The organism is Bradyrhizobium sp. URHD0069 (assembly GCF_000701345.1).
Classification (GTDB): domain Bacteria; phylum Pseudomonadota; class Alphaproteobacteria; order Rhizobiales; family Xanthobacteraceae; genus Bradyrhizobium.
In genome coordinates this window covers 1-94420 of record NZ_JNIJ01000027.1, presented here as the reverse complement: position 1 = coordinate 94420, position 94420 = coordinate 1, and the positions used below count along the sequence as shown (strand labels likewise).

The 94420-nt window shown below is 58.8% G+C and carries 84 protein-coding genes, 1 tRNA gene and 2 pseudogenes; 52 read left to right on the top strand and 35 right to left on the bottom strand.

The window, feature by feature from the left end:
- The 5 genes and pseudogenes from N554_RS0117805 to N554_RS0117775 form a co-directional block, all read right to left on the bottom strand.
- A pseudogene (locus tag N554_RS0117805) lies at window positions 1–333 on the bottom strand (transposase); the annotation flags it as partial.
- Between the two features lie 1377 nt (window positions 334–1710).
- Window positions 1711–3390, bottom strand: a complete 1680-nt coding sequence (locus N554_RS0117795) for a S1 family peptidase (protein WP_029584701.1) — start codon at window positions 3388–3390, stop codon at window positions 1711–1713.
- Window positions 3391–3438: 48 nt separating this feature from the next.
- Complete coding sequence (locus N554_RS37405) at window positions 3439–4398, bottom strand: zinc metalloprotease (protein ID WP_156041969.1); 960 nt, start codon at window positions 4396–4398, stop codon at window positions 3439–3441.
- Between the two features lie 155 nt (window positions 4399–4553).
- Window positions 4554–5744, bottom strand: a complete 1191-nt coding sequence (locus N554_RS40040; protein ID WP_156041968.1) for a M23 family metallopeptidase — start codon at window positions 5742–5744, stop codon at window positions 4554–4556.
- Between the two features lie 1394 nt (window positions 5745–7138).
- On the bottom strand, window positions 7139–8740 hold the full coding sequence (locus tag N554_RS0117775) for a GmrSD restriction endonuclease domain-containing protein (RefSeq protein ID WP_029584698.1): 1602 nt from the start codon (window positions 8738–8740) through the stop codon (window positions 7139–7141).
- Window positions 8741–8962: 222 nt separating this feature from the next.
- Between N554_RS0117775 and N554_RS40035 the strand changes: the two genes are divergently transcribed.
- Window positions 8963–9310 carry a hypothetical protein gene (locus N554_RS40035; protein WP_156041967.1) on the top strand — a complete coding sequence of 116 codons (348 nt, stop codon included), beginning with the start codon at window positions 8963–8965 and terminating at the stop codon, window positions 9308–9310.
- Window positions 9311–9722: 412 nt separating this feature from the next.
- On the opposite strand, the gene N554_RS0117770 is transcribed toward N554_RS40035, so the two are convergent.
- On the bottom strand, window positions 9723–12569 hold the full coding sequence (locus tag N554_RS0117770; RefSeq protein ID WP_029584697.1) for an NB-ARC domain-containing protein: 2847 nt from the start codon (window positions 12567–12569) through the stop codon (window positions 9723–9725).
- A gap of 174 nt (window positions 12570–12743) precedes the next feature.
- On the opposite strand from N554_RS0117770, the gene N554_RS42095 reads away from it, so the two are divergent.
- From N554_RS42095 to N554_RS0117735, 7 genes are all read left to right on the top strand, one after another.
- Entirely contained in the window at window positions 12744–12971 is a 228-nt protein-coding gene (locus tag N554_RS42095; protein ID WP_371259498.1) for a recombinase family protein, read from the top strand.
- Window positions 12972–13596: 625 nt separating this feature from the next.
- Window positions 13597–14475: a WYL domain-containing protein gene (locus N554_RS38450; protein ID WP_081851301.1), complete on the top strand. Its 879-nt coding sequence runs from the start codon at window positions 13597–13599 to the stop codon at window positions 14473–14475.
- Window positions 14472–17888, top strand: a complete 3417-nt coding sequence (locus tag N554_RS0117755) for a DEAD/DEAH box helicase family protein (RefSeq protein WP_029584695.1) — start codon at window positions 14472–14474, stop codon at window positions 17886–17888. Before N554_RS38450 ends, N554_RS0117755 begins: the two co-directional genes overlap by 4 nt.
- Complete coding sequence (locus N554_RS0117750; protein ID WP_029584694.1) at window positions 17885–19408, top strand: type I restriction-modification system subunit M; 1524 nt, start codon at window positions 17885–17887, stop codon at window positions 19406–19408. Before N554_RS0117755 ends, N554_RS0117750 begins: the two co-directional genes overlap by 4 nt.
- Window positions 19405–20607: a restriction endonuclease subunit S gene (locus N554_RS37400; RefSeq protein WP_051677545.1), complete on the top strand. Its 1203-nt coding sequence runs from the start codon at window positions 19405–19407 to the stop codon at window positions 20605–20607. Before N554_RS0117750 ends, N554_RS37400 begins: the two co-directional genes overlap by 4 nt.
- Window positions 20608–20614: 7 nt before the next feature.
- Window positions 20615–22408, top strand: coding sequence for an AAA family ATPase (locus tag N554_RS0117740; RefSeq protein WP_156041966.1), 1794 nt, complete (start codon window positions 20615–20617; stop codon window positions 22406–22408).
- Complete coding sequence (locus N554_RS0117735; protein ID WP_029584691.1) at window positions 22408–23340, top strand: hypothetical protein; 933 nt, start codon at window positions 22408–22410, stop codon at window positions 23338–23340. The genes N554_RS0117740 and N554_RS0117735 overlap by 1 nt, the downstream gene beginning before the upstream one ends.
- Window positions 23341–23488: 148 nt before the next feature.
- Here N554_RS0117735 and N554_RS0117730 read toward each other — a convergent pair.
- Window positions 23489–23563, bottom strand: a tRNA-Gly gene (locus N554_RS0117730).
- A 250-nt stretch (window positions 23564–23813) separates the two neighbouring features.
- Here N554_RS0117730 and trxA point away from each other — a divergent pair.
- From trxA to N554_RS0117710, 4 genes are all read left to right on the top strand, one after another.
- Window positions 23814–24725, top strand: a complete 912-nt coding sequence (gene trxA, locus N554_RS0117725; protein ID WP_029584690.1) for a thioredoxin — start codon at window positions 23814–23816, stop codon at window positions 24723–24725.
- A 121-nt stretch (window positions 24726–24846) separates the two neighbouring features.
- Window positions 24847–25521, top strand: a complete 675-nt coding sequence (locus N554_RS0117720) for an LON peptidase substrate-binding domain-containing protein (RefSeq protein ID WP_029584689.1) — start codon at window positions 24847–24849, stop codon at window positions 25519–25521.
- 116 nt (window positions 25522–25637) lie between these two features.
- Window positions 25638–27188, top strand: a complete 1551-nt coding sequence (locus N554_RS0117715) for a CYTH and CHAD domain-containing protein (protein WP_156041965.1) — start codon at window positions 25638–25640, stop codon at window positions 27186–27188.
- 99 nt (window positions 27189–27287) lie between these two features.
- Entirely contained in the window at window positions 27288–28460 is a 1173-nt protein-coding gene (locus tag N554_RS0117710; protein WP_029584687.1) for an acetyl-CoA C-acyltransferase, read from the top strand.
- Window positions 28461–28742: 282 nt separating this feature from the next.
- Here N554_RS0117710 and N554_RS0117705 read toward each other — a convergent pair whose 3' ends face one another.
- Window positions 28743–29093, bottom strand: coding sequence for a hypothetical protein (locus tag N554_RS0117705; protein WP_029584686.1), 351 nt, complete (start codon window positions 29091–29093; stop codon window positions 28743–28745).
- Between the two features lie 93 nt (window positions 29094–29186).
- On the opposite strand from N554_RS0117705, the gene N554_RS0117700 reads away from it, so the two are divergent.
- Both N554_RS0117700 and N554_RS0117695 read left to right on the top strand, forming a co-directional pair.
- Window positions 29187–29726, top strand: a complete 540-nt coding sequence (locus N554_RS0117700) for a TetR/AcrR family transcriptional regulator (RefSeq protein WP_029584685.1) — start codon at window positions 29187–29189, stop codon at window positions 29724–29726.
- A gap of 174 nt (window positions 29727–29900) precedes the next feature.
- Window positions 29901–30098: a Trm112 family protein gene (locus tag N554_RS0117695; RefSeq protein WP_029584684.1), complete on the top strand. Its 198-nt coding sequence runs from the start codon at window positions 29901–29903 to the stop codon at window positions 30096–30098.
- A 151-nt stretch (window positions 30099–30249) separates the two neighbouring features.
- Here N554_RS0117695 and N554_RS0117690 read toward each other — a convergent pair whose 3' ends face one another.
- On the bottom strand, window positions 30250–31470 hold the full coding sequence (locus N554_RS0117690) for a ubiquinone biosynthesis hydroxylase (protein ID WP_029584683.1): 1221 nt from the start codon (window positions 31468–31470) through the stop codon (window positions 30250–30252).
- Window positions 31471–31670: 200 nt separating this feature from the next.
- Between N554_RS0117690 and tesB the strand changes: the two genes are divergently transcribed.
- Entirely contained in the window at window positions 31671–32531 is an 861-nt protein-coding gene (gene tesB, locus N554_RS0117685) for an acyl-CoA thioesterase II (RefSeq protein ID WP_029584682.1), read from the top strand.
- 27 nt (window positions 32532–32558) lie between these two features.
- On the opposite strand, the gene N554_RS41035 is transcribed toward tesB, so the two are convergent.
- Window positions 32559–32744, bottom strand: a complete 186-nt coding sequence (locus N554_RS41035) for a DUF4339 domain-containing protein (RefSeq protein WP_245283639.1) — start codon at window positions 32742–32744, stop codon at window positions 32559–32561.
- 333 nt (window positions 32745–33077) lie between these two features.
- On the opposite strand from N554_RS41035, the gene N554_RS0117680 reads away from it, so the two are divergent.
- From N554_RS0117680 to N554_RS0117645, 8 genes are all read left to right on the top strand, one after another.
- Window positions 33078–33416: a P-II family nitrogen regulator gene (locus N554_RS0117680; RefSeq protein WP_029584681.1), complete on the top strand. Its 339-nt coding sequence runs from the start codon at window positions 33078–33080 to the stop codon at window positions 33414–33416.
- A 71-nt stretch (window positions 33417–33487) separates the two neighbouring features.
- Complete coding sequence (locus N554_RS0117675) at window positions 33488–34795, top strand: ammonium transporter (RefSeq protein WP_029584680.1); 1308 nt, start codon at window positions 33488–33490, stop codon at window positions 34793–34795.
- A gap of 305 nt (window positions 34796–35100) precedes the next feature.
- The gene (locus N554_RS0117670; protein WP_029584679.1) at window positions 35101–35439 is read left to right on the top strand and encodes a P-II family nitrogen regulator; all 339 of its coding nucleotides are present in this window, start codon (window positions 35101–35103) and stop codon (window positions 35437–35439) included.
- 36 nt (window positions 35440–35475) lie between these two features.
- Window positions 35476–36918, top strand: coding sequence for an ammonium transporter (locus N554_RS0117665; protein ID WP_029584678.1), 1443 nt, complete (start codon window positions 35476–35478; stop codon window positions 36916–36918).
- 291 nt (window positions 36919–37209) lie between these two features.
- Window positions 37210–38424 carry an aminotransferase class I/II-fold pyridoxal phosphate-dependent enzyme gene (locus tag N554_RS0117660; protein ID WP_029584677.1) on the top strand — a complete coding sequence of 405 codons (1215 nt, stop codon included), beginning with the start codon at window positions 37210–37212 and terminating at the stop codon, window positions 38422–38424.
- 12 nt (window positions 38425–38436) lie between these two features.
- Window positions 38437–40878 carry a DNA translocase FtsK gene (locus N554_RS0117655; protein ID WP_029584676.1) on the top strand — a complete coding sequence of 814 codons (2442 nt, stop codon included), beginning with the start codon at window positions 38437–38439 and terminating at the stop codon, window positions 40876–40878.
- A 139-nt stretch (window positions 40879–41017) separates the two neighbouring features.
- Window positions 41018–41830 carry an outer membrane lipoprotein carrier protein LolA gene (locus tag N554_RS0117650; protein ID WP_156041970.1) on the top strand — a complete coding sequence of 271 codons (813 nt, stop codon included), beginning with the start codon at window positions 41018–41020 and terminating at the stop codon, window positions 41828–41830.
- Between the two features lie 148 nt (window positions 41831–41978).
- Complete coding sequence (locus N554_RS0117645; protein ID WP_029584674.1) at window positions 41979–42794, top strand: exodeoxyribonuclease III; 816 nt, start codon at window positions 41979–41981, stop codon at window positions 42792–42794.
- 136 nt (window positions 42795–42930) lie between these two features.
- On the opposite strand, the gene N554_RS0117640 is transcribed toward N554_RS0117645, so the two are convergent.
- Window positions 42931–43374 carry a cyclic nucleotide-binding domain-containing protein gene (locus tag N554_RS0117640; RefSeq protein WP_029584673.1) on the bottom strand — a complete coding sequence of 148 codons (444 nt, stop codon included), beginning with the start codon at window positions 43372–43374 and terminating at the stop codon, window positions 42931–42933.
- Between the two features lie 63 nt (window positions 43375–43437).
- Complete coding sequence (locus N554_RS0117635; RefSeq protein WP_029584672.1) at window positions 43438–44124, bottom strand: response regulator transcription factor; 687 nt, start codon at window positions 44122–44124, stop codon at window positions 43438–43440.
- A gap of 274 nt (window positions 44125–44398) precedes the next feature.
- On the opposite strand from N554_RS0117635, the gene N554_RS0117630 reads away from it, so the two are divergent.
- Window positions 44399–44929 (top strand): L,D-transpeptidase family protein, encoded by a 531-nt coding sequence (locus N554_RS0117630; RefSeq protein WP_029584671.1) that lies wholly within the window; start codon window positions 44399–44401, stop codon window positions 44927–44929.
- 167 nt (window positions 44930–45096) lie between these two features.
- On the opposite strand, the gene N554_RS0117625 is transcribed toward N554_RS0117630, so the two are convergent.
- Entirely contained in the window at window positions 45097–45786 is a 690-nt protein-coding gene (locus N554_RS0117625) for a YggS family pyridoxal phosphate-dependent enzyme (protein WP_029584670.1), read from the bottom strand.
- Window positions 45787–45891: 105 nt separating this feature from the next.
- Between N554_RS0117625 and N554_RS0117620 the strand changes: the two genes are divergently transcribed.
- The 4 genes from N554_RS0117620 (at window position 45892) to holA (ending at window position 52010) form a co-directional block, all read left to right on the top strand.
- A complete protein-coding gene (locus N554_RS0117620) occupies window positions 45892–47583 on the top strand; it encodes a diguanylate cyclase domain-containing protein (RefSeq protein WP_029584669.1) in 1692 nt (563 codons plus the stop codon).
- Window positions 47584–47694: 111 nt separating this feature from the next.
- On the top strand, window positions 47695–50319 hold the full coding sequence (gene leuS, locus N554_RS0117615) for a leucine--tRNA ligase (RefSeq protein WP_029584668.1): 2625 nt from the start codon (window positions 47695–47697) through the stop codon (window positions 50317–50319).
- The gene (gene lptE, locus N554_RS0117610; RefSeq protein WP_029584667.1) at window positions 50306–50857 is read left to right on the top strand and encodes an LPS assembly lipoprotein LptE; all 552 of its coding nucleotides are present in this window, start codon (window positions 50306–50308) and stop codon (window positions 50855–50857) included. Before leuS ends, lptE begins: the two co-directional genes overlap by 14 nt.
- Before the next feature lie 124 nt (window positions 50858–50981).
- Window positions 50982–52010 (top strand): DNA polymerase III subunit delta, encoded by a 1029-nt coding sequence (gene holA / locus N554_RS0117605; RefSeq protein WP_029584666.1) that lies wholly within the window; start codon window positions 50982–50984, stop codon window positions 52008–52010.
- 45 nt (window positions 52011–52055) lie between these two features.
- On the opposite strand, the gene N554_RS0117600 is transcribed toward holA, so the two are convergent.
- From N554_RS0117600 to hemJ, 7 genes are all read right to left on the bottom strand, one after another.
- Window positions 52056–52934: a ParB/RepB/Spo0J family partition protein gene (locus N554_RS0117600; protein ID WP_029584665.1), complete on the bottom strand. Its 879-nt coding sequence runs from the start codon at window positions 52932–52934 to the stop codon at window positions 52056–52058.
- Between the two features lie 107 nt (window positions 52935–53041).
- The gene (locus tag N554_RS0117595; RefSeq protein WP_029584664.1) at window positions 53042–53893 is read right to left on the bottom strand and encodes a ParA family protein; all 852 of its coding nucleotides are present in this window, start codon (window positions 53891–53893) and stop codon (window positions 53042–53044) included.
- Window positions 53890–54588 carry a 16S rRNA (guanine(527)-N(7))-methyltransferase RsmG gene (rsmG, locus tag N554_RS0117590; RefSeq protein ID WP_029584663.1) on the bottom strand — a complete coding sequence of 233 codons (699 nt, stop codon included), beginning with the start codon at window positions 54586–54588 and terminating at the stop codon, window positions 53890–53892. Before rsmG ends, N554_RS0117595 begins: the two co-directional genes overlap by 4 nt.
- A 385-nt stretch (window positions 54589–54973) precedes the next feature.
- Complete coding sequence (gene mnmG, locus N554_RS0117585) at window positions 54974–56857, bottom strand: tRNA uridine-5-carboxymethylaminomethyl(34) synthesis enzyme MnmG (protein ID WP_029584662.1); 1884 nt, start codon at window positions 56855–56857, stop codon at window positions 54974–54976.
- A gap of 101 nt (window positions 56858–56958) precedes the next feature.
- Window positions 56959–58338, bottom strand: a complete 1380-nt coding sequence (gene mnmE, locus N554_RS0117580) for a tRNA uridine-5-carboxymethylaminomethyl(34) synthesis GTPase MnmE (RefSeq protein ID WP_029584661.1) — start codon at window positions 58336–58338, stop codon at window positions 56959–56961.
- 307 nt (window positions 58339–58645) lie between these two features.
- Entirely contained in the window at window positions 58646–59911 is a 1266-nt protein-coding gene (gene rho / locus N554_RS0117575) for a transcription termination factor Rho (protein WP_029584660.1), read from the bottom strand.
- 261 nt (window positions 59912–60172) lie between these two features.
- Window positions 60173–60595 (bottom strand): protoporphyrinogen oxidase HemJ, encoded by a 423-nt coding sequence (gene hemJ, locus N554_RS0117570; protein ID WP_029584659.1) that lies wholly within the window; start codon window positions 60593–60595, stop codon window positions 60173–60175.
- Between the two features lie 472 nt (window positions 60596–61067).
- On the opposite strand from hemJ, the gene N554_RS0117560 reads away from it, so the two are divergent.
- From N554_RS0117560 to dnaQ, 4 genes are all read left to right on the top strand, one after another.
- A complete protein-coding gene (locus tag N554_RS0117560; RefSeq protein WP_029584658.1) occupies window positions 61068–61907 on the top strand; it encodes a pyruvate, water dikinase regulatory protein in 840 nt (279 codons plus the stop codon).
- Complete coding sequence (locus N554_RS0117555; protein ID WP_029584657.1) at window positions 61904–62512, top strand: Maf family protein; 609 nt, start codon at window positions 61904–61906, stop codon at window positions 62510–62512. The genes N554_RS0117560 and N554_RS0117555 overlap by 4 nt, the downstream gene beginning before the upstream one ends.
- Before the next feature lie 158 nt (window positions 62513–62670).
- Window positions 62671–63270 (top strand): dephospho-CoA kinase, encoded by a 600-nt coding sequence (gene coaE / locus N554_RS0117550; protein WP_029584656.1) that lies wholly within the window; start codon window positions 62671–62673, stop codon window positions 63268–63270.
- 49 nt (window positions 63271–63319) lie between these two features.
- Window positions 63320–64030: a DNA polymerase III subunit epsilon gene (dnaQ, locus tag N554_RS0117545; RefSeq protein WP_029584655.1), complete on the top strand. Its 711-nt coding sequence runs from the start codon at window positions 63320–63322 to the stop codon at window positions 64028–64030.
- Here the strand turns inward: dnaQ and secB are convergent.
- The gene (secB, locus tag N554_RS0117540) at window positions 64027–64515 is read right to left on the bottom strand and encodes a protein-export chaperone SecB (protein WP_029584654.1); all 489 of its coding nucleotides are present in this window, start codon (window positions 64513–64515) and stop codon (window positions 64027–64029) included. The genes dnaQ and secB overlap by 4 nt on opposite strands.
- Before the next feature lie 465 nt (window positions 64516–64980).
- Here secB and N554_RS0117535 point away from each other — a divergent pair, with 465 nt between their 5' ends.
- Genes N554_RS0117535 through N554_RS0117525 form a run of 3 tightly spaced genes read left to right on the top strand, consistent with a single transcriptional unit; the run spans window position 64981 to window position 67884 of the window.
- Window positions 64981–65685, top strand: coding sequence for a Tim44/TimA family putative adaptor protein (locus tag N554_RS0117535; RefSeq protein WP_029584653.1), 705 nt, complete (start codon window positions 64981–64983; stop codon window positions 65683–65685).
- Entirely contained in the window at window positions 65609–67288 is a 1680-nt protein-coding gene (locus N554_RS0117530; RefSeq protein WP_029584652.1) for a murein transglycosylase A, read from the top strand. The genes N554_RS0117535 and N554_RS0117530 overlap by 77 nt, the downstream gene beginning before the upstream one ends.
- On the top strand, window positions 67285–67884 hold the full coding sequence (locus tag N554_RS0117525; RefSeq protein WP_029584651.1) for a Smr/MutS family protein: 600 nt from the start codon (window positions 67285–67287) through the stop codon (window positions 67882–67884). The genes N554_RS0117530 and N554_RS0117525 overlap by 4 nt, the downstream gene beginning before the upstream one ends.
- A gap of 18 nt (window positions 67885–67902) precedes the next feature.
- Here the strand turns inward: N554_RS0117525 and hslU are convergent, their stop codons facing one another.
- From hslU to hslV, 4 genes are all read right to left on the bottom strand, one after another.
- Entirely contained in the window at window positions 67903–69204 is a 1302-nt protein-coding gene (gene hslU, locus N554_RS0117520) for an ATP-dependent protease ATPase subunit HslU (protein WP_029584650.1), read from the bottom strand.
- Between the two features lie 108 nt (window positions 69205–69312).
- Window positions 69313–69804, bottom strand: coding sequence for a GNAT family N-acetyltransferase (locus N554_RS0117515; RefSeq protein WP_029584649.1), 492 nt, complete (start codon window positions 69802–69804; stop codon window positions 69313–69315).
- On the bottom strand, window positions 69794–70303 hold the full coding sequence (locus tag N554_RS0117510; protein ID WP_051677543.1) for a GNAT family N-acetyltransferase: 510 nt from the start codon (window positions 70301–70303) through the stop codon (window positions 69794–69796). Before N554_RS0117510 ends, N554_RS0117515 begins: the two co-directional genes overlap by 11 nt.
- 3 nt (window positions 70304–70306) lie before the next feature.
- Window positions 70307–70867 (bottom strand): ATP-dependent protease subunit HslV, encoded by a 561-nt coding sequence (gene hslV, locus N554_RS0117505; protein ID WP_029584647.1) that lies wholly within the window; start codon window positions 70865–70867, stop codon window positions 70307–70309.
- 288 nt (window positions 70868–71155) lie between these two features.
- Between hslV and hisB the strand changes: the two genes are divergently transcribed.
- From hisB to coaA, 7 genes are all read left to right on the top strand, one after another.
- The gene (gene hisB / locus N554_RS0117500; protein WP_029584646.1) at window positions 71156–71749 is read left to right on the top strand and encodes an imidazoleglycerol-phosphate dehydratase HisB; all 594 of its coding nucleotides are present in this window, start codon (window positions 71156–71158) and stop codon (window positions 71747–71749) included.
- A 26-nt stretch (window positions 71750–71775) separates the two neighbouring features.
- On the top strand, window positions 71776–72306 hold the full coding sequence (locus N554_RS0117495; protein WP_029584645.1) for a DUF2628 domain-containing protein: 531 nt from the start codon (window positions 71776–71778) through the stop codon (window positions 72304–72306).
- A complete protein-coding gene (gene hisH / locus N554_RS0117490; RefSeq protein WP_029584644.1) occupies window positions 72303–72953 on the top strand; it encodes an imidazole glycerol phosphate synthase subunit HisH in 651 nt (216 codons plus the stop codon). The genes N554_RS0117495 and hisH overlap by 4 nt, the downstream gene beginning before the upstream one ends.
- Complete coding sequence (hisA, locus tag N554_RS0117485; protein WP_197033614.1) at window positions 72941–73690, top strand: 1-(5-phosphoribosyl)-5-[(5-phosphoribosylamino)methylideneamino]imidazole-4-carboxamide isomerase; 750 nt, start codon at window positions 72941–72943, stop codon at window positions 73688–73690. The genes hisH and hisA overlap by 13 nt, the downstream gene beginning before the upstream one ends.
- A 10-nt stretch (window positions 73691–73700) precedes the next feature.
- The gene (gene hisF, locus N554_RS0117480) at window positions 73701–74477 is read left to right on the top strand and encodes an imidazole glycerol phosphate synthase subunit HisF (protein ID WP_029584642.1); all 777 of its coding nucleotides are present in this window, start codon (window positions 73701–73703) and stop codon (window positions 74475–74477) included.
- A 72-nt stretch (window positions 74478–74549) separates the two neighbouring features.
- On the top strand, window positions 74550–74873 hold the full coding sequence (locus tag N554_RS0117475; protein ID WP_029584641.1) for a phosphoribosyl-ATP diphosphatase: 324 nt from the start codon (window positions 74550–74552) through the stop codon (window positions 74871–74873).
- A 72-nt stretch (window positions 74874–74945) separates the two neighbouring features.
- The gene (gene coaA, locus N554_RS0117470) at window positions 74946–75902 is read left to right on the top strand and encodes a type I pantothenate kinase (RefSeq protein WP_029584640.1); all 957 of its coding nucleotides are present in this window, start codon (window positions 74946–74948) and stop codon (window positions 75900–75902) included.
- Window positions 75903–76066: 164 nt separating this feature from the next.
- Here the strand turns inward: coaA and N554_RS0117465 are convergent, their stop codons facing one another.
- The 4 genes and pseudogenes from N554_RS0117465 to N554_RS0117450 all read right to left on the bottom strand — a co-directional run.
- Window positions 76067–77023, bottom strand: a complete 957-nt coding sequence (locus N554_RS0117465; protein ID WP_029584639.1) for a l-ornithine N(alpha)-acyltransferase — start codon at window positions 77021–77023, stop codon at window positions 76067–76069.
- Window positions 77024–77193: 170 nt separating this feature from the next.
- Complete coding sequence (locus N554_RS0117460; protein ID WP_029584638.1) at window positions 77194–79467, bottom strand: PAS domain-containing hybrid sensor histidine kinase/response regulator; 2274 nt, start codon at window positions 79465–79467, stop codon at window positions 77194–77196.
- A 179-nt stretch (window positions 79468–79646) separates the two neighbouring features.
- The gene (locus tag N554_RS0117455) at window positions 79647–80114 is read right to left on the bottom strand and encodes a hypothetical protein (RefSeq protein WP_029584637.1); all 468 of its coding nucleotides are present in this window, start codon (window positions 80112–80114) and stop codon (window positions 79647–79649) included.
- 210 nt (window positions 80115–80324) lie between these two features.
- Window positions 80325–81380 (bottom strand): annotated as a pseudogene (locus N554_RS0117450) (YifB family Mg chelatase-like AAA ATPase); the annotation flags it as partial.
- Between N554_RS0117450 and N554_RS36000 the strand changes: the two are divergent.
- Complete coding sequence (locus tag N554_RS36000) at window positions 81318–82991, top strand: recombinase family protein (RefSeq protein ID WP_197033612.1); 1674 nt, start codon at window positions 81318–81320, stop codon at window positions 82989–82991. The pseudogene N554_RS0117450 and the gene N554_RS36000 overlap by 63 nt on opposite strands.
- Window positions 82992–83037: 46 nt before the next feature.
- On the opposite strand, the gene N554_RS0117440 is transcribed toward N554_RS36000, so the two are convergent.
- Entirely contained in the window at window positions 83038–83544 is a 507-nt protein-coding gene (locus N554_RS0117440; protein WP_245283638.1) for an SAM-dependent methyltransferase, read from the bottom strand.
- 189 nt (window positions 83545–83733) lie between these two features.
- Window positions 83734–84390, bottom strand: coding sequence for a hypothetical protein (locus N554_RS0117435; RefSeq protein ID WP_029584634.1), 657 nt, complete (start codon window positions 84388–84390; stop codon window positions 83734–83736).
- A 414-nt stretch (window positions 84391–84804) separates the two neighbouring features.
- Between N554_RS0117435 and N554_RS0117430 the strand changes: the two genes are divergently transcribed.
- The 3 genes from N554_RS0117430 (at window position 84805) to N554_RS37395 (ending at window position 87192) form a co-directional block, all read left to right on the top strand.
- Complete coding sequence (locus N554_RS0117430) at window positions 84805–85644, top strand: HNH endonuclease (protein ID WP_029584633.1); 840 nt, start codon at window positions 84805–84807, stop codon at window positions 85642–85644.
- Window positions 85645–85857: 213 nt separating this feature from the next.
- Window positions 85858–86433, top strand: a complete 576-nt coding sequence (locus tag N554_RS0117425; protein ID WP_029584632.1) for a hypothetical protein — start codon at window positions 85858–85860, stop codon at window positions 86431–86433.
- A gap of 63 nt (window positions 86434–86496) precedes the next feature.
- Window positions 86497–87192, top strand: coding sequence for a DUF3800 domain-containing protein (locus N554_RS37395; RefSeq protein WP_051677541.1), 696 nt, complete (start codon window positions 86497–86499; stop codon window positions 87190–87192).
- 25 nt (window positions 87193–87217) lie between these two features.
- On the opposite strand, the gene N554_RS0117415 is transcribed toward N554_RS37395, so the two are convergent.
- From N554_RS0117415 to N554_RS0117405, 3 genes are all read right to left on the bottom strand, one after another.
- Window positions 87218–87955, bottom strand: a complete 738-nt coding sequence (locus N554_RS0117415) for a recombinase family protein (protein ID WP_245283637.1) — start codon at window positions 87953–87955, stop codon at window positions 87218–87220.
- Window positions 87956–88104: 149 nt separating this feature from the next.
- On the bottom strand, window positions 88105–89022 hold the full coding sequence (locus N554_RS0117410) for an ImmA/IrrE family metallo-endopeptidase (RefSeq protein WP_081851299.1): 918 nt from the start codon (window positions 89020–89022) through the stop codon (window positions 88105–88107).
- On the bottom strand, window positions 89004–89324 hold the full coding sequence (locus tag N554_RS0117405) for a helix-turn-helix domain-containing protein (RefSeq protein WP_029584628.1): 321 nt from the start codon (window positions 89322–89324) through the stop codon (window positions 89004–89006). Before N554_RS0117405 ends, N554_RS0117410 begins: the two co-directional genes overlap by 19 nt.
- A gap of 140 nt (window positions 89325–89464) precedes the next feature.
- Between N554_RS0117405 and N554_RS0117400 the strand changes: the two genes are divergently transcribed.
- The 6 genes from N554_RS0117400 (at window position 89465) to N554_RS35990 (ending at window position 93676) form a co-directional block, all read left to right on the top strand.
- Window positions 89465–89776 carry a hypothetical protein gene (locus tag N554_RS0117400; RefSeq protein WP_156041963.1) on the top strand — a complete coding sequence of 104 codons (312 nt, stop codon included), beginning with the start codon at window positions 89465–89467 and terminating at the stop codon, window positions 89774–89776.
- A gap of 2 nt (window positions 89777–89778) precedes the next feature.
- Window positions 89779–90294 carry a hypothetical protein gene (locus N554_RS0117395; protein ID WP_029584626.1) on the top strand — a complete coding sequence of 172 codons (516 nt, stop codon included), beginning with the start codon at window positions 89779–89781 and terminating at the stop codon, window positions 90292–90294.
- Window positions 90291–90803: a Mov34/MPN/PAD-1 family protein gene (locus tag N554_RS43045; RefSeq protein WP_036053468.1), complete on the top strand. Its 513-nt coding sequence runs from the start codon at window positions 90291–90293 to the stop codon at window positions 90801–90803. Before N554_RS0117395 ends, N554_RS43045 begins: the two co-directional genes overlap by 4 nt.
- Complete coding sequence (locus tag N554_RS0117385) at window positions 90800–92221, top strand: ThiF family adenylyltransferase (RefSeq protein WP_029584624.1); 1422 nt, start codon at window positions 90800–90802, stop codon at window positions 92219–92221. Before N554_RS43045 ends, N554_RS0117385 begins: the two co-directional genes overlap by 4 nt.
- A complete protein-coding gene (locus N554_RS43040; RefSeq protein WP_371259496.1) occupies window positions 92218–92559 on the top strand; it encodes a ubiquitination-like system serine protease family protein in 342 nt (113 codons plus the stop codon). The genes N554_RS0117385 and N554_RS43040 overlap by 4 nt, the downstream gene beginning before the upstream one ends.
- A gap of 514 nt (window positions 92560–93073) precedes the next feature.
- Entirely contained in the window at window positions 93074–93676 is a 603-nt protein-coding gene (locus N554_RS35990; protein ID WP_371259495.1) for an FkbM family methyltransferase, read from the top strand.
- A gap of 370 nt (window positions 93677–94046) precedes the next feature.
- Here N554_RS35990 and N554_RS0117375 read toward each other — a convergent pair.
- Window positions 94047–94420, bottom strand: a 374-nt coding sequence (locus N554_RS0117375; protein WP_029584623.1) for a RidA family protein, incomplete at its 5' end; no start/stop codon positions are given.

Here is a 94420-nt window from a genome sequence, read left to right as displayed (position 1 = left end):
CCACCGGCCAGATGCTCCGGTGCTTCGCAATGAAGCCGAACTTCATGTCGCTTCCTTCGCGAAGTAGGCTGCGGCCTTTTTTAAGATATCCCGCTCGGCCTTCAGCTTTGCGACCTCGCGGCGCAACCGCTCGATCTCTTGCTGCTCAGGCTTCATTTGCCCATGGCCAGGAAAGGCCTGCGCCGGATCGGCGCCGAACTCCTTGACCCACTTGCGCAGCACGTTCTCATGAACGTCCAAGTCCTGCGCCGCCTGCGCCACAGAGACCCCGCGGCCCTTCACCATCCTGACCGCCTCGACTTTGAACTCTCGACTGAATTTGCGTCTCTGCATGACCCACCTCCGGTTTCATGAAACACCCAAACTTGGTGTCCATCAAACCGGCAGCAGCTCAGAAGCCAGACGGTGATCGAAAGCGCACCATTTGGCTGGTCGCAGGCGCACTGGCTGCAGGCTTTGGTTTGGGATGGGCTGGCGGCTTTAGTTGGTATGGTTCTGCAAATAGGGCGGCCCTCAATCCAATCACTCAGACAGAAACGCCTTCGCGTCGAATTGCCGAAATAAAGTCAGGCGGTAAGACCGAAGGCGCTCGAAAGATGGCATCCACGCCAGGTTCGCAAACACCACCAGGCGTAAATACGGTCTCCGCCGCTGGAGCGAGGCCTTCCGCCAAGCCTCAAGCCGCAGCGCCGGGAGCGGATCACCTATCTACGGACTCTTCCAGCACAGCCTCTCCGGCTATCCAAGCAAACATGACTCTAACCGAGCGAGGGCCTATCGTGCCGGCGCCAGAGACAAGACCGACAACTATTGAGGGTTGGACAGTTCTTGATGTTCGAGGCGGAACGGCTGTTCTCGAAGGGCCCGATGGGGTTCGGATGGCAACACGCGGCGACACAGTGCCCGGGATCGGGCGAATCGACTCTATCGTGCGTTGGGGCAACCGCTGGATAGTTGCAACGGCTAGCGGATTGATCGCGACGCCGTAATAATCAAAAAGTCACGGTCACGAGCGCCAGTTGCGATGCAAAGGCATTTGCTGCCAGTCTGACAGTAATTCAGACGATCATTAGCAGTAGCGTTGTCGCGATCTTATTCATTTGGCTAGGAAGCCGTCGCCGCGATGGCGACTAGCCTAATCCTGCGCTTCAGTGCTTGGCGCCGAGGGCCGCTTCTTGGTCGAGCCTATTGAGTAAATCGGTGAGATCGTCAGCGTCATCAAGAACGAGGTCAATCTGAGGTACGTCATTCACTAACGCAGGCCTGTGCGTGACAGAATCGATAACTGCCCACAAGTCGCGACCCGGCAACTTTTCCATCGTATATCGCATCACAGAATTAAACCTTCCAAATCGAATGTTGGCAAGCTTCGGATTAGGTTCCGCTTAACTCCCAATAGGGTTGCAAATGTCTTTTTGCGTCACTGAACAGAAATTCTCCGAGCTTTGGGCGCGGCGATCGAACAATCATGTGAGGGACTACACCATCTAGTGATGAACTCACAGGCGACTTCGGTAGCGGGCCTGAGCCCACATCGTCCATCATGAAGTTCACATAGCCGCCGTCAGGCCCAGTAAGGATGCACGGCCTCCCGGTATCCCTTGGTCCAGCGAGTGATCTCGCCCTCCTTTTGCGGATTGGGGTCGATGCCGGCGATAGCCCAACGCTCTGGTCGAGATGCCTTTGAGCTAGTCGCAGTTTTTTCGGCCGCTAGTCATCGAATAAGACTTCGACTTGGGTCGGTTCTATGCTCCGTTCGGGAGCGAAAGTTCTGACAACGAAACGGTCCCAGTCCGCGTTCACGCAAAAAGCAAAATCGACGAGGTTCGCTGAACTCGCGTTCGTGGTGGTCCCAAATCTTAGAATCCAATTTTTCAAATGCAAGTTTTGGGCGAGCAGCGGATCAGGGATGGCCCAGAGTTCGCGCGCCCTCAATCCGAACAAGGTGCTCTTCGGATTTAAACTGGGCCGAGGATAGCCATGCCATTGCATGTCTGTCTCAGTTTCTTTATCGAAATATTTGAGAGCGGCGATGTCTTTGCATTCATCGGTGCTAAGGTTCAGGCATTTTTGCTGGGCGGCGCGCCCACTTTCCCGCGTGATCTTGTTAAAACCAGTGGGCCCGATGGGGGACCATTCCCAATGTGCGGATGACCCCGCGGTCGTACGATCAAATTTCCCGCTCATACTCCTGCGCAACAGGCTAGCGTTTCTGAAAAACCACGTCTGTGGCGTAACGTGCGCGAGGGCATGATCCAAAAAGATTGGGATAACCTGCGCTCCGTAATAGGTTCGCTGCCCTACAAAATGTGACGAAATGGCTTCCGCCCGACACGACGGTTCATTCTGATTTGGTGATCTGTGATTGATGACGAGTCGAACCGTCTTGTCAGGCTTTGGACCCGAACATGAACATAACAAGGGGTCGCAGGACAAGAGTTGTCGACCGAGCCGGTACGTGGCATTTTTTGGAAAACTATAAAATTCTCTTGTGGTGCCATCGGGAATCCAAGCCAGCGATCCCTCGCAGGTTTCGGTGGAAAAGTTCTCGTAGGTTGCCTTACGGACGAAATCAATTTCACCGGAGATGGCACGTCCGCAATCGAAGGCGCGTCCATCCCATTGCACGTCTTTCGCATATCTCAACGGGTATGCGTAGTTCCCATCGGCTATCGGCCTGCCGTTGTCCATCAGCGCATTCGATATGACGGCGACCACTTTTCCGTTTTGTATAACGGCCCCGCCACTCATCGAATTATGAAATTCCTGCGAAAATCCCAAATATTCGAAGAGATTTCCCGGCCCGTTCCGCTGCTCAACATCCTTGCTCGGGTAATACTGCAGATACCAGTTTTCCCGATCCCGCTCTGGCTTATAGTATCTCCAGGCGGCGATCGTCACCTTGCTGCCTGCAACAAGCCTGTTTTCGCTACGTTCGACACAGAAGTATTTTTCCAGGTCGGCGCCGGATGGATTCGCCACTCGAAACAAGGCCACATCGGCAGTTTTCGAAAAAATAATGCTCCCTTGAATGACACTCACATTCTCCACACTGCCGCCGTTGGCTTGCTGAGCAATGACCTCTTTTTTCTGTTCATAGGCGTCGGAAAAGGCCGGCTCAAAAACGTGGGCCGCCGTGAGCGCCCAGCCCTCCGGCGAAATGACGAAGCCGGTACCCCGAACGATTTTGCTCCTGCCAGTCGACTTTTCAGTGACCTCATACGAAATCTGCAGTAGACGATCTCGAAAGAAGTCTTGAAGTTTAGCTGCCCTATCTTTGTGATAGAGGATTTCGGGGATGTGCTGCGCATATGCGGCGCTCGTCCATGCAGACGTCGCGCTGACCAGCAAAGCCAGGATGGCTACGATTTTAGTTACGAACCAGTTCATTACAATTTACCTTCACCCGGTATTTTGATCCGAGGATCGGCTCCAAATTCAAATCGGCTTGAGTAGAATCGGGCATTTGGGCGAATACCCACTCGCCGGAGACTTCGAATAAAAAGCGTGCAAGGCGGCAATGTCGCAATCAGACAATTGCACGCGGTGAGAATAAATATCGAAGCAATAGTCCATGACCGAGAATTCGTCCCAATCGGTCGCCATTTTCGCCTTAAGTTCAGCAACTGGCTTGCTGATGCCGCCAGCGCCCAGTCGTTTCTTGCACCACTGTGGGGTTTCAGGAGAATCCTGCTCGTGAAGCAATCCGAGCGCATGACCAAACTCGTGAACTGCGATCGAATGTATGCAAAGATCGGGTGTTGTCTGGCAGCCCGCCATTTCCGGATCGCGGAAACTGAAATTTAAGACCATCGACTGCGATCGGCCATCGCTGAGGTTGCCAAGACTGCTTTTAGGGCGGCTGTCCGCGATCAGTATTTTGATGCCCTTGGCGTTGGGTGTGCATTTCTGCCAACCCACAAAGGTGATGTCGCCATGGTACTCCCAGGTTGCGCTGATAGATTGTCGTGTCAACGTCCGCCCACGTTCGTTGCTATCTTCCGGGTTGATCCAGCACACCGCGATAGCGAGCTGCCCCTTCAAATTGATGAAGGCGCTCGTGCTTCCAGGCGTCCATTTGGTGGCAGTAGCAATGTAAGCCTTGGGATCTTTTTTTAGCAAACCGCCTCCGGCATCTGGCGCTGTTTTCAGATTAGTCTCCAGCGGCTTCAGCGCCTTTAGCTGAGCGACGAGGCTGTTGCTGTCGAACGCGCGCGTAACGTCGAGCTGTGGCAAGAGTTTCAATTGCTCTGTCAGCGCGGCACGGCTAGCTGGATCGCTTTCCAAGGCCTGCCCCAATCTGATCTGATCGGCGTTATCCTCGATATCGGGCTCCTCCGCGAGGGCCGGAGAGAAAAACAAGGCTAGGGCGAAAATCGCAAATAATTGTCGGACCATGCTACCCCCGCTCATTGATGAAGCTATCCCTGCTTTAGAATGTATTGCAACCTTACGGAAGAATCAGCCATCGCGCACACCCGATGCATGGTCCACCAGGCTATCAAATCGCACGACGAAAACCGTCAAGCAAACCAACACTCCGGTCAAATGCGCTACTTGGCCCCCTGGTAGGCTCGCACGAGCGACGTGTAAGGCGGTACATGGTGGAAGCCGCGCCCCCCTACATTTTGAAGAAGCTCAAAGTGCAGATGCACGGGGGTTGGAGTTCCGCCAAAATCATTAGAAATCAGTCCGATCCGCTGTCCGCGGGTGACACTCGCCCCTTGCTGGACCGCGAGCCGGTTCATTTTCATGTGAAGATATCTGTATTCAGAACCCGAACGCCCAACGAGAGTAACAGTATAAATTCCGACGTCTGTAATCCTCCCGTTTTCGACGGCCACGGCCCAATGCGTGGCATCGCGATGATCGGCTGGCCTTATGTCGACACCCTGATGACCAGTACCGCTCGGGCAAGCGAGTGTCCTACGCGCGCGGCTCTCGCAAAAATTATCGTGCCAAGGATAACGGTAGTTGGCTTTATCGCGCCAACTGCCTTTCGGTCCATAGTTTCCGCCGATGTTCCAAACCTGTGAATTGAGATAGGCGGGTCCAGCCTCGACCGGGAAACGAATATCCGGTGTGTAAACGGTCGTCGACACGACGCCTCTTCCACTGCCGGGGGTAAGTTCGCCAGGAGGACTGAATGTAAAGTCTTTGTCAAAGGGCTGATCGGGAGGCAAAGGGGCCGCTTCACCTTCGCTCGCATTACTCGGGGCATCCTTGCCGCCGCCCATGAGATGTGCACCCGAAAGGAGCCGTCTCGCGTAACGAGCGTCGACACAGCGCCTATCCCATTCCGCTTCGCACTCCACGATCACCTTGTAGGCCGCACGATACTGTACCTTCGTGGCTTGCGATGTGCCGTCACCGGCTTCCGACGTTATCTGCTGTCCGCGCTCAGGCGGCAATCGAGAGCCCTTGGGCGGGTCGATCGCGATTCGAGTGCCGCTAATGGACAACTTGGCACCGTTTGCCAACACAGACGCACTATAATGTAATTCCTCTCCGACAAAGGCGAAGGTCTTGAACTTCAAAAAATGCCTTGGGATCAGAACGGGCAACAGAGTCTGATTGACTTTACTGAGGCGACTTTCGAGAAAGGGAGGAGCGGCTCCCGCATCGCCTCCCGGCCATTGAACGTCTATCACGCGACTGGTCGCGGCGGGCACATCCTGCGCCTTGGATGGCAAGTGCCCAACGGTCAAGACAGCGACCGTTACCCCGATTGTTGCGAACCTCATTTGACGCACTCTCTTTTGTTTTCTTGGGATCCACGCAGTCCGCTAAGGTCTGGCGATCGATCATCTAGCTATCGGCAGCCCAACCGCTTTAATGAAATTTTATTCTGCTACGGAAGGTTGAGTCTTTGCCAACGCCGCCCGGCGACATCGGAATGATCTGCGAGAGAGTTGCCAAAGTCGACCAGCTTCGGAATCAGAAACGTACCAAGCGCGAGGAGCAAAGGCGGATAGCATCTGCCGTTTCCGGTGGTGGCTCGGTCGGTCATCTTTCGTTGAAAACCCGCGTCTCCCAAAGGCGGGAGCTTTCCCCTGGCGGAGTACGGAAGTACGCACAATCGACGTGATCGGTGTGCCGTGCAAAACGTTCCTGCGTATGATCATGAAACACCCCCTCAAACAGGGATATAATACATGATTATGCAACCTTGACTAGCGGACTATGAGGCGGAGCCTTGGCCACCTTGCATCCATCAGCGGTCAGCAAGGCTCCAATGTTGGCCGACGCAAACGCCTCGGATGGCGGCTATGATTGATTCCGGGCGGCGCTGGCTGATGGAAGGCCTGGGTTCGGGCTCGTCGTCCGAAGCGTTGGTAAGTTGGCGAATAGTTCGCGGCTACGGCAGGCAGTGGTGCGGGCCGAGCAGATAGCCGAGGGCTGAACAGCGCATCCTGAAGATGAGTTCTTCGATCGAAGCGGACGATTCGTCGATCTAAGCGCGTGGCCTCGAATGGCGATAGACGGGGCAAATCAAGGTGTTTGCCTTATGAGGCTGTATGGGGTGGGGATGCGAATGTGGGTTTCGTGCCTTCAAACGTAAACGCTGGTTTGTCGTTTAAGCTCGGCCCCAAGCGGATAATCGGACGACTGACGATCTATGATCTCTTATAATCAGTTCGCACAAGTCCTGGCTCCCGACAGCTTTTCAGCCAAATCGGACGTCCACATAGGTCTTCCTTGAGCCAAAGCTTACGGCGTCTGGCGCCTCTCTTTTCAATGGTCGGTTCAACGCAGAGCGTTGCTTTAGTCGCTTACGAGCAGGTAGGTATATTCTTGCGACCTCAACCCTGTGATGGTTAGGGCCAACGGGTAGTTAGCTTTTGAATTCAGTACCTGAGCCGCTGTTTGGGCTTGCCAGGGGAGCCAAGGGGGAGCGGGAGATCAGCTCGGCGGACAAGGTTAGCCTACCCTTCCCCCAGATGAAATCCAATTGGGGCGACTCTCTCCTTCTCGAACTAACAGGACCAGCATTAGCCTGAACGTGAACTGCAGTTTGCTGATTGTTGGCCTGCACCCGCTTCCGCAGACACTGAGTTTGGTGTTTTGATGGAGCAAGGAGGTGCGTCATGGAGAGGCGAGCAAATAGCGCTCACGCCTCCCAGCGATCTCCGACTGATCAGACGTCCAGGAAGCCGTTCATTTGCTCAGCGAGCAGTTTACGGCGTTGCGTCAAAAACTCCTTGTAACGCGTCACGCGCCATAGCTGCGGGTTCAGCGGAATAACCTGCTTGCTCAACTCCGATTTTGTCACGTTTAGGCGATCCAGGTACGTCCCGGGTTCTTCGGTGGAAACGTTGAGGTTCGCACTCGCGCTGATCACGGTGTAATTGGCGAACGTATTGATTTCGGAGCGGGTCATATTCGATTGCTTATTGAGCAAGGCTTTCGGGAAGAAATGATGGATTTGAAGGGCAGCGCCGTGACCGACAACGGTGCCGTCCAAGGGACTATCAGTATTTTGCCAGTCCCGAGCATCGCGGTCGCGAAGCATCGACAAGAAACATGACATAATCGGTCCGCTCACCCGTCCTGTCATAAAATCATCGGCGCGCAACCGCCGTAGGGGGCGGCTTGTGACGGTCCACAATTGTTTGATCGTAGGTTTCGCTTCGAGCTTACGAAGAAGCTTGTCCAGTTGTGTCTGGGCCGATCCGCTAAAATATCCATGTATGGAAGCAAGTAGGAGCCACTTGCGAGCCAAGCGTTTGTCCTCGATCGACCAAGTGCTGCTACGGGCGAGAACGACAACAAGGGGAATGAGTGCATTAAACGATGGAATAAGTGAAGCGGAAGTCCATCGCACCGTTCCAGTCAGAAACTCAATTAACTTGGATATGGCCCGCTCGGTCTGTTCCCACGACTTTATGAGATCACCCGGCTTTGTTGTCGCCCAAAAATTTTCAGGATCAGTTAGCCGGAATCTACCTGTGTGAACCGCTAATAGGCATTGGACCAAAAAGGGCATCGTAAATCGGAAGTCTCTCCAGCGGTTTTGGGCCCGACGTATCTCCTTTGACGCAAGACCTGGAACATGGTTTGCAAGCTCGGCAATGCTGAGGTCGCTACGCCGCAACTTTCTGCCGGTTGAATTAAAGCGAATAAACAGCTCGGTAGCTAATTTGTAATCGTCTGTATCAAATTCGGTTACGCCCACTTCGTAATTGCGTATTCCCTGCAGAGCAGAAAGGTCTCGGTAGATTGCCTCTTCCATTTCGGGTTTGAACCACTCATTTGCTCGAATAGTATTCAGCCTGTCAGTAATGTTGAAATGTTCCGACAGAACTTCGCCGACTGGAATGCTCCACGCGTCATCTTTTTCATTCTTTCCCCGCCAATAGAGCGTTTCGTCCCCATCGGAGTGTCTCTCCGGCCATATATAGAACATCAGCGGATAATCTTCGTCGCCCTCACGGAGGTGAGAGAGAGCAGTTAGTCGCTGTTGGCCATCGAGTAGGTAACCATAAAAGCCGTCTAACCGCGCTCCTCGCTTTAATGGTCGCTTGTCGAACGATTTGGTTTCAATCGCATTCACAGCCTTCCAAACGAGCATGTGACCGATTGGCAGGCCACGATACAAAGAGTCGATCAATAATTTGATCGACTTTCTGGTCCAGACAAAATCGCGCTGCATTTCGGGCAGGACAAGCCGCGCGTGATCAGTCAATTCAAGAAGCTTACCAATCTTCTTCGAAACATTGCTCACACTAGATGCTGACATGTCGACCTCAGATATGATTCTTGCTTTGCGAAAACCGAAGGCTGTATTGATAATGTCGCATGATTCGAAGGGACGCAACGCTGCTACCTGTCATAACCACTCGATGGTTCGGGATTAGCTATCCTTGCACAGCAAACTTGGACAAACCCCAGGTATGCACGGCAAGGCCACATTGCCGCTTAAGTTACACTCGCAGAGAGCTGAACGCGACTGGAGGAGAAGATGGCTGAGGGCGGATGGGTAGCTCTGGGTGCTTTTGTCGGCGGGGTAGGATCACTTCTGACGACATGGTTCAACGCTTGGCTCAATCGAAAAAATCAACTTGACCAATACGACAAGGCCGCGATGAAACTTCTTACTGCCATGTTGGAACAGGGACAAAACTGGCGGACGCTCAAAATACTATCGAACGTAATTGGAGCGAACGCAGATGACACGAAAACTTTATTGCTCATGCTTGGTGCTAGGGCGTCTGAGACAAATCCAGATTTGTGGGGCCTGATATCGCGAAATCCTTTGCCATTTCCGACCAAGCCATCCGATCCATCTGATCCAACCCTGGCTTATTGACCTAGCTACTCAACCGCAAATCCCCATTGCGCCTTGAAAAAGTACTCCGGTCGCCACGGCCGACAATTCTCCTAGGGCTTCGACCTAGATGGGGGATTGGTGATCTCAACGTGCAATTCTAACGAAACCCGTCCGTAACTTCGCGCGAGTTGGAGTTGCTGCCCTTAAGGTAGATCGCGACTGTAAGAGGGCCAGCTTGAACGAGTGTTATTCGGCGTGCCCGGCTTAATTCGGAACCCGTCTCGGCCGCGGCGGCAGTCGAGGACCACGCAAATCATTTCCCGTGGCAAACAACCTTGAGCCATCTCGTGACCGGCGTCTGTTCTGGCCTCGACGCAATTGTTGTGCGTAGCATCATGGTAATGGTTCGGTCTACCTTTTACGATGGCATCATCAATAAGCACGATCTGCTCTACAGGCCGGAGTAGCGTTCGACGTTCAGTCCAAAGATGCGACCGTCGGGATGCCTGCCTACAACACACCGCACACGATCTCCGACGGCAAGTGCGCGAAATCTTGTGGTTGCCGTACAGTTTGTGCGATGAAAGAAAAGGTCAGAGCCAGTATCCAATTTTATAAAACCGTAAGAGTTAGCTAAGGACTTGATTGCTCCCTTCACGGTCTTCTGCTGATCCAACTGAGCGGGCAGATCATCTATAGGTCGGACATTGTGTGCTGTAGGACCCTTTCCTGCCTCTACTAGTCCGATGTCAAATTCGACAATCGAGCCATCCTTAAGCGAAGTGAAGTCCAGTCGTCCGGTCCATTTTCCTCGGTGAAAGAAAAATCTAGCTCCACCGGTATCAATAAACGCATAGTTCTGATGGATCTGACTGAGCCGACCTCTATTGGGTGGAGCTTCATTTAGACCTTCCTTCGACCCCGAATTTGCTAAGCTCAACTCATCACTCAGCTCTTGCGCATCCTTCTCTTTCGATGGAAGCGGCGAAGATATCCACCCTTCGATAGCGGCGACCCGGCTTTCTTCGGGTGCGCCTCTGAAGGCTCTTTTGAGCGTTAATAGTTGACGTTTTGCGTGATGGATGTGGCGTAGAGTGACTTGGTCAATGAGAGCTGGATTTGATCGATCCAGCACTTCCTTTGCAGACTCAAAACACTCCAGCGCGGGAACATACCGCTCCAAAGAAGCATCGAACTCCGCCTGCCGCAGAAAATTCTGTAAGGTTAAGTCTAGATGAACTCGTCTTGTTCGCGCAGGTAGCTTTTCAACGTCGCGGATCATTTTGAGGCGCTTATCAGCCTCTTCGAACTTTCTGTGATACTGGAGAACTCTCGCGCACTCTAATTGAACAAACGCCGAGTTCGGCGCTAGTTCTTCAGCGCGAAGCAGTTGCTGCAGCGCCCTATCCTGGTCGCCCAACTGTCGAGAAAGAAATTGAGCGAACCACAATCGGAGAGCGGCTCGCGAAGTCGCCAACGATATAGCTCTTTCGTATGCTGTTTCCGCTCCAAAGACATCTCCTCCTGCATCGAGTGACATTGCCCGCACCCGGTGTACTTCAAAATAGTTCGGAGACAAATCGGCAGCTTTGTCTATTTGGGCTTCGGCTGTTTCAAGATCTCGCCGAAAAATTTGCTCAATTGCTCGCGTAAGTATTTTTGCGACGATGTAATCGTCTTTGTCACGAACATAAACGTTCTTCATGTCGAACACATCGGCACCAGCGCGGGCCGAGAATTCTTCTTGTGCAGAACGAAGCTCGTTCTGCTTGGTAATAAGCAGCCTCTGCTCTTCAATTCTTGGGCGGATAAACTGTTGAATATACAATCGCGCCAGTGGGCTAAGAACATATCGGTCTTCGTCTTCAGAGCTCCGCCCTCGCTCCGTGGAAATGAGATTAGAGGTAATGAGAATGGTAAGTGCGCCCTGGATACTCAAACTATCTAGGTCGGTGAAGAATGCTAAGCTAGCAACGGTCTGAGCCCCTCTTATGCTTGCAAGCGTGCTTGCGACTTTACGAGCATCTTCAGAAAGAGAGGTGAACACATTTTGGAGACAAAACTGGAGCAAAACTTTAGGTTCGTTTGTCAACACCGCCGGCCTGTGCCCAGCCCTGACACTTTGGATGAACCACTTTATAAACAATGGATTATTTTGGAGTTTTTCGCAGTAGTCTTCTACCGTCTGGTTGGACGATGATGCTAGATCAAGGACGCTCCACACTCTCGCCGTGCGCCGAAAATAAAACGCAGCATCTCGTTTGTTTAGCGGAGATAGCGGGATAGGAAAATCAAAAGCTCCTAACCCGATACGTGTAGTAAAAAGTATCTTGCTTCCCGACGGGACTTGCCGAACCAAGCTTCGTATGTTCTGATCAACTACCGTTTCGAGATTATCGATAACAAGCAAGATCCTATTGTTTTTGAGGTGAGTGATCAGATCATCAATGGCGAGCGTTTCGCTTTGTCGTCCCAGGAGCGATGTCGCACTTTCGATTATTCCTAATGAGGAAGAGATCGCTCCCTCAATTACTTCAATCTCATTCAACGTGAGTTTGGTCGCCTTCGCTGTTGTCCATACTATGGCGTCAAGTCCTGATTCAGAATCGTCGAGGAGATCATAACAGGCCTTCAATGCCAGGGCCGTTTTTCCTAAGCCGCCCTCGCCAACGACTGTGACGATCGGATAAGAGCCAGACAAAGCTCTTTTGAGCTCGTTTAATTCGCGCTCTCTCCCAACGAAACCGGTATCGTCGAACTCTGATTGCGGAAGATTATGCAGAATCCGGGTGGTATCATCCAAAGTGTCCGGAATTGTCAGCGTTGCTGCGAAATCGGGATCTCGATCAAGCTCCTTCCGCGTTGTTCTTAAGTTGGCCCATAAGGCTCTGTGAGATTTTACTAACTCTGCTGCGAGATCCGAAACCCGTGGAAGGTCATCAAATTCCAAAGGCCGAGAGTGCATAACCCTGTTTCGAACCGGGATGATGCCTTCCAAGCCGAGGTAGTATTTTTTGATGTAAGAGCTCGTAACGCTGTCGAGTTTTTGATCATGAGCTCGAATGGCCTGAATCTCATCGGCCAGGTCTAGGTATTCGATAAGCTCCTCAACGTCCGGCGCCGCAGCTCCTTGATTGTCTTTCTTGTGTCTGTCTTCCGACTTCTGCTTCAGCGTTGGTGACAGCAGATGCTCCGGATCGACGAGAGGGGCTACGTGAAGACCTAGGAAATCCCGTAGATCACGTTCTAACGCCGATATCAGAGCGTACATCGTCAAGCGTTGTATGGTGGTGGCCATCTGTAGCCTGTCTGTGAGCTTGGAAAAGTCGCGATTCTGATTTTGAAATAGAAGTATTCGTTGTCAAAGGACATAAATCAAGCGACAGCTCCTTCGAGGAGCTTTCCATGGTGCTTTACGTAGGCTACTAACGCGTTTCGACCGTGCGACAGGGAAAGTCCGGACTTGGTCTAGCTGCACAAAAGAAGGATCGAAGGGTTTCTGTCTGAGACCGACGAATTAATCGCCCAATTTTGCGACATACAATCCGGTCGAAATGATTCCAGAGTCGAACTTCAAAAAGCTCTCATACTAGCCAAGCGTGAGGGCGCTAAAATCATCATTGCTCGACTTGATCGCTTCTCGAGCGGCGTAAGTTTCATCGCAAATATTCTCGAGCAAGGGATCGGCCTTTTGCGCTGAGATGCCCCATGCCTCGGACTTTCAGCTGCACATCTTCGCTGCTCTTGCCCAGGAAGAGCGTCGGTTGATTCAGAAAGAACCCGAGCTGTCCTGACCGAAGCGAAACGTCGAGGCAAAAGTCTTGGTGCAAATGGAAGGAATTTGGCCGCTAGGAACCGCAAGGCGGCTGACGAGTTTGCGGCAACACTCAGGGCGAATTGGGATGCGGATTTAACAGGACTATCTCATAGCGAGATCGCCAGACGCTTAAACGATGCGGGTGTAGTGACTGCGACAGGCAGAAAATTTTTTCCGCAGACGGTCAAAAATTATTTGACCCGCCTTTCTACAACATAATCAGCTTGCCTCAATATTCGACGAAAGAAATGATCAGGAGAAGCCTTACGTGGACTCAGCCATGACCTCGGCATGGGCGAACAGGTTGAGCCTGCGAAGGTCGTCTAGCTCCTGCAACTTAGGCGATTCTCTGCCTAGCGCGCTAAGCTTTCAATCCTGACTTCGGGAGGAGGCGCATGCCTGAAGCACAGGATCAGTGATTTTTAGTTCGTTAGCTATTGACGCATCTTCACAAATACGTATAGAAACACGATGGATATAACAAGACGACGTATTTACGGAAGTGACGATGACTGCGAGTGTTTTAACAGAACTTCGATGGGGTCCGGAGCGAAGGCTCGAATTCATTGAATTTCGGCTTTTCTGGGAAGGCGGCATTAATCGGTCTGATATTGTGGATGCGTTCGGCGTTTCCGTGCCGCAAGCATCTAAGGACTTGACCCTTTATCAGGAGCACGCACCTAGCAACATTCGGTATGACCGAAGTTTAAAGCGATACTTTGCGTCAAAGAGCTTTCGAGCGAAATTTATCACGATCGATTCGGCTGCTTATTTGGAGCAGCTGAATGCAACTGCGGTAGCTGGCGGCGGAAGTGATAGCTGGGTCGCATCTGCACCGAACGCTGACAAGTTGCCGTTCCCGCAACGTCGGGTATTGCCAAACGTTCTACGCTGTTTGTTGGAGTGTATCCGTGGTCAGAGATCGATTGAAATCCTCTATCAATCGATGAACGCCTCCCGACCCTTCCCCGTATGGCGGCGGGTTTCTCCGCATGCCTTCGGGAGCGATGGTCTGCGGTGGCACATGCGGGCTTATTGCCATATTGATCAAAAATTCAAAGACTTCATTCTCTCTCGTTGTCTCGATACAAGGTTATCAAACGCACCCGGAGCATCTGCATCAGACGATAAGTTCTGGACGAAGCATTTCCTCGTACGACTTTGCCCAAATCCCCGTTTGAGTACAAGCCAACGTGAAATCATCGCCCAGGATTTCGCGATGAAAAATGGGGAGGCGCTCGTACGTGTTCGTTGCGCACTGCTTTATCACTTCAGCAAGCGTCTTCGTCTTGATGTAGCTGACCACTTCGATAATCCCAGTGAAGCGCCTGTAGTTGTGAAGAACCGGGACGAATTCGACAGAGCCCTCTCGGAGGCAATGCGATGAAGTCCCGCAACTTCGAAATCCTTCGCGGAACATGGCCTGAGCTTGCAGCACTTGGCGGCTTTGCTGAGGCGTATACGCATGATGACCCGGCCAGTGCGCTCGTAAAGCTGCGATTGTTCGCCGAAAATCTGACGAAGGATATCTATCGAGACCTAGGCTTGCCGAAGCCTGAGCACGCGACGTTTGTGGATTTGCTTGGCAATCAGTCCTTCGCCGCGATAACCCCGAGGGTGGTCCTGGACAAGCTTCATGCCCTCCGGATTCATGGCAATAGAGCGGCCCACGGTGAACCTGCTACGACGCGCAACGCGCTCTGGCTTTTGCAGGAGGCTTTCGATCTAGGACGGTGGCTGTTTATTCAACATGGCAAAGGGGATGCCAAAAGCATTCCTACATTTGTGCAGCCCTCGCCCGAAGGAGCCGACGAGAGCAAAGGCCAGCTCAAGCGCGAAAAGCGCCAAGTTCTGGAAAAGCTCGCCGCCCAAGAAGCGCAGATGGAAGCGCTTCTGCGCGAGCTAGAAACGGTCAGGCAGGCAACGGTAACCGCCGAAAAGAAGGTAGAAGAGATCGAGGCACTTGCCTCGTCGAGCGCCGCGACCGCGAACCTGCTTCATTTCAGTGAAGCAACAACGCGAGCGCGGATTATCGATAGCCTCCTCGCTACTGCCGGCTGGAATGTCGCTCTGGGTAATGCAAGCTCGACAGAGGTTGGCAAAGAGGTCGAGGTTAAGCATCAACCGACAACGTCCGGACTTGGCTATGCCGACTACGTGCTTTGGGATGACAACGGCAATCCCCTGGCCGTGATCGAAGCGAAAAAGACCTCGATTGATCCGGAACTCGGTCGCCAACAAGCCAAGCTCTATGCCGATGGTCTCGAAAAGATGCATGGGCATCGCCCCGTCATCTTCTACACGAACGGTTATGACATTTGGATGTGGGATGACGTCCTTGGCTATCCGCCCAGAAAGGTCTTTGGATATTATTCGAAGGACAGCCTCCAGTATTTGGTGAATTTCCAGCGAGGAACCCGGAAGCCGCTGAATTCGCTGGAACCCAATGTTGCGATAGTCAATCGCCTCTACCAGATCGAAGCCATCAAACGGGTCTCCGAGCGCTTCTCAGACGGTCACAGGAAGGCGCTGATCGTTCAAGCAACGGGAACCGGCAAAACACGTGTCGCGATCGCGTTGGCCGAGTTGCTCATTCGTGCGGGTTGGGTGAAGCGCGTCCTTTTCCTTTGCGATCGTCGTGAACTGCGAAAACAGGCCAAGAATGCATTCGGGGACTTTCTGTCGGAACCCATTCGCATCGTCAGCTCTCGCGTGAACCAATCGGCGAGCGAACGCATATTTCTCGCCACCTATCCGGCGATGCAGAAGGTTTATCAATCGTTCGACGTTGGCTTCTTCGACTTGATCATCGCTGACGAGTCACATCGAAGCATCTACAATGTCTATGGCGACATGTTCCATTATTTCGACTGTCTCCAAATTGGCCTGACAGCGACGCCGGTGGACTTCGTTTCGCGAAACACATTCAGCCTGTTCGGCTGCGAAGGCCAATTGCCGACCGCGAATTACGATCTTGAGCAGGCCGTGAGGGAGAGTTTCCTTACCCCGTTCGAGGTTTTTGAGCACACCACACAGTTTCTCCGCGAAGGGATCCGGCTCGACATCCTGACCAAAGAGCAAATTCAGGAGCTTGAAGAGCAAGGTGAAGACCCGGCGCAGTATGATTTTTCGTCCGAGCAGATCGACAAGATCATCTATAACAAGGACACCAACCGCGCGATCCTTCGTAACCTGATGGAAAATGGCTTGCGAGACGCCACCGGTCAGCTCCCTGGCAAGAGTATCATTTTCGCGAGGAACCATCAGCATGCTGTGCTCATGCGGCAGATGTTTGATGAGATGTATCCGCAATATGGCGGGCGCTTTTGCCAAGTCATCGACAATTACGACCCGAGAGCCGAGCAGCTCATCGACGACTTCAAGGGCGATGGCGCTAACAATGACCTTACCATCGCGATTTCGGTCGACATGCTCGACACCGGCATCGACATCCCCGAAATCTTGAACCTTATCTTTGCAAAGCCGGTGAAGTCGCCCGTTAAGTTCTGGCAGATGATCGGCCGCGGCACGCGTCTGAAGGAGGACCTTTTCGGCCCTGGCCTCCATAAGAAAATCTTCCGCATATTCGACCATTGGGGTAATTTCGAACGCTTCGAAATGGGCTATCGCCCCGCTGACCCGACCCAGTCGAAACCTCTGCTTCAACTGGTCTTCGAAGAGCGCATAAATCTTGCCGAGACCGCGCTGCGTCAAAGCGAAATCGCGGTCTTTGATACGGCGGTTGATCTGATCGGTAAGGATATAGAAGCCCTTCCCGAAGAGTCGGTTTCGGTGCGTGAAAAATGGCGCGAGAAACGGGCCTTGTCGGTGCCAACGACGCTAAAGGCGTTTGCGCCAGCTACCGTTGCATTGCTTCGGCAGGTGCTCGCGCCTCTCATGATGTGGCGCAATATCCGTGGCCTAAGTGACGCCTACGCACTGGATCTCCTTGTGGCACGCATGCAGATCGCCCTCCTTCGGAAATCCGGAACTGTGGCCGATCTGAAGATCGAATTGCTTGATCGCCTGGCGGCCCTCCAGATGCACCTCAACCCGGTCCGCGAGAAAGCCGAGGTTATTAAGCGCGTGAAGTCGGATGAGTTCTGGCGAGGCGTAACTTTCACCGACCTGGAGTCGGTTCGCCAGCCTCTGCGAGAAATCATGCATCATCGCGAACGGAAAGGTGTGACGCCGATTCCGTCAAAGATAGTCGATGTCACCGAGAACGCCGCCGAATTTGTGATGAACCGGCGCGCGTCGAATCTCGCGACAGTCGACATGAAGGCTTATAAGCAGATCGTAGAAGCGGAGCTTAAGCGGCACTTCGGCACAAATCCAACGCTTCAGAAGATCCGAGCGGGTGAAGCGGTGTCCGAGGCCGACATTCAGGCTCTTGTCTCGCTCGTCTTGATTCAAAGCTCGAACGCGAGCCGGGACGTCCTTGAAGAGTTTTTTTCGGAAACAGCCGTGCCGCTGGATTTTGCTATCCGGTCGATTGTGGGATTGGACCCAGAATCGGTCGCGACACGATTCGCGGAATTCGCGCGCCGGCATCCCAAGCTGACAGCCAAACAGACCCGCTTTCTCGGTCTGCTTCAGAACCACATCGCTCGCTTTGGATCGGTCACGCTTGATCGCCTCTACGAGCAGCCATTCACAGTTGTGGATGCCGACGGTCTCGATGGCGTCTTCGCGAAGCCAGAGGAGATCGACGATCTCCTCGACATACTCAGTACTTATGAACCTCCTATGGGCGCCAGGCCCAAAGACGACAAGCCTGAAGGGACGAGCTACCAATGATTACGGGTGAACTTAAGCGCCGCGTCGATGCGCTCTGGACTGAGTTTTGGCAGGGCGGCATCACCAACCCGTTGACCGTGATCGAACAGATCACGTTCCTGATGTTCGCGCGCTTATTAGATATCAACGAAACTCGTGATGAAAACCGCATGAAGCGGACGCACAAATCGTTCAATCGTCGCTTTTCAGATGACGAACAGAGTTTGCGCTGGTCTCAGTTCAGACACCTCGGTTCTGAGGCGATGCTGCCCTTGGTGCGCGACAAGGTGTTCCCGCACTTCAGGAAAGCCTCCACTAGCGGCTCCGCGTTCGCCGAATTCATGAAGGACGCGCAGTTGATGATCCAGAAGCCCAGCCTGTTGGTGAAGGCGATCAACATGATCGACCAGCTCCCGCTCACCGAAGGTGACGCCAAAGGTGATCTTTACGAGTATCTGCTGAGCAAGCTGACGACGGCCGGCATCAACGGCCAATTCCGCACGCCGCGCCACATTATTCGCTTGATGGTCGACATGTTGGAGCCGAAGCCAACCGATGTCATCGGCGATCCAGCATGTGGCACGGGCGGCTTTCTAGTTCAGACCATGCAGCACCTATTGGAGAAGTACACCTCCCCCGAAGGCGTGCTCGAAGAAGCTGACCCCGAAACAGGCAAAACAGAGAAGACATACACTGGCGACCTGCTAGAGGCGCATCGCGAGCACATCCGCAGCGGCATGTTCCACGGTTTCGACTTCGATGCCACGATGCTCCGCATCGCCGCGATGAATCTTATGTTGCATGGTGTCGATGATCCTGACATTCACTATCAGGATACGCTGAGCGCAGGCTTCACCGACAAATTCCCAAAGGCCGCTTCCGAAGGCTTTGATGTCGTCCTCGCTAATCCTCCCTTCAAGGGAAGCCTAGATTTCGAGGACGTTCATGCTTCGCTGTTACGACAGGTGAAGACCAGGAAGACTGAACTTCTTTTTCTGGTTCTGATCCTTCGCATGCTCAAGAACGGCGGTCGCTCAGCGACGATTGTGCCCGACGGCGTTCTTTTCGGCTCTTCCGGCGCGCATGTGGCGTTACGAAAATTGTTGGTCGATCACAATCAACTTGAAGCTGTTATTTCGCTACCAAGCGGCGTGTTCAAGCCTTACGCAAGTGTTTCTACGGCGATCCTCGTTTTTACGAAGGGTGGCCGAACCGATGATGTATTCTTCTACGACGTGCTGGCGGATGGCATGTCACTCGACGATAAGCGCGAACCGATTGACGCCAACGATTTGCCTGACTGTTTGGCTCGATGGCAAGCGAGAGAGACGCAACATGAGAATAGTCGTACCCAAAAAGCGTTTTTCGTTAACGCCGGTGAAATCCGAGCGACAAATTATGACCTTTCGCTAAGTCGGTACAAGGAGAGAGTCCACGCCGAGGAAGCCTATGATCAGCCGATCCAGATCTTGGAGCGCATAAAGGCACTCAACGAAGAAATAACGTCAGAGCTTGCCGAGCTTGAGGAGCTGCTCGGATGATCGAGTTGGCTAACGGCATTCCCGCGAGTTGGCGTAAAGCGACGATCGGAGAGATTGCACAAATACACGGGGGGAAGCCTGCTCCGCAGGATCCAAGAGCTTTTGCTGCGGACGGAATACCGTTCGTACGAATGAAGGATTTGGGCCGATATCACCTAACCGACAACCTAAATGAGGTTGATGACTATCTCGATAGGGACTTCGCGACTGCGCACAACCTAATTCCCATTAAGGCAGGCGCGATACTTATGCCGAGAAGCGGGTCGGTGGGTCTAAATCATAGGGCGATTCTGGGCATTGATGCCGTGATTGTTAGTCATATTTGCGCGCTGGAAATCAGAGACCCGGCAATATCAAATGAATTCCTCTACCGGTATTTATGCCGAGTACGCTTGGATAAGATTACCAAAAAAACAACTGGCTTGGACGCAATTAATTTTGCGGACCTCAGAAAGGTTGAAGTCCCTATCCCGCCAATTGCCGAGCAGACGAGGATCGCAGCGATCCTCGACAGAGCTGACGAAATCGGCCGTAAGAGACAGCAGATGCTTGGGTTGGCGGATGCTTTCCTTCGGTCAACGTTTTTGGAAATGTTTGGAGATCCAGTATCAAATCCAAAGAAGCTACCCATTTCGCCGATCAAGGAGATGGGTCGTGTAGTTACCGGAAACACGCCGCCTCGCATTGACCCTGAGAACTATGGCCCTGGGATCGAGTGGATCAAATCAGACAATATAGGAACTCCTCATCACTTTTTGACCGATGCTGAAGAAACGTTGACTCGAAAGGGTCAGGCTATCAGCCGATCAGTTCCCACAGGCTCGACGTTAGTAACGTGCATCGCTGGAAGCCCAAACAGCATTGGTAATGCCGCTTTGGCAGACCGCGAGGTCGCGTTCAACCAGCAAATAAATGCGGTTGTTCCCAACCCTGGTATCGATCCGTTTTTCTTGTATTGCCAATTCCTCGTTGGAAAACGGCTCGTGCAGAATGCATCCACCAACTCTATGAAAGGAATGGTTAGCAAAGGCAAATTTCAGGAGATTGCATTCCTGAACCCGAACTCTCAATCCCAAGAAAACTTTGGTCGCATGTTTAAGCAGGTGTTGCGAACGATAGGGAAATTGCGAACCAGTTGCGCGGAAGACAATGCGCTCATTGGAAGCCTGGCTCAACGCGCGTTCCGAGGCGAATTATGAGGTCACAATGCGCCTGAGCCAAATAGAGATTGAGAACTTTAAAGGGATAGGCAATAGCCAATCGGTAGATCTCAAGCCGATTACATTGCTGTTCGGTCCGAACAGCGCGGGAAAGAGCACGATCCTGCAATCGCTGCACTATCTGCGCGAAATCCTCGAGCGCCGAAACGCCGACCCTGATCAGACTATCGCCGGCGGGCTGATCGATTTGGGCGGGTTTGCAACGCTCGTCCATAGCCACGACTTGAATCGCGCCATCAACCTCAGGGTCCGTATCGACCTAAGAGATGATCAAGGCAGTGAACGACTACCACTGAATTCCGGAGGCAGCCTCCACGACCCTGATTTCAGCAACCTGGGCATCCGCTACCTCGTGGGCGAGAACACAGCGTTAAAGGAATATGCGGTCGTCCAGGATATCGGCCTTGGCCTTGAGGTTCGCTGGAGCGAGCTAATCCGAGCTCCTTATGTTGCCAAGGCTACGGTTGAAATCGATGGAGAGACGATCGCCGAACTCCATTCGCCGCCGCAACAGGGGCGCGCGCAGCTCACCGCGTTTAATTTCAAGCATCCACTCTTGCAGCCGATTATCGACCCAACCAATTTCATCGATCCGACGGATGAACCGCTCGTCAGCGATTACGCTGAGGATGAGGCCGCGTATATCGGCGATCCGTTTTCGACACCACTCGGCCAAGAAATCTGGGAATTGTCCCGAGAGATGTCCGCAGACATGGCAGAGAATAAGCAGGTTGACTTTCGTGTCGCCGTTGAGACGGTGCTGGGGGCCCTGCCGGATTTGGATCGGTCTTTGAATCTTGATCTGGTCGACGTGGACCACGATCAAATGCAGCTCGAACATCTCCGGCGACCTCAGGATCCCGATCTATTGCAAACGGGTCAACTTTCGCAAATGATAGACTTCGAGCGCGCGAGGCGCCGCAGCCTCACAGTGCTCCTCGATGAGCTAATACTTGGGCCGATTCGGATCGTTAGGGACTACCTCGGTGCGATGACTTATATTGGCCCGCTGCGGGAGATTCCTGGCCGCAATTATCGCCCGAGGCTTTCACCTGATGAAACACGCTGGGCGCAGGGGCTCGCAGCCTGGGACCTCCTCTACACTGACACGTCTGGGCGGTTGCTCGGTAAAGTTAATGCTTGGCTGAGCGAGGAAGAGCGCCTTCGGACGGGCTACCGCCTTGAGAAATTTCAATTCAAGGAAGTGCCTGTTCCGAGCCGGTTTCACCAGCTGTTCGAGCGCGGGCTCGCCGAGGACGATCTTGGGGAATTGCAAGAACTTTATGCAACGCTCGGCGGTCGATCGGAGATTGCTCTCCGCGATTTTGAGAAGGGCATCAGAGTGGCACCAAGCGATGTCGGTGTCGGAATTTCTCAGATGATCCCGGTGATCGTAAGCTGTATTCGCGAACATCAGGGCATTTTGGCCATAGAGCAGCCCGAACTTCACGTTCATCCAGCCCTTCAGGTTGGCCTCGGCGATCTTTTCATCGAGGCGGTTCAGACACCCGAAGGTTGGGTAGGAACGCATAAGACGCTGCTAATCGAGACACACAGCGAGCACATTATGCTTCGGCTATTAAGGCGCATTCGTGAGGCGACAGAGAACGAACTGCCGCCAGGAACGGTCGGACTCTCGGCTAATGATTTGTCTGTGATCTATGTGGAGAGCATCGATGGCGACGTGCGCTTCCGCCCCCTTCGCGTAGACGGTGAAGGAGAGTTCCTCGATCGCTGGCCCAGGGGGTTCTTCGAAGAGCGTGCAGAGGAGTTGTTCTAATGCTCTTCGAGTACGCGGTTGAGCCGAAAGCGATTGGCTCGAACTGGCAGAACTTTCGATATTTGATGGAGAAGTTCGGCTTTGATCGTGGGAGGCTGATATCCCGTTTCCCCAACAACTGGGAACGAGCAGTTATCGAGGCTGCACAGAGATCGGGAATGGGAGATGTCAGGCTCAAGAGCGTTGTCGAGCGGCTACAGAAAGCAAGGTCAGCGGCAATCATTCGAACCGGACGCCAATACAACCCCTCAGTGGGGGATTGGATAGAAAATGCCTTGCTTCAGCAGGCTACGAATCCCTTCCATGCTATTATCGCTACGCAGAACCGTGGAGATCGGAATTTCATCCTCGTTCCCGATGATCTCGAAGACGATCATCCATTGATGGTCGCGCCCCGCAATTGGGAGGTGGAGCGCGCGGGATCAAATCTTGCGACCGCGATGGCGCCTCTATTGAAATTCTCAAAAGAGGTCTTGTTTGTTGATCGCTTTTTCAACATTCAAGACGATCGCTACAAGGAAACTTTGCGAGCTTCACTCGCGGTTGTTGCAACGAACGGGACACAGGGCGCGCGTTGCGAGATCCACTACGGAGAACACGACCGACGGCCACCTCTAGAACTGGTCGAACGGAATGCTGGGCGTTGGCTCGCCGGCGTGATACCCGTTGGCATGTCGATCAAATTATTTGGCTGGAGGGAAAAGGCCCGCGGGGAGGATTTTCATGCGCGGTACTTGCTCACGGATCGAGGTGGAATGAACGTTGAGGCCGGCTTTTCTGCGGAAGGTGCGCATCAAAAGCTACTCATGGCGCTCCTTGAACTACCAGTTTGCCAAGACAAGTTGGCTGCATTTGCGCGCGGTTCAACGCGATACGATTTGATTGAGCCAGTCTTAGAAGTTTTCTCTGACGGTACGGTGCGGCGAACTTGAGTTCTCCCGCTCGGAAATCCGCGCGGCTTGCGCTGGTGTCCGGTCCGCGAGCAGGGGCTCGCCGCTCCCCCGGGCGCTCCCCCAAACAAAAAACAACAAAGCCGCCTTGCGGTGGCTTGTCGTAAGTTATTCATAAGCCAAGAAAATCTGGAGCGGGCGAAGGGGCTCGAACCCTCGACCCCGACCTTGGCAAGGTCGTGCTCTACCACTGAGCTACACCCGCATCCGAGAGATTGACGGAGATCGCTCGCCGGCAACGGGCAGAGCTATGCCAAATGCGGCCCGCGAATGCAACAGCCTCGCACGGCCGGGAACAGCTCGGGTCGACCGGCCATGGCGGTATTCCGCCGCCAAATCAGCCCAAAAAGCGGCCGGGACGGGTTCCGCCGATTGCAAATTGGGCTCTCAAGCGCCACTTAGGGCGCGGACATGCCAGAACGGCCTACCCCTTAAGACATCAGGCGAGGATTCCCGTGACGATAGTAGAGCAGGGCAGCGGACCGGCGGCCGATCTGATCAAGGAGACGACCACCCAGACCTTCGTGAAGGACGTTATCGAGGAATCGAAGCGCCAGCCGGTGCTGATCGACTTCTGGGCGCCATGGTGCGGCCCCTGCCGCCAGCTCACGCCGATCCTCGAAAAGGCGGTCCGCGCCGCCAAGGGCAAGGTCAAGCTGGTCAAGATGAACATCGACGAGCATCCGGCCATTCCGGGCCAGATGGGGATTCAGTCGATCCCGGCGGTGATCGCGTTCGCCAACGGCCAGCCCGCCGACGGTTTTATGGGCGCGGTGCCGGAAAGCCAGGTCACCGCCTTTATCGATAAGCTGACGGCGGGCATGCCAGGCGCCGGCGAGCCGAATATTGCGGAAATCCTCAAGGAGGCCGAAGCCGTGCTGGCGGAGGGCGATCCCGCCGCTGCAGCACAAATCTATGCCGAGGCGCTGGCGGCGGATGCCACCAATATCGCAGCTTTGGCAGGGCTCGCGAAATGCTACGTGGCGACCGGCGCCATCGAACAGGCCAAGCAGACGCTTGCCATGGTGCCGGAATCGAAACGCGGTGACGCGGCGGTCAAGGCCGTGCAAGCGTCGATCGATCTCGCCGAGCAAGCCAAGGCGCTCGGCCCGGTGACCGAGCTGGAACAGAAAGTCGCCGCAAACCCGCTCGATCATCAGGCGCGATTTGATCTTGCGACCGCGCTGAACGCCAGCGGCAAGCGCGCGGAAGCGACCGATCAGCTGCTCGAAATCGTCAGGCGGGACCGTAAATGGAACGAGGACGGAGCGCGAAAGCAGCTGGTGCAGTTCTTCGAAGCATGGGGACCGACCGATGAAGCCACTGTTGAGGGACGAAAGCGGCTATCGACGATTTTGTTCTCGTAGCGCGTATTCCGCCAAACTGGGCACCGGTCTTTCCTCGCCATCAAGCTTTCCGCAGATTGCGTGGACGTGTCTGCGGTAGAATACGCGCACCAATGTTCTAGTAGCGAGCACCGGACCGCTCATGCCGATCAATGCCGAATATCGCGGGCCCGGCGACCTTCCCGAGGTGATCCCCGTGTTCCCGCTGCCCGGCGCGCTGTTGCTGCCGCGCGGCCAAATGCCGCTCAACATCTTCGAGCCGCGTTATCTGGCGATGGTGGATGATACGTTGCGCGACGGCCATCGGCTGATCGGGATGATCCAGCCGGACGTTGCGCACTCTCCGGACGAGGCCAACCCGGCGCTGTTTAGGGTCGGCTGCGTCGGTCGCATCACCCAGCTCGCCGAAGCCGGCGACGGCCGGTACATCCTCGAACTCACCGGCATTGCGCGCTTCAAGGTAATTGAGGAAATTGACGTGCAGACCGCGTATCGGCAATGCAAGGTGGATTTCTTCCCCTACCTTGACGATTTCACCGCCCGCAAGGGCGAGGAAGCCGTCGACCGCGAGGCGCTGCTCGAGGTGCTGACGGATTTTCTCAAGGCCAACAACCTGCAGGTCGACTGGGAAGGCGTGGAGAGCGCCCCCAACGAGGCCCTGGTCAATGCGCTGGCGATGATGTCGCCCTACGGCCCGCCGGAAAAGCAGGCGATGCTTGAGGCGCCCGACCTGAAAACCCGTGCCGAAATTCTGATCGCGGTCACCGAGATGGATCTCGCCAAGAAGCGCACCAGCGGCGACCCGCCGCTGCAGTAAAATACCGCCAAATATATTTGGCGTATCCATCCGCGGAACTTTTGCGGTGGCTGCGGGATTGGGATTTTTCGATCGAAATCGAAGTTCGGCGTAACCTCGAAGTTCGGTGTAACCTCGTGTCAACTCCGAAGGAAATCGAAATCAAGCTGCAGCTGCCTTCCGCACCGTCCTTGCGGCTTAACGACGTACCTTTGCTTCGCCAGGCGAGCGGGTCGAAGCGAAGCGAAGATGAGGTCTCGATCTATTTCGACACTGGACGTTTGAAGCTTAAGCGCAACGGTCTGACGTTGCGCGTCCGGCGCACCGGCGGTCGATACATTCAAACCATCAAATCCGATAACGGAAGCCCGTTCGAACGCGGGGAATGGGAAACCGAGGTCGAGGACGGCCGGCCAGACCTGAAACAAGCGGACACGTCGACCCTCGAACCATTGGGAATCAAGAAACTGCGCAAGCAGTTGCGGCCCGTTTTCGAAACTCGCGTGCAGCGCATAACCTACCCTCTCACGCGCAAGGACTGCGACATTGCATTGACGATCGATCGCGGCGAGATCGATACCGGCGAGAATGCAATGCCGCTATATGAGGCGGAGCTTGAACTCAAGCGAGGCAATAAAGCACGTCTGTTCCAGATAGCGCGGGCTTTTGCACGCGCCACATCTGCCGAGCTCGCCGTCAAAAGCAAGCCTCAACGCGGCTACGAACTTCTCGCCGACGAGGATGCTGCAGCCGTAAGCAGCGAAGGAATCGAAATCGCAGCCGACATGCCGGCGCGTGCTGCGTTCCAGTCGATTGGATTGGCCTGTCTCAAGCAGATCGTCGCCAACAAACAGGCAATCCTTGCGGGCGACCCTGAGGGCATCCATCAAATGCGCATCGGTTTGCGTCGCCTGCGCGCAGCGATATCGTTGTTCTCGGGCATGCTTGCGGAGGCGGAGGCACGTGACGTCAAGACAGAGCTAAAATGGCTCACCAACGAACTTGGTCCTGCGCGCGAATTCGACGTTTTCCTGACCAGGGTGGTGGCTCCGCTTCAAAAGCAAAGCGCGCGATTGGTCGGGATGCGCAGCCTATCCCACGATCTGGCGGATCGGCGGGAAGCCGCGAAAGCTCGCGCATTGACGGCCGTCTGTTCGAAGCGATTTCGTGACCTGACACTGAACGTCGCGGCATGGCTTGAAGCCGGCGGCTGGCGCGAGCCACGGCAGAAGTTGCTGCGCGAACGTTGCGAAGAGCCGATCGAGAAGGCGGCTCGCGCGCAGCTCACGCGGCGCTGGAAAAAGATTCGGAAACGAGGCCGCCGGCTGGCAGAACTCGATCCTGGTGTGCGGCACAAGCTCCGAATCCAGGCCAAAAAACTGCGTTACGCGACCGAGTTTTATAAAACGGTGTTTCCTGGGAAAAGGAAAGAAAAGCGTCGTGCGGCCTTTCTGGCCTCCCTGAAACACATGCAAGATTGTTTTGGCGAGTTGAACGACGTCTTCATGCACGAGAAGCTTGCGACGGACTTGGGCAAGGTGCCGGTTGCACGATCGGCTAAGCGGTCGGAGCGCGTATTCGCAGCCGGCATGTTGACCGGGCTGGAGGAAGCGCGGTTCAAGCCGCTACTGAAAGCCGCGGAGGACGCGTTCTGCGCATTCGAGCGATTGGAACCATACTGGCGTTAGAACGGCGCCAGAGGAAACATCGCGTCCGAAGCAAAAATCTGTATACGCCACCCCTTTTTGCGAACCATACTGGGCCCCTGCAAAGGGAGATCAAAAAAAATGCGTGAAGCCGTCATTGTTTCTTATGCCCGTACCGGGCTGGCAAAATCCGGTCGCGGTGGGTTCAATATCACCCCGCCGATGTCGATGGCGGCCCACGCCATCAAGCACGCCGTGGAACGCGCCGGCGTCGACAAGGATTACGTCGAAGATTGCTATCTTGGGAATTGCGCGCATGGCGCATCCAACATCGGCCGCCAGGCCGCGCTGCTCGCCGGCATGCCGAAGTCGACGGCCGGAGTGTCGGTGAACCGTTTCTGCTCGTCGGGACTGCAGACCATCGCCATGGCGGCAAACAGCATCCGCTCGGACGGCGCCGATTGTATCGTTGCCGGCGGCGTGGAAAGCATCTCGGTCGCCGGCGGCGGCGTGCCGAAGGAAGCGGTCGATCCTGTTCTCCTCAAAGCGGCGCCCGACATCTTCATGGCGATGATCGACACCGCTGATATCGTCGCAGAGCGTTACAAGCTCAGCCGCGAATATCAGGACGAGTATTCGCTGGAATCGCAGCGCCGCATGGCCGCCGCGCAGCAAGCCAACAAGTTCAAGGACGAAATCGTCCCGATGAAGACCAAAATGAAGGTCGTCGACAAGGCGACCAAGGCGGAGAGCATCGTCGACTATGCCGTTGATCGTGACGAATGCAACCGGCCGGACACCACTATGGAGGGCCTCGCCAAGCTCGAGCCGGTGAAGGGTCCCGGCAAGTACATCACCGCCGGCAACGCCAGCCAGCTGTCGGATGGCGCGGCCGCCGTGGTTTTGATGGAAGCCAAGGACGCGGAAAAACGCGGCCTTGATCTGCTCGGCCGCTTTGTCGCCTGGGCGGCGGCGGGCTGCGAGCCGGACGAGATGGGCATCGGTCCGGTGTTCGCCGTGCCAAAGCTGTTGAAGCGCCATGGTCTGAAAGTCGACGATATCGATCTTTGGGAACTCAACGAAGCCTTTGCCAGCCAATGCCTCTATTCGCGTGACCGGCTCGGCATCGATCCCGACAAGTACAACGTCAACGGCGGATCGATCGCCATCGGGCACCCCTTCGGAATGACCGGCGCGCGGCTGACGGGCCACCTGCTGCAGGAGGGTCGTCGGCGCAAGGCCAAGTGGGGCGTTGTGACGATGTGCATCGGCGGCGGTCAGGGCGGCGCGGGCCTGTTCGAAATCTATAGCTGAGCGGGTTCGTTCGGCACCAGCCGGCACCCGAGCGTGCCGGCAAAACCATCGGATGCCAGCAGCGCGGCGGAGTCGCCGCGCTGCTTTTTTGGACTAGGGCATGATCCAGAAGAGTGGGAACCGATTTTCCCCCGGGACAAACACGAAGCGTTTGCCCGGAGATCATGCTTACAAAAGACAATGCTAGTGTCGTCAGCCGATGGCGACGGCGGGGCCATTTTGTTGCGATCCGTTCCGCCGCATCAGCTCAACCGTCACGAGCAGCGTTCAGGCAGTGCGGGCCTAATACCCCGCGATCGCCAGCGCTACCACTGCGCTGAGCGCCATCCAGCCAAAATGCCGGCCACGCGTCGCGAGAGCGTTGGCCAGCGCCCCAAAGGCAAACACGCATGCGAACGTCGCAATAATCCAGTGTCGCGCCGGCTCCGAGGCCATCGAGGGCGCGGCGATCAGCAGCACGCCGCCGCCGATCCACGCGACGGTTCCGGCCTGCCAGACCAGGCGGATCAGATTGCGCAGACGCGGCGGCTCGATGGTCGCGCGCGGGAACACTTTGGTTTCTCCGAGCACGCCGTGAATCAATGCCGCCGCGATCGCGGCCAAACCCGAACATTGCAGCAAGATGTCGCGCATCGGATTTCTCCATACAGGACTGTATGGAGATTAGGACCGGCGCTGGCGGCTGTCAATACAGTGGTGTATGGTGATTTCTCGCAAGGAAATGGAATGACGGATCAACTTTCCGCCAAGGACTGGCTCCACCAGGGTCTCAAGACATTGGCCGAGAGCGGTTTTACGGCGCTGAAGGCCGAGCCGCTGGCGAAAGCAATGGGGGTGTCGCGCGGCAGCTTTTACTGGCATTTCGCCGATATCGGCGCGTTCCATGCCGCGATCCTCGAGCATTGGCGCGAGGTCGCCGCCGAGCAGATCATTGCCAATCTCGAGGCGGCGTCCGATCACGGGAACCCCCTGCTGCCGCTGCTGCTGCGCCAGGCGTTCGGGAGCAATCTGGCGCTGGAGAAGGCGGTCCGCATCTGGGCGACGCTGGATCCCTTGGCCAGAGCCGCCGTGCAGGCGATCGACCGGCGCCGGCTGGATTATGTGGAGCATCTTCTAAGGGCGTCGGGGCTTTCACCCAATGTGGCCCGGGCCCGCGCGCAAATCCTCTACTGGGCATTTATCGGCTATGCCCTGTCGGACAAACCATTGCCGCGAGCGAGACAGCAGGCGGTGCTCGACGAATTGCTGCGGATCGCCTCGCGATAACAAGGCGTTTTCAAGCGAAGCATACCCTCGGACTTGATCCGGGGTGGATCCGGTTCGCTTGAAGAAAACGCGTCAAAGCAAAATCAGAGCCTCGGCTCGGATCGAGGCTCTGGCCTCGCTACACGCTTAATCGAATATGCTACAGGAACGAAATTCCAAGCCGGAGACTAAAACATGACCGCCCCGCCCGAACGCCTTGAAGCCACCGTCGACCCCAAGCTTTTGGAAATTCTGGTCTGCCCGCTGACCAAGGGTCCGCTCGAATTCGACGCAACCCGGCAGGAGCTGATCTCGCGTTCCGCAAAACTCGCCTATCCGATCCGCGACGGCATCCCGATCATGCTGCCGGAAGAGGCACGGAAGATCGAGTGAGGCTTTGAAGCGACGTTGCTCTGTATTGGCCTTTCAACGAGTCGTCCCCGCAAAAGCGGGGACCGATACGCCGCGGCCTATCATTCTGCGGTGAATCCCTAATCAAGAGCGCCCGTGGTTGGGTCGCTGCTTTCGCAGGGACGACGGAATCTTACAACGCCTTGCCTTTTAACAGCCGCGGCACCTCGCCCGATAACCCCGCAGCCTGGCGAATGAACAGATTTTTCAGCGGCGGGGCGCGATCGACCAGCCCCAGCCCGATGTCGCGCACGGTGCGCAGCAAGGTCGATTCGTTGGAGAACAACAGATTCAGTGAATTGGTCGCAAGCCCCATCGCCATGGTATCGAACCGCCGCCAGCGCTGGTAGCGATCGAGCACGTCGGCCTGTCCAAGATCCATGCCGAGCCTTGCCGCGTCGACCACCACTTCGGCGAGTGCTGCGACATCCTTTAGGCCCATGTTGAGCCCCTGCCCTGCGATCGGGTGAATCACATGCGCGGCGTCGCCGACCAGCGCCAGCCGTTCGCCGATGAACGAGCGCGCGACGAAATACCCGAGCGGAAACGCGCGCGGTTTGTCGAGCGCCTTGATCTCGCCGAGATGCAGCCCGAAGCGCTGCTCGAGTTCGCCGTGAAATTCATCCTCGCTCAACGCCACAATGCGCGCGGCGTCGGCGCGCTTCTCGGTCCATACCAGCGACGAGCGTTGCCCGGTCAGCGGCAGTATCGCGAATGGGCCGGCGGGGAGAAAATGCTCTTCGGCGCGGCCGTGATGATCGCGCTCATGGCCGACGGTGACGACAATGCCGGATTGATCGTAATGCCAGCCGTGGGTGGCAATTCCGGCGCGCTCGCGCAGCTTTGAGCGCGCACCGTCGGACGCCACCAGCAGGCTTGCTTCAATAAGGGTGCCGTCAGCCAACGTCACATCCACGCCATCGGGGCGCGCATCGAATGTCGCTACAGCGGTGGCGCGAAGGTCGATGCCGTCGGCGTCCGCGCGCTTGACCAGCGCATCGATCAGGTGGCGGTTCTCGACCATGTGCGCGAACGGCTCGCCCGGCTCGACATTTCCCGCAAACGTCAGAAACACCGGGCGCGTCGCGTCTTGCAGTTTCGAATCGGTCACCACCATGTCGAGGATGGGCTGCGCCTGCGCTGCGACCTGGTCCCACACCCCGATGGCATCGAACAGCCGCCGGCAGGCGGCGACGATCGCGGTCGCGCGCGGATCGCGGCTCGGCCGTACCGCCAGCGCCGGATCGGCGACGATAATGGGAATATCGGCGCCAAGCCCCTGACGCAGCGCCAGCGCCAGCGCCAAACCTGCGAACGCGCCGCCGCCGATCACAATGCTTCGCTGTGCCGACAATTCCGTCCCTTCCTCGCTTATGTCATCAGTACTTGCCACCTGAGTATAGCTGGGCGAAACAGAGATGCGAAACAAGGGTTCTTCACCCTCGCGCCGTCATTCCGGGGCGCGCGGCCAGCGCGAACCCGGAATCTCGAGATTCCGGGTTCGTTCGCTTCGCTCACGCCCCGGAATGACGGTCTCAAACCGAAAGCGCCTCCATGTCCAAAGGCTTGATTGACCTGATTTCCATTCTCGATCTCGAGCCGATCGAGGTGAACCTGTTTCGTGGCAACAGCCCGAAGACGAGCTGGCAGCGGGTGTTCGGCGGGCAGGTGATCGGACAGGCGATGGTGGCGGCGTGCCGCACCGTCGAAGGCCGCCTGCCGCACTCGCTGCATTGCTATTTCATCCTGCCGGGCGATCCACAGATTCCGATTATCTATGAGGTCGAGCGGCTGCGCGACGGCAGGAGCTATTCGACCCGCCGCGTCACCGCGATCCAGCACGGCAACGCGATCTTTTCGATCATGGTGTCGTTTCATGTCGAGGAGGAAGGCGCGTTCGACCATCAGGACAGAATGCCGGATGTGCCACCTCCGGAAAAACTCACCGCCGAGGAAGTGGCAAAACAGCCGATGTTCCGCGAGATGCCGGAATTCATCCGCCGCTACTACGAATCCGATCGCCCGATCGAACTGCGCCCGGTGGAGCTCGGCCGCTATTTCGGCCAGAAGATCGACGAGGGCCGCATCCACGTCTGGATCCGAACCGCGTCGAAACTGCCCGATGATCCGGCGCTGCACATGTGCGCGCTGGCCTATGCCTCGGATTTCTCGTTGCTCGACGCGGCGATGGCACGCTACGGCAGGACGCTGTTCGACAAGCGCATGATGCCGGCAAGTCTCGATCACGCGATGTGGTTTCACCGGCCGTTTCGCGCCGACGAATGGCTGCTATACGCGCAGGATTCACCGAGCGCCCGCGCCGGGCGCGGCCTGACCCGCGGCATGATCTTCAAAGCCGACGGCACGCTGGTGGCCTCGGTCGCGCAGGAAGGTTCTCTCCGCGAGCGCAAATGAAATCGGTCGCCGCTCCAGGCGGTTCTTTCAACAAGCGCAAACCGCGAGACGTACCAGGGGGCGTACCATCCCATCGCCCACGAAATGGGAACGATCAACGCCATGGCCAAAACGTAAACCACCGTCCGCCCCAAGATAGAGCAGGCCCGGAATATCTCTCGCCTTTTGCCAGCCTGCCAAGCCCTCGGTCCAGACCAGCGTCTCCGCCGTCACCGTCCGCCTGCGATGACCCCGCGCAGCTTTGCCTCCGGTTCAGGCCCCTGCTGTTGTCCCTGAGATGCAAAAAACCGCGATCGGCCGGCCTTTTTTATCCCCCAAAACGCTGTGGCAGACGGCGGGCTGCAGGACCGCTGGCGATGAAATCGAGTTTTTTCGGATAGTTCCTGCTCCGTACGCCGAGCCTAGCCAGCGGGCGGAAAGCGCCGCAATTGTTTTTCGTTTTAAGTTGCAACATTTTGTGCCATCTGCACAAAAAGCTGCCAGACTTGCCTGGCCGCAAATCGGGGCGCGACCGACCTCTGGAATCCTGGAAATGAAGGCCTGACCATGAAGCTCGTTGTTGCCATTATCAAACCATTCAAGCTCGACGAAGTCCGGCAGGCGCTCACCGCCATCGGCGTCCACGGCATGACGGTGACCGAGGTCAAAGGCTATGGCCGCCAGAAAGGCCACACAGAAATCTATCGCGGTGCCGAATATGTCGTGAATTTTCTGCCGAAGCTTAGGATCGAAATCGCAGTCGCGTCCGATCTCGCCGACAAGGCCGTTGGCGTCATTACTTCCAGCGCGCGCACCGGTCAGATCGGCGACGGCAAGATATTCGTGACGCCGATCGATCACGCGTTGCGGATCCGGACCGGCGAGACCGACAGCGACGCGCTCTGAATTCTTCACTCGCATCCGATGACGATGCGGGGCGTGCGATCAACAAAGTCATCACAGGGCGGGGGAATACCATGGGGGCACTATCGTATCGTGCAGCAAGCTTGGCTGCGCTATTTGGTCTTGGGGCGGTCTTCTCTTTTTCGACACCGGCGGTTGCCGAAACCTCTGCCATCAGCGCCGCCGACACCGCGTGGATGATCGTCGCCACAGCGCTGGTGCTGATGATGACGATACCGGGCTTGGCGCTGTTCTATTCCGGCATGGTGCGCAAGAAGAACGTGCTGGCGACGATGGCGCAAAGCCTTGCAGCCGTGGCCATCATTTCGATTCTCTGGGTGGCGTTCGGCTATTCGCTGGTGTTCGTCGGCGACGGTCCCTGGCTCGGCACGCTCGACCGCTGGTTTCTGGCCGGCATGACCATGGACAGCGTCCATCCCGCGGCGAAATCGATTCCGGAAAGCTTGTTCATGCTTTACCAGATGACGTTTGCGATCATCACGGTGGCGCTGGTGGCGGGCTCCGTCGCCGACCGGATGCGGTTCTCAGCCTATCTGCTGTTTTCCGTCGGCTGGTTCATGATCGTCTACGTTCCGCTCGCACATTGGGTTTGGGGCGGCGGCTTTCTCGGCAGCGCGGGTGTGCTGGATTTTGCGGGCGGCCTTGTCGTTCATCTCAGCGCCGGGATCGGCGGCCTGGTTGCAGCGAAAGTGATGGGCCGGCGCCAAGGCTATGGCACTGACAATCTGGCGCCGTTCGATCTGTCGCTCGCGGTGATGGGCACCGGACTATTGTGGGTCGGCTGGTTCGGCTTCAACGGCGGATCGGCTTTGGGTGCGAATTCGCGCGCGGTGATGGCGATCATCGCAACCCATCTCGCAGCCTGTGCCGGCGCGCTGACCTGGGGCGCGCTCGAATGGACAACCCGGCGTAAGCCGTCGGTGCTCGGCATGATTTCAGGTGCGGTCGCGGGTCTTGGAACGATTACGCCGGCGAGCGGATTCGTCGGGCCGTGGCACGGCATCGTCATCGGCATGATCGCCGGCCTGGTGTGCTTCTGGGCCTGCACCTCGCTGAAGCACCGCTTCAACTACGACGATTCCCTCGACGTGTTCGGGGTTCACGGCATCGGCGGAATGACCGGCATGCTGCTGGCCGGCGTGTTTGCGACCGCCTCGATCGGCGGGACCTCCGGCCTGATCGAAGGCAATCCGCAGCTGCTGCTGATCCAGCTCTACGGCGTCGTGGTCACGCTGGCGTGGTCCGGCGGCGTGACCTATGCGCTGCTGAAGCTCGTCAGCGCCTTCGTTCCGCTGCGGGTATCCAAGGAGCAGGAACTGGAAGGCCTCGATATTTCGCAGCATGGCGAGGCTTTGCAGTAGGGCCTCATCCAAATACCGTTTTCCTGCCCGCCCCGTGAGCAGGATTGTGTCGGGAGCCTGTCACGCCTCTGTTTTAGGCAGCAGTGACTAGGCTTTGGGCGCGGCTGAATACCGCATATCGGACAGATACCGCCAAAGCTCGAAAAGGTCTGCGTTCATAGTCGGTTAGGCAATACGCAGCATCTGGCACGGCATTTGATTCTAAGGGTGCTGGCTGTGCCCGCGTAGCGAACTTCTCCGCGTGGTGAACCTCAGTCGAGAACGCTCGGTCGCGTCTGGACCGGGCCCAAGCGGGGATAAGACCCATGAAAATTGTTATGGCGATCATCAAGCCATTCAAGCTCGAAGAAGTCCGTGACGCCCTGACCGCCATTGGCGTTCACGGTCTCACGGTGACGGAAGTCAAGGGATATGGCCGGCAGAAGGGCCATACGGAAATTTATCGCGGTGCTGAATACGCGGTGAGCTTCCTGCCCAAGATCAAGATCGAGGTCGCGATCGCCTCGGACCAGGTCGACAAGACGATCGACGCCATCACGTCAGCTGCAAAAACCGGACAGATCGGCGACGGCAAGATCTTCGTCATCAACCTCGACCATGCGGTCCGCATCCGCACGGGAGAGGAAGATGCCGCAGCACTCTGATTTCGCGCTCAACCTTATTTAATCAGGAGAAAACAAATGACGTTCAAACGTCCCTATAGCGCGGGATTGGCAGCCCTCGTAGTCGGCCTGTTCGCCGCGACCGCTGCCTATGCAGAGCCAACCGTCAACAAGGGCGACAATGCCTGGATGCTGACCTCGACGGTGCTGGTGCTGTTGATGACGATCCCGGGACTCGCCCTGTTCTACGGTGGTCTCGTCCGTTCCAAGAACATGCTCTCGGTGCTGATGCAGGTATTCTACACCGTGTGCATCGTCACCATCATCTGGACGCTGTACGGCTACAGCCTCGCCTTCACCGGCGGCTCCGACTTCATCGGCGGCTTCTCGAAGGCCTTCCTGATGGGCGTCACGCCTGACTCCAAGGCCGCAACGTTCAGCGTCGACGCCAACATCTCGGAACTCGTATACGTCTGCTTCCAGATGACCTTCGCGGCGATTACTCCCGCCCTCATCGTCGGCGCCTTCGCCGAACGCATGAAGTTTTCGGCGATCGCGCTGTTCATCCCGCTCTGGGTCACGTTGATCTATTTCCCGATCGCGCACATGGTCTGGTACTGGCCTGGACCGGACGCGATCTCGGATGCGGTCAAGGCTCTTGCGGCAGCGGGTGATGCGGCGGCGAAGACTGCGGCGCAGGCCAAACTCGATGAAATCAACGCCGACGCCGGCTGGATATTCAAGAAGGGTGCGATCGACTTCGCAGGCGGCACCGTGGTGCACATCAACGCCGGCATCGCCGGTCTCGTCGGCGCGCTCCTGATCGGCAAGCGCACCGGTTACCGCAAAGACCTGATGGCTCCGCATTCGCTGACCATGTCCATGATCGGCGCCTCGCTGCTCTGGGTCGGCTGGTTCGGCTTCAACGCCGGATCGAACCTCGAAGCCAGCGGCGGCGCCGCGCTCGCCATGACCAACTCCTTTGTCGCGACTGCGGCGGCGGCGCTGTCGTGGATGTTCGCGGAGTGGATCATCAAGGGGCATCCCTCGGTGCTCGGCGCAATTTCGGGCGCGGTGGCGGGACTTGTCGCGGTTACGCCCGCGGCCGGTTTCTCCGGTCCGATGGGCGCGATCGTGCTCGGTCTCGTGGTCGGCGTGGTCTGCCTGTTCTTCTGCACCGTCATCAAGAACGCGCTCGGCTATGACGACTCGCTCGACGTGTTCGGTGTCCACTGCATCGGCGGCATCGTCGGCGCGATCGGCACCGGCATCCTGGTGAATCCGGCGCTCGGCGGTACCGGCATCATGGACTACACCGCCGGCAAGATCGCCGACTACGATTTCGCGGCGCAGATGACCGCGCAAATCTGGGGCGTCTGCACCACGCTGGTGTGGTCGGGCATCGGTTCGGCGATCCTCTACAAGGTAGTCGACGTCATCGTCGGCCTGCGTGTCACCGTTGAGGTGGAGCGCGAAGGCCTCGACATCACCGAGCACACGGAGCGCGCTTACAACATGTGAGTTCTCCCGGGGCGCGGTCTCGGGAGGTCGCGCCCAGAACTACGGTTTGGGCACATACCGGCGTGCCCCGACCGTTGAGGGGCTCCAGCGCAAGTTGGAGCCTCTTTCTTTTTGGGCGGGCGGCCTGAAACAGGCATCGTCTTGTTTTCGTGGGAATTTGGGGGTCTGGAGGTCCCCGCTTGTCGATGGTTAATCGCGTCTTAACCTCGCCGTATCTATGGTGGTTTGATCCGTTTCCGGCCGGTCTCGACCTGCGATCGGCTGCCCCGAAGAGTGCTGGCGCTTTAAAGTATGGCAATCACCGCCCCATCCCGCGCGCCGCAGGGCGCCGGCAGTCTGGAAAGCGAGCGCTCGCCATTCGCGCGGCTGACCGAGCTATTGGCCCCCTACCAGCCGGCTAAGCCATTGATTGCGCTATCGTTGGGCGAGCCGCAGCATCCTGTGCCGAGCTTTGTCGGGCCGGTGCTGGCCAAGCACACCGCCGATTTCGGCCGCTATCCCATCGCCAAGGGCATCGAGCCGTTCCGCCGCGCGGCCGCGAACTGGCTATCCACGCGGTTCGAGCTGCCGCGGGGAATCGACCCCGAGAGCGAAATTCTGGTGCTGAACGGCAGCCGCGAGGGCCTGTTCTTCGCAGCCCTGACCGCCGCCCGCTATGTCGGCGGGCGCAGGGGTAAACCCGCCATCCTGATGCCCAATCCGTTCTATCCGGCTTATGGCGCCGGCGCGCGCGCCGCGGACTGCGAGGCGGTCTATCTGCCGACTACACTCGCCAACGGATTCTTGCCGGACCTCGACGCGCTCGACGACGCCACGCTGGCGAGAGCGGTTGCGATCTACATCGCCTCGCCGGCCAATCCGCAGGGAGCCGTGGCATCGCGCGAATATTTCAGCCGCCTGAAGAAGCTCGCTGATCGTTTCGGCTTCATGATCCTGAGCGATGAGTGCTATTCGGAGATTTATACGCAAACCGCGCCCGGCAGCATGCTGGAGTGTGCCGGTCCTGACTTTACCAATGTCATTGCGTTCCAGTCGCTGTCGAAGCGCTCGAACCTGCCGGGCATGCGGGTCGGCTTTGCCGCCGGCGACAAGAAATTCCTCGGCGTGTTTCACGAGCTGCGCAATGTCGCCGCGCCGCAGGTGCCGGTGCCGCTGCAGCATGTCGCGATCGCGGCCTACAGCGACGAAGCGCATGTCGAGGAAAATCGCCGGCTCTACCGGATCAAGTTCGATCTCGCCGATCAGATTCTTGGCAGTCGCTACGGCTATCGCCGACCCGCCGGCGGCTTCTGCGTCTGGCTCGATGTGTCGGCCCGCGGCGGCGACGAAGCGGCGACGATAAAGCTCTACAAGGACGGCGGCGTGCGCGTGGTGCCCGGAAGCTATCTGGCGCGCCAGCAACCCGACGGCAGCAATCCCGGCGCCGGCTACATTCGCCTGGCGCTGGTGCAAGACAGTGAAACAACAGCCGAGGCATTGCACCGGCTGGTCGAAATTCTCGATTAATCGCAGGGCCCCATGAGCATGCCAGCGATCGAACGCGTCATTCCCCTGGTCGGCCAGTTGCCGGCGTCGATCCGCCAAGCCTTGGCGCGGCGCCTTAGCGAACTTGCCGGATTGAGCTTGATCGCCCTGGCCGGCATGGCGGCGGCGGCGCTGATGACATGGTCGGTGCAGGATCCGAGCCTCAGCCACGCGACGTCGCGTGCGATCCGCAACATCCTCGGCTATCCCGGCGCGATCGGCGCCGATCTTTTGATGCAGATTCTGGGCCTCGGCTCGATCATGCTGATCCTCCCCGTCGCGGTCTGGGGCTGGCGTATGCTGACCCATCGAACGTTCGACCGGGAAGCGCTGCGGATCGCGTGCTGGATCCTCAGCACGGTGATATCGGCCGGTTTTGCCAGCTGCTGGCCACGGGGCGGGGCGTGGCCGCTGCCTACCGGGCTTGGCGGCGTGGTCGGCGATGCGCTGGTGCGCGCGCCCGCGGTCGTGTTCGGTCCGCCCGGCACTATCTATCGCCTAGTACTCGGCATCATCCTTTTCGCCGCTGTGATCGCGACATTCCTGATTGCGAGCGGCATGGGCTCGCGCCCGCAAGAAGAGGAACCGGCGCCGGTCGAGGACAACGACAGGCCATTCGTGGAAGAAGATGACGGCGGGTCGGTTTCGCTGGGCTGGGCGTTTCATGCCGCGATGAGCGCGAAGGCGCGGCTCTGGCGATTACTGACGTTGGCTTACGGCTGGCTGGTGGCGAGCGCGCCGGCGCCACGAACCTCTTCGTTCGAACGCCAGGAGCCAGATCTTGGCGGCCGCGCGGCGCCGTCGCTGGCACCGCAGGCGGAAGAAGATCTCGACAATGAGGAAGATGACGACGAGGAAATTCCCGTCGCCCGCACGCGCAAGAAGGCTGAGCCACGCGCGCCGTTGCGCAAATCGTCCGGCAAGTTCGACCTGCCGCCGATTTCAGTGCTGACCGCGCCGAGGGCTTCGGATCGCCAACCGCTCAGCAAGTCGGAACTGGATTCCAACTCCCGCGCGCTGGAAGGCGTGCTTGGCGATTTCGGCGTGCGCGGTGAGATCGTCAAGGCGAATCCCGGCCCGGTGGTGACGCTGTACGAACTGGAGCCCGCCCCCGGCATCAAATCATCGCGCGTCATCGGGCTCGCCGACGACATCGCGCGTTCGATGAGCGCGCTCTCGGCGCGCGTCGCCGTCGTTCCCGGCCGCAACGCCATCGGTATCGAACTGCCGAACGCGCATCGCGAAAAGGTCTATTTGCGCGAATTGCTGTCGGTGAAAGACGGCAACGAATCGGTCGCGAAGCTTCCGCTTTGTCTCGGCAAGAACATCGGCGGCGAATCCATCATCGTCGATCTCGCGCGCATGCCGCATCTGTTGATCGCCGGCACCACCGGCTCCGGCAAATCGGTCGCCATCAACACCATGATCCTCAGCCTGGTCTATCGGCTGCGGCCCGATCAATGCCGCCTGATCATGGTCGATCCGAAAATGCTCGAACTCTCCGTCTATGACGGCATTCCGCATCTGCTGACGCCGGTCGTGACCGACCCGAAGAAGGCCGTGGTCGCGCTGAAGTGGGCGGTGCGCGAGATGGAAGAGCGCTACAAGAAAATGTCCAAGCTCGGCGTTCGCAACATCGATGGTTACAACGCGCGCCTGGTGGAAGCCAGGAGCAAAGGTGAGGAGCTGACACGCACGGTGCATACCGGCTTCGACAAGGAAACCGGCACGGCGATCTACGAGGCAGAGAAGCTCGACCTCGAGCCACTGCCCTTTATCGTTATCATCGTCGATGAAATGGCCGATCTGATGATGGTCGCCGGCAAGGATATCGAAGGCGCGGTACAGCGCCTGGCGCAAATGGCGCGCGCCGCGGGCCTGCATGTGATTCTCGCAACGCAACGACCCTCAGTCGACGTCATCACCGGCACCATCAAGGCAAACTTCCCGACCCGCATCTCGTTTCAGGTCACCTCGAAGATCGACAGCCGCACCATCCTGGGCGAGATGGGCGCCGAACAGCTGCTCGGACAGGGCGACATGCTCTATATGGCCGGCGGCGGACGCATCAGCCGCGTGCACGGACCTTTCGTTTCGGACGAAGAGGTCGAGAAGGTGGTGCGCCATCTCAAATCGCAGGGCCAGCCCGAGTACCTCGAGGCGGTCACCGCGGAAGAGCCGACCGACGAAGATGGCGCGGTGTTCGATGCCTCCGGCATGGGTGCCGACGGTGGCGGCGACCTATTCTCGCAGGCGGTAGCGATCGTCAAGCGCGACCGCAAGGCCTCCACCAGCTACATTCAGCGCCGGCTGCAGATCGGATATAACCGCGCCGCCTCGCTGATGGAGCGAATGGAACTCGAGGGCATTGTCGGGCAGGCCAATCACGCCGGAAAGCGCGAAATTCTGATCGAAGAAGAAGAAAGCCGCTTTTGAGAGACGTCATCGGACCAAAGGGTTACCTCATCAGCCATTATATTTTCACGGAAAAACCATATCTGCTTTTGTCGAAAGCACGGTAAAATGGCCCAAAGCCGGGTAGGATGACGCGTTGAATAGAAATCTAAAACCTGGAATGGCAGAACGGCTCGGTGTCCGGGGCTTGCGTACCGGGTTGGCCTCGCTGATCGCCGCATCGATCATCGGCATCGGGACGCCGAGTGCCGCGCAGAACGTTCCGATCCCAAAACCCGCACCGAAGGCTCGCGGCAACATTCAGTTGAGCGCGTCCGACCTGCAGAAAGGTCCGATGACGACCGGGGCAACTCCCGCTCCGCCGCCTACCCCGGTGATTCCCGATCCACACCGGAACCTCCCTGCCAATATTTTTGCGACCTTCGATGCCAATCAAAGGGCGCAAGCCGCCAAGGTGAGCTCCTATCTGTCATCGCTGCAGACGCTGGTCGGAAATTTCGTCCAGGTCGGACCTGACGGCAGCAAGACCAAGGGCGAATTTTACATTCAGAAGCCCGGCAAGGTGCGTTTTGAATATGAGGCGCCGAGCCCGATCGCGATTATCGCCGATGGATCGTCGCTGGCGGTGCGCGACCGCAAGCTAGCGACCCAGGACATCTATCCGTTGTCGCAGACGCCGCTTCGATACCTGTTGTCTGACCGCATCGACCTTCTGAAAGACACCAATGTCGTGAACGTGACGGCCGACGACATCTTCATCAGCATCACTATCGAGGAAAAGCAGGCGCTGATCGGCACCAGCCGCCTGATGCTGATGGTCGGCGCCAAGGACGGACAGCTCAAGCAGTGGACCGTGACCGATCCGCAGGGCTATGACACCACGGTTGCGATCTATAATCTCGACAGCTCCAAGAAAGTCGATCCCGGCCTGTTCAAGATCGACTTCACCAACTACTCGACGCCGCCGGGCTAGATACTCACCTCATCCTGGCGAGCGCGCCCTCTTGGCGTGCGCCTCGAGGGATGCCCGCACAATGAACCCATCCTTCGAGACGCGGCCAAGTGGCCGCTCCTAAAGGATGAGGCGTGTCATTTTTCGCTTGCACTGATACACCATCTCCATGCGCTTCTCCCTGACCACCTGGAACATCAATTCGGTGCGCCTGCGCATCGATCTCGTCGCGAAATTCTTGAAGTCGGTGCGGCCGGATGTGCTGTGCCTGCAGGAAACCAAATGCATCGACGACGCGTTTCCGCTGAAACGCTTCAAACGCCTTGGCTATGAGCACGTGGCGCTGAACGGACAGAAGGGCTATCACGGCGTCGCGGTGATCTCGAAACTGCCGTTCGAGACAACCGACATTCGCACCTTCTGCGACAAACTCGATTCGCGCCACATCTCCGTGGCGTTCGGCGAAAAGGCGCAGCTGTCGAAGCCGCTGGTGCTGCATAATTTCTACGTTCCGGCCGGCGGCGATATTGCCGATCCCGCGCTCAATCCCAAATTCGAACACAAGCTGCAGTTTCTCGACGAGATGAAAGCGTGCGAGCCGTTACATCCGCGCGGCGATGACCGGCATATTCTCGTGGGCGATCTCAACGTGGCGCCGCATGAGAACGACGTGTGGTCGCACAAGCAGCTGTTAAAAGTGGTGTCGCACACGCCGATCGAATGCGAGAAACTTCTGGCAGCTCAAGCGCACGGCGAATGGATCGATGTCGCGCGCGAACGCATTCCGCTGTCGGAAAAAGTCTATACCTGGTGGAGCTACCGCGCCGCGGACTGGACGCTCGCCGATCGCGGACGCCGGCTCGATCATATCTGGGTGTCACCGGCCCTCAAGGCGAGTGTCAGCGACTTCAAGATCGCCCGCGATGCGCGCGGCTGGGAGCGGCCGTCCGACCACGTGCCGGTCACGGTGACGCTGGAGGTGTGATACGAGCTACTTCGTCATCCCCGGTGTGCAATTGCACATCTGAGGGCGCGAGTGAAACGAGCGAGCCGGAATCCATAACACCATCGACAGCATGGATTCCGGGCCTGCGCCGAGAGGTGCATCCTGGAGTGACCAATCAAATATTCAGCTTGGCGCCCGCCATCAGAATTTCGCTGGCGATCTGGCTGGTGCGGCTGGCGAATTCATCGCGCAGCCGGCGCGCGGCCGCGGAATCGCTTTCCAGCACGCGCTGAAACAGGCTGCGCGAGACGCGGATCACTGAGGAATGTTCCAGCGCGGTTGCGGTCGACGGCCGCTTCATCGCGGCGATCAGCGCGAGTTCGCCGATCAACGCGCCCGGACCGACGATAATTTCCGCGCCCGCGCCGTCCGCAATTCGGAACGCGCCGCGCTGAACGATAAAGCCCGCATCGGCATCATCGCCCAAGTTGAAGAGCACCTCTCCTCGCACGAAATCGCGCTGCTCGGAGCCGATGGCCAGCATGCGCAGGGCCGCCGTCCCCAACAGGCTTAGTGTCGGGACGCGCTCAAGCAGGGCAAGATCATCTTCGATCGACATGCAGAACCGCTGATCGGGACTTGCTAGTTGGGCCGATTGACACGAATCGCCGTCGGAATCGTATCACGGCACCAGCTTGTAGCCACCGGCTTCCGTGACCAGTATCTCGGGATTGGCGGCATCTTTCTCGATCTTCTGCCGCAACCGGTAGATGTGGGTTTCCAGGGTGTGGGTGGTGACGCCCGAATTGTAGCCCCATACTTCCTGCAGCAGCGTCTCGCGCGATACCGGCAGCTGCCCGGCCCGGTAGAGAAAGCGCAAGATCGCGGTCTCCTTTTCGGTCAACCGCACCTTCCTGGCGTTTGCGCCGGTGAGCATCTTGGAGCCGGGCCGGAAGCTGTAGGGACCGACGGAAAACACCGCATCTTCGCTGGCTTCATGCTGGCGGAGCTGTGCCCGGATCCGCGCCAGCAGCACCGCGAAGCGAAACGGCTTGGCGACATAGTCATTGGCGCCGGATTCGAGCCCGAGAATGGTGTCCGAATCGGTATCGTGCCCGGTGAGCATGATGATCGGCGCCTTGAAGCCGCCCTTGCGCAGGCTGCGCACGACTTCGCGGCCATCGGTATCCGGCAGCCCGACATCCATCAGCACGAGATCGGGCGAGTTGGTCTTGGCGGCGCTGGCGCCTTTGGCGCCGGTATCGACGGCGGAGGCTTCAAATTCGTCGTGCAGCGATAATTGCTCCACCAGCGTATCGCGCAGATCGGTATCGTCATCCACGATCAGGATCTTGCGGGCATTGGCCATGGGTACCATCCTCTTGGGGGCGGCGGATGCAAGCGGAAGCGCCTTCAGCCGAATCTTGATTTGTTGGGTCAGGGTATGTCGAGTCTTGCTTCGTATTGAAGTAGGAGACTGTTACGAATTCACAAGTCGAGGCGCAGTCTATTCCAGAATTCGGACCGATTTGGATGAATGTGCCGTAATGCGGTGACATAGAATATTTGCAGCCGACGAGGCAACCGAGGGGCTTGCAATCTACAAGGAAAGCTTTGCTATTTCAATAGCTTATCATATTAGACTGCGTGATCGGCCGTGGTCCGCGATCAGGATTCGTCCCGCCGCCGGCCGCCCCTGCCGGGGCTGGCTGACCGCCGACGGGCAGACCGTGCCGGTCGCACTCGGACGCGGCGGCATCAGGGCCAACAAGCGCGAGGGCGACGGCGGGACCCCCAAGGGCACGTTCCGGCCACGGCAATTGTGGTGGCGCGCCGACCGTCACCCGAGGCCACGCACATTCTTGCCGGTTCGCGCCATCGGGCCCGAGGACGCCTGGTGCGAAGATCCGAACAGCCGACACTACAACCAGGCGGTGCGGCTGGATCGCGATCGCGGCGGCGATCGCCTCAAGCGCGACGATCAACTCTACGATTTTATTGTCGAGATCGATCACAACAGCTCGCCGCGCATCGCCGGCCGCGGCAGCGCGGTATTCTTGCATCTGGCGCGGGAGAATTTCTCACCGACCGCCGGATGCGTTTCGATGACAAAGGCCGCGATGCTGCGCTTGCTGCAACGGCTGGGGCCTGAGACGAAGATCGTGATCGGATAGCAGCCGTGCCCCGGACGCGGCGCAGCGTTCTTCACGATGCATCGCGGGGCCGAAACCTATGGTAGATATCGCATGATCATGGCCCCAGATCAGCGGCGCACCCGCCGCAAGTGGCGCGTTGCGCAGCATCCGGAGTACGGTCTCCCTCTCCTTCAAAGAAGCAAGAACTAGCGGTGCCCGAAAATCGCCGAGCCGACGCGCACATGGGTCGCACCTAATTGAATTGCGACAGCAAAATCGGCGCTCATGCCCATCGAGAGGTTCTTCAAGCCGTTGCGCGCCGCGATCTTCGCGGTCAACGCGAAATGCGGCGCCGGCGCGTCGTTGACCGGCGGAATGCACATCAGGCCGGAAATTTCCAAGCCATATTTCTCGCGGCAGCCGGCAATGAAGGCGTCGGCCTCGCCCGGCGCGATGCCGGCCTTCTGCGGCTCTTCGCCGGTATTGAGCTGAACGAATAGTTGCGGCCGGCGGCTTTGAGAATCGATTTCCTTGGCTAACGCTTGGCAAATGCTCGGTCGGTCGACCGAATGAATGGCATCGAACAGCGCCACGGCCTCTTTCGCCTTGTTGGATTGCAGCGGCCCGATCAGATGCAAGGCAATGCCGGGGTAAGCCGACATTAACCCTGGCCACTTTGCTTTGGCTTCCTGCACGCGATTTTCGCCGAATATGCGCTGTCCGGCCCTGATGACAGGCGTAATGGCATCGGCGCCGAAGGTCTTGGACACCGCGATCAGCTTTACCGAAGAGCGGTCCCGGCGCGCGTCCTTGCACGCGCGCGCGATCTCGTGCTCCACGCTAGCAAGCCCGTTTGGTAAATCCGGGGTTATCGGCGAAGAGTTTTCGGGCGCCATGTCACCTCTCGGTCGTAGATTTACGGGGTTCGTTCCAATTTTACCAAGTTCAGGAAAGGCTTCTTGAACCCTTTTCTCTACCCTGCGTGGGGGTCGGGGACGACGATGTCACGCATTAATTTCAACCGCAAAAGAGTGAAACTCAAGCAGCTTCTCGGAATCCGCGCGCGGCTCGCATTGCTGGCGCTGATCCTGGTGGCCCCTTTGATGCTTGAACGCGCCCGTTCGCTTGAGGACACCCGCTCCAAACAGATCGCGCTAGCCTCCCAGGAATTCTCTAATCTCGCACAGCACAGCGTCGATGCGCAGCGCGAAGTCATCTCGTCAGTCGAGACCGTATTGAAGTCGACGGCCTATATCCGTGCGACGGGCGGAGGCATCGGCCGGAGTTGCGACATGTTGCGCGCCAGCCTGCCTACCAACCTGCCGTGGATTCGCGCTTTGCTGATTGTAGACGGCGACGGACGGGTTCAATGCTCGACAAGCAACGTCTTTGTCGGCGCCGACCTCAGTGACCGGCCGTATCTCAAGAAGGCGCGCGAGAGCCGCGACTTTGTCTTCAGCGACTTTCTGTTCGCCAAGCTTACCGACATCCCAGTCGTGATGGCGGCCTATCCGGTATCTGCCATCAGTGACGAGGCGGACTCCGTCATCCTCGCCGCCATCAATTTCGACTGGATGTCGAGGATCATGGGCAATCTCGGCGGACGTCCCGGTATTACGGCCGCGCTGGTGGATAGCGTAGGTGCGGTGCTGGCGGCGCCGGCGGATCAGGCCAGCATGATCGGGCGTACGCTGGATGGCGTGCCGCTATTGTCCGCCATCGCCGACAAGGCGATCGGCTCGGAGAAGCCTGAGGGGTCGCTCTCGTTCATCACCGCCGATGGATCGAAACGCACCGTCAAATTCGTGCGCATTCCGGGCACCCAAGCGCGGCTGATCGTGAGCATCGACGAAGCCAAGGTGTCGGCCGCCATCAACCACGAGATTCGCACGGCCTATCTGCTACTCGGCTTCGTCTGCCTGTTCGTTCTGCTCGGCGCGCTGATCGCCGCAGAGAAGCTCATCATCCAGCCGGTCGAAATGATGGCAGCGATAGCCAGACGCTTCGGCGAGGGCGACTGGTCGGTGCGCGCAGCGCGCAACCGCCTGCCGGCGGAATTTGTTCCGCTGGCCCGCGCATTCAATGCAATGGCGGCGCAACTCGGACAGCGCGAGCGCGACCTGGTCGCCACCAATGACCAGCTGACCGTGATCGCATCGATCGACATGCTGTCGGGGCTGGCCAACCGGCGCGGATTCCAGAGCCGGCTCGACTTCGAATGGATGAAGGCCCAGCAATACGACAGCGAGCTTTCGCTATTGATGATCGACGTCGATCACTTCAAGCTGTTCAATGACACCTATGGCCATCCCGAGGGCGACATCTGCCTTGGCCGGCTCGGCGAAACGCTGGCCGGAATTGCCGCCCAGACCATGGGCTTTGCCGGGCGCTATGGCGGCGAGGAATTCTGCCTGCTGCTGCCGAACACCAGCGCAGACCGAGCGCTCGAGATCGGCGACATGGTACGCATAGCGGTGCAGAACCTTTCGATGCCCCATGTGACCTCCTGTTATCAAACCGTCACCGTCAGCGTCGGCGTAGCCTCCACCAAACCCAACGACGCGCAGCATCCGCGCGACCTGGTCGAGGCTGCAGATGCAGCCCTCTATGCCGCCAAGCATCGCGGCCGCAACGCCGTCGCCGAACACGGCTTTGTGCGGCTGACCGAGGGCGGAATTGCGTTGGCGAGCTGAGGCTTTACCATCAACCTTTTGAAGTGCTGGGGCGTTGACCCCTCGCGGTCTTTTGTGGCCTAGTCCGCCGTCCTTTGACTGGCCGCGAGTCCCAAAAAGCCCTGCGATTTCATGACCTCCGAACGCTATAACGCACGCGAATCCGAGCCACGCTGGCAACGCCAGTGGGATGAAGAGGCGATCTTCGCCTCCAAAAACGAGGACCGGCGGCCGAAGTATTACGTGCTCGAGATGTTCCCCTACCCGTCCGGGCGCATCCATATCGGACATGTCCGCAATTACACGCTTGGCGACGTGCTGGCGCGCTTCATGCGGGCCAGGGGTTTTAACGTGCTGCACCCGATGGGCTGGGATGCGTTCGGGCTGCCGGCGGAGAACGCTGCAATCGAGCGCAAGGTAGCGCCGAAGGCGTGGACCTACGACAATATCGCCGCGATGAAGAAGCAGCTGCGATCGATCGGGCTGTCGCTCGACTGGTCACGCGAATTCGCCACCTGCGACCCGTCTTACTACAAGCATCAGCAGAAGATGTTCCTGGATTTTCTGCGCGCTGGTCTCGCCGAGCGCGAGCATCGCAAGATCAACTGGGATCCGGTCGACATGACCGTGCTCGCCAACGAACAGGTGATCGACGGCCGCGGCTGGCGCTCCGGCGCGCTGGTCGAGCAGCGCGAGATGAAGCAGTGGGTCTTCAAGATCACCAAATATTCGCAGGAGCTATTGGACGCGCTCGATACGCTGGATCGCTGGCCCGACAAGGTACGGCTGATGCAGCGCAACTGGATCGGGCGCTCCGAAGGCATGCTGGTCCGCTTCGCGCTCGATCCGGCGACCACGCCTGCCGGCGAGACCGAGCTGAAGATATTCACCACGCGGCATGACACGCTGTTCGGTGCAAAATTCATGGCGATCGCGCCGGATCATCCGCTGGCGCAGGCCGCGGCTGCGAAGAATCCGGATCTCGCCGAGTTCATCGCGGAGGCGAAGCGTCACGGCACTGCGCAGGAAATTATCGACACCCAGGAAAAGCAGGGCTTCGATACCGGCATCAAGGCAATCCATCCCTTCGATGCGAACTGGAAGCTGCCGGTTTACGTCGCCAATTTCGTGTTGATGGAATACGGCACCGGCGCGATCTTCGGCTGTCCTGCGCACGATCAGCGCGACCTCGACTTCGTCAACAAATACGGCCTCGGCAATACGCCGGTGGTTTGCCCCGAAGGCCAGGACCCGACGACATTCGTGATAACGGACACCGCCTATGACGGCGACGGCCGCATGATCAATTCACGCTTTCTCGACGGCATGACCATTGGGCAGGCCAAGGAGGAGGTCGCCAGGAGGCTAGAGGCAGAGCTGCGCGGCAACATGCCCGTCGGCGAGCGGCAGGTGAACTTCCGCCTGCGGGACTGGGGCATCTCGCGTCAGCGCTATTGGGGCTGCCCGATCCCGGTGATTCATTGCCCGAAATGCGATGTCGTGCCGGTGCCCGATAAGGACCTGCCGGTGGTGCTGCCGGAGGATGTGACGTTCGATAGGCCCGGCAATGCGCTCGACCATCATCCGACCTGGAAGCACGTCGCCTGTCCGCAATGTGGCGGCAAGGCTCAGCGCGAGACCGATACCATGGACACGTTCGTGGATTCGTCGTGGTACTTCGCGCGCTTCACCGATCCGTGGAACGAGAACGCGCCGACCACGCCGCCGGTGGTGGACCGGATGATGCCGGTCGACCAATATATCGGCGGCGTCGAGCACGCTATCCTGCATCTCCTGTATAGCCGGTTCTTTACCCGCGCGATGAAGGCCACCGGCCATATCGGCATGGATGAGCCGTTCGCCGGCATGTTCACGCAGGGCATGGTGGTGCACGAGACCTATCAAAAGGCCGACGGCAGCTATGTCACGCCGGCCGAGGTCAAAATCGAGACCGGCGCCGAGGGCCGCCGCGCCAGCTTGATGGAGACCGGAGAAGAAATCTCAATCGGCTCGATCGAGAAGATGTCGAAGTCGAAGCGCAACACCGTCGACCCCGACGACATCATCGCGACCTACGGCGCCGACGTGGCGCGCTGGTTCATGCTGTCGGATTCGCCCCCCGATCGCGACGTGATCTGGAGCGACGAGCGGGTGCAGGGCGCATCGCGCTTCGTGCAGCGGCTGTGGCGGCTGGTCAATGAGTCCGCTGATATCGCCAAAGCCGCGCCCTCGGCGCGGCCGGCCAGCTTCGGTGCGGATGCACTGGCCCTGCGCAAGGCGGCCCATAGCGCGCTGGACAAGGTTTCCACCGGAATCGAAAAGCTGCATTTTAACGTCTGCCTCGCCTACATCCGGGAATTCTCCAATGCGCTGATCGAGGTACTGGCGCGCCCGGAAACACCGCCGCCGGACCTCGGATGGGCCGTTCGCGAGGCCGCGGTCATCCTGGTTCAACTGTTCGCCCCCATGATGCCGCACCTGGCCGAGGAATGCTGGCAGGTGCTGGGGCGGCCCGGCCTAGTGTCGGAGGCCAGCTGGCCCAAAATCGAACGCGATTTGCTGGTTGAAGACACCGTGACGTTTGTGGTTCAGGTCAACGGCAAAAAACGGGGTGAGGTCACAGTGGCCCGTAACGCGCAGAATCCGGAAATTGAGGCTGCCGTTTTAGACCTCGATGCTGTAAAACAGGCGCTCGGCGGCAAAGCCGTCCGCAAGGTGATCATTGTTCCCATGAGGATCGTGAATGTCGTTGGCTAAAACCCGCATCGCCGCTCGGCTTCTGGCCGTAGCCGCCCTGGCGGCGCTGACGGCCGGCTGCTTCCAGCCGATGTATGCCGAACGCACCGATGGCACACCCGCCCTGCGAGAAAAGCTGATGGGGGTGGAAATCCCCCCCGTGGACAAGCCCAACGCCTCGCGCGAGGCGCGAATCGGCGTCGAAATTCGTAATGCGCTGGCGTTCAAGCTTTACGGCACCGCCACCGGCGTGCCGCCCACCCACCGGCTGGTGCTGCGGTTCTACACCAGCCGTTCGTCGCTGATGATCGATCCGAACACCGCGCTGCCCACCGGCGAGAATGTCGGTATCGATGCGCAGTACAACCTGATCGAAATCGCCTCGAACAAATCGGTCATGACCGGCAGCACGTTCGCCCGCGTCTCCTACGACATCCCCGGCAGCTACCAGCGCTTCTCCCGTTCCCGCGCGTTCCGGGACGCCGAGGATCGCGCCGCCCAGGAAATCGCGGAAAATATCCAGACCCGGCTGGCCTCGTTCTTCGTCGCCGGCACCTGAACCCTCCGTCATTCCAGGGCACGCGTTAGCGCGGACCCGGAATCTCGCGCTGTAATCTCTGGATTCCGGGGTCCACGCCAAGTCGCGCGTCCCGGAATGACGAATTGTTTCAACAGGGCTAATCGTGGTCGCGCTTCGCGGAAAAGAAATCGACGCTTTCCTCGCCCGGCCCGATCCGGGCCGCCCCATCATCCTGCTCTATGGCCCCGACGCGGGCCTCGTGCGCGAGCGCGCCGACGCGCTGCTGGCATCCGCGGTCGACGACCCCAACGATCCGTTTTCGCTGGTCAGGCTGGACGGCGACGAACTTTCGGCCGAGCCGTCGCGGCTGGTCGATGAAGCGATGACGGTGCCGCTGTTTGGCGGCCGCCGCGCGATCCGCGTCCGCGCCGGCTCCCGCAGCTTTGCCAGCGGGATCGATACGCTGGCCGAGATGCCCTTAAAGGATTGCCGCATCGTGATCGAGGCCGGCGAGCTGCGGCCGGAATCGCCGCTGCGCAAGGCCTGCGAGCGCGCCAGGACGGCGGTGGCGATCAGCTGTTATCCCGACGGCGAACGCGATCTGGCGAAACTGATCGACGATGAATTGCGGGTTTCGAATTTGCGCATCGCGTCGGACGCGCGCGCGGCGCTGATGGCGTTGCTTGGTGGTGACCGCCAGGCCTCGCGCAACGAGCTGAAGAAGCTCGCGCTCTATGCCCATGGCGAACGTGAGGTGACGCTCGAGGACGTGATGGCGATCGTTGCGGATGCTTCCGAGCTGAAGATCGATCCGATCGTGGACGGCGCCTTCGCCGGCAATTCCGCCGCAGTCGAAACTGAATTCGCCAAGGCGATGGTCGCAGGCACTTACCCCGGCATGATTATTTCCGCCGCCCAGCGTCAGGCGGCGTGGCTGCACAAATCGGCACTTGCGGTTGCGGAGGGAACGCCGGTATCGACGCTGCTCGATAGCGGATTTCCACGGCTGCACTTTTCGCGAAAGGGAAATGTCGAGATCGCGCTGCGCAATTTCAATGCGGCGCGGCTGGTGGCGATCATCGAGCAACTCGCCACCACGGCACTGGAGATGCGCAAGCAGTCAGCGCTGGCCGCCGTGATCGCCCAGCGCGCGCTATTGTCGATCGCCGCGAATGCAAGGCGGCGGGGGTGAGTCATTCCGCGGCGCGCGTGAAACCAGCCAACGCGGAATGGCAACTCAATTTGTCGCATCCAGCCTTCGCAAGATCTCGTCGAGCTGTTCGAGGTCGCGATAGCGGATGTGCACGGTGCCGCCGGGATCGCGGTGTTCGACGCTGACCGCGAGCCCGAGCGCGTCGCTGACGCGCTTTTCCAGCGCGAGCGTGTCAGGGTCCTTCACCTTGCCACCGCGCGCCTTCTGTGGCTTGCGCTCCGGCACGCCCTCGACATGCGCCAGCGCCTCGGTCTGACGCACGTTGAGGCCTTCCTCGACGATACGCTTGGCGGCGGCCGTTGGATCAGGCACGCCGATCAGCGCGCGCGCGTGGCCGGCGGATAACTGGCCCGATGCGATGTAGGCCTGCACCTCGGCCGGCAGTTTCGTCAGCCGCATCATGTTGGCGACATGGCTGCGGCTCTTGCCGACGATCTTTGCGATCTCCTCCTGGCTGCGTTTGAATTCATCGGCCAGCGCATGATAGCCCTGCGCCTCTTCCATCGCATTGAGGTCTTCGCGCTGTACGTTTTCGATGATCGCGATCTCGAGCGCCTCGCTATCGCTGACGTCGACCGGGACGATCGGCACCTCGTGCAGGCCGGCGATCTGCGACGCGCGCCAGCGGCGTTCGCCGGCGATGATTTCGTAGCGGTCCTGTACGCCGCGCACCGGGCGCACCACGATCGGCTGGATCACGCCGTGCTGTTTGATCGAATCGGAGAGTTCGCCGAGTTCGGCGTCGGAAAACGCGCGACGCGGATTGCGCGGATTGGGCTTGAGGAATTCGATCGGCACTTTACGCTGCGCGCGCGGCCGCTCGACATGCGCGGCTTCGCCGCCAACATCTCCGATCAGACTTGCAAGACCGCGGCCCAGTCGCGAACGCGCTTCGTCGGCCATCGCCAGCTCCCTTGGATTCACTCGCATCACTCCGGAATTAGAATCTTAAGGTTGGGTAATTTGTAAGGTGGGCAAAGGCGCTCTTCGCGCCGGCCATCCACGTTCTTTCAATGCGCGAGCAGCTCGCGCTCGCGCTGGATCACTTCCGTCGCAAGCTTGAGGTAGGCCTCGCTGCCGACGCATTTGAGATCGTACACCAGCACCGGCTTGCCGTAGGACGGCGCCTCGGAGATGCGCACGTTGCGCGGGATCATGGTCTGATAGACCTTGGCTCCCATGAACTGCCGGACATCTGCGACAACCTGGTTCGACAAGTTGTTGCGCGAGTCGAACATGGTCAGCACGATGCCATGGATCGACAGGTTGGGATTGAGCGTGCTGCGCACCTGCTCCACCGTCTGCAACAATTGCGACAGGCCCTCGAGCGCAAAGAACTCGCACTGCAGCGGCACCAGGATTGCGTCCGAGGCTGCCATCGCATTGACGGTGAGAAGATTGAGCGATGGCGGGCAATCGATCAGCACGTAAGTGTAGTCGGAGTCCGGCGTGACATTGGTGTTGAGCCCCGCGATCGCATCGCGCAGCCGGAACGCGCGGTCGCGCGCCGAGCCCAGCTCGAGTTCGAGGCCTGAGAGATCCATTGTCGACGCCGCGATCTGCAGCCGCGGCACCGCGGTCGGCACCACCGCGTCGCGCAGCGGCGCCTCACCGATCAGCACGTCATAGGTCGAGCAGTTGCGGCTGCGACGATCGATGCCGAGGCCAGTGGAGGCGTTGCCTTGCGGATCGAGATCGACAATCAGCACGCGTTCGCCAATCGCAGCGAGCGCCGTGCCGAGATTAATCGCGGTGGTAGTCTTGCCGACACCGCCCTTCTGGTTGGCCAGCGCCAGAATGCGCGGATGGCCGGTTGGTCGTGGTGCCTTATCCTCTTGATAGATTTGATCAATTACGGTCATGCGCGGGTGCCATGGGGTGTCGCGGATGGATTGCGCCGCTCGATATGATCGAGCTCGACGATCCAGCCCTCTCCGCCGGTGCGGCTGGAATGCAGATTCGGCCTCATATTCCAATATTTAGTGGCTTCGGTCAATTCAGCCTCTACATCTTGGCCTTTGAGAAACAGGGCTTTTGCGCCCCGTCTCACCAGAGGTTCCACAAAACCGATGAGCTGGTGTAGCGGAGCCACCGCCCGGGCTGTGACGCAATCGACGGCGCCGCTGATTCTATCCACAGTATCCCCGATATCCGCGAGATGAACCATGCCCGGCGAGATGGTCACGCGCAGCGCCTCGCGAAGGAAAGCGGCCTTTTTGGCATTGCGCTCCACCAGATGAACCATTGCTCCCGGGGTTTCTGCCAAGGCACAAGCCAGCACGACGCCCGGAAAGCCGCCGCCGCTGCCCAGGTCGGCCCATATCTTGGCGGATGGGGCGAGGGCCAGAAGCTGCAGCGAATCGGAGATGTGCCGGGTCCACAGATGCGGAAGCGTCGACGGCGCGACCAGGTTGGTTTTCGCCTGCCATTCGAGGAGGAGATCGACATAGCGATCCAGCCGCGCCTCTGTTTCACGTGAAACGGGCGTCAGGCCGAGCGCCGCGCCCTTGTCGGCGACGAGGACAGGGGTTGCGGTCTGTTGTGCTGTTCTGGCCATTGATTTGATGTTCGTCGCCGTCTTGGAGTCGTCAGGCCTGAGAGCCTACCTGATAAATGCAGCTCGATTCTAAATGCGGCTCGATCTTACTGTCCTTCCCGGGAGCGAAGCGACAAAACAATCCAGACCGTCATTCCGGGCCGATGCCAACGGGTCCGCGCAACGTGCGGCCCTATGACAGGCTCCGCATCGAACCCGGTACCCCGGGATCCGATGTGCGTTTGCACCGGTGACGTCTGGTGCTAACGCGGGAGCCGGGATCGTTTCGCGGCGCCTGTCATCGGGCGCGAACCCCGCGAGCCGCTCGCAATGACGTTCCTGAATCCTTTAGCGGACGCTTCCCCCGTCATCCGGGCCCTGTGCCGTGTTTCACGTGAAACAACCCTTACGCGGTCGATACTGAGGCTTTCCGTCGTGCTTCGCGCCGCAGATAGGCGGCCAATATCCCCAGGGCGGCCGGTGTCAGGCCGTCGAGCCGACCCGCCTGCCCCACGGTGCGCGGACGCAGCGCTTCGAGCTTCGAGCGGGCCTCGTTGGAAAGCCCGGGCACGGCGCTGTAATCGATATCGCCGAGGATCAAGCCCTCGTCTCGGCGGAAGGCGTCGACATCGGCGATCTGGCGTTCGAGATAGACGTCGTATTTGGCGTCGATTTCGAGATGAACCGCAGTCGCTGGGTCAATGGACGACAATTCCGGCCAGACTGCGCATACCTCCGCCCAACCGATCTCCGGATAGGCCAGCAATTCAAAGGCCGAACGGCGATGACCGTCTCGGTTGAGCGCGAGGCCATGTCGAGCGGCTTCGTTCGGCGTCAGCGTCAGCGATTTTGTCAGGCCCTTGGCCGCGTTGAGCGCGTCCATCTTGGCGCCGTGGCGAGCCGCCCTCGCCCGCCCTACGCAGCCGAACGCGATCCCCTTATCCGTCAGGCGCTGATCGGCGTTGTCGGCCCGCAAGGTCAGGCGGTACTCGGCCCGCGAGGTGAACATCCGATACGGCTCGGTGATCCCGCGCGTCACGAGATCATCGATCATTACGCCGAGATAGCCGTCGGCGCGGTCGAACACGATGGGCTCAGACCCGCTCGCGGCCAATGCCGCGTTGAGACCTGCAACAAGCCCCTGCGCTGCCGCCTCTTCATAGCCGGTGGTGCCGTTGATCTGTCCAGCGAGGAACAGCCCTCGGATGCGCTTGGTCTGCAGAGCCGGATCGAGTTCGCGCGGATCGACGTGGTCGTATTCGATCGCATAGCCCAGCCGGACCATACGAACACGCTCGAGGCCTGGAATCGAGGCCAGGATCGCCAACTGCACCTCTTCCGGCAGCGAGGTCGAAATGCCGTTCGGATAGACGGTGGTGTCGTCGAGCCCCTCCGGCTCCAGAAAGATCTGATGGCCGTCGCGATCGCCAAAGCGAACGATCTTGTCCTCGATCGAGGGGCAATAGCGTGGGCCGGTACTCTTGATCTGCCCAGAATACATCGGCGAGCGATGCACATTGGCCCGGATCACGTCGTGAGTAGCCGGGGTGGTGCGGGTGATGCCGCACTGGATCTGGGGCGTCGTGATCCTGTCCGTCATCACCGAAAACGGCTCGGGCGGATCGTCGCCGGGCTGCATTTCCACCGCCGACCAGTCGATCGTGGTGCCATCGAGCCGCGGCGGAGTACCGGTCTTCAGCCGACCCAGGGTAAACCCGGCGCTTTCGAAGGACCTCGAGAGGCCCAGCGCCGGCGCCTCGCCAACACGGCCGGCCGGCCAGTTCTTCTCGCCGAGATGGATCAACCCGCGCAGAAAAGTCCCGGTGGTGATGACAACCGCGCCTGCGGACAGCTCGCGGCCGTCGGCCAGGCGGACGCCGGCGACGCGGCCGTTTGCGACGACAAGCTCGTCAACCTCGCCTTCGATCACGCCGAGACTGGCGGTCTCGCGGATCGCGGCCTGCATCGCGCCAGCATAGAGCTTGCGGTCGGCCTGGGCGCGCGGACCCCGCACCGCCGGACCCTTGCGCCGGTTCAGCATCCGAAACTGGATGCCGGCGGCGTCGGCGACCCGGCCCATCAGCCCGTCCAGCGCGTCGACCTCGCGGACCAAATGGCCCTTGCCCAGGCCTCCGATGGCTGGATTGCAGGACATCGCCCCAATGGTCGCAAAGCGATGAGTGACCAGCGCCGTCTTCGCGCCCATACGTGCGGAAGCGGCCGCGGCTTCGCAGCCGGCATGGCCACCGCCGATGATGATGACGTCGAATGATCCTGGTCGGGCAATCATGCCGGACTTCTATCGCGAGACCGCAAAACCGGGAAGCAGGAAGTTCGATACGGCGGTTGTTTCACGTGAAACAACCGCTCCATACGATGAATGAAAAAATATTATTTCCCTACACAAAATTCTTTGAAGATCGCATCGAGGACATCCTCAATATCGACCTGCCCGAGCAGCCGGCCCAAACAATGAACTGCGGTTCGTAATTCCTCCGCGGCAAGCTCCTCACCCTTCCCCATGACGATTACGCTGCGCTGCAAGGCATCCGCCGTCTCCTGCAATAATTTCCGTTGCCGCTCCCGGCCGATCAGAGAGGCTTCCGCCGCGCCAAAATAATCCCGCGCGAAGGCGACCAATGCGGCGATCAGCTCCGGGATGCCGTCGCCCCGGCTGGCCGAAATTGCGAAATGTGACCCGCCCTGCCCCGGCTGCACGTCGGCCAGCGGCCCTGAGTTCGCCGCATCGGCTCTCGCGTTTTCCGTGTCTGCTGTGACCGCGTCGAGATCGATCTTATTGCGCACCATCCACACCGGCGCTGCGCCCTCGTGTCGGTTTTCTTCGCCTTGCCCATCAACCAGCCACAGCACCAGGTCAGCGTCGGCCGCGCGCGCTCGCGCCCGACGCACACCCTCCTGCTCCACGGGATCGTCGGTCTCGCGAATCCCGGCAGTGTCGATCACCGTCACCGGATAGCCATCGAGATCGAGCTGCACTTCGATGATGTCGCGCGTGGTGCCGGCATGCGGCGAGACGATCGCGACCTCGCGCCGCGCCAACTGATTCATCAGCGTCGACTTGCCGACGTTCGGGGGACCTGCGATCGCGATCACCAGCCCCTCGCGCAGCCGTTCACTTCGCCCCTGTGCCGCAAGCACTTCCTGTACTTCGCCGAGCAGCGTCCTGATCCTGGCAAGCGCCGGCGCAATCAGTTCCGCAGGCACGTCGCCTTCATCGGAGAAATCGATTCCCGCTTCGATCAAGGCTGAGGCTGCGATGATCTGCGCGCGCCAGTCGCGCGCCCTGTCGCCGAGGAGCCCTTTCAGGTGGCGCAGCGCCTGGCGGCGCTGCCGATCGGTATCGGCGTGGATCAGGTCGTCGAGACCTTCGGCTTCGGTGAGATCAAGCTTGCCATTCTCGAACGCGCGGCGGGTGAATTCGCCCGGCTCCGCGGCGCGAACATCCGCGAAAGCCGAGAGCGCCGCGAACAGCGCCGCCAAGACCGCCCGCCCGCCATGGACGTGAAACTCCGCCACATCCTCTCCGGTGGCGCTTGCCGGTCCCGGGAACCAGAGGACCACGGCATCGTCGATCGGCTGCCCGCTGGCATCGCGCAACAAGACCCGTGTGGCCATCCGCGGCACGGGAATATTGCCCGCAAGAGAGGTCAGCGCCGTCTGGGCCTTCGGCCCGGATATCCGCACCATGGCAATCGCACTCGGCGGCCGGCCCGACGATAGCGCGAAGATGGTCTGTTCCCGCGGGTGCATCGCCTATTTGCCCCCGAGCCCTTTGAAAACGCAACGTAATTCCCAATCGTACGACTGTGTTACGTCGATCCGAGGCAACGCGGTTATGGTGCGGCCTATGCTGCAGCAATCGGCCCTTCTGCCCGGCCGACCCTGGGACTTCGTACTAAATATGTGTAATTTCAAATGCTTATCGGAAGGGTCGCGCCCCGCGACGGATTCCGCATGCTGCAGTCTTGCTGCAGCAAACGCCGCAGCATGAAACCCGGGCTGCCACAAAAAAGGGGCGTCCCTGCGAGGACGCCCCTCCAAAACCGCCGGGGAAAACTCAGGTATTCATCGATTCGAAGAATTCCGCGTTGTTCTTGGTATTGCGCAACTTGTCGAGCAGGAAGTCGATCGCGTCCATCGTGCCCATCGGATTGAGGATCCGGCGCAGCACGTACATTTTTTTCAGCAACTGCGGATCGGTGATCAGCTCTTCCTTACGGGTGCCGGAGCGCGAGATATCGATCGCCGGGAAGGTCCGCTTGTCCGACACCTTGCGATCGAGAATCAGTTCGGAATTGCCGGTGCCTTTGAACTCTTCGAAAATCACTTCGTCCATGCGGCTGCCGGTATCGACCAGCGCGGTCGCAATGATGGTCAGCGAGCCGCCCTCCTCGATGTTGCGCGCGGCGCCGAAGAATCGCTTCGGCCGCTGCAGCGCGTTGGCGTCGACGCCGCCGGTCAGCACCTTGCCGGATGACGGCACCACGGTGTTGTAGGCGCGCCCCAGGCGCGTAATCGAGTCCAGGAGGATCACGACGTCGCGGCCATGTTCGACCAGCCGCTTGGCCTTCTCGATCACCATCTCCGCCACCTGGACGTGACGCACCGCCGGCTCGTCGAAGGTCGATGAAACGACTTCGCCCTTCACCGAGCGCTGCATGTCCGTGACTTCTTCCGGACGCTCATCGATCAGAAGTACGATCAGATAGCATTCGGGGTGATTGGCCGTGATCGAATGCGCGATATTCTGCATCAGCACGGTTTTACCGGTGCGTGGCGGGGCCACGATCAACGCGCGCTGGCCCTTGCCGATCGGAGCGACGATGTCGATAACCCTTGCAGAAAGGTCCTTTCTGGTGGGGTCTTCGAGTTCAAGCCGAAAGCGCTGATCCGGAAACAGCGGCGTCAGATTGTCGAAATTGACTTTGTGCTTGGACTTTTCCGGGTCTTCGAAATTGAGCGTGTTGACCTTGAGCAGCGCGAAATAGCGTTCGCCCTCCTTCGGGCTGCGAATGTGGCCTTCAATGGTATCGCCGGTGCGAAGCCCGAAGCGGCGGATCTGCGAAGGTGAGACGTAGATATCATCCGGCCCCGGCAGATAATTGGCATCCGGGGAGCGCAAGAATCCAAATCCGTCGGAGAGAACCTCAACGACGCCTTCGCCGATGATGTCGGTTTCCTGGATCGCGAGTTGTTTGAGAATGGCGAACATCAGCTCCTGCTTGCGCATGGTGCTGGCGTTCTCGACCCCTTTCTCTTCCGCGAACGAGACGAGCTCGGCTGGCGTCTGGGCTTTGAGGTCTTGTAGTTTCATTTCCCGCATTGGGATGGTCCTGTGGAGTAACTAGGGAAGATTGCGAGGTGGCTATTTCGAAAATGCGGACGCGCAAAAAGAAAGGACGGTCCGCAGGTCTGAGCAAGGAAAGTGCCGGAGAGGCTTCAAACCTGATGGGGCGGCCGGCTCAACGAGGAAGCCGGAACGCAACCACATCCGCCTGCGTGGGGTGGGATTTGATCAATATAGAAAATCGGTCGGAGTTCCGCAAGCAGGCCCAGAACCTGAAGGTGTAACAGCCGCGCCCCATCAAAACGGCTTCACCACCACCAGGATCACGATCCCGATCATCAAAATAGTCGGTATCTCGTTGATAATACGATAAAATTTTTGACTTCTGGCATTCCGGTCGGCGGCGAAATCCTTCACCCAGCGGGAAAAAAAACCGTGGGCGCCCGACAGCACCAGCACCAGCAGCAGCTTGCCATGCAGCCAGGGCGCCGCGAACCAGTGTCCGGCCCAGGCGAGGTAAAGCCCGGCTAGCCAGGTAACGATCATCGCCGGGTTGATGATCGCCTTCAGCAACCGCCGCTCCATCACCTTGAAGGTCTCGGATTGCTTCGACCCAACCTCCGCCTCGCAATGATAGACGAACAGCCGCGGCAGATAGAGCATGCCCGCCATCCACGAGATGACGGCGATCACATGCAGCGCCTTGATCCATTCGTACATCGTGGGGGCCTTACTCGTTTGCGAACCGCTATCTTGATCCGCAACATGGGAACGGTTGAGCTGATCTCGGCATTGCCGATGCCGTTGCTCTGCAGAGGAATGGAGACATATCCGCAAGCAGGTCTTTTCTAAACTAATAATTTTAGAATCTTAGGTTTGAGTCTAAGTAGCGGTGGATTGCGCCCACGCAGAATTGTCCCGCAATTCGCACGCCTTGTTCACATCCATCAACAATTCCGACAGCGCATTCAAATATCCGAATAACGCCACCTGCGTCAGGTACTTGCGCCGCTTCATGAGCAGTCTATGAAGAGACAAGTCCACATAACCTCACTATCATTGGATCAGGTGGACGGACTTGTCCTTCGGGAGAGCCCTGTGAAGAAAAAGCCGGGTTATCCCTGATCTGTCGACCCGCGGCTGATTCTCTCAGGTAAGCTCCACAAGGATTCACAGGATACACAGGGGTCACGTGCCCACGACCGGCAATTATTTTCACCTTCACCTGGTCTCTGATTCGACCGGTGAAACCCTGATCACGGTGGCGCGCGCGGTGGCCGCGCAATACGCCAACGTGACGCCGGTAGAGCATGTCTATCCGCTGGTCCGCAGCCAGAAGCAGCTCGACCGCGTGCTGGACGAAATTGAAGAAGCACCGGGCATTGTGCTTTTTACTTTGCTGGAGAAGGATCTGGTCGGGCGGCTCGAAGCCAAGTGCCAGCAGATCAACATACCGAGCCTCTCAATCATCGGCCCGGTCATGCAGCTGTTTCAGGCGTACCTCGGTGCGCCGACCACCGGACGTGTTGGTGCGCAGCACACGCTCAATGCAGAATATTTCAAACGCATCGATGCGCTGAATTATACGATGATGCACGATGACGGCCAGCATGTCGAAGGTTTGGAAGAGGCCGACGTGGTTCTGGTCGGCGTATCGCGCACGTCGAAAACGCCGACCTCGATATATCTTGCGAACCGCGGCATCCGCACCGCGAATGTTCCGCTGGTGCCTGGCATCCCGATCCCGCATCAGCTGGAGACAGTGAAAAAGCCGCTTGTGGTCAGTCTTCATGCGTCGCCGGAGCGCCTTATCCAGGTTCGGCAGAACCGGCTGTTGAGCATGGGCGCCGGCTCTGGCAACGACGATTATATCGATCGCCAGGCGGTCGCCGATGAAGTCGCATTCGCGCGACGATTGAGCGCAAAATTCAATTGGATGCAGCTCGACGTAACCCGGCGCTCGATCGAGGAAACCGCCGCCGCCATACTGAAGCTGTTTGCCGACAGGCAGCGGCAGCGGCTTGCGGAATGACGCTATGGCGCGGAAAATATCCGCTGATCCTCGCCTCGCAAAGCCGCGCGCGGCAGGCGTTGCTCGCCAATGCCGGCATCAGCTTCGAAGCGGTTCCGGCCGACATCGATGAGCGCGCCGTGCAGCAAGACTCAGGTCTCTCGGCGGCCGGCGACATAGCGGCACTTCTGGCGCGCGAGAAGGCGCTTTCAATATCCGCGCGCCAGCACGGCAGATTTGTCATCGGCGCGGATCAGACACTGGCGCTGGGCGGTCGGCTCTTCAGCAAGCCTGTCGGCCGTGCACAAGCGGCGGAGCAATTGCGCGCGCTGGCCGGCCGCAGCCATGAACTGCACTCCGCGGTTGCCGTCGCGTGCGATGGCAAAATATTATTCGAAACAGCCACCATCGCGCGGATGACCATGCGGGCTCTCGGTGAGGCCGAAATTGACGCCTATCTGAATGAGGCCGGAGAGGCGGTTACGTCAAGCGTCGGCGCCTATCAGCTTGAAGGACCGGGTGTGCATTTATTCGAGCGGATCGAAGGCGATCATTTCACCATCCTCGGTCTGCCGCTATTACCATTGCTCGCGTTTTTGCGTAGCGAGCATCTGCTTGCGGTGTGAAAGCTGAGGTCGTGCAGATACAGTATATCCCTCGTGCCCGCGAAGGCGGGCATCCAGTACGCCGCGAGGCTGCGGTTGATCACAAGCGTTCCGGCATACTGGATCATCCGCTCTCGCGGATGATGACGACTGAACCGGCAATTCCGACGAGGCAGTGAATGATAGTCCTTGGACTGACCGGCTCGATCGGGATGGGGAAATCAACCACCGCCAAGCTGTTTGCGGAGGCCGGCGTCCCGGTTTACGACGCTGATGCGATCGTTCACATGTTATATGAAGGCGAGGCGGTGCCAGCGATCGAAGCGGCGTTTCCAGGTACGACGGCTGGCGGGAAAGTCGATCGCAACAAACTTTCGGCGCAAGTGGTGCATGATCCGGTCGCCATCAAGCGGCTCGAGCAGATCGTTCATCCGATGCTGGGCGCCTCCCGTCAAAGATTCCTGCATGACGCCGAGCAATCCGGCGCGCCGGTCGCGGTGGTCGATGTGCCGCTGTTGTACGAGACCGGCGGCGAGAGCCGCGTCGATGCCGTGGTGGTGGTGACGACAACGCCTGAAATTCAACGCCAGCGAATTCTGGCGCGCGACAATATGACGAACGAGAAGCTCGACGGCATCCTGGCGCGGCAGCTGCCGGACGCCGAAAAGCGCAAACGTGCGGATTTCGTGGTGGATACCTCATACGGCCTCGACCCGGTGCGCGCGCAAATCCGCGACATTCTGGATCAGGCTGCTAAAATGCCGCAGCGACGCTCCTGATTCGTCGTTCTTGATTTTCTCGTTCCTGATTCCTGCGGCCTTGTGATTCATGCGCGAAATCGTTCTCGATACCGAAACCACCGGCCTTGATCCGCTTCGGGGCGACCGGATGGTTGAAATCGGCTGCGTCGAGATTTTCAACCGCATGCCGACCGGTCAGACCTTCCATCGGCACATCAATCCAGAGCGCGACATGCCGGCCGAAGCATTCGCCGTGCATGGTCTTTCCAGCGAGTTCCTCGCCGCCAAACCGCTATTCGCCCATGTAGTCGAGGAATTTCTGGAGTTCATCGGCGACGCGCCGCTGGTGATCCACAATGCGTCGTTCGATATTGCCTTCATCAACGCCGAGCTTGACCGCATCAAGCGGCCGCCGATTGCGCGCGAGCGGCTGGTCGACACGCTGCTGTTGGCGCGGCGCAAGCATCCGGGTGTGTCGAATCGTCTCGATGATCTCTGTTCGCGCTATGCGATCGACAATTCTCGCCGCACCAAGCACGGCGCATTGCTCGACGCCGAGCTTTTGGCTGAGGTCTACATCGACCTGATCGGCGCCCGCCAATCGCAACTGATTCTGGCGACCGAGGGCCGCGATATACGCGTCGGCGCCTACGGCGAAATGCCGCGGCGGCAACGCCCGGTACCGCTGGCGCCCCGGGTCACAGAGGCCGACCGCATCGCACACCAGGCTTTTATCGGCACGCTGGGCGACAAGCCGATCTGGAACGATTTTTTGGGCGCCGTAAGCGCCGGCGCTTAGCTCGGTTTTGCCTGCGTGGCCTGTGCGGCAGCCTGCCGCTCCAGGTTCTGGCGGTACAGGCCGACAAAATCGACCGGATCCAGCATCAGCGGGGGGAAACCGCCATCGCGCACCGACGTCGCGATGATTTCGCGCGCGAACGGGAACAACAGCCGCGGACATTCGATCATGACCAGCGGATGCAGGTTTTCCTGCGGAACGTTCACAATGCGGAATACGCCGGCATAGGCCAGATCGAAGCTGAACATCACCTTGCCGGCGTTTTCCGCCTTGCCCTCGACCGAAAGCGTCACTTCATATTCGTTTTCGGCGATATTGTTGGCGGTGACGTTGATCTGGATGTTGATCGCCGGCTGCTGCTGTTGCGGCGCCAGCGAGGAGGGCGCGTTCGGATTCTCGAACGACAGGTCCTTGGTATACTGCGCCAGCACGTTCAACTGTGGAGGAGGGGCCGCCTCGGGAGGCGCGCCGTTGCCGTTGCTCATGGAGTCTCTCCTGGAACGTGATTGAGCGAGAGGAGGCCGGTCTTGCGTCCGAACTCGCCCGGTCTGCGAAATGCCTTTGTCGGGCGAGTGGCTATCATAGCCCCGCCGCTTTCCACAAGGACGACAATCGCGCGTAGCCTGCCAGGGCGCGGATTATACCGGGCATGGAGGCCGGGCGGTGGGCAGGATACACGCTAAATTATTGAACATGCGCGATTTCCGGACCTGCCCGGGGTTTCCCCTGGGGGCGAAAACGCGCTACAATTCGCCGGTGGCAAGCGGGTGAGCGAAGCGGCTCCGCCTATTTCCACCGGCATGGCTTTTCCTGCCAAAACGCGCCATTGGCTAGGCCAAGTTTCGTGCCTACATGCTGCAGACCCATCCAGGATGTAATCTCTGCCGTTCCCGAGGGAACACCCTACCGCCGGGACCGTTTGCCGGCGCAGACCAGAAAGCGAATACGACGTGGATATTTACACCATCATCTTCCTGGCGCTGGCGGTCTTCATCTTCCTGCGTCTGCGTAACGTCCTCGGGCAGCGCACCGGAAACGAGCGGCCGCCGTACGATCGCCCTGCGCGCAACGTGGTGCAGGGGGCTCAGGACAATAAAGTGGTGCCGATGCCAGGTACGGTGATCGATCAGACGCCGCTGGCACCTACCGGAGAGGTGACGCCGCCGACCGATCGCTGGAGAGGTCTGGCCGAACCAGGCACCGCGCTGGCCCAGGGGCTCGACGCCATTGCCGCGCAGGATTCCTCGTTCGATCCCCGACATTTTATCAGCGGCGCCCGCGGCGCCTATGAGATGATCGTGCTGGCCTTCGCCAATGGCGACCGTCGCGCGCTGAAGGATCTCTTGTCGTCGGAGGTCTATGAGAGCTTCGAGGCGGTGATCAAGGATCGCGAAAAGCACGAGCAGAAGACGGAAACGCGATTCGTTTCGATCGACAAGGCCGAGCTGGTGGGTGCCGAAGCGCGCGACCGCTCGGCGCAGCTGACGGTTCGTTTCGTGTCGCAGATGATCTCGGTCACCCGAGACAAGGCCGGCACGATCGTCGACGGCAATCCGGAAAAGGTCGCCGATATCACCGATGTTTGGACATTTGCCCGCGACACGAGTTCACACGATCCGAACTGGAAGCTGGTTGGCACGGGAAACGGTCAGTAACGCGCGCGGCTTGCGAAGATACGCCGCCGCGTGTTGTGTGATCGCGGCCGCGTTGTCGCTGGCTCCGGCCACCGCACATGGCGCACGCGCCGCACGTCCGCAGCCTTCATCTTCTCGCCTTGTTCCATATCCTCAACTTGCCTGGCCGCTGGAGATCAGCGGCAGCCAATATATGCCGGTCGCGTGGTCCGATATCGCCGGCTGGCGAGAGGACGACCATCTGCAGGCGTACAAGGCGTTTCGCACGAGCTGCAGGCCGATATCCGCGCAACGACAAGCTCCTGCGGATCCCAAAGCTCTGGGCATTTCGCTGCGCGATCCCTGCCGCGCGGCCAGAGCCCTCGACATCTCCGACGACGCCAAGGCCAAGGGCTTTTTTGAAGCGCATTTTCTTCCTTTGAGAATCTCGCGGCTCGGGGAAGGCGAGGGTTTTGTCACCGGATACTATGAGCCTGTTATCGACGGCTCGCGCACCCAGACCGACGTCTACACCGTGCCGGTCTATCGCCGTCCTTCGAACCTGTTCGTCCGCGGCTTCAAACAAAGCGCGGGTAGCTTGCCCAACAAGGGTGAGGTGTTTCGCAAGATCGGTCGTCGCAAGCTCGTGCCTTATTATGATCGGGCTGCGATCGAAGACGGCGCGATCGCCGGACGAGGCCTGGAGATCTGCTGGCTGAAAAATCAGACCGACTTGCTGTTTACCCAAATCCAGGGCTCGGCACGGGTCCGCCTCGAGGACGGCTCGACCTTACGCATCAATTACGATGCGCATAATGGTTATCCCTACACCCCGGTCGGGCGCATCCTGATCGACCGCGGCATCATCCCGAAAGATCAGATGTCGATGCAGAAGATCCGGGAATGGATGGAGGAAAATCCCGATGGCGCCAACGAATTGCGCCGGCAAAACCGTTCCTATGTGTTCTTCCGCGAGGTGCAGCTGTCCGACAAGGATGAAGCGGTAGGTGCGCAAGGCGTTCCACTGACGCCGGGACGCTCGATCGCGGTCGACAAGGCGCTGCATGTCTATGGCACGCCGTTCTTTATCGAAGGCGAGTTGCCGATTGAGTCGGAGCGATCGAAGACGCCATTTCGGCGGTTGATGGTGGCGCAGGATACGGGTTCGGCGATCGTCGGCCCGGCGCGCGCCGACATCTATCTTGGCGCCGGCGCGGAAGCGGGGCGGGTGTCCGGCCGCTTTCGGCACACTGTGCGTTTCGTCATCCTGGTGCCGAAGAGCCTCGATCCGGTGGCGCGGGGCCACAAGATGCCGTTGCCGGATCCGAGGCCGTCGGAGAAAATTGCAAAATTGTTTCCGCAAGTCGATCCTCTGAAGGAGCAACAGAAAGACCGGAAAAACGGCACCAAGCCGCCGGAGGCTTCGGCGGCTGCTGGCGCAAAAGATACGGTCAAGATTCCGGAAGGCGCGAAGAACGCGGCGCCCGCGGCAACGCCGCCTGCCGCAGCCGTCGGGCAAACCTCAACGACTCAAGCGGCTGCTGCGAAAGCAGTACCGCTGCCGGAGGCCCGGCCTAACGTCACGCCGAGCCGCGAGATGCGTCGCCACCGCCACTATCGTCGTTATCGATACGGCGGACCATGAAACGTCAGCCATCGAGTTCGATTCCGGAATTGTCCGTATCTGCGCGGCGCAGGCGGGCGTTGAGTGAAGACGAGCGCGCGCTGTGGGAAAGCGTCGCCAAACAGACCAGGCCGCTGCGCAAGAAGCCGCGTGCTGCAAAGGCCGAGGCTGTTGCAGCGGAAGCGGAAATGCCGGCTCCTGCGAAACCCGCCCCATCACCGAAGCCGCTTGCGCCAAACAAATTTCTGCGAGCAGCAAAGCCGGAAGCGCCGCCGCTGGCGCCGCTTGGACGTCGCGAGCGCTCGCAGCTCTCACGGGGGCGGAAGGAGATCGAGGCCCGGCTCGACCTGCACGGCATGACGCAGACGCGCGCCCATCGCGCGCTATCAGGCTTTTTGCAGCGCGCGCACAGCGACGGCCTGCGGTTCGTGCTTGTCATTACCGGCAAAGGCCGCGCAACGGCCGCTGAGTTTGAGCGCGGGGTGCTGCGCCGCCAGGTGCCGCAATGGCTGAGCCTGCCGGAATTCCGCTCGCTGGTGGTCGGTTTCGAAGAGGCGCATATCGGCCATGGCGGCGAGGGCGCGCTCTACGTGCGGATCAGGCGATCGAAAATCTGAAATTCAAGCCGCGACAAACTAAAGAATGAAACGGCTCAAATCCGCGTTCTTGGCGAGATCGCCGACGTGCTTCTGCACATAGGCGGCATCGATCTGGATCGTCTCGCCATGGCGGTCCGGAGCCGCGAATGAAATCTCGTCCAGCACGCGCTCCATCACCGTCTGCAATCGGCGCGCGCCGATGTTCTCCACCGAGGAGTTGACGGCGACGGCCACGTCCGCGAGCGCGTCGATGGCGCCGTCGGTAATATCCAGTGTCACGCCTTCGGTCTGCATCAGCGCGACGTATTGCTTGATCAGCGACGCTTCAGGCTCGGTCAGAATGCGGCGCAGGTCGTCGCGGGTCAGCGCTGCCAGTTCGACACGGATCGGCAAGCGTCCCTGCAGCTCCGGCAGCAGGTCGGACGGCTTGGCGATATGGAACGCGCCCGAGGCGATGAACAGGATGTGATCGGTCTTCACCGTACCGTGCTTGGTCGAGACCGTGGTGCCTTCGATCAGCGGCAATAGATCGCGCTGCACCCCTTCGCGCGACACGTCGCCGCCGCTGCGCCCTTCGCGCACGCAAATCTTGTCGATCTCGTCGAGAAACACGATGCCGTTGTTCTCGACCGCATTGATCGATTCCTGCACCAGTTGGTCGTTGTCCAGCAGCTTGTCGGATTCCTCGTTGACGAGAAGCTCGTGAGAATCCTCAACGGTCAGGCGGCGGGTCTTGGTCCGTCCGCCCAGTTTGCCGAAGATATCGCCGATCGAGATCGCGCCCATCTGAGCGCCCGGCATACCCGGAATTTCAAACATCGGCATTCCGCCCGAGGACTGCGTCTCGATCTCGATCTCCTTGTCGTTGAGTTCGCCGGCGCGCAGTTTTCTGCGAAACGAATCGCGAGTTGCGGCGCCGGAGTTGGCGCCAACGAGGGCGTCGAGCACGCGATCCTCGGCGGCGAGTTGCGCGCGCGCCTGTACATCCTTGCGCTTGCGCTCCCGGGTCTGCGCGATCGCGACTTCGACGAGGTCGCGAATGATCTGCTCGACGTCGCGGCCGACATAACCGACCTCGGTGAATTTGGTGGCTTCGACCTTGATGAACGGCGCGCCCGCAAGCTTGGCGAGCCGCCGCGCGATCTCGGTCTTGCCGACGCCGGTCGGTCCGATCATCAGGATGTTTTTCGGCAGCACTTCCTCGCGCAACGAGCCGGTGAGCTGCAGCCGCCGCCAGCGGTTGCGCAGCGCGATAGAGACCGCACGCTTGGCGTCGGACTGCCCGACGATGAAGCGGTCAAGTTCGGAAACGATTTCACGGGGAGAGAAGTCGGTCATGGGCCTAAGTTAGGTTGAATTGTTGCCGGCACAAGCTGGATTAAATGATCGGCGGACCTGCCTGCCACGTCGACAGGCGGGCCGCGGCGGGTACGGTGTACTCAAGCGTCATGGGTTGCGGACCATCAAAAGGGCGGGTCCGTCAGGCGTATCGACGAGGCGCTCGCGTTGAAAGCCGGCCTTCTCATAAGCGCGTATCGCGCGGGCATTGGCGGGGTCTGGATCGGTGATGACCCGCGGTGCGCCGGCGGCCAGCAGCCGATCAATGAAGATACGAATGAATGCCGATCCATGCCCGCGATCTACCATGTCCAGTTCTCCGATGAACTGGTCAATGCCCCTTGTGCCCGGGGGATGGGCGCCCAATCCGTTATCCGGCCAGACCTCGGGATCGTAGCACTGCAAATATCCGAAGCGGCGATCATCCGTCGCCACGATGAATTGATCCATGGCCTCGACATCGAGGTCACCGCTGACGAGTTCGAATTGCTGGCAAGCATCTCCCCACCATTGCACCACATGCGGTTCTACCAGCCAACGCTTCACCAGCGGCAGATCGGCCTCCGACATCGGAAGAAATTGATAGCGATCAACCGGCATCAACAGCTTTCACACCATGCGTAGCGATCATGAGGAGGGCGCGTCCGTCAGGCGTATCCACCTCCCGGTCGCGGCGAAAACCCGCCTTTTCATAGGCCCGTATCGCGCGCGCGTTGATCGGGCGAGGATCGATCACGACGCGCGGTACGCCGTTGCTCAGCAAAGTCTCAATGAAGGCACGAATGAATGCCGATCCGTGCCCGCGCCCAACCATGTCGGCTTCACCGATGAATTGGTCGATCCCGCGCGTGCCGTCCGGTTGCGGGCCAAAGCCGCGATGCCATTCGCTCATCTTGTAGCATTGCAGGTAAGCCAGCGGGCGGTCATCCAAGGTCACGATGAACTGGGCCATGTCGGGATGGTCGAGTTCGCCGCTGACAAACTCGAATGTCTCGGGATCATGCCACCACTCGGCGACGTGCGGCTCCATCAGCCAGCGCCGCACCAGCGGCAAATCAGTGGCAGTCATGGGACGAAACGCGTAGGCGGGTGGCGCCATCGATCAGCCGCTCTGCAACGTCTCGATGGTCACGTTGCGATTGGTATAGACGCAAATGTCGGCGGCGATATCGAGCGACCGGCGCACGATGGTCTCGGCGTCCTTGTCGGACTCGATGAGCGCTCGCGCGGCCGCCAAGGCATAGTTGCCGCCTGACCCGATCGCCATCACGCCGGCTTCCGGCTCCAGAACGTCGCCGGTGCCGGTCAGAATCAGCGACACATCCTTGTCGGCGACGATCATCATCGCCTCCAAGCGCCGCAAATAGCGGTCGGTGCGCCAGTCCTTGGCAAGCTCGACCGCCGCGCGGGTCAGTTGTCCCGGATATTGCTCAAGCTTGCTTTCCAGCCGCTCGAACAGCGTAAAGGCATCCGCGGTGGCGCCGGCAAAACCGCCGATGACATCGCCCTTGCCGAGTTTGCGGACCTTTTTGGCGTTGGATTTGATGACGGTCTGACCGATCGAGACCTGACCGTCGCCCCCGATCACCACCTTGCTGCCTTTGCGGACCGTCAAAATGGTTGTGCCGTGCCAGACCGGCGATTGGGGTGGTGATGCCTGCATGGAGTACCTCGCGTTCCGCCAAATCTAGGGATTGGCGGACGTGGTTACAATCGGCGTGGTTCAAGGCGTTTTCGGGCCAAAGCCTGCTTCCGACGCGATCCGGGTGTTACCGGTTCGCGTCAACAAAAGTGTTGGAACGGAAAGCGGCGCCGGATTCCGGTCACCATAGGCCGAAGTTCGGCCCCGATCGCGCCATCCCGCAGTAGCGAAGGCGGAATGAGCCTGTTAAAAGGGCCGCGTTTTCGGCCAAGAGTCGGTCAAGGAGTCGATCAAGGGAAAGCATTTTTCATGCGCGTAGCGACGATCAAGCGCAAGACCAAAGAGACCGACATCGAGGTGACAGTGAACCTCGACGGAGCCGGCGTGTCCAACGTCGCGACCGGCATCGGCTTCTTCGACCATATGCTCGACCTGCTGGCCCGGCATTCGCGCATCGACATCTCCGTTAAGGCGGTCGGCGACCTGCACATCGATCACCATCACACCACAGAGGATGTCGGCATCGCGCTCGGCCAGGCGGTGAAGCAGGCGCTCGGCACCATGGCCGGCATCACCCGCTATGCCAGCATCCACATGCCGATGGACGAGACGCTGTCGCGGGTCGTGCTCGACATTTCGGGCCGGCCGGTGCTGGTGTTCAAGGCGGAGTTTCCGCGCGACAAGGTCGGCCAATTCGATACCGAACTGGTTCGCGAATGGTTCAACGCCTTTGCGATCAATGCCGGCGTGACATTGCATGTCGAGACCTTATATGGCGAGAACAGCCATCATATCGCCGAATCCTGCTTCAAGGGTCTGGCGAGGGCGCTGCGCGCGGCGGTCGCGATCGATGCGCGCGCCGCGGGCGAAGTGCCATCCACCAAGGGTCAGCTCGGCAGCTGATTGCTTGTTCTCGGCGGAGAGTAACGATGCCGGCTTTTACAGTTCATGCTCCGGTGACGAATGGCGCCGGGATCGCTGCGACCGAACGATTCGCATTCGTCCGCGACGGCTTTCATTTCTGGGCCGCGGTTCTCGGCCCGGTGTGGCTCGTCTGGTATCGCCTGTGGCTCGTGCTGATCGGCTGGATCATTGTCATGATCGCCGTCGAGGTCGGACTGGCGCGCCTCGGCGCGGGCGCGGCGGCGATTTTTCTCGCCAATATTTTGATCGCGCTGCTGATGGGATTTGAAGCGCCGACCTTGCGGCGCTGGACGCTGTCGCGGCGCAACTGGCGTCAGATCGATATCGTGGTGGCCGACGACCGGGAGACAGCCGAGCGACGCTTTTTCGATCGCTGGACGGCCAAACAGCGCGGCCTGAGCAACGATCAAACGGCGGTCGATCGCGGCGCGCCGCCACCGACGCGGGACGTTCCAGGCCAGCCGTTTTCGCGGCCGCCGCCGTTGCCTGGAAATGAGATCATCGGATTGTTTCCTGAACCGGGAGCGTCGCGGTGAGCGTTGCTATCGTCGACTACGGTTCCGGCAATCTGCACTCCGCGGCGAAAGCGTTTGAGCGGGCGGCGCGGAGCATGGAGGTTCCGGAAAAAATCGTGGTGACCCGCGATCCCGAAACGGTCTATCGCGCCGATCGCGTGGTGCTGCCCGGCGTCGGCGCATTCGCCGATTGCCGCAGCGGTCTCGACGCGCTCGACGGCATGCTCGAGGCGATGACGGAAGCCGTGCGAAACAAGGCGCGGCCGTTCTTCGGCATCTGCGTCGGCATGCAGTTGATGGCGACCCGCGGCAAGGAGCACGTCACGACCGACGGATTCAACTGGATCGAAGGCGACGTCGAAAAGATTTCGCCGCGCGAGGAAAATTTGAAAGTCCCGCATATGGGCTGGAATACGCTCGATCTGATCCGCGAGCATCCGGTGCTCGAGCGGCTGCCGCTCGGGCCGAAGGGTCGCCACGCCTATTTCGTGCACTCCTATCACCTTAACGCGGCCAACGAGGCCGACGTGCTGGCGCGCGCGGATTACGGCGGCCCGGTGACGGCGATCGTCGCCAGGGACACCGCGATTGGCACCCAGTTCCACCCGGAGAAGAGCCAGCGTTTTGGGCTGGCTCTGATTTCGAATTTCCTGAAGTGGAAACCGTGATCCTCTTCCCCGCGATCGACCTGAAGAACGGCCAGTGCGTGCGCCTCGAACAAGGGGACATGGCGCGTGCGACCGTGTTCAACCTCGATCCGGCGGCGCAAGCCCGCGCCTTTGCCGCGCAGGGATTCGAATACCTGCATGTGGTCGACCTCGATGGTGCCTTTGCCGGCAAGCCGATGAATGCGCATGCCGTCGAGGCGATGCTTGGGGCGGTCACCATGCCGGTGCAGCTCGGCGGCGGTATCCGCGATCTCAGCACGGTCGAGGCCTGGCTCGCCAGGGGCGTTGCGCGGGTCATCATCGGTACCGCGGCGGTGCGCGATCCTGAGCTTGTAAAAACCGCCGCGAAGAAATTTCCGGGCCGCGTCGCGGTAGGCCTCGACGCGCGTGACGGCAAAGTCGCGGTCGAGGGCTGGGCGGAGACCTCGGAGGTTACGGCGCTCGAAATCGCGGAGCGATTCGAGGATGCCGGCGTCGCCGCGATCATCTTCACCGACATTGCCCGCGACGGTCTGCTGAAGGGGCTCAATCTCGACGCGACCATTGCGCTGGCCGAGCGCATTTCCATTCCCGTCATCGCTTCGGGCGGCTTCGCCTCGATCGACGATGTGAAAGCGCTGCTGACACCGCGCGCCAAGAAGCTGGCCGGGGCGATAGCGGGCCGCGCGCTCTATGATGGCCGCCTCGATCCATCAGCCGCACTGGCGCTGATCCGCACCGCGCGCGCCGCGGCCTAGGAGGTTCTTGATGTTCAAGGTGCGCGTGATTCCCTGTCTCGACGTCAAGGACGGCAGGATCGTCAAGGGTGTCAATTTCGTCGATTTGCGGGATGCCGGCGATCCCGTGGAAGCGGCGATCGCCTATGACGCAGCCGGCGCCGACGAGCTGTGCTTTCTCGACATTAACGCAACCCATGAAAATCGCGGCACCATGCTGGACGTGGTCCGGCGCACGGCGGAAGCCTGCTTCATGCCGCTGACGGTGGGCGGCGGCGTGCGCACCATCGACGATATCCGCACGCTGTTGCGATCCGGCGCCGACAAGGTCTCGATCAACAGCGCCGCCGTCAGCCGCCGCGAATTCGTCAAAGAGGCGGCCGAGAAATTCGGCGATCAATGCGTCGTGGTGGCGATCGACGCCAAGCGCGTGAAGCGCGGCGGCGGCTCGGAGCGCTGGGAAATCTTCACCCATGGCGGACGCAATTCCACCGGAATCGACGCCATCGAATATGCTCAGGAAGTCGTCTCGCTCGGCGCCGGCGAAATCCTGCTCACCTCGATGGATCGCGACGGCACCCGGCAGGGCTTTGACATTCCGCTCACCCAGGCGGTGGCGGACAGCGTCCCTGTCCCGGTAATCGCGTCAGGCGGCGTCGGCAATCTCGACCATCTGGTCGACGGTATCCGCAAGGGGCACGCCACCGCGGTGCTGGCGGCCTCGATCTTCCACTTTGGGGAATTTACCATACGCCAAGCCAAGGACCATATGGTGCGCGCCGGGCTGCCGATGCGGCTTGATCCCTGACGACTCCCGGTGACAGAAGTGCTAAATCCCGTTGGAATAAACAGCGCTCCGTCCTGCGCGTGAGTTGAGTTGATGTCGCGTTTCACGATCCATGATCTCGCCGCCACCATCGATGCCCGCGCGGCGTCGGGAGGAGAGGCGTCCTATACCCGCAAACTGCTGGACAAGGGTTCCGAGCATTGCGCCAAGAAATTGGGTGAGGAGGCGGTCGAAACCGTGATCGCCGCGGTCGAGAACGATCGCGACCAGCTCATCGCCGAAAGCGCCGACCTGCTGTTTCACCTGTTGGTGCTTTTGAAGTCGCGCGACGTGAAGCTTGAGGATGTCGAAGCCGCGCTGGCGCAGCGCACGACGATGTCCGGACTGGACGAGAAGGCCGCGCGCAAGCGCGACTAGGACGTGATCCTCAAAAGGGGAAGCGGTTTTCCGAGCGGGTCATGTCGCAACGTAATAAGTAGGGACGGCGTCATGGATATGCGGGCGACGGAGCAGCAGTATAATCCGTATCGGATATTCTCCCGGGAGCAATGGGCGCGGCTGCGCGACGATACGCCGATGACGCTCGAGGCCGAGGAGATCGCGAAGCTGCGATCGATGCACGACCGGCTCGATCTCCAGGAGGTCGAGGAGATCTATCTGCCGCTGTCGCGTCTATTGTCGATCTATGTCGATGCCACGCAGCGGCTGTATTACGCGCAACGGCGCTTTCTCGGCATCGAAGACCGCAAGATGCCCTACATTATCGGCGTCGCCGGATCGGTGGCGGTCGGCAAATCGACCACCGCGCGCGTGCTGCAGGCGCTGTTGGCGCGATGGTCGCCGCGGCCAAAGGTCGACCTGGTGACCACGGACGGCTTTCTGTTTCCGAATGCCGCGCTCGAGCGGCAAGGCCTGATGCAAAAAAAGGGTTTTCCCGAGAGCTATGATCTGCCGACGCTGCTGGCGTTTTTGAGCGACATCAAGGCGGGCCGGCGGCCGGTGCGGGCGCCGGTCTATTCGCATTTGACCTATGACATCATTCCGAATGAATGGATCGAGATCGACCGGCCCGATATCCTGATCGTCGAAGGCGTCAACGTTCTGCAGACCGGCCGGCTGCCGCGCGATGGCAAGGCTGTTCCCGTCGTTTCGGATTTCTTCGATTTCTCCGTCTATATCGATGCCGACGAAGCGGTGCTGCGCGAATGGTACATCAGACGGTTCCTGGCGCTCCGGGACACCGCGTTTCACGATCCGCGATCGTATTTCCATCGCTACGCGCCGCTCTCCGACGAGGAAGCCACCGCCACCGCGCTGGCGATCTGGGAGCGCACCAACCTCGCCAATCTCGAGGAGAATATTTTGCCGACACGACCGCGCGCGACGCTGATCCTGAAGAAAGGCGCGGATCACGTGGTTGAAACAGTGGCGCTGCGGCGGCTGTAACATCTCGGCAATAGCGGTGCACGACCAGGTATCGACGGCCACGTGGTTCGAGACGCGCGGCGTTGCCGCGCTCCTCACCATGAGGATGACCTCATCCTGAGGAGGCCGCAACACGGCCGTCTCGAAGGATGAAGCCACCGCATTTTGAAATCAACCAGCCGGTACTAGGCCGCGTGTCGCGACGTATCGCCGCCGAAATGCTCGATGTAGCGCGCACTGATCGCTGCGACCGGCATCACGATCAGCACATCCGTGGTGCCGAACTGATGGTCGATGACGGCGCCGTCGCCGATATAGGCCCCTAAGCGCAAATAGCCCTTGATCAGAGGCGGCAGCTCGTGCAGCGCGGCCTTCGGACTGATCGCCTCCCTGGCCATGCGGTTCATCTCGACACGGCGCGAAGGATGCGCGGCAGCGCGCCAGGCTTCCGGGGCTTGCGCGTAGTGATGCAGAAACGACAGCGGCAGTGCCAGCCGGTCGGGATCGGTGCCCTCGAAGCTGGCGCAGCCGATCATGACATCGAGCCGATGCTGGCGGACATAGCTCCAGATCCCGTGCCACAGCAATTCGACGGTGCGCTTGCCTCGGTAGGGCGGCAGCACGCAGGATCGTCCGAGCTCAAGAAAACGCAAGTCCGCATGGCGATCGATCAGGCCGGCGATATCGAACTCGTCTCCGGTATAAAAGCCGCCATGGTCTTCCGCCACATCCTGGCGCAGCAGGCGGTAGGTACCGACCACCGGCTGCTTCCCGCTCATCGATGGCTTGGCGGCGTGATCGATCACCAAGAGATGATCGCAAATCTTGTCGAACGCGTCCTTGTCGCGGCGCGCCAGCAATGTGGCGGCGTCGGCAATGGCGGTGCCGTCCCTGTAGAACACGCGATAGCGCAGCTTCTGGGCGCGCTTCACCTCGCGTTTGCCCTCGGCCAGCCGCACCTCGAGCGCGCCGAGTCGCCCGAGCGTGGCAGGAAAAATCGGAAACCTCGGCCCGATAGCGCCGGATGGAGCCGGCAGCGGCTTGAACCAGGTCATTGCCGTCTGCGCTGCGGTCCCGACATTCTCCGGCCGCAACATCTGAATCAGGCGCTGCGCCGATCGCGCCAGCTGGTCGCCGTGCATAGAATCCTCGCGACCGCCTGCATCCCTTGCCGAATCGGTGCGGTCTTCGAGGTTCAGAAATCACGGCCATTCGACAGCCATGTGACACCGCCTTTGTCGGCGTGTGACGCGGGTGTGCGGATGGTTCGCTTCGTCGCTGACGCTCGTCGCAACGACAGGCGGGTGGCGCTTCAGGCGGCGAGATGCCGCGAGGCTGCCAGGCCTGCAAGCGCCTCGGCGAGCTTTTCGCGGTCGAGCGGCTTGATCAGAAAGCCATCCATTCCGGATTCGAAGCAGGCGTAGCGATCCTCGACCAGCGTATTCGCGGTGAGGGCGAGGATCGGCGTCCGGCGGCCCGGCTGTTCGGCCTCGTAAGCGCGGATACGCTTGGTGGTTTCGATGCCGTCGAGTTGCGGCATCTGGATATCCATCAGAATGAGATCATAGGGCGCGGCCGCGGCGTTGGCTGCCAGCCAGGATTCCAACGCCGCTTCGCCGTCGGTGGTGATGACGGCATGATGCCCCAATCGCGACAAAAGCGAACGCACCAATAGCGCGTTGATCTCGTTGTCTTCGGCGACCAGGATGGAAAGACCTCGCGCCGGCGCGGTTGGCGGCATCTCGACATGGTCGGGCGCCTCGATCGCGGCATTGCCGGCAAGCTTCGGCGCAAGCACCTCGGGCGCCATCGTCAGGCGGGCCGCGAGCGACGCCACGCGCAATGGCTTCACCAGGTAGCCGGTGAAAGCCGAGGAGGTGGAGGAGAGTTGCAACTCGTGCCGCGCCGCAGGCGTGAACAGCACGATCCGCTGCGGGGCGAAAGGGCGGGCGGCGTCAGCGAGCGCCTCGATATCTTTAGCGCCCAGGGCGTGATCGAGCAGAACGGCGTGCCAGGATCGTTCCGGCAACAGAGCCTGCGCCACCGCGATATCGGACACCAGGCAGGTCTGGCCGCCCCAGCGCTGCAGCCGCCGGGCGACCAGCGATGCCTCGATACTTTGAGGCGACACCAGCAGGATCGCCTGGCCGCTCAAATCCGGCGCCGTGAAGGCTATTTGTTCGTTGGCTTCTCTTTCGCCGTCATGGCCGTCGGGGGGCAGCGGAACCGACACCTCGAATGTCGAGCCGACACCCGGCTGGCTTTCCAGCGTGATGCGGCCACCCATTCGCTTGACGATCCGTTCGCTGATGCTCAAGCCAAGGCCGGTGCCGCCATAGTTGCGGGCGATGCGCTCGTCGGCCTGCTCGAACTCGCGAAAGATCCTTTGCTGCGCTTCCGGCGCGATGCCGATGCCGGTGTCGCGCACCAGGAAGCTGATTTCATTGGGCCAGATGCCGGGCTCGACAATCAGCGCCACGCCGCCGGTCGGGGTGAACTTGATCGCATTGCCGGCGAGATTGAGCAGCACCTGTCGCAGCCGCGCCGCATCGCCGACCACTTTCGTCGGTAGCCGCTCGTCGACATAGGCCGCGATCTCGAGTTGTCTCACCTGCGCCCGCGGCGCCAGCAGTTCGGTGATGTCCTCGATCAATGCGGCCAGCGCGAACGGCCGGTGCTCGAGGTCGATCTTGCCGGCCTCGATCTTGGAATAGTCCAACAGTTCCTCGATCAGCGAGAGCAGCGCGTCGCCCGAGGTCTTTACGGCCTTGGCATAGGTCATCTGCTCGGGCGTCAGCGGCGTATCCAGAAGCAATCCGCTCATGCCGATGATGCCGTTGAGCGGCGTGCGAATTTCGTGAGAGGCCACCGCGAGAAAGCGCGACTTGGCGCGGTTGGCGGCGTCGGCCTGATCGCGCGCCTCGGCGAGCGCGCGTTCGGTCTCGGTGCGGTCGGTGACGTCGCGGCCGACGCATTGCATCTCCGCAGGCCGGCCTGCATCGCTGCGGACCAGGCCTTCGCGCCATGCGATCCATCGCGGTCCGAGCGCAGTTGCAATCTTCTGGTCATGGATCCGTGTGCCGTCGGCCTCAAGCGCGGTGTCGCCTTGCTCAATCACTTCGAGTCCAGAGCGGCTGCCGATCAGCGCGCCGCGCGGCTGTTTGGCGAGTTCGCAATAGGCGTCGTTGACGAAGGTGATGCAGCCCTCGGCGTCGCGCAGCACGATAAGGTCGCCTTGCGATTCGAACAGGCTGCGGGCGCGCTGCTCGGCCTCCTGCAGTTCCCAATTGCGGTCGGCGAGCGTTTCGTTGTGGAGCGCGAGCTTGCGAAATTTCCGGCGCATCCAGCGCAGCCGAAAGCTTAGGGTGGCGAGTGCGACGCAAGCTATCGCGAACAGGAAGCTGATTCCGGTCGCAAAGGCGTGGGGGTCATAACCGGAGTTGTCGGACAAGCTGCCGGCGATGAATCCACTGGCGCCGCCGAAGGCGGCAGAGAAGATGATGAACGAGCGGATCGCGAAAACAAGCCACGGATGGCGTCGCGTGAAGCGGCGTATGCGTAACTTGATCCGTAAAACCCGCCCCATCGCGAAACTACCCTGAGATTGCCTTGTGATTGGTTTGCGTGGCCGACATTCGAGACTGCTCCGGCGCGCGCCGTGTGCTTGATGCGACGATGCGGTGGCGACCTTGCAAAGTGCTTGAGGCCGAACAGCGTTGCTCGGGCAGATGAGAACAGGGTTGATAAAACGTTAAGACGCCGGGTTCAGAGCGATGCGGCCTCCAGGCGGCGGTGTCCGCCGCCGGCGCCGACGATCAGGGCGGCGGCTTCGCGCTCGGTAAATGTCTTTGATCTGACAAAGATCCGGTAATCGGCGGGGCCGTCATTCGAGAGATAGATGACCGGCGCTGACGCCGAGGGGTTTGCCGAGATCGCCACCAGCCGCGTCGCCGCATTGGCTTCGCAGGCGCCGGCCTCGCGACTATCGACATCGTCGACGACCACAAAGTCCGCCGTGTCGGCACTATCTGCCATCTGGACCCGCACGGTTGCGGTTGCCGGATCGTCGGTGAAGCTGACGTGAAGCTGGGCCTGCCAGGGCACTAACGCGAGCTGGACCGATGTCTCGGCGATTGCGATGCAGGGATGCGGGCCGGGCAACAACTCGCCGCGCGCGATCACACCGGCAACAAGCAATGGAACAACTGATACCAGAATCTTGAAACGCAACATCACACACTCGTTCGACGATAAGCCTCGTGAAGACGCGGGGCTTATGGTTGGCAGAGTCTAAACAAAACTCGTTACCGGCTGGTTGACGTGGCCGAGGCGCGAAGCATCGCGATGTAGTCTGGCTAATACAAGGAGCGCACGACGCCGCGCGTCTCGAACCACGCGGCCGCGACAAGCGCGCGATCATGATTTGGACGTAACTGAAACGCTCTAAGCGGCGCGCCTGAGATCTTCGGCCAGCGCGCGATAGGACAAGGCTTCGGCGAGATGCAGCCGGCCGATCTTGTCCGAGCCATCGAGATCGGCGAGCGTCCGGGCGACGCGCAGCACGCGATGATAGCCGCGCGCCGACAGCCGCATGGTCTCGGCGGCGTCGCGCAGCAGCTTCTGGCCCTGCGCATCCGGTTGCGCGACGGTTTCCAGCACCGACGCCGGCGCCTCCGCATTGGTGCGGATATGCGGCAATCCGGCCGCCGTGTAGCGCGCCAGCTGGACGTCGCGCGCAGCGGCGACGCGCCCGGCGACTTCCGCCGATCCTTCCGCCGGCGGCGGCAGGATCAGATCCGCGGCGGTCACCGCCGGCACCTCGATCCTCAAGTCAATGCGATCCATCAAGGGGCCTGAGATGCGCGCCTGATAGTCGGCGGTGCAGCGGTCGATCCGTCCGCGCTTGCAGGAATAGCCGGGCTCATAGGCGTGGCCGCAGCGGCAGGGGTTCATCGCCGCGACCAGCATGAAGCGCGCGGGATAGGTGACGCGATGATTGGCGCGCGACACCGCGACCTCGCCGTTTTCGAGCGGCTGGCGCAGCGAATCCAGTACCCTCGGGTCGAACTCCGGCAACTCGTCGAGAAACAGCACGCCCTGATGCGCCAGCGAGATTTCGCCGGGTTTCGCCCGCATGCCGCCGCCGGTCAGTGCGGCCATGCTGGCGGAATGATGCGGGGCGCGGAACGGTCGTCGCGCCGTGAGCGCACCGCCCTCGATTTCGCCGGCCACCGACGCGATCATCGAGACTTCGAGCAATTCGGACGGCGACAGCGGCGGCAGGATCGAGGGCAACCGCGCCGCCAGCATCGACTTGCCCGCGCCGGGAGAGCCGATCATCAGGATATGGTGGACAATTAACGAAAAATTCTGTACTAATTCCGGATGGTTAACCCGCCCCCTTCCGCTCGGCCAAAGGCCTACTCCTACGTCCGGATGTCCAACGAACTCCAGTCGAGGGGCGATAGCCTCCGTCGTCAGCGTGAGGCTTCCAAGAAATACGCCGAAACCCATGGCTTAGAGCTGGTCGAGGACATCGATCTCCACGACATCGGTGTCTCCGCCTATGCCGGGAAAAATATCGCATCAGGCAAGTTCGGGCAGTTCCTGACGGCGGTTCGGGACGGGCAGATCGAGAAGGGATCGTATCTCCTGGTCGAATCGTTCGACCGTATGAGCCGCCAGGAGCCAATTGTTGCTCTTCAACCGTTTATGGACATCGTCAATAGCGGCCTGAAGCTGGTCACCCTGGATGACGAGCGAGTATTCAGCGGAAAAATCAGCTTCGAAGACCTGATTATTTCGATCGCCAAGATGAGCAGGGCGAACGAAGAATCGGCCCGCAAAAGTGATCGAGTAGCCAAGGCTTGGAAAAACAAGCGCGACACAGCTGGCACGAAAAAGCTGACCGCCCGGTGCCCGAGCTGGCTGCGGTTGCTCGATAATCGGCAAGGGTTTGGGATTGTTGAGGACCGCGCTCGGATCGTTCGACGCATGTTCGAGGAAGCGGTAGCCGGTCTTGGTGCGTTTTCAATCGTGCGGCGATTGAACGACGAGGGCATCCAAACCTTTAGCGGAAAAGCCGGATGGCAGACGTCCACAGTCAACAAAATCATCGGAAGCAAATCGGTGATTGGCGAGTTTCAGCCAAGCCGAATGATCAATGGGAAACGCAAGCCGGAAGGAGATCCGATCAAGGGCTATTTCCCCCGAATCATCGATGACGACAAGTTTTACGCGGCTCAGCGGGGTCGCCTGGAGCGCCGGACGACGGGAACCGCCGATCGCAAGGGAAGCGGCGGAGCGAAGGGTAAGAGGTTCTCTAACCTGTTTTCGAAGCTTGCTGTTTGTGACAACTGCGGCTCGCCTATGCAGTACGAAAACAAGGGAGTGCCGCCGAAGGGCCAGTCCTACCTTGTATGTTCGAACGCGATCCGCAAACACGGCTGCTATGTCGTGGCACGCTGGCGGTACGACCACTTCGAGACAATGTTTCTGTCGTTTGTCGAGAGGCTTGATCTCGCATCGATCGTGTCTGTCGAACAGCACAACAGCAAGCGCAACGATCTCACTCGCCAGTTAGATACGTTGGCTGGTCGGGAGAAAATGCTCCAAGCGGAAATGGAACAGACGTATTCCGTTCTGAAGGAGGGCGGTCAAACCAGTGAATTTTTGGCGAGGAAATTTGCAGACGCTGAGAGCGCGCTATCGAGCGTCAAAGCCAACAAGGCGGATATGCAGACCGAACTGGCCGCGCTGGAAACAACTTCGCTCGGCTACTACACGAACCAGGGGCACATGAGTGCCCTGATCGAGAAGGTTCGCGCACATAACGGCGGTGACGTCTACAAGATCCGGTCGATGATCGCATCACGTCTTCAGTCCTTAATCAAAGAGTTGAGACTCACCGTGGCTGAAAACATCGATGACGAGCAGCACTTCGAAGTCATGTTCCGCGACGGCAGTGGCATGAAGCTGTTCGTTGACCCGAAGAATCCTTTGAGGTTCACGCAAAAAGTCAGCGGAAAGGGTGGTGAATTCGAGCTGGTCACCGATGATGGGCGAATCATCGCATTGCCCGCCGACGCCGAAGCAGAAGACGGGTATTGATGGCGGTCCAAGCTAAATATTCGGGATATAAAGAATCCCAAACGGGTCACTTTTTGCGTGAAATTTTCCCAGTGGAGATCCTGCCGGGTGGGGTGGGTAAAGCAGAGGTGAGATAGTCGTTATCGCGCTCCAAAGCCTTACGGCACGGAGGCACCCACATGAGACGAGTCGAGCTGGCCGCAGTTTTTTCCCAGACCAACCAAGCGTAACCCGTCGCCGTCGAAGCCTTCCGATCGAGTCTACCGCGCAACATCGGAACGCGCTCGGTGTACTGAGCAAATTTGGTGGGGGGATTCTTCTCAAAGATGTTGCGATATCGGCCGACGCTTTCGATGAAAACTGTGCGTGCCAGAATGGCTACGCCTCGCCTCGCAACCAACAACGATCGCTGAACGAAATCTTCAGCTAATCGAAAGGGCGGATTAGTGATGACCCAGTCGACCGCGTTTGCTTCGTAAGGAACGTCAAGATAATTGCGGACTGCACCGTACCCGTACTGGAAGGCATCGGAAGCCCGAACTTCACCGAAATACTCTTTCAGTACTTTAGCCATGTGCCCAGCTCCGCAGGCCGGTTCTAGGCAACTCATCTCTGAGAAAGGTCCGCACTCAGGAATAACATGCTCCATAAAGCCACGCGTCGCCCAAGGCGGCGTGGGGAAATCATCCGGACTATCCGGAGCCTCGATGCGCTGAGCCATCACTGCATGTGAGCGATTTTGCATCTGAATTCCTCGCGCGCGCTAGATACGAGCTAGCAAATCGTACAGTTGGACCTTGAAGTATGCATTTGCCTCTTCAACCAGATCGTAGACCGGAAAGCCGAAGTGTTCGTTAAGCTCCGATCCAATGAGGGAATAAGGCCTGGGTATCGATCGCCGGCCATAATAGAAAATGATACGCGCCTCAGCCTTTTCGGCCGCAACGTTGGCCGTTGCGCCGTAGCTCTTGAGCAGCATCTGCGTCACGATCAAGTCTCGCTTTATGGACCGAATCTTTCCGGCATCAAACTGCCCGTTTCCGCGCTTGATCTCGTATGCACGCAGTGTCTGGTCAGCACTATCAAATACCATCATATCGATTTGCAGCGTGCGAGTGCTCTCGCCATACGGAAGGAGCGTTGAATCGTATGCTGCTGCCGTTTGCTGACCAATTATCTGATCTGCTGCACGGGAAACCCTGAAGGTGTCCTCCCTCCAGACGCGATGTCGATTGCTCTCACGAAGGCTTTCTCGCAGGGCAAACTCGAGAATCGTTCCGTGCCGCTTGTACGCCGAACTGATGATGCTAGTCAGTCGAGAATATTTCTCGCCCGCGATGGGATCGACGACAAAGCGGGCCGATGCCAAGGTCGAAATAGTTTGGTCGACGATCGGTTTGACGCGGTCGATATAGGGCATGGCTAATCATCAATTATTGCAATTCTCCCACGTTTATCACCTTTAGGTTGCGCTTCGTCGCGATTGTTAGGAAATGGTTAATGGAGCGCACCGTGCGTGAGCGCTTGTGAGGCTATAGCACTCCAAACTGGAGATGATGTTTTGACCGTCTGCGGTAGAACTTCCTGCCCGTCGCTGTCGCAAATTCCCGCATCGCTTAATGTCTCGCAATCTCGCTTGTAAGATCGACGCGTCAAATCCGCATCCAACTTCGTTCTGAGTGATGCTGTAGACTCGTTGGCAGCTCCGCGATTTTTGCTGGGGCTAAACACCTTACATTTGGGCGAGAATTTCCGTTCATGATTTTTTGATCTGTCTCTCGACAAAACGGTCATCCGCTAGCAGATTGGCGACCTGTGGGAACTGGGGGCGCCAATGAGCTGGGGATTCGAGAGAGGTCGCGTCTACAATCGACGGGCCGACATTCACAACCGATTTGAGGGTCAACAACAGGGCGGGATCATCACGCCCAAGCAGTATCCACTCGTCCTCATCATTACCGGCGAAGAGGGACTCTCGCACGGCTATGCGGACCGACAGAGGCCCGATGGGGTGTTTGAGTATTTCGGCGAAGGTCAAACTGGCAACATGTCATTGCAGAAAGGCAACAAAGCGGTCGCCACCCATTCGGCTGAGGGCAAGAGCCTACTTCTATTTCGCAAGGCACGCGAGGGCCTAATTTTCGAGGATGAGATGGTATATGAAACCCATCACATCGAGCGGGCACCGGATAGTCACGGTAACGAACGCGATGCAATTGTTTTTGAACTTCGACCGTTGTCAGCCATTGTGGAGACCGTGGAGTCAACCGAAGACGACGTACCCGCGACAAACTTAGACGAACTTCGGCGACGGGCTTACTCGGCAGCAGGGATATTTCCACCGGAGCGGGTTGCTGGGTTTCGGAACGTTTATCTGCGCAGTGAAGACGTCAGGGCATATGTCCTAGGGCGCGCAAAAGGATGTTGCGAAGGGTGCAAGACTGCGGCCCCTTTCTTCCGGAAGGACGGTTCGCCTTACCTCGAACCTCATCACATCCGACGCGTGAGCGACGGTGGACCTGACGATCCAGCGTTTGTGATTGCGCTATGTCCGAATTGCCATCGCCGTGTCCATGCCGGCAGTGACGGGACGAGCTATAACGCCATGCTTCTGACAAGCATGGTTACGATCGAACCAAAATTTGAAGATGAGCCCGTGGCTGAATCCGCATAACGTCGCGGTTCGTGCATTTTGGTTATGGAACATTGATCGTCCCATTTCCACTGCAAGCGATCAGGCTCAATAGCCGCGTCGGGCGAATTAGTGTCCGCGCATGACGGTGAAGATATAGCGATCGACTATAGGTTTCCGGGTGCATAGGATTTTTACCTTCATCAGATCGAGCAGCGATCACTAAGAGCAAATTGAACATCCAAGGAAATCTAGATGGATTGGAAAGCGTTTGTCGCGAGTATGACGACCTCGTTAGCGTGGCCGGTGGTCGCAGTGATAATGATTGTCGTTTTTCGGAATCAAATTCGTATCCTCTTCGCGCGGTTCAAAAAGATTGGTGCAGGGAGCCTCCAACTGGAGCTTGCGGATCAAATTGATAAGGCCCGTGACGAAGCGGAGATCGTTCAATCCGAACAGAGTGCCTTACCGAGCAGCGCTACTCAGCTGGACCATGCGACGGTTGAGCTGGCACGTGCTTCTCCAGCCATGGCTGTGCTGCAGTCATTTAAGGAAGTCGAAGCGCTTCTGTTAGTGATACGGTCTCAATTACCCGACAACAAGCCACATCGGAATCTCAATGAAGTCCTTGGATATCTCAAAGGACGGGATCTTATTTCGGAGAGTGTAGTCTCGCTATTTCAACGTCTGCGAAAGGCTACAAAGTCCGCTACACACGCAGCCCAGGAAAGTTTGACGCCGGGTGAGACATTTGAGCTTATTGCACAGAGCCGCCTGCTGTTGGAGGTTCTGAAAACGGCTCAAGGGCGACTGGCAATGAGACCGTCCTGAGAGCTCTCGTCGAGCCCCAATTGTTTTTCTCTGGTAGCTCCACTCTATCCAGGAAATTCTGAAATGTACGTTGGCTATTTCGACGAGGTCAAAGCAGATAGACCTCAGGGGCGAGACAACTACCTCGTCGCCGGCTTGATTATTCCGATGGATCAGATTGGACTGATAGAAGGTCAATTGACCGCGCTTTCTCATGAGCTCTTCGGAACGCGAGAACTAACCCTGGCTACTGAATTTCATGCCGATCACATCTATCGAGGTCGTGGTAACTTCAGCGGTAAGACAATGGCTGAGCGGGCAGAGATCCTAGGCAAGCTTGCAAAGATCATCGGGGATAACGTCTACATCAGCAAAGTCTATGCAGCGATCAATACGTCGAAAATCTTCAACCAGGATCAGGCGCCAGAATTTGCGTTCGCGCATTTTGTAGAGCGTGTGCAGATGTGCGTGTGGGATAAGCCGTGCGTATTAATAGGAGATCAAGACGACGAGCAGGCGCGAAACATGGTGAGAGACTTCTCTCAATATCGAGCTAAGGGAACGCCTTGGGCCCACGGAATTGAGATTAAGACGGTGGTCGACACAGTGCACTTTTGCAAGTCACACTACTCTCGTTTGATACAGCTGGCGGATGCTTACGCCTGGTTGGTTGTTCATCGATGGGGACTGCGAAAAGGACCAATGGCAAGGTTGGTGGACGGCGCTGTCAAGGAAATCAATTTATTTCCCCAGCGCTATAAATATTGGCCCAACACATAATCAACCGCCAGAATGGGATTGGGGACTAGCTTGTCGTCCCCGGCAAGAGGTTGCCTTTTGTAGGAGATGGAGAAATAGCGTGGAGTCGCTTCAGGTAGTTCTTGACCGTCTGAGGATAGAATCTTCTACCTGTAACCGTCATGATCCCCGCATCGTTTAAATGTCTCGCGATCTCGCTACAAGATCGCCGCATTAAATCCGCATCCAATTTCGTCCTGAGCATAGCTGCGAATTCGTCGGCTGCCTTGCGATTCTTTGCGGCCAAATTTTGTCCGTTTGCGCCAAGAATTACGCCTCGTCGTTTCGCCTCAGCCAAAGCTGCCTTCGTCCGTTCGGAAATCAGCCGGCGCTCTTCCTGGGCGAGCGCAGCGAAGATGTGCAGCTGGAAGTCTGTCGCGTTGGGCATTTCAGCGCAGACTAGGCCGATACCCTGCTCCAGTATATTGGCAATGAAACTGACCCGCCGGGAGAAGCGGTCAAGGCGCGCAATCACAATTCTTGCGTCTTCGCGCTTAGCCATCTGGATGGCCCGCTGAAGTTCAACGCGGGAATCGTCTCTCCCTGATTGAACGTCGCAGAACTCGCCGATCAACTGGTCCACGGGTGTCAAAAATTCCTTGATCCTCCATTTTTGCGCAGCAAGACCAAGGCCGGACTTTCCCTGGCGCTCCGTGGACACTCTGTAGTAGGCGACGAATAAGGACATGCTGCTGAAGAAGGTCCAACAGCTTGACGTGAAGCACAACAGGTTGTCAGGATCCACTCAACGGCATCGTCACGTGTATGTCTCTCGAAGCCGACAGCTTTACAGTTCGCTGCATTACACGGGTAATGTGCGCAATGTATTTAGCCGGAACAATAGGTCCTAGCGAGACTCCGCAACTACTCTCGTCCAACAACGGTGAGCCTTGGTCAGCGCTGAAACCTCTCGAAGGTGTCTTCGAGCGCGGGTTCTTCATCCAATTCGTTGGACCAGCGGTTCGGCCCCTCTGCCGGATAAACCAGCAACGAGATAGCCATGTCATGGTATTCAGCAAAAATCACAGATTCAAAGACTGGCTCGCGTCCGTTCCATACGCCTGCTGGATGCAAAAACTCAGACGTAGCAGCCTTTGGCCCTAGCGCTGCAAGCGAGGCGGCGGGAAGGGGAATGGTTTGCTGTCTCGCCTTGAAGTAGACACCCGACTTCAACAGCGGTGGGCTGCTCCATGACCAGTCAATAAATCCGTCCTTGCTGACAACGATCATGGCGCGTCGCGTAGTAATCTCAAGCCATTTAAGTACGGCTGCTGTTAGCGAAACCTCGTAGCGATCACGCAAAGGTTCGAACTGCGCCAAAGTCGGACGTCGGAACTCGGAAGTCTGCACTCGGAAATCGTCGGGCGGCATCAAGAGCTGAGAAGCGAACCGGTTCGCCTCTGCTTCTATCTTGCCATATTCTGAATCCCAGGCCCACATGTCGCGTCGCGAGCAGAAAATCGGGTTGCTACTATTCTCGCGATGAAGCAGGTAGTGACCGAGTTCATGCCCGAGCGTGAAGTTGATTCGGCCTTTAGACTTAATAGATGAATTATAGAAGATGCCCCACTCCCCGTTGTTCGTCGGATTTGGCACAAGGGCACCCTCGAACTTGGTTCCGAGTTTCTCTCCTTCTACGAGCGTGATAGGTGAGTCGGGGAATACGTTTCGCGAGTAGTCCTGCGCGATGGCAGCTACATCGATAGGAAAGCGCGGAAGCTTTTGTATTTCGCGCGCGGCCTTGACCACCGCCGACACACGGGCGGCCCAGCCTTCGGGAGTTGATGGTCGTTTTATTTTTTCTTGCCCCATAGCTCGATCATTTGGACGATCTTGTTTTTCTCGTCGTCTTCTAGACGATTAAATTTGCGGAAGAACGCCTCTTTAAGCTGAGAGTCATCGAACTCGGCCTTATCGTCGAGAAGGTACTCGGTAGTCACCGACAGAACCCGGGCAATATCGCTCAGCTTTTCCGCCGAGGGTTTGCTGTGCTCGCGATTCTCTAACTCCCATAGGTAACTCTTACTTGAGCCGGACAGCTTGGCCAGCTCGTCCAGTGAATATCCTTTTTCCGTTCGAAGCTTTTTGAGTTTGTCGCGGAGAGTGGCCGGCATAAATCGTGCGATTCTTGAGCTATTTGAAGCATTTGTCTCGTTCGGTATATACCGAACGGTTTTGACCTTGACAAGCGTACACAATGTTCGGTATGCCGAACGCTCCAATATGGATCCTCCGTACGGAAGGACTGAAACATATGAGTATGACGGAAGGCGACATTGCACCGCCCGAGCACGAGAAAGATGACAAAAAGCACCTAAAAGTAACCCTCGTTTGGGGCGGCACCGGTGAAAGCAAGGAAGCCGAGGTTGGGGTGGAGGAGACGGCTGGCCAAGTCTTCGACTTGGTTTTCAAGCGCTTCCACCAGCAACAGTCGGACCAGGATACCTTTGAAGTGAACGGAAAGGATTTTCCCCGCTCCCGGTTCGGCGAGACCGTGAAATCCTTGATCGAGCAATTGGGCAAGGAGCTCGTGTTCGAGGCGATTCCGCCCACGTCGGGTGCATAGCCATGGCCCTCGGAGCGATCGCCAACGCTGCGCTTGACGATCATCTCCCAGTGCTGCGGGACGGATTTTACGCAGAGCGAAACGGCTGGGAGGTGGACATAAATTGGGAAACCGGTCTGTGCCACGTCCGGCTACGTTGCGCTCCGCCGAACGCCACCGACAAAGAGGTGCGGCATGAATACATGCTGCGCCTCTCATTTGACTATTACCCGCGAGAGCAGCCCGGCGTGATCTTCGTTAACCCGGCCACACGCGAGATAGGGTCGAGCGGAGATTTTGAACGCTGGTGGCCGAACGTGGACGGTAATCCGTGGATTAATATCCAGATCAACACGGGCGATCCGTCGAAATCGTATCTGTGTTTTCAGTGGACGCAGGAATTTAAGCAAACGCATGCAGCGCCCGAGCAATCGGATCCCAAGAAATGGGACCCGCAAAAGCACACTGTCGCCAGTGTTGTGAACATGGTGCAACGAGCCTTGAGTAGCGTCCACTACAAAGGCTTCAGAAAACAATGATTACCGAACTCCCGCAGTGTATCGGCCGTCTCCTGGTTACACCGGGAGTTCTGGAGCGTTCTCGCGAACTGCTTGACCCTTTTCGTACTCTTCGCGTCGAAGGTTGTCTCTTGTGGTATGGTTTCGTACTGGACAGCCAAAGCTGCCTTGTCACAACATGCGTGTGCCCCACCCAAAAGAGCGATGCCACAACGTATGATATTCCTGCGGAATCGATGCGGGACGTGCGGCGAGCCGTACGACCACACGGGCTCCTGTTGCTCGTGCAAATTCACAGTCATCCCACGCGAGCGTTCTTCTCCGTAGAGGATGAGGAGCACGCGCTCAACAGCAGGCCCGGCGCTCTCAACATGATCGTTCCCGACTACGGCAATGCCCGCTGGATCGAGCAAAATCGGTTCTGCATAGTTGAGCGAAACGAAACCGGTCAATGGGAGCGGTGGTCCTCCAAAGACTGGAACCGGCTCATCATTGTGCCCGATGCACTCCCGTTCGCCTTAAGATCATGATCGACATCAACAAGCTTGCTGATCGCCACGAGCGGCTACACAAAAGGCATCAATCAGCGTTCGGTAGCCAATTGCCTGATGCTGGCGTTGTGATCGTCGCCGATCCCAATTTCATCCGAACGTTCAGCGGGCAGGTCACATGGGCGACCCTGCTCAATCTCATTGCGCGACTATATAAAGGGATCCGTCATATCCGCATCGTTGTCGACAGCGATGTTCCTCGTCTCTCGCATGTTTTCTTTCCGAATGCATCGGAAGGCTTGCGTGCAGCATCGCTGCGCTTTCTCGAACAACTCAATGAAGACGCGTTCACGATTGGAGAGGGGCTTCCGCCAAACGATGGTCCCGACTGGATCTGGATTCACGTTGGAGCGTGGGACCCGCGCCATCCGCCGGGAACGGCCGTTGCTGGCCAGGGCTGGTTGGCCTTCGTGAACGACGAATCGTGGCGAGGTCTTGCGAGCGTATCTAATCCCATCGGACCGATGGTCGCTGCGTGCCTCGGCACGGCCGAGATATACAAGGCACTCTATCCGCTCAGCGATAAAAGGGAGCAAACCCGGATTGTGCTCTCCGCGTTCGATTACTCGGCTGATCTCTCCTCAAACCCAGTACTACCGGCGTCAATTCATCTTCCAGAGACTTACATCGCGGGTTGCGGAGCGGTAGGGATGGCCCTGTTGCTGCTTTTGAACAGCACTCCGGCCATCAGCTCGGGAAGCGGTCTTCACGTCGTGGAAGATGACGCTCTGGACGACACCAACATGAACCGGTGCGTGCTCACGATTTTGGAAGATGTTAACTCTCGTAAAACCAAGATTATCGAAGAACGGCTTGATACCGCTCGCCTGGCGCTCAAAACACACGATTTGAAATGGCAGGCGTTCGTTCACGCGCCAGAGTATAGCGATGCATTAAATTTCGAAAGGGTCGTGTCGTGCGTCGACAAATACTCGGCCCGTGAGGCAGTACAATACGACCGGCTTCCGAAGGTACTTCTGACTGCTGGCACCGGGGATTTCTTGTTGTCAGTCTCTCGACACGTTCTCGACGACGGCCTGTCTTGCGGCTTATGTTACCAAGCCAAAGACCCCGAAGTGGGCTGTGCAATTGCGACCGAAGGCGCGCAGCGCGCCTTTGAGGTGCCAGTTGATCCTTCCATTAGTTTCGTATCGGCTTGCGCCGGCGTTCTTCTCGGTGGCGAATTATTGAAGGAGATAATCCCAGAACTAAACATTGGCCGGATTCAAAATACCGTCCGAATGCAAGTTCTGACCGGTGCCGCAAAGGAAAAAGCGAGGGCAAAGGACCCTGGGTGCAATTGCTCATCTAAATATGTCGCTATTGGATATAAAAATACTTGGCGCAGCTCAGACGTGGCAGACGAACCTTCATCGCCTTCAAGAACCATCACATGATGCAAACTATTCTCAAACAAATTGGACGATTGTGGCAGGCGTTACGCCGGCAGCGACGCCTTGATGGTATAGCATTCGTGGCGAGCAGAGGCGAGTTGCCACCCGATCTCGGCAGGAAGCTCTATCTTGTCGGGGTGAGCCCGGTCCAGTGGGCAGTTTTGAATTGCCCGTGCGGATGTGGCGAACGAACCAATGCTAAGATCGGAATTCCAAGTCGAACAAGTTGGAGTCTGGCGCTAACCGCAGGAAAGGCGACACTCACGCCCTCACTCCTTATGCCAATCAATAAGTGTGGGAGTCACTTCTTCGTCCGCGAGAACCGCATCATTTGGGTTTAGGTTCGTCTTCCGCGATGATAGCTCGTCCCCCTAGGGTGCCAAATGCGCAATAGAAATCTTTAAGCCATCTAGGAATAGGCTGCTGAATGGACCTATTGAACCGGTAAGACTATTCAGCGCTTAAACCATAAACCAGCGTTTATGTTTGACGGCAGAAGCTCCGCTCCGCATCCATCGCACCAGCAGTCTCTTGGAGGCGATTCCCAGCGCCAAGTCCGCGAGACCCTTTGTCCGCCTTCCGAGTAGGAGCGGACTTCGTGGTTGATCGTCCTGACGTCCGCTAGACCACCTACACTTGAGACATGCCGACTGTATTAAGCGATGTCCGCTTTCAAGGGTAACTCGGAAGACATTTGCTCACATTGAGTTCTTCTCAGTTTGACCCACTCCGGACATCCACAAGATGCAGCTCTTGCATATCTCTTGATACACCCTGCGGCTTGAAAGAGGATGTCGTCCGAGCCTCGGAGTCGCAAAGGCGGGGGGCAAAAATGCGCAAGGGGAATGCTAACCGGTGTCCATTTTCCAAGCTTGGTTTACGACCGAGAGTATCAGGTTTCGGGTTCGAGCGCTGAAGGCGCGGTTTCGCGATCAAAAGGCTGAGTTCGACGTTATCAGGCAGCACCTGCGGCCAAGCGATATCGCGTGTGACATCGGCGCCAACAAAGGCAGCTTCATCAATTGGCTGTCGTGGTGGGCCCACGATGGCCGGGTGGTCGCATTCGAGCCACAGCCGGACTTGGCCCGCTATCTAACGAACATCTGCCGCGTGCTGGGGCTTGGCAACGTGAAGGTAGAAGCTAAAGCCGTCTATTCGCATTCTGGCGATCAGGACCTATTTCTGCCAAAAGGCCATCAACCCGGCGCGTCCCTCCATCACCGGGCCATGGAGGGAGAAAGCTTCACAACTCTGTCTGTGCCGACGATCGCGTTGGACGATTATTTCGACGTGAGCGACAAGGTCACGCTTCTCAAGATCGATGTGGAGGGCGCTGAGTTCGGGGTTTTCAAGGGCGCGGAGCGGATTTTGCGGCAGTACGCGCCATTGCTCGTTTTTCGAGTGCGAAAACCGGCATCTCGCGCCTGGCAATGTGCAGGACGTATTTTCTTATCTTGAGAGCCTCGGCTATGAAGGAAGCTTCGTTTGCGGCAATCAGGTTCTGCCGATCTCCAGGTTCGATGCCGCCGTTCATCAGCACCAGGACGGAGAATGGTTCTGGATGAGCAAGGACTACTGCAACAATTTCATCTTTCGCAAAAACGCGCGGCACGAGTGATACTACATATTGAGTGGATATGCTTGGTGATCGGCGACTTCCGGGTTTGGCACAAATGCGAAGTGCCGACTGCATCGAGCAATGTCCGAATTCGAGGGCGAAGCGGAAAACATATGCTCGTACTGAGTTCTTCTCAGTTTGGCCCCCGTACCGGAAATCGCGCCTTCTGACGAACGGTCGCTGTCGCGCCGCAAAATGGCCAAGCCGCAGTCATTCGACTTCGAAAATTGCCTCACATATCACTGCAACTTGGAAGGGCAAGGACCCCATTCCTGGCGCTAGTCGCGCGCCTTTGCCCTGGTCGCCGAAGACTTCGACCATTAGATCGGAAAAACCATCCACGACTTTCGCTTGCTCTTTGAAGTCGGGTGTTGCGTTTACCATGCCCTGGACTCGCACAACCCTTTTCACTCGATCGAGGCTGCCGAGGGTCTGGCGAACGTTAGCTAACATGACCAAACCGACTAGCCGAGCGGCTTGATATCCCTGCTCAGTTGTAAGCTCGGTTCCAACCTTTCCGATGATCACCTTGCCGTCGGTATTTCGGGGGCCAACGCCCGACATAAACAAAAGATTGCCGACCT

Bases quoted from the DNA above. Each gene is read 5' to 3' on its own strand.
- N554_RS0117440 (WP_245283638.1), bottom strand. From the start codon at position 83,544: ATGGCTAAAGTACTGAAAGAGTATTTCGGTGAAGTTCGGGCTTCCGAT.
- N554_RS37395 (WP_051677541.1), top strand. From the start codon at position 86,497: ATGTACGTTGGCTATTTCGACGAGGTCAAAGCAGATAGACCTCAGGGG.
- N554_RS0117475 (WP_029584641.1), top strand. From the start codon at position 74,550: ATGTCGCGTTTCACGATCCATGATCTCGCCGCCACCATCGATGCCCGC.
- N554_RS0117525 (WP_029584651.1), top strand. From the start codon at position 67,285: ATGAAACGTCAGCCATCGAGTTCGATTCCGGAATTGTCCGTATCTGCG.
- N554_RS0117555 (WP_029584657.1), top strand. From the start codon at position 61,904: ATGACGCTATGGCGCGGAAAATATCCGCTGATCCTCGCCTCGCAAAGC.
- N554_RS0117755 (WP_029584695.1), top strand. From the start codon at position 14,472: ATGAAGTCCCGCAACTTCGAAATCCTTCGCGGAACATGGCCTGAGCTT.
- dnaQ (WP_029584655.1), top strand. From the start codon at position 63,320: ATGCGCGAAATCGTTCTCGATACCGAAACCACCGGCCTTGATCCGCTT.
- N554_RS0117650 (WP_156041970.1), top strand. From the start codon at position 41,018: ATGGCAGAACGGCTCGGTGTCCGGGGCTTGCGTACCGGGTTGGCCTCG.
- hslU (WP_029584650.1), bottom strand. From the start codon at position 69,204: ATGACCGACTTCTCTCCCCGTGAAATCGTTTCCGAACTTGACCGCTTC.
- hemJ (WP_029584659.1), bottom strand. From the start codon at position 60,595: ATGTACGAATGGATCAAGGCGCTGCATGTGATCGCCGTCATCTCGTGG.
- N554_RS0117455 (WP_029584637.1), bottom strand. From the start codon at position 80,114: ATGTTGCGTTTCAAGATTCTGGTATCAGTTGTTCCATTGCTTGTTGCC.
- N554_RS36000 (WP_197033612.1), top strand. From the start codon at position 81,318: ATGTCCAACGAACTCCAGTCGAGGGGCGATAGCCTCCGTCGTCAGCGT.
- N554_RS0117600 (WP_029584665.1), bottom strand. From the start codon at position 52,934: ATGGCCGACGAAGCGCGTTCGCGACTGGGCCGCGGTCTTGCAAGTCTG.
- N554_RS0117460 (WP_029584638.1), bottom strand. From the start codon at position 79,467: ATGGGGCGGGTTTTACGGATCAAGTTACGCATACGCCGCTTCACGCGA.
- N554_RS0117645 (WP_029584674.1), top strand. From the start codon at position 41,979: ATGCGCTTCTCCCTGACCACCTGGAACATCAATTCGGTGCGCCTGCGC.
- N554_RS40035 (WP_156041967.1), top strand. From the start codon at position 8,963: ATGGCTGAGGGCGGATGGGTAGCTCTGGGTGCTTTTGTCGGCGGGGTA.
- N554_RS0117680 (WP_029584681.1), top strand. From the start codon at position 33,078: ATGAAGCTCGTTGTTGCCATTATCAAACCATTCAAGCTCGACGAAGTC.
- N554_RS0117465 (WP_029584639.1), bottom strand. From the start codon at position 77,023: ATGCACGGCGACCAGCTGGCGCGATCGGCGCAGCGCCTGATTCAGATG.
- coaE (WP_029584656.1), top strand. From the start codon at position 62,671: ATGATAGTCCTTGGACTGACCGGCTCGATCGGGATGGGGAAATCAACC.
- N554_RS0117400 (WP_156041963.1), top strand. From the start codon at position 89,465: ATGAGTATGACGGAAGGCGACATTGCACCGCCCGAGCACGAGAAAGAT.
- N554_RS0117695 (WP_029584684.1), top strand. From the start codon at position 29,901: ATGACCGCCCCGCCCGAACGCCTTGAAGCCACCGTCGACCCCAAGCTT.
- N554_RS0117385 (WP_029584624.1), top strand. From the start codon at position 90,800: ATGATCGACATCAACAAGCTTGCTGATCGCCACGAGCGGCTACACAAA.
- N554_RS0117635 (WP_029584672.1), bottom strand. From the start codon at position 44,124: ATGGCCAATGCCCGCAAGATCCTGATCGTGGATGACGATACCGATCTG.
- hisB (WP_029584646.1), top strand. From the start codon at position 71,156: ATGCGCGTAGCGACGATCAAGCGCAAGACCAAAGAGACCGACATCGAG.
- mnmG (WP_029584662.1), bottom strand. From the start codon at position 56,857: ATGATTGCCCGACCAGGATCATTCGACGTCATCATCATCGGCGGTGGC.
- N554_RS0117795 (WP_029584701.1), bottom strand. From the start codon at position 3,390: ATGAACTGGTTCGTAACTAAAATCGTAGCCATCCTGGCTTTGCTGGTC.
- N554_RS0117620 (WP_029584669.1), top strand. From the start codon at position 45,892: ATGTCACGCATTAATTTCAACCGCAAAAGAGTGAAACTCAAGCAGCTT.
- leuS (WP_029584668.1), top strand. From the start codon at position 47,695: ATGACCTCCGAACGCTATAACGCACGCGAATCCGAGCCACGCTGGCAA.
- N554_RS0117405 (WP_029584628.1), bottom strand. From the start codon at position 89,324: ATGCCGGCCACTCTCCGCGACAAACTCAAAAAGCTTCGAACGGAAAAA.
- N554_RS0117670 (WP_029584679.1), top strand. From the start codon at position 35,101: ATGAAAATTGTTATGGCGATCATCAAGCCATTCAAGCTCGAAGAAGTC.
- N554_RS0117595 (WP_029584664.1), bottom strand. From the start codon at position 53,893: ATGACCGTAATTGATCAAATCTATCAAGAGGATAAGGCACCACGACCA.
- N554_RS0117435 (WP_029584634.1), bottom strand. From the start codon at position 84,390: ATGCCCTATATCGACCGCGTCAAACCGATCGTCGACCAAACTATTTCG.
- N554_RS0117425 (WP_029584632.1), top strand. From the start codon at position 85,858: ATGGATTGGAAAGCGTTTGTCGCGAGTATGACGACCTCGTTAGCGTGG.
- N554_RS40040 (WP_156041968.1), bottom strand. From the start codon at position 5,744: ATGAGGTTCGCAACAATCGGGGTAACGGTCGCTGTCTTGACCGTTGGG.
- N554_RS0117705 (WP_029584686.1), bottom strand. From the start codon at position 29,093: ATGCGCGACATCTTGCTGCAATGTTCGGGTTTGGCCGCGATCGCGGCG.
- N554_RS0117660 (WP_029584677.1), top strand. From the start codon at position 37,210: ATGGCAATCACCGCCCCATCCCGCGCGCCGCAGGGCGCCGGCAGTCTG.
- N554_RS0117740 (WP_156041966.1), top strand. From the start codon at position 20,615: ATGCGCCTGAGCCAAATAGAGATTGAGAACTTTAAAGGGATAGGCAAT.
- N554_RS0117710 (WP_029584687.1), top strand. From the start codon at position 27,288: ATGCGTGAAGCCGTCATTGTTTCTTATGCCCGTACCGGGCTGGCAAAA.
- rsmG (WP_029584663.1), bottom strand. From the start codon at position 54,588: ATGGCCAGAACAGCACAACAGACCGCAACCCCTGTCCTCGTCGCCGAC.
- N554_RS0117515 (WP_029584649.1), bottom strand. From the start codon at position 69,804: ATGCCGGTTGATCGCTATCAATTTCTTCCGATGTCGGAGGCCGATCTG.
- hisF (WP_029584642.1), top strand. From the start codon at position 73,701: ATGTTCAAGGTGCGCGTGATTCCCTGTCTCGACGTCAAGGACGGCAGG.
- N554_RS0117665 (WP_029584678.1), top strand. From the start codon at position 35,476: ATGACGTTCAAACGTCCCTATAGCGCGGGATTGGCAGCCCTCGTAGTC.
- N554_RS43045 (WP_036053468.1), top strand. From the start codon at position 90,291: ATGATTACCGAACTCCCGCAGTGTATCGGCCGTCTCCTGGTTACACCG.
- N554_RS0117655 (WP_029584676.1), top strand. From the start codon at position 38,437: ATGAGCATGCCAGCGATCGAACGCGTCATTCCCCTGGTCGGCCAGTTG.
- N554_RS0117720 (WP_029584689.1), top strand. From the start codon at position 24,847: ATGCCGATCAATGCCGAATATCGCGGGCCCGGCGACCTTCCCGAGGTG.
- tesB (WP_029584682.1), top strand. From the start codon at position 31,671: ATGTCCAAAGGCTTGATTGACCTGATTTCCATTCTCGATCTCGAGCCG.
- N554_RS0117395 (WP_029584626.1), top strand. From the start codon at position 89,779: ATGGCCCTCGGAGCGATCGCCAACGCTGCGCTTGACGATCATCTCCCA.
- secB (WP_029584654.1), bottom strand. From the start codon at position 64,515: ATGAGCAACGGCAACGGCGCGCCTCCCGAGGCGGCCCCTCCTCCACAG.
- N554_RS0117625 (WP_029584670.1), bottom strand. From the start codon at position 45,786: ATGGCGCCCGAAAACTCTTCGCCGATAACCCCGGATTTACCAAACGGG.
- rho (WP_029584660.1), bottom strand. From the start codon at position 59,911: ATGCGGGAAATGAAACTACAAGACCTCAAAGCCCAGACGCCAGCCGAG.
- hslV (WP_029584647.1), bottom strand. From the start codon at position 70,867: ATGCAGGCATCACCACCCCAATCGCCGGTCTGGCACGGCACAACCATT.
- N554_RS0117640 (WP_029584673.1), bottom strand. From the start codon at position 43,374: ATGTCGATCGAAGATGATCTTGCCCTGCTTGAGCGCGTCCCGACACTA.
- N554_RS0117770 (WP_029584697.1), bottom strand. From the start codon at position 12,569: ATGGCCACCACCATACAACGCTTGACGATGTACGCTCTGATATCGGCG.
- mnmE (WP_029584661.1), bottom strand. From the start codon at position 58,338: ATGCACCCGCGGGAACAGACCATCTTCGCGCTATCGTCGGGCCGGCCG.
- N554_RS37405 (WP_156041969.1), bottom strand. From the start codon at position 4,398: ATGGTCCGACAATTATTTGCGATTTTCGCCCTAGCCTTGTTTTTCTCT.
- coaA (WP_029584640.1), top strand. From the start codon at position 74,946: ATGGATATGCGGGCGACGGAGCAGCAGTATAATCCGTATCGGATATTC.
- N554_RS43040 (WP_371259496.1), top strand. From the start codon at position 92,218: ATGATGCAAACTATTCTCAAACAAATTGGACGATTGTGGCAGGCGTTA.
- N554_RS0117675 (WP_029584680.1), top strand. From the start codon at position 33,488: ATGGGGGCACTATCGTATCGTGCAGCAAGCTTGGCTGCGCTATTTGGT.
- lptE (WP_029584667.1), top strand. From the start codon at position 50,306: ATGTCGTTGGCTAAAACCCGCATCGCCGCTCGGCTTCTGGCCGTAGCC.
- N554_RS0117430 (WP_029584633.1), top strand. From the start codon at position 84,805: ATGAGCTGGGGATTCGAGAGAGGTCGCGTCTACAATCGACGGGCCGAC.
- N554_RS0117410 (WP_081851299.1), bottom strand. From the start codon at position 89,022: ATGGGGCAAGAAAAAATAAAACGACCATCAACTCCCGAAGGCTGGGCC.
- N554_RS0117495 (WP_029584645.1), top strand. From the start codon at position 71,776: ATGCCGGCTTTTACAGTTCATGCTCCGGTGACGAATGGCGCCGGGATC.
- N554_RS0117775 (WP_029584698.1), bottom strand. From the start codon at position 8,740: ATGTCAGCATCTAGTGTGAGCAATGTTTCGAAGAAGATTGGTAAGCTT.
- N554_RS0117735 (WP_029584691.1), top strand. From the start codon at position 22,408: ATGCTCTTCGAGTACGCGGTTGAGCCGAAAGCGATTGGCTCGAACTGG.
- N554_RS0117510 (WP_051677543.1), bottom strand. From the start codon at position 70,303: ATGGCGCCACCCGCCTACGCGTTTCGTCCCATGACTGCCACTGATTTG.
- N554_RS0117750 (WP_029584694.1), top strand. From the start codon at position 17,885: ATGATTACGGGTGAACTTAAGCGCCGCGTCGATGCGCTCTGGACTGAG.
- N554_RS0117700 (WP_029584685.1), top strand. From the start codon at position 29,187: ATGACGGATCAACTTTCCGCCAAGGACTGGCTCCACCAGGGTCTCAAG.
- N554_RS38450 (WP_081851301.1), top strand. From the start codon at position 13,597: ATGACTGCGAGTGTTTTAACAGAACTTCGATGGGGTCCGGAGCGAAGG.
- N554_RS0117530 (WP_029584652.1), top strand. From the start codon at position 65,609: ATGTTTGGACATTTGCCCGCGACACGAGTTCACACGATCCGAACTGGA.
- N554_RS37400 (WP_051677545.1), top strand. From the start codon at position 19,405: ATGATCGAGTTGGCTAACGGCATTCCCGCGAGTTGGCGTAAAGCGACG.